The sequence below is a fragment of the Bartonella schoenbuchensis R1 genome (genome assembly GCF_002022685.1).
GTDB lineage: Bacteria > Pseudomonadota > Alphaproteobacteria > Rhizobiales > Rhizobiaceae > Bartonella > Bartonella schoenbuchensis.
This window is the reverse complement of the sequence record NZ_CP019789.1, coordinates 1095758-1211100: the sequence shown is the minus strand read 5'-3', so window position 1 is coordinate 1211100 and position 115343 is coordinate 1095758. Positions and strand designations below refer to the sequence as shown.

Genomic DNA, 115343 nt, shown 5'->3' with positions numbered 1-115343 from the left:
TTGCTGATTTTTGTGATCGTGTTTTAGTGATGTATGCCGGTCGTATCTTGGAAGAGTTGCCTGCACGTGATTTATCTCGTGCATGTCATCCCTATACTAAAGCTCTTTTACAAAGTTTACCACAGCTTGATAAACCGGTTGGTGTTTTGTCTGTCCCTGAGCGGAACCCTGATTGGCTACATGGCCCAACAATTGTTAATGGCGTTGAAGGAACTTACCATGACCAATTGTAAAAATATTATTGAGGTTTTTGATTTGTCTGTAACCTTTGGGCGTGGGCACAAGGCGGTAAAGGTTGTTAAGGAAGTCAATTTTCATATTAAGCGTGGTGAATCTTATGGTTTGATTGGTGAATCAGGATGCGGAAAATCAACCATTTTGAATGCATTAGTTGGGCTTATTCCCGATTGTAGGGGGCATTTTACCTTTGATGGACAGGAAGTATTAAAGAAAAAAAGCAAAACTTTTTTACGCCGTATTCAAATGGTCTTTCAAGATCCTTATGCTTCGCTTCATCCAAGGAAGATGGTACATACGGTTCTTTCGGAATCTCTTACAATTCATGGCATGGATAATCACAAGGAAAGGGTGCACGATGTTTTGCATTCTGTTGGTTTAGATTCTTCATTTCTTTACCGTTATCCACATGAGTTGTCAGGAGGGCAGCGTCAGCGTATTGCTCTTGCACGTGCTTTGATTATTGAGCCAGAAGTTTTGTTGCTAGATGAGCCAACATCTGCACTGGATGTATCTGTGCAGGCTGAAATTTTGAATTTATTGAAATCATTACGAGAAGAAAAACAATTAACCTATTTGATGGTATCCCATGATCTTCCTGTTGTTGCGCATATATGTGAGCGTATTGGAATTATGCATCAAGGCGTTATTTTGGAAGAGTTAAGTAATAGTAATTTGCGTCATTTGCGTGCGCAACATGATTATACAAAAATGTTTCTTAAAACGAGTACTAAGCCAATTTCTTGTGAAGAAGAGAGAGCATAATTGGTTTTACAAAAATGGGAGAGGTTTTCTTTATTTTGGATCTTTTGTGCTAAAATAAAAAATTCTCTCTATCTTTCGATTTTTTTGCCTCTTTATTATAAAAACATTTTATAAATATGGGCTTGGTGCTTAAAATTTTAGCAATATAATTGTTTGTTGATTTAGAAGTTGTACTATTATTCTTCTCTAAAAAGTTGTTTATAATTATCTAATAGAATTCGCCAAAAACCAATGGTGCAGAATTTCTTTTAAAAGTGCTATAAAAAAGCGCTGGTAGCGGAGGAGGGATTTGAACCCCCGACACAAGGATTATGATTCCTCTGCTCTAACCTACTGAGCTACTCCGCCAAAACAGAAAGATATTACAAACAATTTTATCTTTGGCGGATATAAGAGGTAGAATAGTGAGATGTCAAGCATCGTTTTTAAGCTTTTCTCTTGTCATTCTATTTCATCCCCGATATGGAATGAATGGAAATATAATTTTCATAGAGTTAGGCAGATAAGGTGTAAAAATGACACCACGTGTAGCGGTTTTAGGATGCGGTTATTGGGGTGGGAATCATATACGAACACTCCAAAGTCTTGGAGCTTTAGCAGCAGTTTCTGATATTGATTCTAATCGGGCTATGAGTTTTGCAAACGCGCATAACGTTGCAGCTATAGCGCCTGATGATCTTTTTACTCATGGGGATATTGATGCAATTGTATTAGCACTCCCTCCACAATTTCATACAGACAATGCACTACGTGCTCTAAAAAATGGTAAAGATATTTTGGTTGAAAAACCAATTGCTTTAAATATGGCTGATGCTGAGCGCCAAGTTCATGTGGCTAATGAACATGGGCGGATTTTTATGGTAGGCCATGTTTTACGTTTTCATCCTGCTTTTGAAAAAATATGTGAATTAGTAGCGAATAAAGAATTGGGAGATATGCGTTATATTTATTCTCACCGATTAGGTTTTGGAAAATTTCATATGCAAAGTGATGCCCTATGGGATCTTGCTCCTCATGATCTTTCAATGATTTTTGCGTTGACAGGGTGTGAACCTTCTGAAATTCGGGGAGAGGGTTCTGCAGTGATTGATCAGCTTTCTGATTTTGCACATATTCATATGGCGTTTCCAAATGGTATACGCAGCCACCTTTTTACTTCACGCCTTAGTCCTTATCGTGAAAGACGTTTAACAGTCGTTGGTACAAAAGCTATGCTTGTATTTGATGATATGGAACCGTGGAATCGTAAATTAGCATTTTGCCGCTTTTCTGTTTGGCAAAAAAATAAAGAGTGGGCTTTTCATTCTGATGAATTAAATTATATTGATATTTGTGAAGGTTTACCGCTTACTTATGAATTGCAGCATTTTCTTCATTGTATTGAAACGCGTCAGACACCTCGTACAAATGGCGATGATGCTCTTGCTGTTTTACGAACTTTAATCGCTGCTAATATCAATCATCGGAGATGAAAAATAGATAGTATTTTCATGTTCTTGTAATTATCAATGGAGTTAATATGAAATTTATCGACCTTGGGGCGCAGCGCGCACGCATTGAAGAGAAAATTAATGCCGCAATTGCGCAGGTGGTGGCCAGTGGTCAATATGTTTTAGGGCCGCAAGTAACGGAATTTGAAGAAAAATTAGCAGATTATCTTGGCGTTAAACATGTGGTTGCATGTGCCAATGGAACTGATGCATTGATGATGCCCCTTATGGCTAAAAATATTGGGCCAGGTGATGCTGTTTTTTGCCCAAGCTTTACGTTTTCTGCTACAGCTGAGGTTGTTGCTTTAGTAGGAGCAAAACCTGTTTTTGTGGATGTTTTGCCAGATACGTTCAATATTGACGTTGATAAACTTGGTGAAGCAATCACAATGATAAAGAAAGAGGGGCAGCTTAAGCCAAAAGCAATTATTTCGGTCGATTTGTTTGGGCTACCTGCTGATTATAAAACAATTTCTGCCATAGCTGCGAGAGAAAATCTTTTTGTTATTGAAGATACTGCTCAAGCGATAGGTGGTAAAATAGGTAATGTTATGTGTGGGGCTTTTGGTGATGTTGCAGCAACAAGCTTTTATCCAGCAAAACCATTAGGATGTTACGGTGACGGAGGCGCTATGATGACCAATGATGGTGATTTGGCAGCGCTTTTACGTTCAATTTTGTTTCATGGTAAAGGGAAAACACAATATGATAATGTTCGTATTGGTTTAAATTCACGGTTGGATACAATTCAAGCTGCAATTTTATTAGAAAAACTTGCAATCATTGAAGATGAGATGGAAAGGCGTGTGGCAATTGCTCAGCGTTATTCTAATGGTTTAAAAGATATTGTAACAGTTCCAGAAGTGGGAGAAGATATTCGTTGTGCTTATGCGCAATATACTATTAAGGTGAAAAATCGCGATCAATTAAAGATGTATTTACAAGAAAACGGTATTCCTACAATGGTTTATTATAATACTCCATTGCATTTACAACCAGCTTATAAACACTTTCCCTACGTGAAGGGTTCTCTTTCTGTTTCTGAATCTTTAGCAGATTGTGTTTTAAGTTTGCCTATGCATCCTTATTTATCGCAAAGTGATCAGGATGTAATTATTCAACACATAAGAAATTTTTGTCTTTAAAAGGTGTATAATTTTTAACATAAGAAGGAAATTGCAACCACCATTTAATCGCTTCAGTAACTTCTTAATGTATAAACGTTAGCTAATATTGTTTTTAAAGACAGTTTATGTCGAAAATATTTATGTAGTACGAATTGTTTTTTTGCGAATATAGGATGCGAGATCACTTTTACTTTTAGAGTTTTTGATCAATGTATTGATGGGTGAATTTTCACCTTCTTTTAAGGCTATTTGGGCAGCTAATGTAGCTGCTAATTCTTTTGTTTCTTTACGCAGCTCATTGAGCAGTTGATTGCTAGAATCACTGTTAAGGTCGTCGATTTGAACTTTTAATAAGCGTTGTTGAAAATCTTCTATTTTTTTACGCATAGCGTTAGTTTCCGTTATAAGAGATTTACCACAAGAATATATTGCTTGTTTTTATGTGATTTAGCACCTGTTTAAAGGGATATGGAGCTCATTATATGGATGGAGACGACCGGATAAAATTGCTTTTTGCTTGATTGAATTGAATTTTACCTTTGAAAAAATTGTATTTTTATCATTGTATATCAGTTTTATAGCATACTTGAGCATAAAAATCATAGCTTTCTTGTATTGCATTGAGTGATAACGGAGCTGTTATAGAAACAAATTGATGTATAAGGCAAAAAGTATTTTGCCAAATAATAAAGAACGACACATCCTTCTTAAACCTGGAAAATAGAAACGCTAGGAATAAAAGAAGAGTTGTTTAATTCGCATAATTTCTTTTTTCAATAGCAATTGTTTAAAATGGATTCCATGTTGGCATGGGGGTTAACTTTAAATACCCCATATTAATGCCAAGACGTGCACCAACCCCTGTACGTACTGGAATCAATAAAGTATTATTACGTTTAAGAGCGTGAAAACCGACTCCCGCAATTAAATAGGCTGAACCTGAAATACCGCCATAACGTCCCCATAAATTGTTTATATCATTGAGATCATAAATTAGAATCATTAAACGAGAGCCTTGACCGCCAAAGTCCCACCCTACAGATGGCCCTTGCCAAAAGACTTTATGCTGACCATAATTTTTGGTAAAGATTTGCCCTTCACCATAAGTTAATCCAGCAAAAAAAGCACCAGAAGCTTCTTCTCCTAAAATATAAGCATTTGGAAGACCGTATCGCGAAAAGATATTTTCAATTGCAGTTGCTAGATTATTTGTAGTTTGTCCAAAAAATTATGGCCAGAACCGATAATTTCTTGCATTGAATAATATTTATTCTTGTTCATTGGTTGAAGTTCAGCGTTTGCAGAACCTACCGTTACAAATAAAAGAGCTATCAAAAGTGCAATATTTGCAGTCCAGCGTGATAAAAAAGAGAGAGTCATGGGATTTTCTTTTTAGTTGTCATATAAAAGGATGTTAAAGTTTTTATTCAATTTAAATAGAAAATAAGGCATAAAACTGTTTAAATCCTTAAAGTTATCTCACAAAATTTCTTTAATGTAGTTATTAATTTCCATATATGCACTGAATGTTAAAAGTTCTAGCGTAAAATGAGTTTTAAATTTTTAAGTTCGGGAGTTATCAATAAATTATGACGTCAACTGTTTCTTTGAAGTTTGCCGATCTTACTGCGCTGCTTTGTAGCCGTATTTGCCATGATTTAATTTCACCTATTGGTGCCATTCAAAATGCGATGGAACTTTATGATGAAGGAGGAGTTGAAGAAGATGCTTTGCAATTGGTGCGTTCGTCTGTTTCAAAAGCTTCTGCATGCTTACAATTTTTCCGATTAGCTTTTGGTGCTTCAGGATCAGTGGACAGTCAGATAGACACGCGTTTTGCTGAACAGGTTGCTCAGCAATATATGGCAGAAGAAAGGGCAATTTTGAAATGGCAAGCTCCCACTTTGCTTTTACCAAAAAATGAAGTTAAGCTTTTGCTGAATTTATTATTAATTGCAAATACAACCATTTCCCGTGGTGGTGAAATAGTTGTGACGATTGCACAAGATATCAATACACGTTCTTTCCGATTTGAAATTTGCGGTCAAATTTTACGTATTCCCCCTCGTTTTGTTGAATTATACAATAAAAAAGCACTAGAAGAAACAATTGATGCTCACGCAATTCAATTTTACTATACAATATTATTGGCTGAGCTAACAGGTATGACACTAAACATATATGAAACTGATAGTCATGTTATTTTTGAAAGCACAAAGAAGCTTTAAATAAAATTGTTTATACTATGCTGAAAATACCCTAATCTTGTGGGTTAATAGAGTGACCTTAGCCTTTCTTAACTAACCCACAAGCATTTTTGTATAAAAGAAGTCATTGTGTAAAACCTTTATTTAAGAAATAAAACGTCACACTTAACATTCCAAAACCATACTTATGCGTTTTATCATTTAAGCGGTTTTGCGTATATTTTCTTCAGATGGATCACGTAATACATAGCCACGCCCCCAAACTGTATCAATATAATTAACTCCCGATGATACAGCATCCAATTTTTTACGCAATTTGCAGATGAAGACATCAATAATTTTAAGCTCTGGTTCATCCATCCCACCATAAAGATGATTTAGAAACATTTCTTTGGTGAGTGTGGTTCCTTTTCGTAATGAAAGAAGCTCTAGCATCTGATATTCTTTACCAGTCAAATGAACGGGACGACCCGCAATCTCAACTGTTTTATTGTCAAGATTGACAGTAAGATCACCTGTGACAATAACTGATTGTGCATGACCTTTAGAACGACGCACGACAGCATGAATACGCGCAATTAGCTCTTCTTTATGAAAAGGCTTAGTCATATAATCGTCAGCCCCAAAACCAAAACCGCGCACCTTATCTTCAATGCTACTCATACCTGAAAGAATAAGAACGGGGGTTTTTATTTTTGCTAATCGTAAAGTCCGCAAAACATCATAACCTGACATATCAGGTAAATTTAAATCAAGCAAAATAATATCATAATCATAAAGCTTACCTAAATCGACGCCCTCTTCACCTAAATCAGTAATGTATACATTAAAGTTTCCTGATTTTAGCATCAATTCAATGCTTTGAGAGGTGGTTTTATCGTCTTCAATTAATAATACGCGCATTTTAAAAATTCCTCGCTTTGCTCCTTGCGAATCAAGAAGAGCTCTTCATTTATACAATTGGTAAAACTACCATTGATAAAAAATAACAACATCAAACACTTAACTGTTAAAAGTGTTTGTAAATAATGCAGTGGTACGCGTAACAATCACCACTATTTTCTCCCCACTATCTGAGATAGTGGTTAACAAAATATTTTCATTTTTGGAAGAGGTTAATAAAATATTTTAGAAAGAATCTTATTTTTCTTAATTAAGTAGAAAAATGAGTTACCTATTTTGTTAATTTTTTACTTAAAATAAATCTTATAATATATTATTTACAATTATTTTTTTGTTCAAAATTATGAGGTTTATTTATTTGTATTTTAAGTTTCTTTGATTCTATGATAGAAATGAAAAATGAATAAGTAGTTGATGCTTTGTAAATACATTGTGTTTATTAAGTGTTTTAAAAAAGGCAGAAAAGAGTTATTTTTCGACTTAAAAAGAACGGTTTACTTTTTTGTTGAAAGGATGGTACTAGAAGTCTGTTGTCAGAGGGGAAATGTGCGTTCTTTGTTAGCGCAATCAAGGAGTAATGAGTATGAAGCCACAGCAGAATATGGTAAAATTAAAAACGTTTCAAGTGCGTGAGAAGCGTCGTGAAATTGCACAGCTTGAAATAATGATCAAAGAATTTGAACAAATGGTGCTAGAATTAGAAGCACAAATTGCCAGTGAAGAACGTAAATCTGGAAATGATGATATTAATCATTTTGCTTATTCAACTGTTGCTCGTGCAGCGCGGAAGCGACACGATAATTTAACAGATTCAATTCGTGATTTACAGCTTCAAAAAGCAAATGCTGAGATTACTTTACATGAAGTTGAAACGGAATTGCAACGTATGCAAGTTCTTGAAGTGCGAGAAAGTGAAAGGGCAGTGGGTGAGTAATGACCATGTTTTGGTAAAGTCTCACACTTTATGATTGAATGATACAAACTGTAGATTAGATATAAATTTTAGTTTGTGGATTATAATAGAAAATAGCCAGATTTAAAAAAATCTGGCTATTTTTTAAGTATAAGGCCTGAAAATCCATCACTATCAATGGCAATTAATGCCTGTATTGTTGGATTCTTGTTGTCCGTAATCCAGCTAAGCCGTGTTCATCAATCGAACTTTGCCATGAAAGAAATTCTTCTACAGTCAAAGTATAGCGTTGACACGCCTCATCAAGACTTAACAATCCACCTCTGACAGCAGCAACAACTTCAGCTTTACGGCGAATAACCCAACGCCTTGTTGTTGGTGATGGCAGGTCGGTAATTGTCAGTGGACTACCATCCGGGCCAATCACATATTTTATTTGTGTTTTTATCAAATCGGTCATTGTATTCTCTACTTTTGTTCAAGGACCTGAGATGCTTGTAAAGCGTGAGCTTTAAAAAAGAACTAAACACGTTGAAAAAAAATTAATAAAATCGATTCAAATGCAAAGGGGTAGATAAAAGATAAATAAAACAGTACATTATGATATTCTCGATAAGGTTTTTTATTAAAAAAAATGAAAAAAGCTGTTTTCTTTGTTTTTTATCTCTCCCTTTGCATTTTGTATCGCTTCTTTAAAAATCTAATACTATTAGTTGTAGGAAGGATAAAAAACAATATAAAGAGATAATGGATAGTGTGTATATATATTGAAACAATCCACTTACTAGCGCATATTTTAAGTAGAGAATAAGCATATGTCTTTAAATAGCCTTGATTTGCCAGGACAGCCCGAAAACTCTCGTATTGTTGTTGCAATGTCTGGAGGCGTTGATTCGTCTGTTGTGGCAGGCCTCTTAAAAAAAGAAGGTTATGATGTTGTTGGAATTACCTTGCAACTTTATGATCATGGTGTTGCAACGCATCGTGTGGGGTCGTGTTGTGCAGGACAAGATATTGAAGATGCCCGTCGTATAGCAGAAACATTGAATATACCTCATTATGTTCTTGATTACGAAGAGCGATTTCGCGAAGCTGTAATTGATCCTTTTACAGAAAGTTATACACATGGAGAAACCCCTGTTCCATGTGTTGCTTGCAATCAAACTGTTAAATTTTCTGATTTATTAGCAACTGCACGTGAATTAGGTGCAGATGCTTTGGCAACAGGCCATTATATTCGCAGTCGTTCTTGTGGTGCACACCGAGCATTGTTTCGCCCTCTTGATGCTGAGCGTGATCAGAGCTATTTTCTTTTTGCCACAACGCAAGAGCAAATTGATTATTTGCGTTTTCCACTTGGAGATCTTCCAAAAGCACGTGTTCGTGAAATAGCAGCAGAAATGGGTTTTGTTGTTGCCGATAAGCATGATAGCCAAGATATTTGCTTTGTTCCACAAGGAAAATATTCTGATGTTATTACAAAATTGCGCCCAGAATCTACAAATCCTGGGATTATTATGCATATCAATGGGCAAATTTTGGGCGAACATTCAGGAATTATCAATTATACTGTTGGTCAACGTCGCGGCATTGGGATTGCAACTGGTGAGGCGCTTTATGTAGTTTATCTCGATGCGGAAAATGCGCGCGTTATTGTTGGTCCGCGTGAGATGTTAGAAACGCATAAACTTTTTTTGCGTGATGTAAATTGGCTTGGTGATGAGCAATTAGACAATTTTCCTCCTAATGGTATTGATGTGGTAGTCAAAATTCGTTCAACGCGCCCTCCACGTCCAGCTCGTTTGCATTATCAAAATGGTGTGTTTTCTGTTGATTTATTAGAAAGCGAAAGTGGGGTTGCTCCTGGGCAAGCCTGTGTTTTTTATAATGAAAATAGTAATGAGGCGCGTGTTCTTGGGGGTGGGTTTATTACACATTCAGAACGTTCTGCAGGTGCTGAGGCAATGTTGAAACAAGTTTTGCATAATTTAGAAACAAAAACTATTACTTTCCCTCAGACTAAAGAAGCTATTGCGTGCAAATAAAATAGTAAACTAATAAAATGGGTATTTACGGTTTAAAATATTCTCACTTTTAGTTGAGTTTATCAAAATCAGCAAAATGTGCTAATGCAATACCTGATGCTGTAGCAACATTGAGGCTATCAAAACCATAAGCCATAGGAATGCGTAGGGTCTCTGATTTTTGTAGAATATGAGCTGGCAAACCATCACCTTCCGCTCCTAAAATAATTGCAGTGCGTTTTGTTGATTTTGCTTCTTTGAGATAGCGTGGGGCAGAAGGGGAAAGGGCATAAAGATGAAAGTCCGCATCATTTAAAGCTTCAATAATGCTATCAATATCAGCGCCTTGTGTGTAAGGTATTTTTAGAGCAGCACCAACAGAAACTCTAATTGCTTTTCGATATAGCGGATCACATGAAGTTTTATCAACAATAATACCATGGCTGGCAAAAGCGGCTGCATTGCGAAAAATAGCACCCATATTATCATGATTAGAAATACCACATAAAACTGGCACCAAGGTTTTTTCTGGAAGATTTTGTAAAAAATCTTGTAATGATGGTAAAGTTTTACGTTCACCAATACCAAGCATACCACGATGAACATGAAAACCAGCAATATCGTCCATGACTTTTTGCGGAACACAATAAATAGGACAGGTTGGTTTTGTTGCTTTTAAAATAGGCATAATTCCAAGAAGGCGTGCTGCTACAATAAGCAATGACAAGGCAGAAAAATCTTTTGAATGCAGCAGTGCTGACAATACTACTTTGCCTTCAGCAATAAATTGATGTTGCCGTCCAACGAGATCTTTTTCACGAATATTGCGATAAGCTTCCAAGCGTGGGTCATCAGTTTCGTGGATTGTTGTGATATTTAAAGTCATATAGAGCTTCTAACATTATTTTTTCTAAATCACCAGCGTAGTGAATGCTGTGTCTTCATGATTGAATAGGGAGACAAAAAAGATGTATTATTTTTAAATTTAAAGTAGAATATATGTTGACATAATACAACCATAAGTATAAAAATACAACTACCGAGTGCAGCACACAACAGTGTTTTATTCGGGTACAGTGTCTTAGGTCCCCGCTATTTCCTAAGACTGTAGTCCCTTTTTAGGGGAAAAGAATCTGGGTCCCAATGCCCAGATTCTTTTTATGGGGATGGTATTTATAAAAATGCTTTTTTCTATGGGCTAAAAATAATTTTTTGAATTGCACGCTATAGATCACAAAATAAAAATTTTGTGGTGAATATTCTGTCCACTTTATGGTTTTTCTTTAAGTAGAATTATTTATAACAACCATAAGTTTTAATGCATTTGGGAATAAAATCACAACAATAATATTAACTGGCTTTTTTGTGCTTTATGCAGTAACAGCTATGCTGAATGAAAATGGTCATAAGAAATATGTAAGTATTACGTAAGTATAAAGTGTGTTTAAGAAAATTGTTTCTCAATTATAAGGCGACAAGAGTGTTCAGTCTATTCAAGAAGCAATTATAACAGTTGGGTTGATACATCTGGTGTCGTTTTAAGAGCTGTCTCTTCTTTTTATGGGAGAAATTCAAGTCGTTACAGTTGATTGAGTATGGTTTGTGATGTGGCATTTTTGCACGAACAGTAGGCTTACGGTAATTGTTTTATTTTATTTTAAAGCTATCTGATATTGAGGAATAATGTAAAGGCATATCAATAATGTTTATAGGTATGCTGCTCAAAATATTGTGCCTCATTTAATAGAGAATGGTGTGTGGTTATGAGTACAAAGATAAAGATACAAAGATTGACACTATGGTCTATTTTAGTGGCTTGTATCGTTTTTGCTTTGAAATATTGGGCTTATCAGATTACCGGTTCGGTCGCACTTTATTCTGATGCTTTGGAATCAATTGTTAATATAATTGCTGCATTAGCAACATGGTGGGCTGTTAAAATAAGTCTAAAGCCAGCTGATCAAAAGCATCCTTTTGGGCATCATAAGGCAGAATATTTTTCTGCTATTTTTGAAGGTGTATTGATCATTATTGCAGCAATTATGATTTTAAGAAAAGCATGGCTAGCTCTTTCGACTGCTGAATTACCGCAGCAGCCTGGAATATGGGTTGGTATTAATATTGCAGTTTGTATCATAAATTATTTTTGGGGTTTGATTCTTATTCGACAAGGCAAAATTCATCATTCACCAGCTCTTAAGGCTGATGGAGCACATGTAATGATGGATGTTTTAACTTCCTTTGGCATTTTAGTAGGACTTATTGCTGCTTTCATAAGTGGATGGACTATTTTAGATCCAATTTTGGCAATAATGGTTGCTATTCATATTCTTGTGCAAGGTTGGAAAGTGATCCATAATTCTGTTCAAGGATTAATGGATGTTGGAGTTGAATTAAATGAAACCATGCGGATTAATGATCTTATTTTAGCAAATGCATGTGGTGCCATTGAAATACATGATTTACGCACGCGTATTGCTGGTAGGGTTACTTTTATAGAGTTTCATTTAGTTGTACCAACTGTAATGCAGGTGGGAGAAGCACATCAGATTTGTAATAAAGTTGAGGAAGCAATTAGAATTGAATTTAAAAATGCCCGTATTACTATTCATATAGAACCTGAAAATGAAGCCAAGTTTCCTCCTGGTACGATGACTATTCCTTCTTTGTGAGAAATTTCCTTTTTATTTGTTTTTTCTATGCACAATGCATAATCGAATTTTTATAGCTATAGAAATAGCGATCATGGATTATTGTAGATATTTATTTTAGCAAGGGGGGCTATGATAGTGGGATATTATATGAAAGTAATGCATCGGCAAAATATGAGGCATTATAATTGATAATGGTATCATAGTTGTTATATCGGTAACTCTGAGTTTTGTAGTTGATTATAATGTTTTAAGAAGTATGAGCCACAGGATATTTTGGGGTTAATAGTTTAAAATACTAAAGATCAATTTTTTCAGTACACATTATTTCATTGTTTTGAGTAATAATACTATGACGTTGTAATTGACAGTGCCATTGCTGATGAGAGCGCTCAATAGCAAACAAGTTGAAATTGGCAGGTGGTTTCTTGCTCCCAAAAGCTTGTGATGCAGAAGAAACACCGACAATAGGAACTTTTTTCATTTTTCCTTCAATGAAGTTTAATGTAGGTAGGTGGGTATGGCCGTGAAGAATAAGCTCACAACCGTGGTGTTTTATAACGTCTAGAAATTTTTCTATACCCCATAATTTTTTATACCAAGAAGTTGCATTATGAAAAGGAGGGTGATGTATCATCACAATACGAAAGAGATCGCGTGCTGCAGCTTCATTTAAAAGTTGGGATAAAGTCTGTGCTTGCATTTTATCAAAATAGCCAGCAGCTTGGAAAAATGGTGTAGCGATGGCTGAAGAAGCACTGATAATGGCCACATTATCGCGAACGCGCATATAAGGAAAAACATTATTTTGAGGAATATCACCTGTGATCCAAGGTTGAAAGGCGATACAGGCTTTTTGAAATGCTCCACGAACATAAGCATCATGATTACCGAGCGTTAAAGAAATATTTTCAGGATGGCCTTGTGCGCACAACCAACGGCACGCTTGTTCAAATTCTTTATCTAGAGAAAGATTGACGAGATCACCAGAAATTACAAGATGATTAGGTTTTTCCTTTTTCAAGGCATGCATTAAAGTGTCTAAAACACTTGTTGTCATTTGGCTTTTGCGTTTTTTTTGCCAATTAAAATAGCCAGTAAGACGCTTCCCAAAAAGCTCAGACAAAGAAGGTTGTGGGAGAGGTGAAAGGTGCACATCCGATATGTGGGCAAGATAAAACATAAATATTAGCATAGTACTGAAAACAATTTAGGCAATAGAAAAATAGCCGGTTTATTGTTAGGAGCGGTAGAGGGGTATAAGGTAGGAACAGTTTGCTAGAAAGTTTTAAGAAAACTTTGCAAGCATTTACGGTGTTAGAAAAGAGTGCTAAAAGCAAGTTTTTTCAAATGGGATGGGTAATGTGTAAAAAAAATAGTGATAATGAAACAAAATTTTTTAAACTGAAATAATTGACTTTTTGTTTGCATATTAATTTTTTAGGAACGATCTATGATAAACTCATCGTCTACTTCTCAATCTTGCGCTCCTTTTTCTGCAACTGATAATACGATAAGTTATTGGCCTGAAATAATTGATCATGATGATCAAATTAAGCAAATTAATCAAACAGTTTTTGGTCCGGGTCGTTTTGTGCGTGCAAGTTATTTACTGCGAGAAGATGGTAAGCATGATCGTCAGCTGTCTTTTGTTGCTTGTTTGGAAGACCATGTTATTGGCTCTGTGAGGATGACTCCTATATACATTGGTGAACAAACTGCTTATCTGCTAGGTCCTCTTGTTGTTCTGCCTGACCATAAAAATATTGGTGTAGGAAGCAAATTAGTACGTATGGCATTACAAGCGGCGGAAAATTGTAATGTTCCTTTGGTCATTTTAATTGGGGATAAGGATTACTATGGCCGTTTCAATTTTAAAAATGTACAACATGGGCAAATACAAATGCCTGCGCCAGTGAACCCCCAACGATTATTAGTCTTAGAATTACAAGAAGATGCGTTAAAAACAGCACATGGTAAAGTACGTTATCGTTCATGTAGCTAAATATACATTTTTCCTGTAAAATAGATTTAAATTATCTTAAACGCTTAAAAAAATCGCTTAGAATTTTTAGTGATTTTCACGATACCACATACTGCTGAATAGTAAAAAGCAGGTGATCAGAGCTAAAAATCCAGAAAAGATTGGAAAATATGAGGCATTAACCAAACGGGTTTCTGTTGCTTCTTTCAGAACAATTGATTGAGCACGAGGAGATATTGATTTTGTTTTCGTTTGAATCAATTTAATGGGAGGAAGGTGAATGCCATCTTTTTTCTCATGATGCAAACGTACTACATGACCACCAGTATGTTGGCTGATAGGGGCTAGTTTTTCTTCTGTTGAAATTAAATCAGAAAATTCAAGACTATCGAGTGCACCTATAGAAGAAAGCACTGTTTGATCACCATTGTGGATGGTAAAAATTCCTGTTTCATCAGTATTTACAGTTCTTGTAAAAACACCTTCTTGTTCTTTTGTGAGAATGATCTTTTGTTTTTTGCCAGAGGGGAAGGTTACTTCGACTGGCTCTGGCTGCTCTTTAAGTGTTTGTCGACGAATTGTTAAATGATGATGATCATTTACAGCACTTAATCTTTCTTCTTCAAGTTCTGGTTCTTTCATGAGCCAATGAGCAATGCGACGATAAAGAGCAGCGTAAGGTCCCCCCCTTCAAAACCTCGTGCCCACAGCCAACTTTCATCAGAAAGCAACATACCTACTCGACCTTTACCAGTATGTGAAAGAAGCAAAAGCGGTTGTTCATCAGCTCCTTTCATAATAGGAATACTTTTGTTTGTGTTTTGAATTGCAATTTGTCGTAGCCATCTCCCCCATTGAGAAGCTGGGTGGGTAGGGGTAGCAAGACCTCGCGTAACAGGGTGGCGTTCACCTTCTTTGGTTAATGTAGGGCGGAAAGGTTTTTGAATAATAGCACCATTTGGCAATGCTGGTAGAACACTTATTAAAGGTGTTTTAGCAAGTGACTGTTCATTAGCAAATTCAGGCCCTGTTACTATGAGTAATGCACCACCTTTTTGTACATATTGAGCAATATAATCATAATAAATCAATGGTAACACATTGGAATGTTGAAAGCCGTCAAGAATGATAAGATCAAAATTATTGATTTCTTCAACAAATAACTGGGTTGTAGGAAAAACCACAAGTGACAATTGGCTCAAAGGTGTATTGTCTGCTTTTTCAGGTGGACGCAAAATAGTAAAATGAACAAGATCAATATTAGAATCACTTTTTAAAAGATCACGCCATGTACGTTCACCATTGTAAGGTGCACCCGAGATGAGAAGAACACGCAAATTTTCTCTAATTCCTTCAATAACAGCAATGGCGCGATTATTATCAAAGCTTAATTCACCTTCATAAGTATCAGTTGTAGCTTGAATGATATTTTTTTCAGCATGAGGAAGAGTGATTTCAGTTTGAAAAATAGTACCAGGGGTTACAGAATAATGGCCAACTTCTTGACCATTAACGCTTATAGAAATATTTGCTTGCGCTGGTATAGCTTCTTGAGGTTGGCCTTTATCTTCTACCAAAATGGAAAGTACTTGTGGTTTATTGATAAGAGCAAAGCGGGGAGGAGAAATAAATTTAATTTGACGGTCAAATTCATTGGCTCTCCCTGTTATAAGAGCATTAATTGGTGCACTATCATGAAGTTCTGATAATTTTGGAATATCATGCACTTGTCCATCTGTGATCAAAATTGTTCCTGCATAGCGAGATGGGGTATATCAGCTATAGCTTGTGTTAGAGCATTAAATAAATTTGTTGATGGTGCATAATGGTTTTCAGAAAGTTTTCCAGCTTCAATAAAACGCAGCTCAAATTGTGGATAGCGGGATAGTTCATTTGTTAATTGTATGCGCGCTTTGTGACTATCGTCTGCACGTGTACCAAATGTTTGACTTTCGCTTTGATCAATTACAATACCCACAGTGCTTTTAACAGGTTGGCGCTCTTCTTTTATTATCATTGGATTAAGCAAAGCAAGAATGATTGAGCTCAATGCTATAAGACGCAACAAAGCTCCAGGGCGCTTCGTAATGAGGCCAATGATAATAAAAAAGGTGGGAAGTCCTCCTAAAAAAAGAAGCCAAGGGATGGGTAGAAGAGACTGAAAAGTGATCGATGGTATCATTGACTTTTTTTTCTGTTAAAGCTCTCTAACAATGCAGGAACATGAACCTGATCGGCTTTATAATTACCTGTGAGCATGTAGATGACAATATTCAGTCCTGCACGAAATGCCCATAGGCGTTGCATAGGGTCATTGGGGACAAGTGGGTATTTCCATGTACCTTTCTCGTCTAGCGCCCAAGCACCAGCGAAGTTATTGGCAGTGATAAGAAGAGAACTAACATTATCGCCAGTAGCAATAGAGTTTTTATTTTTTTATTTATTGATGATGCTTCAACCCATAAAGGTGAGCCACGATAGCGTCCAGGAAAATCGGGCATAATATAAAAAGAACGAGTAATAACATGATCAGCTGATGCTGGCTCAATGGCTGGGATATTTAATCCGCTTAAAATGGCACGCAATCTTTGTGTGGCTGGGGTAGCAGTTTCTTCAAGGTTCAGATTGGCGCTTATTTGATCACGGGTGTCAAATAAAACTGTACCACCATGTTTCATAAAAGCATTTATTTTTTCAAGGATTTTTTGCGTTGGCATGGGGCCATCAGCGTCAATAGGCCAGTAAATGAGAGGATAGAAAGAAAGTTCATCTTTATCAAGATCAAGCGCTACAACAGAACCGGGTGAAAGCATTGTGCGCTCTGAGATAAATTGACTGAGTGCTTCCAAGCCACTTTTACTTGTTGTATCAATTTCATGATTATGAGTCACAACATAAGCAAGGTGGGTGGCACCAGCTGCTTGCACCATGATTTCATCATGCTTTTCTAGGGGTTGTGCATGAGTGGTTGGTGGATAAGACAATAAGACGATAAAACTTGCTATCAAGGGAAGTAAGAGGAACATATTACTTCGTCGATTAAAAAGAAAAGCTCCTCCCATCCATAAAACTAAAAAACTATCTAGCGCTAAGAATAGGCTAGCCAGCCCTAAAAGTGGTCCAGCAAAATGTTTTTCTTGTGTATCATAAGATAACGGGTCATTGCCTGAGGAGGCAGGTAATGGCGATTGTTTTGTTAAACGTGATGAATGATTTAATAAATTCAATGCATAAAGATTATTTTTAGAACCGTAAAATCCAGGTGGGGTATCATAGGATGGAAGGGGTGGTTTTTGTACATTAATAACAAGTGGTGCAATATGAGGGGAGGGTATCTGTAATTGACCATCAGCATTTAATGTTCGCCAAGGGCTTTGTGTCGTTGTTGCCTGTGTTTGTATAGGGGTTTCCTGGTCATGTACACCAAGCGTGGTAAGCTTTTGCAACATTTGTGCAAAAAATCCAGAAAGCGGAAGGTTTGACCATGTAGGATCAGGCGCAATGTGGACAAAAATGAGTATGCCTTTTCCATAGTTAGCAGCTGTGAGAAGGGGGGTGCCATCAGCAAGACTAAGCCACGTTTTTTCAAAAAGGTCTGAGCTTGGTTCTGCTAAGATTTGACGTGAAACAGTAACTTCTTCTGGAAAAGGAAGGTCAAAGAAAAAGCTATTTTTTGCAAAAGGTGCTAATTTTTGTGGTTTAGCCCATGACATAGTGCTTCCAAGATAACGTTCACCAGAACGTAGTGGTACAGGTAGTAAACTGTCATATTGTTCTGTAGAACTCAAATTCTCCCCAGCAAAACGAATGAGCACTCCCCCTTTATTCACAAAATTAGATAGTTTTTTTTCTGCTGCTTTTGACATATTAGCAATGTCACCCATAATGAAAACAGACGGGTTTTGTTTGAGTAAGTGATCAATATCAACTGAAAGCTCTCCTCCGCCAGCTGTTATAATCTGTGCATGTTCCTGCAATGCTTTGATGACATAGTAAAGTGGAGACAATAAAGGCTGCACCATTTCATTAACGCTTGGTGATAAAAGAGCAACGCGACTTATTTGATTACGGCTATCAATTAAAAAAGTTGCGGCAGCTTGAGCATGGTTATCAATTTTTATCCATGCAATGTCATTGCGTAATTCAAGCGGTAAATTAAGGGGGACAAGAGCTGTTGTTTCTCCTTCATGAAAGTGTGCTGTAAAACGCCCAAGAAGCTGACTTTTGAAATCATAAAGGCTTAATGTCGTCGTAGACTTATCATAAGTGGCTGCGCGAATAATACGTGCTGCGATATTTCCATCATTATTGACTATGCCTGTTATGCCAATCAAGTGAGAAATATCAGCTGAATACCATAAAAGTGTTTTAGGCTTTAATTGTTCAATGAAAGTGAGAACTTCTTTATCTTCGTTTGTTTGTAAGCCATCACTTAAGTAGGCAATATCAAGAGGTTTTTCGCCAGTTTTTTCAATAAGTTTTTTAAATGCCTGCAAGCGATTGACAGGCCAGGGTTGAGGTTGCAAATGTATTAAATGTTGTCTTACAACTTCTGCAGAAAAGGGGCCAATTTCTTGGGTGTTGTTTTCAGCTGTTGCAAGTAAATAAATGTCTTTTTTATGTTTTTCTGCTTGTACAAGTAAGGATTTTGCAACAGTAATACGTTTTTTCCATTCTTCAGCAGAAGCCCATCCATTGTCAATAATAAGTGCTAGCGGTTGAGATCCGGAAAAAATAACAGGATTTTTGTTCCATATAGGGCGCGCTAAGGCGATAGTAATTAATGCTATCATAAAGAGCCGTAGCAATAACAACCACCAAGGTGTATGGTTGGCTGTTTCTTGCTGATTAGTTCGTTTAAGCAAGAAGCGTAAGGGAGGAAAAGGTTCTTTATGAGGCGTGGAAGGTGTTGTGCGCAACAACCACCAAATGACTGGTAAGGCCAAAAGTCCGAGCAAAACTAGGGGAGCTTCAAAACTCAAATTGCCCTCCCTGTATGAGGTAAAGAGGCATTCATTCTCTTTGTAAGTTGCAAGATGGTTTCTTTTAAAGGTCGGTCAGTTGTACTCACATGGTAACTCCATCCTTGATGTAAACAGAAATTTATTAATTCTTCCCGTCTTTCTTGGTAGAGTTTGCAATAATGTTTGCGGAGGTTTTCTGCTTTTCCTAAGAGAAGCTTTTGTTTGGTTTCAGGATCAAAGAACTCTGTATGTCCTTTGTAAGGAAAGCTCTCTTCTGCAGGGTCGGCAATTTCAATTAGATGTGCATTGACCTGTTTTGCTAGCAAAATTTTTAAATGTTGAATGATTTGTTCAGGCTGATCAAGAAAATCACTAATTATTATGACTTGTGAAAAGCGGGTAATAGCCGAGAAATCTGGAAATGAATTTTCAGCTTGGTGATTTGTTAAAGCTATTGCCATGCGTTCTGCTATATTAGATGTCATAGTGGGAGCCATTAAATTAGGAATAGCAATATATTGACCATCTCGTGCAAGAAGTGTCGCCAGTGCAAGGGAAAGAATAATCGCATGATTACCTTTAGAGATTTTGGAAAAGCGTGAGCAATAGTGCATGGAAGCACTTTGATCAAGCCAGATCCAAACTGTTTGGGCTGTTTCCCATTCGCGTTCACGTAAGTAAGTGTGTTCATCACGTGCAGAACGACGCCAATCAATATGTGTTGTAGATTCCCCTTCGACATATAGACGAAATTGCCAAAAATTATCTCCATTGCCACGTTTACGTTGATTATGGCAGCCAGCCATTAGTGTATTAGCAATGAGGCGTGCTTGTAAAAGAAGATCGGGCATATTTCCTACGTCTTTATGCAGTTTTGCAATAAACGACAGTGGATTTTTCTTAGAGACTTTTTTGCCAATAGCCATTAAAGAGCATCTTTCACAAGCTTAGCGATAATATCTTTGGTGGTTATATTATCAGCACGTGCAGAAAAATTAAGTGCCATGCGGTGTTGTAATACGGGATAAGCTAACGCTTTAACGTCATCAAGTGAGGGGGATAAACGCCCGTGATAAAGAGCTCGGGCGCGAGCACAAAGTGAAAGAGCTTGTGATGCCCGAGGGCCAGGTCCCCAAGCAATATAAGTATTTGCAAAGGAATTATCTTCATTTGGACGAGCCGAACGCACTAGTTTCAAAATGGCTTCAACAACATTTTCAGAAATAGGTATTTTGCGGACGATTGTTTGAATTTTTTGTAGTTTTTTGGTCGAGAGAACTGGTTTTACAGTTTGGCTTTTTTGACCTGTTGTTTCTAAAATAATACGCCGTTCTGTAGTAAGATCGGGATAATCAATATCAATTTGCATCAAAAAACGATCAAGTTGTGCTTCAGGAAGTGGGTAGGTTCCTTCTTGTTCGAGAGGATTTTGTGTTGCAAATACATGAAAAGGTTTTGGCAAATCATAACGAGTGCCGGCAATAGTGACATGATATTCTTGCATGGCTTGCAAAAGAGCTGATTGAGTGCGCGGTGAAGCACGGTTAATTTCATCTGCCATAAGAAGTTGGGCAAAAACAGGGCCTTGGATGTAACGGAAGAAGCGTTTACCATTTTTATCCAAGTCCATAATTTCAGAACCGATAATATCTGATGGCATTAAATCTGGTGTGAATTGGATGCGCTTTCCATCAAGCCCTAAAACAAGGCTTAATGTCTCAACAAGACGTGTTTTAGCAAGCCCTGGAACGCCAACAAGAAGGGCGTGCCCCCCGGCCAAAATGGCCGTTAAGGTATATTCAATCACGTGGCTTTGACCAAAAATAACTTTGTCGATTGCTTTTTGCAGAGTAGCTAATTCTTTATACGCTGCATCAATATCATCAACGATCGATTGGCTGTCTTTATTTATACTAGTCTTTTTGATGGTATTAGATAACGTATCATCTTGACTCATATTGTTTCCTTAAAACAGTTGTCGCAAAGTAATAATTTCTTTTATACGATAATAAATATTTATAATTTGTAGCAGAAAATGAAGAAAAAAGAAGCATGATAAGCTGTTTTTTTAATTCGTGCACAGATGGAGAAGTGCATTAATGAGGCAGGAATTATAACTTATAAGAAATGTATTACAAATTATCGTGCAATAAGACTACCTAAGTGGAGGGAAACATTAAGAATTTGTTCAAAAGGTTGAGTGGATGAGCATACCACAAAATTTCAGAAAAGTTGACTGGTTGCAACACAGCCATATTCAAACACTTCTTCGTATTTTATCGTTGGATGGTGAAGAGGCACGTATTGTTGGTGGTGCAGTACGTAATCAGCTTTTAAATCAGCCCATTAGCGATATTGATATTGCTACGACCTGTTTGCCACAGCAGGTTATAAAGCGCGTAGAAAAGGAAGGATTTAAAGCTATTCCTACAGGTGTTGACTTTGGTACAGTGACAGTTGTTATAGAGTCATGTTGCTATGAGGTTACAACTCTTCGCTCTGACATTGAAACAGATGGTCGCTATGCAAAAGTTGCTTTTTGTCGAGATTGGAAAAAGGACGCTCAGCGACGGGATTTTACTATCAATGCACTTTATTGTGATGCATCTGGTCAGCTTTATGATGAAGTGGGAGGTTTGAACGATATTGAAAGCAAAACGATACGTTTTATAGGTGTCGCGAAGGATCGTATTTGTGAAGATTATTTACGTATTTTACGTTTTTTTCGTTTTTTTGCTTGGTATGGGGGAGGGCGTCCTGATGCGCAGGGGTTGAAAGCATGCATTTCTTTGAAACAAGGTCTGCACAAACTTTCACCTGAACGTGTTTGGGGAGAAATGAAAAAACTTCTTACTGCTTCAGATCCAACACGTACTCTTTTATGGATGCGTCAAAGCGGTATTTTAACACTCATTTTACCTGAAACAGAAAAATGGGGTATTGATGCAATCCACCCACTTGTGAAAATAGAGCGTATCCTTGGTTGGAAAGCAGATCCATTGCTGCGGTTAGAAAGTTTACTACCTCCTGATCCTGTACGCCTTCATGATATGGCTCATCGTTTGCGTTTGTCTAATGAAGAGAAAAAGCGATTGAAAGAATGGGCAAAATTGGGGATTATCAATCCAAGCTGTTCAGATGTTTGCGTGAAAGAATTGATTTATTTTCATGGTCGACAACCCGTTTTAGATCAATTATCCTTGTCTTTGGCATCTATCTGTACTGGTATTTTAGATGAAGACGAAATTTTAGAAAAAACAGAATATTATCTTCAACTTTATCACCTGGCTCAACAATGGCAGATTCCAACTTTTCCTATAAGTGGCAGAGATTTGATGAAAAAAGGCTTAACTCAGGGAGCACTTTTAGGTCAAAAGCTTAAGGAGCTAGAAAAAATCTGGGTTAAAAGCGGATTTTTAATGGATCGTAATGAGTTATTAGAAAAAATTGAGCAGGAATAACTAAGTTTTTATGAGCAACTCTCTGCTTCTTTTTTCATGAGACATTTTCTATCTCATTGTAACCAATTTGGCGAAGAGCTTCACCGGTTGTTATGGCTACACTCATTGCGAGATTTAAAGAGCGTGCGTGTGGTTGCATAGGAATTGTTAATGTATGATCAACTGCTTCATAGACGTAATTAGGAACACCTGCTGATTCACGGCCAAAAAGTAAAACATCATTTTTTTGGTAGCGTATATCTGTATAACATGTTTTTGCTTTTGTGCTCAAAAGCAAAAGACGGCGGTTAAAATGCCTCATAGTTTCAATAAAATGTTGCCAATCAATGTGACGTTCCAACAAGGCATGTTCAAGATAATCCATACCTGCTCGTTTAAGGTTACGGTCTGATAAATTAAAACCTGCTGGTTCAATAATATGTACGTGTACGCCAAGACAGGCACTAAGGCGTAAAATTGTTCCAGTATTACCAGCAATATCCGGTTGAAAAAGAGCAATGTGAAGTGGCATACGCTGTTCCATATGGTTTTACATATTTCTCTGTAGAAGATTTATACAACTCTTCATAGAAATATATTCATAGAAGCGTTGTTTTTTTATTTAATAACTATTTGTTCTAAATTTTAGAGAGGGTTATTTACACGGGCTTTTATCTATATACAATAAGTAGAGAGAGTGTATATCCTTAATATAATCAATAAAATTTATGTTTCAAAGAGTATAAAGGTATTACGTATATCCAACTGATTGAAAATACATTTCTTTGATAAATGCTTGGGTATTTCTTTTTAAAGTAGAATTTTAGAAACAACGAAACATTATCCATACATAATATCTCTATTTTAAAATTTGAGCTGATAATCCATAAGTAGATCTTCTTAAGATAACCAGTTCTCATATTATTTTACTTTTCAATATTTTAGGTGCTGTTTACCTTATAAAAGCTAAGTTTAGCATGATTGAGATAAAAATTTTCAAAAAGAAACCGCATAATTGAAGGAACACATAAAAATAGAACAAGCCAATCTTAAAGCCCATAGGGAACAAATCAAATTATCGTGCATTGAGAGCATGTAAAATAAAAATGGAGAATGTAAAATGAAAAAAATTGCTATCACTGCTCTTGCGTCAATTTTAATGGTTTCTAGTGCTTATGCCCAATTTTCATCGCCTTCTGAAAATGGAAAGATTTTGGCAGAAGGTATTGTACGAGTTAAGGCGGATATGGTTGCAGGTTATGTTACGCCTTCAACAGCTAATTTCGTTGCTTCAAACTTTATTGGTGTAGATGTATGCGATATAGAAGATGAAGAAATTGGTGAGGTAAAAGATATTATTTTACGTCAGAATAATATCGATGGGATTGTTATTAGCGTTGGCGGTTTTTTAGGTATGGGTGAGCATTATGTTGTTGTTTCTCCAGAAAAAGTCCGGATGAAAGCTGATGATGGTAAGTGGAAGCTTATGGTCAATGTAACAAAGAATGCTTTGAAAGAAATGCCAGAATTTAAATATAAAGACTATTTGATACGCTAGTTTTTGTATTTATGTCTTTAATGAATAAAACAGTCGCTCTTATAGTGCGGCTGTTTTTGTCAAATAGTACTCGTTGAGAATATGGAAACAGTTTTATATAAAAAGTGTTTTAAGTTATTAAAGAGGTAATGATATTTAAGTATTGTGTTTAAACAACATAACATCACCATCTTGTACGATATATTCTTTACCTTCATCACGGGCTTTTCCTGCTTCTTTTGCTGCGTTTTCCCCACCTAAGGTAATATAATCTTCATAGCTAATAGTTTGTGCACGAATAAAGCCGCGTTCAAAGTCTGAGTGAATGACACCCGCTGCTTGAGGTGCTTTGGTACCCCGGGTGATTGTCCAAGCTCGTGTTTCCTTAGGTCCACAAGTAAAATAAGTAATTAAATCAAGCAGGTGATAACCAGCGTGGATGAGTCGATTCAAACTAGGCTCAGATAATCCTAAGACTTGGAGATATTCAATAGCTTCTTCATCAGAAAGTTGAGCGATTTCAGCTTCAATGGAAACAGAAATAATAATACTTTGCGCATTTTGCTCTGCAGCTATTTTCTCCACCGCTTTAGTAAAATCATTGCCATGAGCAATTTCATTTTCGCTGACATTGCAAACATAAAGCACAGGCTTTGAGGTTAAAAGATTCAAACCATGAAGAATACGTCGTTCATCAGAGGAAATATTTTTAAGTAATAACCGTACAGGATCTCCTTTTTGTAATAATTCTAATGCTGCTTCCATTGTAGGGAGGATTGCCAAAGCTTCTTTGTCTTTTCCGATTGCACGTTTACGGACTTGTATAATTCGTCGTTCAAGACTTTCAAGGTCTGAAAGCATGAGTTCTGTATCGACAGTTACAGCATCAGAAACGGGATCAATCTTTCCTTCTACATGGGTAATGTCTTCATTTTCAAAACACCGTAGCACATGGATAATGGCATCGACTTCACGAATATTGGCTAAAAATTTATTGCCTAAACCTTCACCTTTTGAAGCTCCACGGACGAGTCCTGCAATATCAACAAAATTAATACGTGTAGGAATAATTTCTTTTGAACCAACAATAGAGGCGATTTTTTCCATTCGTGGATCTGGCACAGCAACTTCACCGGTATTAGGCTCGATTGTGCAAAAGGGATAGTTAGCTGCTTGCGCTGTAGCTGTTTTTGTTAACGCGTTAAAAAGGGTTGATTTACCGACATTAGGCAGCCCGACGATACCACATTTAAAACCCATAGGTTCTCTCTCTTAATTAGACTTTTGATTTATTTATAATGACTAAGATATACTTTATTGGCGTTTTTATAGCATGTTTGAAGAAGAGTTCTAGTCTTCAGCTTTTTGTGGTGATAAAAAAGATAAACTGAAATAATTATGACGATTTTAGCAAGTAATTGTCATTTTTTAATCGACAAATCCTAAACATTCCCTATTTTAATAATCATAAAATTATAGATTAACGTTAACAGTGTGCTAAGTTTTTTATAGTATAGAAAACTATAGAATTAAATAATTATATTAAATCAAATGATTGCGGGAATATGGAATTGTTGTCTCGTCGTGCTTTTTTAATGGCTGTTGCTCTGGTATTGGTTGGCTGCGCTACACATCAACCAAGTGAGTCTTTTGTTTCTTCTCAACAAGTTCGCGTCATTCCAGAGGAATTACGGGCTTTATATGGGCCTATAACGAATGAGCCTTATTCATTACCTGCAATTGATCTTGCGGAAATTGATCCAAAATTTTTGCGTAAACAAGTAGATTACGATACTTCTTATCCGGCTGGTACGCTGATTGTAGATATTCAAGAGTGCTTTCTTTATCTTGTTGGTGAAAATGGAAAAGCTATGCGTTATGGCATTGGCGTTGGTAAAGAAGGTTTAGAATTTAAAGGTGAAGCAGTTGTACAATATAAACGTCGCTGGCCGTCTTGGGCTCCAACTGCAGCGATGATGGCTCGTGAACCAGAACGATACGGTCATTTAGGAAAAGGGATGCCGCCAGGGCCTGATAATCCATTAGGTGCACGGGCATTATATCTCTTTAAAAATGGTCAGGATACGCTTTTCCGGATTCATGGTTCATATGAAGAATGGTCAATTGGCCAGGCTATTTCAAGTGGGTGTATCCGTTTGCTCAATCAAGATATTATTGATCTTTATGACCGTGTTCCTAATGGTTCACGTGTGGTGGTTTTGTAGCTATAGTAAAATATATTATAAGTTTTCATCACATGGCTTCTTGCAATTTCAAATGGCCATATAGGTTTGAGCAGTTTTATCTGATAAATATTTTATATTAATATTCTCCTTAAAGAGAGTGTATCATATGTAAAGGTTTTAAAAAATTATTCGTTATTACATCTACTTAAAAGAGGTTATATTTTATCGCGAGTTTTTTCCTCCATTACCAATGAAATTTTGTTCATGAATTGATTAGCATCTCCCTTTATTAAAATAGCAATATTATCCGCGATTATATCTAATAAAGTAGGTAACCATTCTTGATCAGATTTTGTAAAGTTTCCTAAAACATGCTGATGAACCAATTCTTTGGAACCAGGATGTCCAATCCCCAAACGTACACGGCAGTAGTTATTACCACAATGGCTATCGATAGATTTTATGCCGTTGTGTCCTCCACTTCCTCCTCCAATTTTTACGCGCACTTTCCCAGGAGGTAAATCTAATTCATCGTAAAAAACAATAAAATTATTTAATTCTAGTTTATAAAATCGCAAGGTTTGGCTGATGGCTTGACCAGATAAATTCATAAAAGTTTGAGGTTTAATAAGAAGAATTTTTTCACCATTTATAAGACCATTAGAAATTTCAGCTTGAAATTTTTTTGACCATGGAGAAAAGGAAAAGGACTTATGAATGGCATCAACAGCCATGAAACCAATATTATGACGATTATTTTGGTAGGACAAACCAGGGTTGCCAAGACCAGCAATGAGCAACATATACGCTTTCAATAAAGTATAAATGATTAGCAAAACACTTCAAAATAGGTGTAGGTGGGAAAACTCCCCACCTACTGAAATTTATAAAGTTTTAATTATTTTCATCACTCTCTTGTTCGGAGTTATCGTTCACATTTGTACCAGCAGGAGCTGCGATGGTTGCAATGGTAAAGTCTCGATCCTGAATAACCGGAGTTACACCTTTTGGTAATTGCACGGCTGAGATATGGATAGAGTCACCAATAGAATAACTAGAAAGATCAATGTTAATTGCTTCAGGAATAGCATTTGCTGGTGCAGTACATTCAATTTCATGGCGAACAATGTTTAGAACACCACCTCGTTTAATACCTGGTGCTGTATCTTCATTGAGGAAATGTACAGGAATGTTCACATGCACAACTGATTTCTCTGAAACACGTAAAAAATCTACGTGCAGAGGAAAATCACGGACAGGATCAAGTTGATAATCCTTTGGTAGAACTTGAATTCTTTTTTTATCAACTTCAATGGTAGCAACAGTAGTACGAAAACCACCTGCATGAATTTTGTAGAAAATTTCCTTATAAGAAACTGCAATTGCCAAAGGGGGCTGTTTGTCACCGTAGATGACTGCTGGAATAAGACCGTTGCGGCGAAGTTCACGGGAGGACCCCTTACCAACCCGCTCGCGTATTTCAGCCTTAAGAGTATAACTCTTGCTCATGGTTAAATCCTTCTTACATGATTGGAGATTCATCAAAAACAACTAGCAGTTTTTGCATGAATATGAAGATATGTACTGCAAAGCAGCAATTAGCTCCATTCTGCGTTGCCTCCAAGGGTGTCTACGCAGAAGCTTATTCTATAATTCAAACCCTTTAGAGATGCAAGAGTTGTAGGAAAACCCATTTATCTAATTTTGGCTTTATTTGGAAAAGCGTGAATTTTGCGTTATCCGTATTTATTTAATAGTAAACACCTCAGATATTTCCCGGTTTCAATTTTAAAAAACTATCAGGAAATTTAAAACTAGGCACTATTTTAGTCAAATAAGCTTGAAACAGACTGTTCTGCTGCTGTTCTTGCAATCGCTTCTCCTATTAAGTCAGCAATAGCCAAAACACGTATATTATGTGCTTGTTCAATTTTTGTTGTTGGCATAATCGAATCAGTAATGACCAATTCTTTCATTTCTGAGTTGGTAATGCGTTCAATAGCGTTTCCAGAAAGAACACCATGTGTAATATAAGCAGTAACACTATTTGCTCCATGCTTAAGAAGAGCGCTTGCTGCATTGCATAAAGTGCCACCTGAATCAACAATATCATCTAGTAGAAGGCAATCTTTTCCTGCTACATTTCCGATAATGTTCATTACTTCTGATTCACCTGGCCGTTCACGACGTTTATCAACAATAGCAAGTAAACTGTTTAAGCGCTTGGCTAAGGAGCGTGCACGTACCACACCACCGACATCGGGTGAAACAACAATAACATTTTCAAGAGAATAACGCGTTTTGACATCACGAGAAATAACGGGAACGGCATAGAGATTGTCAGTAGGAATATCAAAAAAACCTTGGATCTGTCCTGCATGAAGATCTAATGTTAAAACGCGATGAGCACCTGCTTGAGTAATCAGGTTGGCAACAAGTTTTGCAGAAATAGGGGTGCGTGGTCCAGGTTTGCGGTCTTGGCGAGCATATCCAAAATAGGGTATAACAGCTGTAATACGACGTGCTGAAGAACGATGCAGGGCATCAATCATGATGAGTAATTCCATCAAATGATCATTGGCTGGATAAGAGGTTGATTGCAGCACAAATACATCTTCTCCGCGCACATTTTCATGCAATTCTACAAAAATCTCTTGATCAGCAAAACGCTTGACGGTTGCTTCACCTAGGGAGATGTTTAAATAATTTGCAATATTTTTCGCAAGATGTGGGTTAGAATTGCCACAGAAAAGTTTCATGATAGAACCCCTGAATAATCATGATAGAATCTGATACAGCTTTTAACTTTTTATTATCAGATTGCAAAGGAACAATTACAAAAACATTATAATTTTATCTAGCATGGGTTAAAAGAATTATTTTGCTATTAGTTATGACAAATCAAGTATTCACAAACAAGATTTTAAATTATCATAATTTACGGACTTATAAGTTATTTCATTAAACAAACAAAACATGATCGAGCGTACCTTTTTTCATTTGGATAAGAAATTTTATTTTGTAGTTATGATATGTTTTTAAGGTAAAAAACTTATTTGTCATTTTCTAGCATGATAGCAGAAATCTGTCGCCCGTAATCAGATTCATTACGATGTGTTGCACGACGATAGGAAAAAAAGCGTTGCTCATCTTGATAAGTACAAAGTTTTAGACAAGAAGTATTGAGGCCTGCTTGTTCTAATTGGTCGATAATGAATGTCCATAGATTAAAATGAAAATGGTTTTTTTTATCTGTTTTTAAAAAATATTTTTGAAATTGATTACTGCGATTCATAAATTGGTTATAAAATTCATTTGTTACCTCATAATGATGGGGACCAATACAAGGTCCTAACACTGCTGTTATTGATTTTCGTTTGGCACCTTGTTCTTCCATAGCTAAAATTGTTTTTTCCAAAATTCCATTCAAGCTTCCTCGCCAACCAGCGTGCGCAGCACCGATAACACCTGCATGCGGATCAGCAAAAAGAACTGGTCCACAATCGGCTGTAAGGATGCCGATTGCTAAACCTTTACTAGTTGTGACAAGAGCGTCAGCTTTAGGACGTTCACCGATAAAAGCTTGATCAATTACGACTACGTCACAAGAATGTACTTGATTGACAGTGATCAAATTTTTTATCTCAATATCAAAATAATTCGCGATTAATGTGCGATTTTGCATAATATGTTTAGGATGATCATTTGAACCTTGGCCGACATTAAGGCTATGATAAAGGTTTTGTGAAACTCCACCTTGACGTGTAAAAAAACCATGTTTTATCCCGTGTTTATGTAAAGCAAGAAGATCTTTCGCAAGGATAGGCTTAAGGACAGGCTTCATGAAAGCTCCACATAATTGTTTGAACAAGCAATGGTGTTCAAGACAGCAGTATTTGTCAATTCTTTGTCATTATTGGAAGTCAAAAAAGTTAGAGATAGTAGTAGATTGATCACTAACATGGAGAACTTTGAAAAGTTTACCCATTTGATCTGGGCTGACAAGCCGTTCAATATCTTGACGGATTTTGTTTTGGATCAAGGTATCTTTATTAATGCTAAGCTGTTTTGCACGTTCAAGAATTCCCATTTTTACAAGAAAATCTCCTTGTTCTAGAATTTCAGCAAAACAGCCTTCTTGAAGTGCTATTGTTTTTAAAGTAAAAAAATCAACATGTGATGTTAAATCATTTTCACCTGGGTTGGCAAAAACATCGCGGAATTTATGTTTTGAAATAGCTTGCAATGTATCCCCAAATGCACAATCAGAAGCACCATAATCAATGAGCAAAGCAGATCCTTTATCTTGTATTAAGCGATTACTAATTTGTTGCATCAGTTGGTTACGTAAGGGAGCGTATTCCCAAATTGTTCCGTCAGGCATTTGAGCACAATAGACTGGTAAGTCACCAGAAGAAAATTTATGCGCTCCAGCTATAAAGGTAAAATGACCATCTTGATCAAGTGTAATGCAACGCTCTCTCCATTCTCCGTTGATTTTGATATATTGGTGGATAGGAAGCGCATCAAAGAGCTCATTAGCAATGAGAAAGAGAGGTCCTGAAGGTATTTGATTAAAATGTTCAATAGTATGAATATGTTTTTGATAAGAGGAAAGACGTTTTTTTTGTTCTGTTGCAAGACGTTGGCTTATTTCAACAAGAAAAATTTCAGCAGCATTGAAGGCTGTTTTACATAATTTTTGAATGGTACGTAAAACATCGTCCATGAGTGTTCCACGTCCTGGACCTATTTCAGCTAAAATGAAAGGATTGGGGCTACCTTGAGCTTTCCAGCTTGCAAAAACCCAAATACCAATCATCTCTCCAAATAATTGACTTATTTCAGGTGCGGTAATGAAATCACCCGTAGATCCAAAAGGCTCTTGTGTTTGGTAATAGCCAAATTGTGGGTCTGTGAGGGCTAATGTCATATATTGACTAACAGTTATTGGCCCATTGGCAGCAATAATTTCTTTAATTTTTCTTTTAGAGTAGTCATTATTTTATAGAATGATTTCTAAAAGCTTGAAGAAGTGCATAAAAGCCAAAGAGAATCATAGGAAGAGATAATGCCATTCCATAGGTAAATCCAGTGGAATAAAAGAGGGCAGAAAACCACTCTGGGTCTTCTTGAGGAACACGAAAAATTTCTGAAATGCTACGCGCTATTCCATAACCTAAAATAAATATTCCAGTTGCTGTTCCAGGGCGTTTTAATACTTTAAAAGCAAAAACAGCAATAGCCAATATGATGAAAAGAAGAAATCCTTCCATCAACGCTTCATAAAGTTGACTTGGATGGCGTGGTAGATATTGGGGATCATAGTTAAAGCAAATAGCCCAAGGAACGGTAGTAACATTACCCCATAATTCTTGGTTAATGAAGTTGCACACCCGCACAATGCCGATACCAACGGGGGCACCTACAGCAATTGTATCAAACATTGCCCAAATGTTAATGCTATTTTTACGAGCAAACCAGATCATTGCAATGGTGGTACCAATAAGGCCGCCATGAAAAGACATTCCTCCAGTCCACACTGCAATAATGGCGCTTGGATGGTTAAAATAATAAGCAGGATCCCACACAAGCACTTGTCCTAAACGACCACCAACAACAATACCTATAGTAGCCCAAATAACAAAATCACCTATTTTATGTTGATCCATGGGAGGTTGGTTTGCGTGCCACAAGAATTTTTTTGCCAATAATTTTTGCGCATACCACCAAGAAAAAAGAATGCCTACAACATAACCAAGCCCATACCAGTGTAGCGCTATGGGACCTAAATGGATAATAACAGGATCAAGAAAGGTAGGGAAATTAATAGCAGGACAAAAAGGAAAGTCGTTCATCAGGAAGCGCTTTACATCTATGAAATTATAGGTTGTTAAAACATGACAGATGAACACACGATGGTCAAGGCAAGAAGAGAATAGATCGCTATTGTTTATAGATGTAAGGGGAGGATAGAAAAATTACGATGGATTTTATAAAAGAAACAAATACAATATCTATATGTTATAAAATGCACTATAATGCACACATAATTGACTAAAATTAAGGAAAAATTTCATGCATGATGGACCCAACCGTATTCTTGACGAATTAGCAAAATTAATGACAGATGCAGCTGGTGCTGCGCAAGGTGTACGGCATGAAGCTGAAACAATTTTTCGTTCGCAAGCTGAGAAGATAGTCAATAAGCTTAATCTTGTTTCACGTGAGGAATTTGAAGTAGTTAAGGAAATGGTGCTTAAAGCGCGTGCGGAAAACGCTGATTTGGCAAAACGTCTTGATGATTTAGAAAAATAGAGTCCGTGACGGACACTAAAATTAGTTTTAGTATAAAAATTGTATTCTCAAAAAAATAATCCCCAATTTTTCAACATTATGCACGAAGCTAAAAAATGCTTAATTCTGAATCTGTTAAGGAAAATCGTTAATTTATTGTTGGATTCGTTTTTTATAAAAAAGCATTTTTTTGAATCAGGGGGCTAGCACTATGAGATTGTATCAATACACTGAAATAGCTTGATGATTCGTTTTATCTTTATCAGGCTATTATATACCATGGGAAATATCACCTGTTGTATTTCTAGGTATCGTATATTGTCTACGTTTTACTGTGTATTTTGTTTGGTGTAAGGGCTTAATTGTAACAAATGTTATTACAATTGTAAGCATTTTGCGCTGTATTGATAACATTCTTGATTATTTTGAGGGTTAATGATGAGGCTTGCCTTTAGCGCCGCAGAAAGAGAAGAGCATCCAGTCGATTTTATCGAACAGATTGCCTATAGGTATGACTGGTCTTTTGAGCGGAGTGCAGAAGATGAAATTAATGTTTGCGTAGAAGGAAAACGAGCTAATTATCGTCTTGCTTTTTCATGGATGGAAGAACAAGAAGCTCTTCATTTAGCTTGTGCGTTTGATCTTTCTATTGAAAGTACTCGAACGGAGGAAATGCACCGCTTATTATTGGCAATTAATGAAAAGTTGTTACTAGGGCATTTTGATTATTGGCAAGGAGACAATTCAGTTATTTATCGGCAAGGTCTTCTTTTAGCTGGTGGGGTGCATCCATCTCATGTACAAGTTGAAACATTGTTGGTCCATGCGCTTAAAGTTTGTGAAAGTCATTATACTGCTTTTCAAATGGTAGCTTGGATGGGTGAAAGTGCTTATAAAGCATTACAATATGCTTTATTTGAAACTGTAGGAAACGCTTAAAATCATTCAATAAATTTATTTTCTGATTAATTCTTGATCAAAGTTTTTTTTGTATATTTTATAGGGGAATGTCAATAATAGCACGCAAGCCTCCTAATGGGCTGTCGTCTAATTGAATATTCCCCCGTGGCTACGCGCAATATCTTGGGCAATGGCAAGACCAAGACCTGTTCCACTTGCATCTTGATTACGCGCTTTATCAAGTCTAAAAAATGGTTTAAATACTTCTGTACGCATGTTTTTATGAATGCCCGGTCCATTATCATCAATAATAATAATAAGCGATTCTTGTTGGGATGTAGCTGTTAGTTTGATGGTGTTTGCATAATGAAATGCATTTGACACAAGGTTGCTAATCAAACGCGTAAAAGCATGAGGGCGTACTTGTATCTGTTTAGGGCCTTCAATTGTGTAAGAGAATTGACATTTATGAAGATGAGCTTCGGTAGAGAATTTTTGCATCAGGGCATTTAAATCAAGAGAACTAACATTTTCACCGTTTTCTCCACGTGCAAAAGCAAGATAATCTTCTAGCATATTTTGCATGTCGCTAACGTCTTGCTCGAGCGGGCTAATATCAAAGTCTGTACTTGCTAAGGCTAGTTGGAGCTTAAAACGTGTAAGAATGGTTCTTAAATCATGGCTTACACCTGAAAGCATCATAGTGCGTTGATCAATTTGGCGTTCAATGCGTTCACGCATGCGTAGAAAGGCGATACCAGCACGGCGCACCTCATCAGCTCCTTGTGGTTGAAAATCTTTTGGTAGGGGACGTCCCCGTCCAAAACTTTCAGCTGCTTCAGCAAGTTGTTGGATCGGTTTGATTTGATTACGTAAGAAGTAAATGGCTATCAGTAATAAAACAAGAGCCGTTCCTACCATCCAGCTTAAGAAGATACCGGTATTGGAAGCATAAGCTTGACTGCGCACAGCAAAGACGCGCAAAATACTGTTATCAAGACGGATACGGATTTCGACAAGATTAGAATCGCCTACTGTATCAATCCAGAAGGGGCGGTTAATTTGATGAGTGATTTCTTCACTAAGAAAATAGTCAAGAATTGCAAAAAATGGTTTAGGACCAGGAGGGGGCAGGGGATCAGGGGGTAAGATAGAAATATTTAATCCCATACGCTGCTGTGCAATGCGTTTGATATCTTCATAGTTATGTTGTTGCGGATATGTTTCAATTATATCAATAATGGCAGAGATATCGTGGACAATAGCAGTTGAGAGACGCTCAGTTACCATTTGCCAGTGACGCTCCATAAAGACATAGGCAATTACTGTTTGCAAGAGCACCATGGGAGCAATAATAATAATCAAAGAGCGGGCATAAAGACGTTTAGGCATTTGCCTCGTTAGCCACTGAGCAAATTGTCTTGCGAGTTTAATCATTACTTACGTCTATTCAATTGAGAGTTTATAACCGACCCCTCGCACAGTTTGAAGCCATATAGGGGTTGCTGGGTCTTTTTCGATTTTGCGACGTAAACGATTAATTTGTACGTCAATAGCACGTTCACTTATCTCGCTATCACCTGTTGCGAATTTATGACGTGGAATTGTATTACCTGCATGTTCGGCAAAAATAACCATCATTTCTTGTTCTTTATCTGTTAGTTTGATGACTTCTCCCCCTTTTTTCAGTTCACGTCGTGAAATTGAAAACATATAAGGCCCAAAAACAATTTGTTCGATTTTGGACTGGTTAGGTGAGAAACCACGCCGTAAAATGGCATTAATGCGAAGTAAAAGTTCACGAGGATTAAATGGCTTGGATAGATAATCATCTGCTCCTGCTTCTAACCCATGGATACGATTATCTGTTTCTGATAAAGCCGTTAACATTAAGATGGGGACATTTTTGTTTGGCGTAATGAAAGGGTAAGATCAATGCCATTTTCACCAGGCATCATAACATCAACAATGAGAAGGTCAAAATCTAGGCTTGCAAGTTGACGCCTGGCTTCATCAGCATTAGCAGAAACTGAAACACGAAATCCGTTTTTAATAAGAAATTGAGATAAGAGGCTACGAATACGCGTGTCATCATCAATAACAAGGAGATGAGGTGCATCATCACATAAAACGTGAACATGGTCGGTCATTATTTAAAACCTTGACGAAAATCCAGTTTCCAATAAGATCCAGTCTACATAAGTTGCATCAAGCTGTCGAGCACGCAATTTTTGATTTTATAAATGTATGAAACTGTTATTTAATTGATAAATATTTCTTTAAAAGGGGTACTATGAGTAATCTGAGCGCACATATTATTCCAGTTACATCTTTCCAACAAAATTGTACTTTGCTTTTTGATAGTAAAAGTAAAAAGGGGGTTTTAGTTGATCCAGGTGGTGACTGGCCTAAAATCCAAGCAACAATTCAAGAAATAAGTGTTAGCATTGAAGCTATTTGGATAACACATGGTCATGTTGATCATGTAGGAGCAGCGATGCAAGCTAAAGAGGAACTTAATGTTAAAATCATTGGTTCACATCGTGGTGATAAACCAATTATGGAAGACGTGATCGAAAGAGCAAAAGTCTATCGCATGGCTGATGTGCGTATTTGTGTGCCTGATCAATGGTTGGAAGATGGTGATAGCCTTGATTGTGCTGGACATGTGTTTGATGTTTTGCATATCCCTGGTCACACCCCTGGGCATGTTATTTATTTCAATAAAAAAGAGCGCTTGGCTTTAGTGGGTGATGTTCTCTTTCGTGGTTCTATTGGACGTACTGATTTCCCATTATCTTCTCATGAGGCATTGATGACATCCATTAAAGAAAAAGTTTTACCCTTAGGTGATGATGTCAGCTTTATTTCTGGTCATGGATCAGGAAGCACAATAGGTTATGAACGCCGCTTCAATTCTTTTCTTCAAGGAATTTAATGGCAAATATATGAAAACCCCGCTTTTAAACGAGGTTTTTTCAGTATTACTTAAGGTTATTGTAATGGAGCATGACAGAAATGGTCTAAACCGTCGTAACCACGAAAGGTACCGGTTCTAGGATTAAATGAGCGGTATTTTTTTGTACAATATTGAAGCCATTGTGATGTCCATGGTTGTTGGTAGGCGGGGTTATAGGTTACTGGTGGATGCACTTGGTAAATTACTTGAGATTGGGGTATTTCTTGATAGATCACCTGATTTTGAGGGTATGGGGCTTGATAGATAATTTGTGGCTGCGCAGGTTTTGTTAAAACATTGCCAAGAATTGCACCTGTAGCAAGGCCTAGAACACCTGCTGCTAAAGCATCATTTGTGTTATTAGGACGATTCACATGATATTGATGAACATGGTTTTGTGTAGTGTGTTCGTAATGATAAGAGTAACGTGTTGGATTTTTGTGATGAATATGCTGCTGCTCGCGATGATATTGAGTGTGGTGTTGAGGGATGCTGTTTACATTGTGCTGAACGTACACATAATCATTACGAGCAGATGCTGCGGTTAATGGTGTGGAGATGGTTGCAGTTGATATTGCTGATAATACTACTAATTTAGTCAATTTGTTCATAACATACTCCCTTTATGAATTTATATTATTCATACTTTATATGCATTAAGCTGAATGTAACCTGAACGGTTTTTAATTTTTTAATAGAACGAATAAAGAAGCCATTTAGTTGAGAATAAATTATAAAATAACAAAATAACATTATGCTAAAAATCTGATTACACAGAACATATTATATTAAATTAACACATAAAACGTCAGTATTTGAAGTTTTATTTTTTACTACAGTAGTCAAACTTTATATCGAATATACTTTGTACATCATATAATCTAGAAATGTCTGACTCTTAGACAAGAGTAATGTAATAAAAATATCAATGCTAATATTATTAAAGTTAATAAAATTAAAACCCTTATTATTGTTTTAAAACTTTACTTGTCTGTTTAAGGTATAGAGTGTTTTTATGTCATTGCTTTTTAAACGATAGGCAATAAAAACTATGCCCTATACTATATAAATTAGTATATTAAGGTAGCTTTTGATATATGAAAAGCTCTCTCTTGATTGGTTTTTTGCTTATTTCAAAATTGGGAAATAGTTCTTTTATCATTTTGTGATATTTATAACTCATCAAAAGTTGATAAGTTTTTTAAAGCAAAAGATATTTGAAAAAATTTTATTCGCACAATCCACCTTCTTATATCATTTTTTCATTTTAAAATGGTTTTAAAAGATTAAGTCTTTTTATTTTACTATGAATTATAAAAACAAAAAAATACAATTTTTTGATTATGGATTTAGCGCTTACTGATGTTTTGGAAGACCATTTTTTGTAAAGCGTTTCCGTTTTCTAGTTGTATGAGAGTCATTTTTAGAAATACTAGCAGTTGAAGAGACTTTAGCTTCCTTTATTACTTTCTTATCAAGAGCTTTTTTATGCAGCTTTTTTTCTATTGGATGCTTTTCTAAAAGACCGACATCCATAGTAGGGCCCATATGGTCAAGATCAGGTTTGGAGAAAAGGCTTGATTGTATCGTGGCCTCATTAGTGGAATGTTCACTATTATCATGTGTTAAGGGGTCATCAGCAATTGTTAATTCTATTTTCTGTAGCCGTTTGATTTCATCACGAAGTCGAGCTGCTTCTTCAAAGTTAAGATTGGCAGCCGCTTCACGCATTGATTTTTCGAGATGCTGAATATGGTTGGCTAAATTATTATCAACTTTATTATTTTGTGCGATAAAATCAGGAATATCTGCATGATGATTATTTTCGTAAACTGAATTGAGGACATCACCGATATTTTTTTGGATACTGGTAGGGGTGATATGGTGCTCTTCATTATAGGCTATTTGTTTTTGTCGGCGTCGTGTTGTTTCTTGCAATGCTCGTTCTATGGAGTTGGTGATTGTATCCGCATAAAGAATAACATGGCCATCTACATTACGCGCAGCTCGCCCAATTGTTTGAATAAGAGAGGTTTCTGAGCGTAAAAATCCTTCTTTGTCAGCATCTAAAATGGCAACAAAGCCGCATTCTGGAATGTCTAATCCTTCTCGCAGTAAGTTAATGCCAATTAAAACATCAAAAGTACCAAGTCGTAGGTCACGAAGAATTTCAATACGCTCTAATGTATCAATGTCAGAATGCATATAGCGTACACGAATGTTGTGTTCATGGAGATATTCTGTCAAATCTTCAGCCATACGTTTGGTTAGAACAGTTACTAATGTACGATAGCCTTTTTTAATTGTTTTGCGAATTTCATTCATAACGTCATCGACTTGTATGCGTGCTGGGCGCACTTGTGTTAGTGGGTCAATGAGCCCTGTTGGACGAATGATTTGTTCGACAAAAACGCCGCATGTTTGTTCTATTTCCCAACGTCCAGGTGTTGCAGAAACGGCAATTGTTTGTGGGCGCATAGCATCCCATTCCTCAAAGCGTAAAGGACGGTTGTCCATACAAGAGGGTAGGCGAAATCCATATTCAGCCAGGGTTGCTTTTCTTCGAAAGTCACCCCGATACATCCCACCAATTTGGGGGATAGTTACATGGCTTTCATCAATAAAAATAAGAGCATTGTTGGGAATATATTCGAACATGGTTGGGGGTGGTTCACCAGGATTACGGCCCGTTAGATAGCGGGAGTAATTTTCAATTCCAGAACAAGAACCAGTCGTCTCTAACATTTCTAGATCAAATATTGTGCGCTGTTCTAAACGTTGCGCTTCTAAAAGGCGACCAACAGAATTTAATTCATCAAGGCGTTGGGCTAATTCCATTTTGATTGCTTTTATTGCTTGATTTAATGTTGGTCGTGGTGTGACATAGTGTGAATTTGCATAAATTTTAATAGATTGAAGATCCCCCGTTTTTTGTCCTGTTAAAGGATCAAATTCAGTAATTGTTTCAATTTCATCACCAAATAGTGAGATCCTCCAAGCACGATCTTCAAGGTGAGAAGGAAATATTTCGATCGTATCACCTCTCACACGAAAAGAACCGCGCGTAAAATTTATATCTTGTCGACGATATTGTTGAGTAACTAAATCAGCTAATAATTGCCGTTGATTTAACTTATCACCTTTTTGCATTTGAAAGGTCATGGCGGTGTAAGTTTCTACTGAACCAATTCCATAGATACAGGATACAGATGCAACGATAATGACATCATCGCGTTCAAGTACAGCACGTGTTGCAGCGTGGCGCATACGATCAATTTGTTCATTAATAGAAGATTCTTTTTCGATATAAGTGTCAGAGCGTGCAACATAGGCTTCTGGTTGGTAATAATCATAATAAGAAACAAAATATTCGACAGCATTTTTGGGAAAGAAGCTTTTGAATTCTCCATAAAGTTGCGCAGCTAAAGTTTTATTTGGCGCCAGAATTAGAGCAGGGCGTTGTGTTTCTTCAATAATTTTAGCCATTGTGTAAGTTTTTCCTGAACCGGTAATGCCTAAAAGTACTTGAGTACGCTCATTTCGCTCAACGCCCTCAACCAAAGCTTTAATTGCTGCTGGTTGATCTCCTGCAGGTTCAAAAGGTGTGTTTATTTGGAATGGAATTCCACCTTCAGATTTTTCAGGGCGAATGGGGCGATGAGGTGTCCATACTGTACCATTTTTAAAAAGGGGATTGTCCGAAGCAATAAGCGTAGAAAGAGCTTCAACTGTTGCTGTAACACCAGTTTTTGTTGCATTGTGAGATGTAAAATCACTTGCAGCTTTAAAGGAAATATCAGACTCTATTACTGGGTTAGAACTAGTAACAGAAGGTTGTTTAGCAATTGCAGTATGGCCTGTTTTTATCTTACAGGATGTTTTATTAGATTTCGGGGCAGGTCTTTTAGGTTTTTGGTACGACATTATAGAAACATTTTATGGGTTTTTATCGTAAGAGATAAGGTAAAAAAGGCTTTAATGTTATCATCAGCTTTGCATTCTACCTAATTATGGAGAGGTTTTTAGCACTTTTAGTTTGATAACACTAGAGTTGCTTGTACCTATTGTTTATTTGTTGTGGGTGATAGTTTTATGTAGTTTTTTATGATTACGCTACTTAACTAATAGCTATTGTCTTTGATAGAAATGTAGTTAGCTTAGAAAAATTAGACCAGTATAGCCATTAAAGTGGGATGAATGGTAAAAATGTACGGTGTTGGGATTTTTAAATTCACTCAACTGTTATCAATAATGATGGTAGGTAGTTGAAGATGATGGTATCGTATATGTATAATAGAGCTCATTTCCATTTTTAAATGATAAATAACGAGATGATACCCAACCGGTTCGTGAGTCATAATTAATTTGGCACCAGTTATTTCTACAGCTATAGACGGTTATTAAGTGTCCTGCAGGAATGAAACCTCGAAGTGCGTAATGAATACTTGGTCCTGCTCTAAGATTAAGATTTCTTGTTACAATTGCGTTTGTGGCTTGGCTTGCGGTTGTGGTCAGGAAAAAAAAGCCGAACACAAAAAAAACAATCATTTTTTTCATTATTGACCTCATAGGATTTTTATATAGTTCCATTCTTCTTAGTTTTACATAATGTCTTTTTTGTTTAAGTTAATGATAAGATAGAAAAATATAATTGTTCCTTTGAAGTGTCCTATCATTATAGGTGTTATGGGTGAGTATTTAAGCCGAAAATGTAAATTTATCGAAAAGAATCCCAATATGCTATTTATTGTTTTTATTTTTTTATATGGAAAACGAGGTTTTTGTCCTATATAATAAGAAAGTTGTAATGCTCGGGTTCCAAAAGCAATTTTGGAAGCCGTTTTTGTATTTTTATAAGGCCTTCTGTGTAAAAGAAAGGGACGGATCATGGAAAAAGTTCCAATGACTACAACCGGTTTTGAAAATCTCAAAGAAGAGTTGCGTTGGCGCCAACAGCAGGAACGTCCACGGATTATTGAAGCAATTTCTGAAGCACGTGCGCATGGTGATCTGTCGGAAAATGCTGAATATCACGCCGCTAAGGAAGCGCAAAGTCATAATGAAGGGCGTATAAACGAACTTGAAGATTACATTGCACGAGCAGAAGTTATAGATGTTTCTCGCCTTTCAGGTGATAGAATTAAATTTGGGGCTACTATAAAACTTTTGAATGAAGATACTGAAGAAAAAAAGGTTTACCAGATCGTTGGTGATCAAGAAGCTGATGTGAAAACTGGTAAAATTTCTATTTCTTCACCTATTGCACGTGCACTTATTGGTAAGCAAGAGGGGGATGTTATTGAAGTCAATGCTCCAGGTGGAGCGCATAATTATGAAATTATTAAGATTCAATATATCTAAATTTTATGTATGTGTCTTTGAAAGAGACTGATATTATTGTTCCTCATTTTAAAAAACGTATGTCAGGGGTAACGTCTACAATTATTCAACTTATTCCATTGCAACGAAAACAGGGGATACGTATATCTACTTTGGGATGGGGATTGCCGCAAAGTTTGCCAGCTCTTTCTTTTAGAGATCTTTTTGGGCTTTGGAAAAATCCAGTAAGCAAGCCATTTCGTATCTGGCATGCACGACGCAATATTGAGATGCTCTGTGGTATCTTTTTTCGCGATGTTTTGCGTATGAAGCTTAAACTCATTTTTACGTCGGCATCTCAGCGTCAGCATAAGCCTTTTACGAAATGGTTAATTCGTCGCATGGATAAAGTTATTGCTACCAGTGCGCGCACTGGAACTTATCTAGAAGTTCCTTATCAAGTTATTATGCATGGGGTGGACCTTGAGCGTTTTTTACCACCAAAAACTGTTAGTGATTGCTTTGTAGCAACAGGGCTACCAGGAAAATATGCAGTAGGGTGTTTTGGGCGTGTGCGCTATTTAAAGGGTACTGATTTATTTGTGGATGCAATGTTAAAATTATTGCCACACTATCCTGATTGGACAGCAATTATCGCTGGTCGTACTACAACACAACATTATAATTTTGAAAAAAAATTACGTCAAAAGATCGCTCATGCTGGTTTGAATGATCGCATTATTATTCTTGGTGAAGTATTAGATATAGCTTTATGGTACCGTCGTCTATCGCTTTATGTAGCACCTTCTCGTGCGGAAGGTTTTGGTTTAACACCACTAGAGGCGATGGCATCGCAAACAGCTGTAGTAACCAGTGATGCAGGTGTTTATGAAGAATTAGTAGTAGAAGGAACAGGAACAGTTGTTAAAGCAGGAGATGGATTAGCTTTAACTGCCGCAATTGAACCTTATTTTGCTGATTTAGAAAAAACATTGGCTACAGGGAAAAAGGCTTTAACTCATGTTTGCACTCATTTTCCTTTAGAAAGGGAAGCTGCTGCAATTGGGAGTGTTTATGAGATGATGTTTGAGGGAAAAACATTCTAAATATACTTCAAGGTCTTTAGAGTAATTATTTTGAAGAGAGAAAACGGATTTCTTGAAAGAAATGTCGTATACCGTTTTGCAAAATGATACCAAATATGTTCACTAGAACTTAATTGATTGTCCATATCAAGAGGAGTTGCATTGAGGTAAAGTATTAAATTCTTGTTGGGCGGAGTATAGTTAACAATAATTATTTCAGATTTTTGTTTTGTTACATTACTGTCAGTGAATTTTAAAAAACTGTTATTTTTTCTACAGTGTTCCATTTAAGGGTATAGGATAGTTCTTCTTTCGAAATGCAGGTTGTTAAAGCTTTTTGTATTGATTCAATACTAGAAATAGAAATAAGTTGTTAAATAACAAAGCTGTAAAAATTTTTGATATTAAATGTAACGTAATATAGAAAAAATCAGATTTACCAAAACTTTCCTATGTTGATGAACTGGTAGCCATTTATAAGTCATAACAAAGAAGTAATGCAGATCAGCTTTGGGCTGATAGAAAAGACCTGCAAAGCAGGGATATCACAAATCTTAGTCAATATAAGAAGTGTTGTACTCAATGTTTGGTTGTTTTTAATAACATTACCTTGCTTGTTGACAAATGTATCTTAGCCAGATGAAGCAGAAATTATAGCTAATGTTAAGCTTAACATTACTAATGTAGCTATCCATTTGAGGTTCTTTAAGGATTTTCCAATCAATTGGACTGAAGCTTAGTCTTAACGTGTGTGTTATTTATCTTTTTGTTTTGCTTGTGAGTTTCTTTTATTACAAAATTAAGCGTTAAGCATAAAAACTACTCACGCCAAAAAGTAGGGATAAAAAATACAAATATAGTTATAATTTCGAGGCGACCGGCTAGCATAAGAAAGCTCAAAATCCATAAAGCGTTATCATTAATCGTCATAAAATTACCAGAAGGACCAATAATTTCTCCAAAACCTGGGCCGATATTTGAAAGTGCCGTTAAAACGCCTGTAAAAGCAGAAGTGAAATCAAGCCCGGTGGTGAGTAAAAGTGTAGTGCCGATAAGAAGACAAAACATATACAGGCATACAAAAAGCAAAACGGATTGAGCAATATCATTAGATATATTCGAATGATCATAGCGAACTTTTACAACTGCATTAGGGGAAAGAAGTTTTGCCATATTTGTTTGTGCAATGCGCCAAAGAATAATTAAGCGGTTGATTTTTATACCACCAGAGGTAGAACCAGCGCACCCACCTGTAAAAGAAACAATGAAAAAAACACCAAAAGCAAAAGGTCCCCAAAGTTGATAATTTTCAGCACTGTAGCCGGTGGTGCTGATAATAGATACAAAGTGAAAAATCACATCAAGAAAAGCCCAATGAAAGGTAAGATGATCCTGAGATCGTAACCACACAGCTAAAGCAAAGCTGAAAAAGAAAACAATATTTAGGAAAACGATAACTTGTGGATCAATAGAGCGTTTTGATTGGCCAGGAAGCACTAGTTTTACATAAAGTACAAAGGGTAAAGCAGAAAGCAACATGAAAATTGTTGAAACAATCAGGATGGCTGGCTTATCAGAAAAATAACCAAATGAGGCATCGTGGGTTGAGAACCCGGCAGTTGCTATCGTACTCATTGCATGGTTGATGGCATCAAATAAGGTCATGCCAGCAGCAAAATAAGAGAGCATGCAAGCAAGCGTTAGTCCAATATAGGCAATGATAATTCCATTAGCGATTTGATTAATACGAGGCAATATTTTTTCGGATTTATCTGATGATTCCATGTGAAAAAGTTGTACTCCCCCAACACGAAGCGAAGGCAAAAGCAATAAAGCTAAACCAATAAAACCAATACCTCCTATCCAGCAGATGAGAGAACGCCATAGCAAAATGCTTCGTGAGAGATTATCAAGACCTGTGATTACAGTGGAACCTGTTGTTGTAATTCCAGAAACAGATTCAAAAATTGCTCCTGCTAAGGAAATTGGTAGAGGGGAAAGATACAGAGGGAGGGCCCCACTATACTACCTGTTAACCAAAGGCAAAGAGTCAGTGTGAAACCAAGGCGCGCTGAAAAACGGCAGCTAGCACCTCTGGTAGCTAAAAGAATCAGCGTTGCTAGCATGGTAGTTATAACACAAGAGTAAAGAAAAGCTGCCCAATTGTGGTTTCCATCACGCAAATCTGCAAGAGCAGGTAAAAGCATTGCTGCTCCCATGACTAATGCAAAACGTGCGCAGATATTGGTAATAAACTGAAAAATGACCGTTTCCTATCTCTTTTTTATTTTGTTTGTGGTTTTGTACTCATTAGTGTGTATATATTTGTGTAAGATGTAGTTTAATCTCTATAGTAAGCAAGCTATGATAAATTGGCAATCAACCTTTAGTAGACCTTGAAAAAAATACAGGTGAACCATAACTTGAATTGTAAGAGAAATATTTTAAAAAGGCTACATTTTTCATCATAATTTATAGATATAAAGAGGATAAAAGAGGAAGGGATTTTATGACAAAACCGCATATTCGCGTTCTTATTATTGGTTCGGGGCCAGCTGGTTATACAGCGGCAATCTATGCGGCAAGAGCAATGCTTAAACCTGTTTTGGTTACAGGAGTGCAGCAGGGTGGGCAGTTGACAATTACAACTGATGTTGAAAACTACCCAGGTTTTTCTGATTCAATTCAGGGGCCATGGTTGATGGAACAAATGGCAAAACAAGCTGAGCATATGGGTACGGAAATTGTTTATGACAGTATTATAAAAGCTGATTTATCGAAACGTCCTTTTACTTTATATGGGGATTCAGGAACACAATATTGTTGTGATGCATTGATTATTGCAACAGGAGCACAAGCTCGCTGGCTTGGTTTGGAAAGCGAACAAACTTTTATGGGCGGTGGTGTTTCTGCTTGTGCTACTTGTGATGGTTTTTTTTATCGTGATAAAGATGTTATTGTTGTGGGTGGTGGAAATACAGCTGTTGAAGAAGCACTTTATTTATCACACTTGGCTAAAAGTGTTAGTATAGTTCACCGGAGAGATCATTTTCGTGCGGAAAAAATTTTGCAAGATAGATTATTTTCTCGTGATAATGTGCGTATTATTTGGGATCATGTAGTAGAAGAAATTGTCGGTTTACCAGCTAATTCATCAATGGGTGCTGTTGTGACAGGAGCACGTCTTAAAAATATTAAAACAGGTCAAGAACTTAAAGTGGATGCAGACGGGATATTTATTGCTATCGGGCATGAACCTGCTGTTTCTTTGTTTGAAGGACAATTGAAACAAAAACCAGGTGGCTATTTATGGACAGCACCAGATTCAACAGCTACAAGCATTTCTGGCGTTTTTGCTGCAGGGGATGTAGCAGATGATGTATTTCGTCAAGCTGTGACTGCTGCAGGAAGGGGATGTATGGCTGCGTTAGAGGCAGAACGGTTTTTAGATTTACAGACATAAGTGTTTTTAAAACAGCAGTTATTTAATTAGTAAAAAAGATTAGAGAAAAATTGTGACTTCACCATTGGATTGGGATAAATTGAGAGTTTTTCATGCTGCAGCAGAAGCAGGCTCTTTTACGCATGCAGCTGAAAAGCTTCATTTGTCTCAATCAGCAATTTCACGACAAGTCGCTGCTTTAGAACAGGATGTTGGTGTTCCCTTGTTTCAACGCCATGCGCGTGGTTTAATTTTAACAGAGCAGGGTGAAATTCTCTACCGTACCGCTTATGATGTGTTAATGAAGCTTGAAAATGCGCGTTCACAATTAAATGAAAGCAGCAAAAAACCAACAGGGCGTTTACGTGTTACATCAACTTTTGGAATGGGGGCAGGTTGGCTTGCAAAGCGTGCGCATGAATTTCTTAGTCTTTATCCCGATATGCAAATACAACTCTTGCTTGATGATAAAGAGATTGATTTAACAATACGTTATGCAGATTGTGCAGTTCGCTTACGTCAACCCCAACAACCTGGTCTTATACAAAGAAAATTATTTACGGTTCATATGCATGTTTATGCTTCAGTAAATTATATTGCAACCTATGGGAAGCCAGAGAAATTATCTGAACTAGATTCACATCGTATTATTTCATTTGGTGAACCTGTCCCCTCTTATTTGTCTGGTTTGAATTGGCTGGAAAAAGCAGGGAGAAGTGATGGCTCTTTGCGTGTTTCAGCCTTACAAATTAATAATATTATTTCGATCAAGAATGCACTTATGCGTGATTTTGGTATTGCTGTGCTTCCCGATTATATCGTGAATAACAATGAGCAGCTTGTACGTCTTTTTCCTGATATGGTTGATATCCCTTCCTTTGATACCTTCTTTTGCTATCCTGATGCTTTGAAAAATTCGGCAAAGCTCAATGCTTTTCGAGATTATATTTTTCTAAAAGCTCGGAAATGGTCTTTTTAATAGGGTAATTTAAAAAAAACTATTGGGCAATTAAAATAAAAAAGCTTTAATAAGCTATGTTTAGTGTACAGCAGCGCACTTTAAGTTTTTATTATGCTTCATTTTTTATAAAATGCTATAAATCTATTACTTCTAAGTTATATCTACTTCTATTACGTTTTTTGGGTGTTTTCCTGAGAAGGACTGTTAGATTGATTTCATCTCTACAAATCTAGCAAATTAGCCAAGTGTATATCCAGTTTTTGTTTTGAGACATGAAAAATGATTCAGAACTTTTAAAATAAACTGTTACAAAAGCGTTGGATACGCAAGCAAGCTTCTTCGAGTATTTTTTCTGATGTTGCATAGGAAATGCGAAATGCTGGCCCAAGCCCAAAGGCAGATCCTTGCACTACAGCAACAGATTCTGATTCTAGAAGCTCTGTTACAAAGTCTTCATCGTTTGTAATAATTTTCCCTCCGGGTGTTTTTTTGCCAATGAGATTTGCACAAGAAGGGTAGACATAAAAAGCACCTTCGGGCGTTGGGCAATTAATACCAGGAGCTTGATTAAGCATGGCAACGACAAGATCACGACGTGCTTGGAAAACACTTTTATTTTGAATAATGAAATCTTGTGGTCCATTAAGTGCTTCAACAGCTGCCCATTGTGAAATGGAGCTTGTACCAGATGTTTGTTGCCCCTGAATTATATCCATGGCTTTAATTAATTCTTGAGGGCCACCTGCATAACCAATTCGCCAGCCTGTCATTGCATAGGCTTTGGAAACACCGTTCATTGTTAATGTACGGTTATAAAGCTTTGGTTCTACTTGAGCTGGAGTAACAAAAGTAAAATCTCCATATGTTAGGTGTTCATATATATCGTCGGTGAGGATATAAATATGAGGGTATTTTACTAAAACGTCCGTTAGCTTTTTTAATTCGTCATATGTGTAAGCAGCTCCTGATGGATTTGAGGGAGAGTTAAAAATAAACCATTTGGTTTTAGGGGTGATAGCGGCTTCTAAATCTTGCGGTTGGAGTTTATAAGAGAATTCTGCTTTACTTTCTACAAAGACAGGGGTGCCATCATTGATAATAACCATTTCAGGATAACTCACCCAATAAGGAGAGGGAATAATGACTTCGTCTTCTTTATTCAGAGTTGCCATAAGCGCATTAAAAAGAATTTGTTTCCCGCCTGTACCGACAATGATTTGTTCTGGTGTATAATTAAGGTTATTTTCTCTTTTAAATTTTGCAGAAATTGCTTTACGCAATTCTGGAATACCAGATATAGGTGTATATTTTGTTTCTCCACGTTGAATGGCTTCAATAGCAGCTTTTTTAACATTGTCTGGGGTATCAAAATCTGGTTCTCCAGCGCTTAAGGAAACGATATCACGGCCTAAGTCTTTTAAATTACGCGCTTTTTGAGCAACAGCAATTGTTGCAGAAGGTTTGATGTAAGAAAGCTTATCAGCAATAAAAGCCATAATTAAAATCCTTAATGATTTAAGCGAGTGATTGTTTTATTAATAGATACTCCAATAAAGATTATGTCGTAAGCAATAAAAAACTACAAGAAAACTCTTAGAAAATTTTATTTTAAGCACAGATTATATAATTTTATTTTGAAATTTTAGAAGAATGTCTAAAAAGCGAACGCGAAGAAAGTCTTCTTTTGTTTGGAATAATACAGACGTTTATTTTGAATTTTTCTGATAAAATAGTGCTATCATTTACAAGAGAGAGAAAAATTTATACTTGAAATTTTTCTAGTTAATTTTCCATATTTTTTATTATTTCTCTTAAGGATTTTCCCAAAAAATTATGGAAAATTATGAGCAGATTTTAAGATAGATACAAAAATGTTGAAAATAGTTGTTATTTTATTGGGGTAAAATATTTTATACAAAATAAAAATCTCGCCTATGAAGACGAGATTTTAAAAAACAAAATAAACTTGAAGTTAAAGAACTGCGAGATTTCCAGCAGCAAGTTTTCCTGAACGACGATCCTGAACAACTTCATACGAAATTTTCTGCCCTTCATTAAGGTTACTCAAACCAGAGCGTTCAACAGCAGAAATATGTACGAATACATCTGCACTCCCATCATTAGGTTGGATAAAACCAAAACCTTTTGTTGTATTAAACCACTTAACTGTTCCTGTAGAAGACATAGGAAACTCCTTATATAAATAATTATCATATATTGAAGCTAAAAGCTTTCAATATGGCTTTAAATCGAAATTATAGGCAGGAGAAGTTTTGTCAAAAATGCGTATTGCACAGGAAAAAAGTCACGTAACCGAAAATCCGATCGCGATAATGATAAAAGACTTTTGAATAATAAACAAGTCTAATCACTATCTTTATGCAAAGAAAAGGTCAGTAAAGAAGTAAGAGACGTTAGTTTTATAGATGTAGTTCAAATCTTAAGCAAAATAGCTTTGTAGGGGGCGCACTTCCAAAGGGCTGGATTTGAGTGCTTCAATGGCTTGTACTGCGGCTTCAGCTCCAGCTATTGTTGTGTAATAGGGTACTTTTTGCATGAGTGTTGCTTGGCGCAGAGATTTAGAGTCTGAAATGGCACTGGCCGTATTTGTTGTATTGAAAATCAATTGGATTTGCCGGTTACGAATGGCATCTTCAATATGAGGGTGGCCTTCTAACACTTTATTAATTTTTTGGGCTTTAATACCGTGAAGATCAAGAAATTTTTGTGTTCCATTTGTCGCTAAAACAGAAAAACCAAGCTCAGTTAAACGTTTGGCACACTTGAGGATACGTTTTTTATCTTCATCTCTTACGGAAACAAATACAGTCCCCTCATATGGAAGATCAACACCAGCCCCAAGTTGTGCTTTAGCAAAAGCAAGTGCAAATTCGTAATCGATTCCCATAACCTCTCCAGTTGAACGCATTTCTGGACCAAGCAGTGTATCTACACCAGGAAAACGATCGAAAGGAAAGACTGCTTCTTTGACGGCAATATGCGGTTTTTGTAATGTAGAAGGTAATCCGCCGTAAGCTTGAAGTGCACTGTGAAGTTTTTCTCCCGCCATAATACGTGCAGCAATTTTAGCAATTGGTCGGCCAATGGTTTTTGCAACAAATGGAACAGTACGCGAAGCACGGGGATTGGCTTCTAAAACATAAATCACTCCATCTTTGATAGCATATTGTACATTCATTAAGCCCACAACATGAAGTGCTTGTGCTAAAGCTTTGGTTTGGCGTTCTAATTCAAGGACCAATTCAGGTGAAAGTGTGTTTACAGGTAAAGAACAAGCGGAATCGCCAGAATGGATACCTGCTTCTTCAATATGTTCCATAATACCAACGACCAGTGTTTCCTCACCATCGCACAGACAATCAACATCAACTTCAATAGCTTGTGTTAGATAGGTATCAAATAAAAGTGGGTTTTTACTAAGTAATGTGTTGATCTGCTTTGTTGTATCATTAGGGTAACAGGCTTTGAGATCTTCGGAAATTAATTCGGGAACTGTTTCAAGCAAATAATTTTGCAAGCTGCGTTCATCGCGGATAATTTGCATGGCACGTCCGCCTAAAACATAAGAAGGGCGTACAACTAATGGAAACCCTAGGTCATGAGCAATAAGATGCGCTTGTTCAATTGAATGGGCAATGCCATTTTTGGGTTGTTTTAAGTTAAGCTTGAATAATAATTGTTGAAAGCGATCTCTATCTTCTGCCAGATCAATAGCATCAGGTGAAGTACCTAAAATGGGAATGTTATTTTTTTCTAACGCACTTGCTAATTTCAACGGTGTTTGTCCGCCAAATTGAACGATAACTCCAATCACCTCACCTTTTTTCTGTTCTGTTTCTAAAACAGCTAAAACATCTTCTATTGTTAAAGGTTCAAAATAAAGGCGGTCAGATGTATCGTAGTCAGTCGAAACAGTTTCGGGATTGCAATTAATCATGATGGCTTCAAAGCCTGCATCACGCAAGGCAAAAGCAGCGTGGCAACAACAATAGTCAAATTCAATTCCCTGGCCGATGCGGTTTGGACCACCACCCAAAATAACAATTTTTTTACGTTGAGAAACGTGTGCTTCTGAACATGTTACCCCTGCAAAAGGTGTTTCATAGGTTGAATACATATAAGCTGTAGGTGAAGCAAATTCAGCAGCACAAGTATCAATCCGTTTAAACACATGTTTAACATTAAGCGATTTACGTAAAGTAGCAATATTGTCTGGCTCTTGCCCTGTAAGGTTAGCTAAACGTGCATCTGAAAAGCCCATGGCTTTTAACATACGTAGATTGTCTGCATCTTGAGGAAGACCATGAGTGCGAATACGCTGTTCCATTTCAACGATAGAAGCTATTTGTTCTAAAAACCATGGATCAATTTTACTTATTTGGTGGATTTCATTTAAAGGTAACCCCATGCGCATTGCTTGAGCCACATAACGTAGACGATTAGGGCTTGGTATTGCGATAGCTGAACGTATAGAATTATTTTCATCACCTTCAGCATGTTCAGGAAGCTCAATTTCATCAAGGCCGGTAAGACCTGTTTCAAGTCCACGGAGTGCCTTTTGCAATGATTCTTGAAAAGTACGGCCAATTGCCATGACTTCCCCAACAGATTTCATTGCAGTGGTTAAGACAGATGATGAACCAGGAAATTTTTCAAAAGCAAAACGAGGGATTTTGGTGACAATATAATCGATAGAGGGTTCAAATGACGCTGGTGTTATACCACCCGTAATATCGTTTTTTAATTCATCAAGTGTATAACCAACCGCTAATTTTGCTGCCACCTTGGCAATTGGAAAACCTGTTGCTTTTGAAGCAAGTGCTGAAGAACGTGAAACACGAGGGTTCATTTCAATAACAACTAAACGGCCATTTTCAGGATTGACAGCAAACTGCACATTAGCCCCACCAGTCTCGACACCAATTTCACGCAATACAGCAATTGAGGCATTGCGCATGATTTGGTATTCTTTATCGGTTAAAGTAAGAGCAGGGGCAACGGTAATAGAATCACCAGTGTGGACACCCATAGGGTCAATATTTTCAATGGAACAAACGATAATACAGTTATCTTGTTTATCGCGGACGATTTCCATTTCATATTCTTTCCACCCCAAAACACTTTCTTCAATCAGAACTTCCGTTGTGGGAGACGCTTCAAGGCCACGTTCAATAATTTCATAAAATTCAGAGCGGTTGTAAGCGATACCACCACCTGTGCCACCAAGCGTGAATGAAGGGCGAATGATAACTGGAAGCCCAATAATATCAAGAGCTTGAACTGCTTTTGCTGTGGCATGTGCTATATAACGTTGTTTACGATCGGCTTCTGTATGATACCAATCATGATCAAGTTTCTCTAATGCCTGCTCAAGTGCATCACCGGAAAGTTCAGTTTTCGGTTCATTACGTCTTTTTTCGTATAGTCGACGATCTTCTTCTTTAAGTTCAGTTGCATTGGCTAACATAGAACGCGGTGTTTCTAAACCAATCTTTGCCATTGATTTGCGAAATAAAGCACGATCTTCGGCTTTATCAATAACGTCAGCATTAGCTCCAATCATTTCAACATTATAGCGGTCTAAGATTCCCATGCGCTTTAATGATAAAGCTGTATTGAGTGCTGTCTGTCCTCCCATGGTAGGTAAAAGAGCGTCTGGGCGTTCATAAGCGATAATTTTGGCGACTACTTCTGGAGTGATGGGTTCAATATAAGTTGCATTAGCTAAATCTGGATCAGTCATAATGGTGGCAGGATTAGAATTGACTAGAATAATTCGGTAGCCTTCTTCCTTTAAAGCTTTACAAGCTTGTGTGCCTGAATAGTCAAATTCACATGCCTGGCCAATAATAATAGGTCCTGCTCCAATGATAAGAATAGATTTTATATCTGTACGTTTTGGCATGTTTTTTCCTATCACAAATTTCTGTGCGCAGTTGTGGCAGGCAGAATATTGAAAAATTTTAAGGCTAAACTCACTTTATAGGTTAATAAACGAGGAAAGTAATCCATAAAATGCTTTTTCCATGCTTTTTTTATAAAAATTGGAAATCAATATTTTCTTCTTTGTTGCTGATAAACTTTATATAGCTATGAAAGTATGTTTTTTGATAAAAGAGACAATAGTGTATTAGCAAAAAGCACGTTCTAATCAATGTATTGAAGATTGGTGTGTTTGATAAGATATAAACAGCTGTTGATCATAAATAGAATTTAGACAGATAGAAATTAAGCTGTTTGTGTACAAAAATAACTGAAGCATACTTATGTGCTGATTATCTTTATTAAATTTTTGGATGATGATTTTGATTGTGTTCCCTTTGGTGATGACCTTCAAAATAGAGCTCTCTTTTAAACATGGGTAATGAATGCTCAACATTGCTAGAAAGATACTTGGCTGCAATTTTCTGCTGATATAACACATGTTAGCAAGAACTTATGTTGATATTTATAGATTGCATCTTTGCTATTGGTTTTATCACTATTTGGCTGATTATAAGTTTTTATTTTAATGGTGTATTCCAAACTGAATAGTGATGCCTAAAATCGCACACTGCGCTATTTTCTAAGCTCATGTTATTTATGTATGGATTTGATTTATTTTTTAAAGAAATAACCTGCATAAATATGCAATAGGTTTATAGCACTTTTAATATTCCTTGTATGGATAGAATTACAAGGGTTGTTACATTAAGATTTTGATTGATTTAACCAACTAAAAAAGATTTTTCAAAAGTGATGGAATACTAAACGTGGCAGCAAAATTAATGATAATGTTTTGAAAAAAACATACATGTCTACAGAGTTTTGAAATTTATTCAAATTTCTTACGTGGTGAATAGTTTAGACATGGTTATAAAATTTAGTAATAAATAAATATTATATTATATTTTTTGATGTTTTCCGTAACCTTTTTTTATTTTGTTATTGTTATATATGAAACTCGAGTTATGTTTTTGGGCGGCTCTAAAAATAAGTAAGATCTAAAAACATAGGCAAAGAAATATGCATGCTGTAAAAGATCAAAAGCTCGATCCAAAATTTATCCGTCGTGGGCTCATTTTAGTTTTTATTACTCTGTTATTGGATATTATTGGTATTGCGATTATTAGTCCTGTTTTGCCTGAATATCTTCATCATTTGACTGGAGAGGATCTTAGTAAAGTTTCCATAAATGGGGGGGTGTTGCTGGCAGTCTATTCAGTAATGCAATTTTTATTTGCTCCCTTGATTGGTAATCTTTCTGACCGTTATGGTCGGCGTCCTGTTTTGCTTATCTCTATTATAAGTTTTGCTATTGATAATTTTATATGCGCTATAGCATGGAGTTATTCTATGTTGTTTATTGGGCGTCTTTTATCGGGGATAAGTGGTGCTAGCTTTGCAACTTGTTCAGCTTATTTAGCAGATATATCAGATGATAAAACTCGTACACGTAATTTTGGTATGATAGGAATGGCATTTGGGGTAGGATTTATTATAGGCTCCCTTATTGGTGGCTTTTTGGGCCAATTTGAGTTGCGCTTGCCTTTTTATTTTGCAGCTGCTTGTTCATTTGTTAATTTTATTTTTGCATGGTTTATGCTTCCAGAAACTCTTGCTATGCATGATAGGCGCCGTTTTGATATTAAGCGTGCTAATCCTTTAGGTGCACTTTTGCAACTTAGACAATATCCAACAGTTATTTGGGTGTTGTTAGCATTTTTTCTTTATTGGCTTGCAGAAGCTGTATGGCCGAGCGTTTGGGCATTTATTGCTAAAGAACGCTATGATTGGAACACATTTTCTATTGGATTGTCTTATAGTGTTTTTGGTGTAGGCCAGATTTTTGTGATGGTTCTCATTTTACCATATCTTTCTAAGCGCTGGAGCGATTGGCGCATGACTATGGTAGGACTCCTTTTTTCATTGATTGCTATGCTTGGCTATATGTTTGCGGCGCAAGGGTGGATGGTTTATGTTGTTTTTGTGTGTACAGTGCTTGAATATCTTGTTCATGCACCTATACGTTCTATTGCTGCAGCACAAGTACCAGCTAATGCACAAGGGGAATTACAAGGGGCAATGACATCTATTACTTCGTTAAGTTTGATAATTGGGCCCATTTTTTATACATTTCTCTTCGAACAATTTACACATAAAGATGCGGCATTTCATTTTTCTGGTGCACCTTTTGCCGGGAGTTTCTGTGTGCTTTTTTTAGCAATTTTAGTGTTTGCTTTCTGGGTAAGACAGTCTCTAAAAAAGCTTCCTGGAGATATTTTACCAAAATAATTCAATAAAATATAACTCCTATGCTCTATGAGTGAATCTAACTATTTTGTTATTTCAAGAGCTGGTGTATTTGAATACAATAAAATGCACCAATGTTTGGTGGAAAATTCAAATTAATTAAGCTGTTTTTTTATACTCTACGATCAGATTATGAAAACGCTGGAAAAGATATTGACTGTCTTGTGGCCCAGGGGAAGCTTCAGGATGATGTTGAACAGAAAAAACGGGTTTTCCAATAATCTGAATGCCACAATTTGAGCCATCAAAAAGAGAAACATGTGTTTCTTCAACATGCTTTGGTAGAGACGCTGCATCTACAGTGAAACTATGATTCATTGATGTAATTTCTACTTTTCCAGTGGTAAGGTCTTTTACAGGGTGGTTTGCTCCATGATGCCCTTGATGCATTTTTATGGTTTTAGCTCCAACAGAAAGGGCAAGAAGCTGATGGCCAAGGCATATACCAAAAAGTGGAATATTACAGTCAATTAGTTTTTTTATAGTTGGAACTGCGTATGCGGCTGTGGCAGATGGATCTCCTGGTCCATTGGAAAGAAAAATGCCATCAGGCTTCATTGCCAGAATTTCTTCTGCGTTTGTATCTGCTGGCACAATAGTAATACGTGCACCTTGTGTTGCCATAAGGCGAAGTATATTGCGCTTAATACCATAATCGACCGCAACGATATGAAAATTGTGTTTACTGTTTCTACCGTAACCTTGATTCCAAGTCCACGCTTTTTCATTCCATTCCATTAACTGGTGTGATGTTACTTTTTTTGTGAGATCGAGATTGGTGATCCCTGACCATTTTTGCATACGTTTTTTTAAAGCGCTAAGATCAAAATTACCATTTAAATCATGAGCAATAATAGCATTTTGCGCACCTTTTTCACGGATAAGAGCAGTTAGTGCACGTGTATCAATGCCGCAAATTGCAATGATTTGACGCATTTTAAGCCACTGATTTAAGTTTTCATTCGCACGGTAATTAGAGGGGTGAGTAATATCTGCCTTAAAAATAGCACCAACTGCACCATGGTGATTAATTGGTGTAAGATCTTCAATATCTTCACTATTTATACCTACATTGCCTATATGAGGAAAGGTAAAATTAACGATTTGTTTAGTGTATGATGGATCGGTGAGAATTTCTTCATAACCTGTCATGGCAGTGTTAAAACATATTTCTGCTTCAACAATACCTGTAGCTCCTGCACCTTTGCCTTCAATAACGGTTCCATCAGCTAATACTAAAAGAGCTGTAGGTTTGCTGGTGCACCAAGGTTTGGGAGATAGGGTGGTTTGTGTCATAGTGTGCGCTCACAGTTCGACGTCATACGAAAACCGCAGCCATAGCAGATGCTGTATATTATCTTGCAATGTTTTGCTTAATTTTGAAAGTATAAGTATATTCCATAAATAGGTAAAGCCCCATTTTTAGATTTTTCGAGACTTTTGTTATTATTATGCATTGTCAGATATTAAAGAGTGCTGAAAAGAGTATGTACCCATTTGAACAAAATTAAATAAATTTATGTTGTATTGATTAGCTTAATAGAGCACTGCAAATGATTTTGTAGAAGAAGAGACAACAGGTTTTGTTCTACGTTATTTAATGGATATTACGTGATTAAGAAATGTCAGAGTATTTAGAGTGTTTGAGATGGTGAAGAAAAATAAAAGTGATAATAACCAGAAACACTCTATTTTAACAAAATAATGGTTTTAGAAATCAACACGTGTTTATAAATAAATTGATATTTTGGAGCTTAAAACGCAAGCAGCAGGGGGTGTTGTTTGCGATCTCTCTACCAGTTAATAGGGCACAAGGTGATTAGTTTTTATGGTATTTTAGGTAACAAGAGTTAAAGAATGATGCAATATAGGGTGGGTAAATTATAACTTTGTTCAAAAGAGACGATTACATAGGTAAATAGATTTTTTAAGGTTATAGTTGATAGCGTTTCATAAACGCTTAAATAAGTTTATCAAATTGACTAAGAATATCTCAAGCTGTTTTTTATAACGAGTAGAGCATTAAGCTAGCAAAAAATAGAGTGCGTTATTATAAATAACACTCGGCTATATAAGTGTTATGAGGGAATGAGTAAAAGTAGCCAAATTAGTGAGTTTTCATTGGTGAAGGGCAATGAATAAGATTTTTGTTATTTATTGTATACTACGTTTCTTTTCAAAATATTGATTTTTCTGATTTATATAAGGTCAGTTTTATATATTGGTGAAGCAATTAAAAACAGCTCAGTCAGCAATAGTGGCTTGTCTGCTAGCCGCAAACGAGAACGGCGCGCCCATAGCGCATCTTTTTGGCCAATATGAATGTAATCACGGGTTAGTTCTTTACTGTTAAATAAATAACGCCCTAGAGATACATTTCCCAAGTTTGTTAGTTGATTGTGATCATCTAGGGTTTCTTGTGGGATCACTGTACGCCCCAAAAGCCAAGGTTGATTGTCTCCCATTAGTACAATTTCGCGTAGCCAGTAACGGGAGGTATCAGGCAAATGCTCAGCCTCTTCCTCTAGCTCATCATAAGTAATGAAGCATTCACGTTGCGGTTTAATATGTAGCTGAGTACAGTGACGTTCCAAACGACGAGTCATAGAGCCTGGTTCCATCAACCAATCTTTGATAGTAATAGGCACTGAAGGGTCTTGATCAGATAACCACTTTAGCGGTGGTAAAATAGAATTTCTCGTTCTAGTACTCGACATGATTCAAACTGCATGTTGTTCTAGATGATACAGGTTGTTAAAATACCTATTATAAAGCTTCCTAATTATAATGTAGAAATACAAAAGCAGCAAGTTGATAAGGGTAGGGCATAAAAATGGATTATTGGCTTTATGACTATAGTTTTAGGATTTTGGCGATAAACAAAATTTATTAGTATGATTAGCGCATTTTATTTTAGTTTAAGAATTTTGATTATCGATATTTTACTATTTTACATTATTTTATGCAGGAAATGCTAATGGTATAAATGTGAATTACAGTAATTATTTCATACTGGACACAGTTATTATTTAAGCAATTTGCTATATAGAAAAAGTTTTTAGAGAATATTAGCTAGTGTGTTGAAAAATATTTTTTCGTCTTCACATCAAGATTTTATCATTGATTATGCTTTTAAGGTTTTGGTCGTTGATAAATCGGGATTAATTCTAGTAGGGTGATCGCTGTGCTGAATGGTTACTTGCTATATTGAGCTGGTAGATTATAATTTCAAAACTAAGGTAGAATTTTAAGGTGACTTAAAAAGGCACCAGAAGGTGCCTTTGAAAATAAACATTTTATGGCCGGATTTTTCGACCGACCCATATAAGAATGCAGGCGCCGATAAAACCTGAAATAAGGTAACCAAACACACCAACAAAAGTAACACCAAAAAGGCCAAAAGAAAGCTAGCCAATGACGCTCCAATAATTCCTAGAATAATGTTTAAAAATATTCCTGTTCGACTGTTCATAAAATATTGTGCAGCCCAACCTGCAAAACCACCAATAATAATAGCTGCAATCCAGCCGATATTTGCATCTTCCATTACGCTCTCCTTTGCCTGAATTAAACTGTAAATTCTAGGTAGGGTAAGCTTTTTAAAGGTCAAGTCTTACTTATTGTTTAGAAAGGTTATGGAGGCAAAAACTTTGGGGTAGTTTCTATTCTTTTAAAATGGGATAGACCATGGAAGAGAGAAGAGAATTAATTTGTTTTTAGATGATGAACACTATCAAGATACAGACAGGATGTTTCTATATTTTGGATATTAATTTCATGTAAGTATTTAATTTAAGCTCATTTTTTTCTAAATTACGGAGCTGATTTATACCCAACTATCGTTATGATGGTCCTTGGCATTAATTTAGGCTCTTTTTTCACAGCTCTAATTTTAATGCACAATGCCTACATTTCTTTTATGCGTTAATAAATATGTACAGTATGGGTATCGCATGAGATGAAAACATTAAATGCAATATGCGCATTAGCTAAAACAGTGGCATGGGGAAAGCGGGTTATTTCAACTGTTGTGAGTGAATTGTGGACTTTTTTATTTCTTTTAACAACTAATGTTTATTGATTAAGCTCATATACGGTGAAGTGATCTGGATTTTCATAAAATTCCATTTTTGCAGCATTATAATCAACAAGATCACAGATATGGATCACTTCTCACACATGACATTAGAAAACGCTGAAGTTGGGCGATTAAAAACACTATCATCAAGAGCTGTTTGTTTAGTTAAGTCAGGAGTTTTGTCAGGCTGCATTTGTACTTATATGAATAAGTTTAGGGATTAGTTTTTAAACTTATCTTGATAATGTTTTTTTCAAGAAGGGCGAACATATTAAAATTAAAATAATGTAGGCATTGTGCATTAAAATTGGAGCTGCGAAAGAAGAGCCTAAATTAATGCTAAGGACCATCACAACGATAGTTGGGTATGAGTAAGATCATAATTAGCAAAATTGATTAACAAAATGATTCCTGTCATGGAATGAATGTAAAAAATAAATTACAACTGCCACCAACAAAAAACAGAAATAAGATCTGTTGAAAGATAATGGCGGTATTAGGCAAAATTGCGCTATCAATATAAAGTTTTTGTGGCAGTGTTTATTATATCAATTCTTGTTCACACCATGCGTGTGTAATCCAAAAAAGTAGAGAAATAGCACCTGCAAGATGAAGAGTTACTAATGCTATTCGTGATATTTTTTTCCTTTTTTATGTTGAGAATATAGTTCAATTTAAAGAATTTATATAATTAAGACTTACGGTTTTGTTTGGTTTCAAATGCGTGAACAAAATCATAACCACTTGGGTTTTGAAAAAGTTTAAGACCAAAACTGGGAAGGATGGAATAAAGATGGTCAAAAATATCAGCTTGAATTTGTTCGTACTCTATCCAAATAGTGGTGTTCGTAAAACAATAGATTTCTAAAGGCAAACCATTTGGTGTAGGGGATAATTGCCGTATCATGAGTGTCATATTATTTGTAATATTTGGGTGATTTTGTAAATAAGATAAAACATAAGCGCGGAAAGTTCCAATGTTTGTTAAGCGACGGGTATTAGCTGATATATCGCGATTTTTGTCTAATTTAGCATTCCATTCATTGAGTTCGGGTAATTTTTTTGCAAAATAGTTTTCTAATAGATTAAATTGCATCAAGTATTCTTGTTCTTCTTCTTTGTGGAATCGGATACTGGATTGGTCAATAAAAAGAGATCGTTTGATACGCCTTCCGCCTGATTCTTGCATACCACGCCAATTTTTAAAAGGATCGGTTACAAGTTTGCGAATAGGGACGTTGGTAATCGTTTTATCAAAATTTTGAACTTTGACAGTGTGGAGTGCAATTTCAATTACGTCTCCATCTGCACCGAGATTGGGGATTTCAATCCAATCACCAACACGCACCATATCAGTAGATGAAATTTGAATACTTGCAACGAGGGAAAGAAGCGTATCTTGAAATACCAAAATCAAGACAGCTGCCATCGCACCAAGACCGGAAAAGAGGATAAGAGGGGAGCGGTCAATCAATTTTGCTAATATTAAAACAGTAGCAACAGTAAAAAGTGCAATTTTAGCGATTTGAATATAACCTTTTATCGGTTTTAACCGCGATGTTGGCCGTTGTTCATAAAGAGTATTAACAATATTGAGAAGTGCAGAAATTATTAAGACAATAACAAAAATAATAAAAGCGTTGGAAACATTACGAATAATGGTACTAAGTGGATTGGGCAATGTAGGGATAAAATTAACACCGATTGAAAAAATAAAGGCTGAAGCAGTATTAGCCATGTGCCGAATGGTATACTCAGTGTCATTAGTTGTATCTGCGGGAAGAAAAGAAAAAAGCTGTTTTGCTTTATGAATAAGCAGTTTGCGTGCTAAAATATTAATTAAAATAGCAATAAGAGTAAGGATAATGAGCCAAGAAATAGCCTCTAACAATGGATATTGAGCAAGAAATTCGGTCACTTTTCTATCTCCGTTTCTCAAATTATTTGGGGTTGATCACTTGGAATTTATCAACCATTTAAGAGAAGTATTGGAATTATGCTTCAAAGTAGTTAAACATACAAAAAAGAATTTAAAACTCTGTGAGATATAATGCGTTTTCCACCTGATTTCATTGACGAGATCCGCAGCCGATTACCAATTTCAACGGTTATTAACCAAAGGGTGACATTTGACCCTCAAAAAAGCAAGCCCGCACGAGGAGATTTTTGGTTTTGTTGCCCATTTCATGGTGAAAAAACCCCAAGTTTTCACTGTAATGATCGTAAAGGTTGTTATTATTGTTTTGGTTGTGGTGTAAGCGGTAATATTTTCACTTTTCTTTGTGAACTTGATGGATTGCAGTTTTTAGAAGCTGTAGAGCGTTTGGCTGATCTTGCAGGTATGAAACTACCTGTTCTTGATCCACAAAGTTATGAACGTGAAATGCAAAAAGCCAGTCTTTATGATGTTATGGGAATGGCTACGGATTTTTTTCAATGTAGCTTACATAATAAAGAGGGAGAACAGGCGCGTTATTATCTTGGTGAGCGTGGTGTAACACCAGAACTTATAAAACGCTTTCGGATTGGTTTTGCTCCAACAAAGCGTACAGCTTTAAAAGAAGCGTTAAGTATGCGCGGTATTTCGGTAAAGCAGATGGAAGATTGTGGTCTTCTTGTATCGGGTGAGGATGTTACAGTTCCCTACGATCGATTTAGAAATCGTATCATATTTCCTATTGAAGATTTACGTGGGCGTGTAGTGGCTTTTGGAGGGCGCGGATTAGATAAAAACGTGCGAGCGAAATATCTCAATAGTCCTGAAACGGTACTTTTTCATAAGGGAAACATGCTTTACAATGCAGCTTCTGCTCGCAAAAGCAATCATTCCATAGAAGAGAAAAAAGCACGTTCTATTCTTGTCGTTGAAGGCTATATGGATGTAATTGCCTTGACAAAGGCTGGTTTTGAAAAAGTGGTAGCACCTTTGGGGACAGCATTAACAGAGGAACAAATTGCACTTTTATGGCAAATAGAACCTGATTGTGTTTTTTGTTTTGATGGGGATGATGCTGGTTTAAAAGCTGCTTTTCGTGTAGCTGATCGTGTGTTACCCCTTTTAAGAGTGGGGGTATCTGTACATTTTATTTTATTGCCTCAAGGTGAAGATCCAGATGAAATTATTCGTGCTGGTGGTGCTCCTCTTTTTAATTCTTTTTTGCAAAAATCAATTCCACTGATTGAGCTTTTATGGTGGCGCGCTACTTATGGGCAACGTTTTGAAACACCAGAAACACGAGCAGCACTGGAACGAAGACTTAAACAAGAGGTCTTTACGATTAAAGATGAAGATGTGCGTCGTTATTATTTTCAAGATATAAAGAAACGACTTTTTGATTTTTTTTCTCCTTCTTTTTTACAAAAAAAGAATACAGCAGGATATGGTAAAAACCAAAAAAACGAAATATTTAAAGGACAGTCTTTTTCTTCCTTAGAAAATTCTAATATGGTACGTAATTTGCCGCATTCTATTCCTTTGCGTGAGGCAGTTATTTTACTAATTTTAGCTCATTATCCTGATCTTTGGTATGAGAATTTTGAAGTTCTTTCTAAGTTAGAATTAAAAAATACTGAATTAACAAATTTTCATCAGTCGATGCTGGAAATTCTAGGAAGCCAACAGATTCATGATAAAGCAGTAATGATTGAGCTTTTAGAAGAAAAAGGGCAAAAGGCTATTTTAGAACGTATGAGAAATCTTGTGCAAAGCGTTGGTATGCGTACTACTTTTACTAAAGCTCCCATAGAAGATGCTCGTGCTGTATTAAAACAAGCTATCTACTTGCATCTTCGAGAACACCACCTACATAAGAGATTACAAGATATTGAGGAACAACTCATGGAAAATCCTAATAATGAGGTTTTTGATCTACTGCGTGAAACGAAAACTGAATTGGAGCAAATGCGGGCAACAGAAGCTTTGATTGAAGGATTTGGATGTTGGTTTGATGAAGAAACAGATGAGAGTGAGCCAAATAAGATAAAATGATTCGCTTTTTTTAAGCGAATCAGTCACCAAAGTCTAATGTGAAAAAAATCTATTGTAAGAGACGGCATTTTTGTGAAGAATGGCGAGTGAATTTTAAAAAAGCGGAAATTGATTCTTACTATGGAGTGTAGAGATTATCTCAAAAGGGCTGAAAGTGTCGGGGAAACTTCTGTAGTTTTCCCGCGTTTTTATGTGGGTAAAAGCGTATATAAAGTGTGTCTTTGAGAATGAGGATTTTATCCTAGGATAAAATGCATATGAGAAATTGTTGACGCGCTAAATGAAAACGCAAAAAGCTGGTCACATGAAATCTAGTAGTGATCAAGTGGAGTTAATGGTATGGCAACAAAGGCTAAACAAAAAGATAGCGTGGCAGAAACGGGCCAAGTAAGTTTGGACAGTCCTCTTCTTGATTTTTCCGATGATGCTATCAAAAAGATGATTAAACTCGCCAAGAAAAATGGTTATGTGACAATGGATGAATTGAATGCAGTTCTTCCTTCTGAATCAGTTACATCTGAGCAAATTGAAGATACATTGGCCATGCTGTCTGAAATGGGGATTAATGTTGTAGACGACGAGGATGAAGTCGATTCTGAACCTTATGAGGAAGAAATTACGATAGAAGGTGGTGATTTAGTGGAAGCCACCAGCCGATCAATTGCAACAATATCGAAATGTGATACGACAGATCGGACTGATGACCCGGTGCGTATGTATTTGCGTGAAATGGGAGCAGTTGAATTACTTTCACGTGAGGGTGAAATTGCCATTGCCAAGCGTATTGAAGCAGGGCGTGAAACGATGATTGCGGGGCTATGTGAAAGCCCTTTAACATTTCAAGCCTTAATTATATGGCGTGAAGAATTAAATGAGAAGCGTATCCTTCTTCGTGAAATTATTGATCTTGAAATGACTTATGCTGGTCCAGAAGCCAAGCAAGCTCCTGCTATTGAACGCAGTGAAGTAGAAAAAATAAAAGAGGAAATGCCATGTTCTAGTATGCATGATGTAGACGATCTTGCAGAAGACATTGGGGTTGAAGATGATGAGGAGGATGAAGTTAACTTATCGCTTGCAGCGATGGAAAATGAGCTGTGTCCTCAGGTTATGGAAACTTTAGATTTTATTGCTGAGACGTATGTAAAACTGAGAAAACTGCAAGATCAACACGTTGAAAGCAGTTTGGCAGATTGTAAAGAGGATGCTCTTTCATCTTCTCAAAAAAGAAATGCACTCAATTGAAAGCTGATTTAGTTCAAGCAGTAAAGTCTCTTTCTTTGAACCAAAATCGTATTGAGGCGTTGGTTGAACAGCTTTATGATATCAATAAACGGTTGGTTCATAGTGAAGGTAAATTGAAGCGACTTGCTAACAACTATGGAGTTGGGCACGAAGATTTTTTAAAAGAATATCAAGGTCGTGAATTAGATGCAGATTGGATTAATTATATTGCAACTTTGCCGGGATCTGGCTGGAAAGAATTTTCAACTCGTGAAGCCAAAGTAATACAGAGTTTGCGCAGTGAAATACAAAGTCTTGCGCAAGAAACTGCTATCTCAATTGGGGAGTTTCGTCGGATTGTTACGCAGGTACAAAAAGGTGAACGTGAAGCAACAATCGCTAAAAAGGAAATGGTGGAAGCCAATTTACGCCTTGTGATTTCAATTGCAAAAAGATACACTAATCGTGGTTTACAGTTTCTTGACCTCATTCAAGAAGGCAATATCGGCTTGATGAAAGCGGTCGATAAATTTGAATACCGGCGTGGATACAAATTTTCGACTTATGCAACATGGTGGATTCGTCAAGCAATTACGCGGTCGATAGCTGATCAAGCGCGCACCATTCGTATTCCTGTTCATATGATTGAAACTATTAATAAGATTGTTCGTACATCACGTCAGATTTTGCATGAAATTGGGCGTGAACCTACACCGGAAGAATTATCTAGCAAACTTTCTATGCCATTAGAAAAAGTGAGAAAAGTGCTTAAAATTGCAAAGGAGCCTATTTCACTTGAAACACCAGTTGGTGATGAGGATGATTCCCATTTAGGTGATTTTATTGAGGATAGAAACGCATTGTTGCCGATTGATGCAGCTATTCAAGCTAATTTACGAGATACAACAACTCGCGTACTTGCTTCACTAACGCCGCGTGAAGAACGTGTTTTGCGGATGCGTTTTGGTATTGGGATGAACACTGATCACACGTTGGAAGAAGTTGGTCAGCAGTTTTCAGTTACACGTGAGCGTATCCGTCAGATTGAAGCAAAAGCGCTTCGTAAGTTAAAGCATCCTAGCCGTTCACGGAAATTACGCAGTTTTCTTGATTCTTAATAATTTTCAGTATATTTCAAAATGTACCATTTATTGTAATGAAAAGTTTACTGAGTCATTTTTTGGAAAAAATTTTTAAAAAAGATAAAAGAGGTATGCTGAATAATTGGAGAAAATTCACTGTTCAAGCAATATAATGACTTAAATATTTATTACTACGCTTTGTGGAAAAAAAGACAGTGTAAAATCATGGAGATGATCTGCAAAGAAATAAATAACGTCATAAAATTATTATTTGTACATGTAGGTGAAGTTAACTCCAGAGGGGATGATTATTGAATATGCTTCACGTTGAAGTGTGTCAAATCATAGGTAAATACAAAAAATCTCTTTTTTATAAAATGGCTTATACAAGTGTATAGTTTGTAGAAAAAAATTCATTTAATTTTTGTCAGTAATTGTAGTTTGTAGGATAGATATTACAATTAGGTATTGTTTCTGAATTTAAGTTCATTTGTGATAAGATATTTTCATAAGGTATTTTTTGTATGAGATTTTTTCTAGAGATGTCTTTTATCTTTGTTGAATTAATCTTTGGGAAGATTATTTTGGGGCAGAATGAATATGGATGGTATTAAGCTAGCTTAGAGATGTATAGTGTTACAGGGACAACATTGTACTTATTTTACGTAAATTTTCTTATTTTTAAAAAGAGTATAGTCGATTTATGAGTAAAGAGGCTCCCTTTTGGAAAGTTAAAAAATTAGAAGAGATGTCCATTGTTGAGTGGGAGAGTCTCTGTGATGGTTGTGGCTTTTGTTGTTTGCATAAAGTAGAAGATGAAAACACCGGTTATATTTATGCAACTAGCGTTGCTTGCCGTCTTTTAGATATGGAAACTTGTCAGTGTCAAGATTATGCTCATCGTAAATCAATAGTTCCGGATTGTATATTATTGGATACTGCAACGGTGAAAAAAGTTCATTGGCTGCCAAAAAATTGTGCTTATCGGTTAATTAATGAGGGAAAAGACCTTCATTGGTGGCATCCACTTATATCAGGAAATCGCGAAACAGTACATCAAGCACAATTTTCTGCACACGGGAAGATTGAAGTTCACGAAAATGAATTATCATCTGACGAGGCTTATCTTCAATATATCACCGGCATTTTATATGAGGGCCGGTGATACAATTTTTTATGTATCGTTTTATTATGTACGAATTAACGACGATATCTTACTTAGTCGATAGAAAATGTTACAGTAACACTGACATTATAGTTTAATTCACCGCTTGAAAAATTTGTATCCGCATAGTTTGCAAATTGTGCACTTCTGCTTAAGCGCTGTGTTGGATGAAAGCTATTATTATTTTCATTAATTTCAATGATTTTACCCAATTTTAAATTAGCTGCTTGTGCTAAAGTTTCTGCTTTTTCAATAGCTTCAGCAATGGCTTTTTGACGTGCTTCTTTATAAAAAGGTTTTGTATCAGCATTGGTAAAGGTAATACCATGGACAGAATTAATGCCAAAAGATATTGCTTGATCAAATATTTTACCAACGTTAGCAAGATCACGGATACGCACTGTTAAAGAATTGGAAACTTCATAGAGGTTTTCGCTATTTTTTTGTTCTTGCTGTTTATCTGAGCTAGACTGATAAATAGACAAATTTGATGTTTGCAAGTCGTGTTCTTGAATGTTATTTTTTTTAAAAGAATCTACAACATTGTTCATAAATTTATTATTGTCCACTAATGCTTTTTGAGCGGTTTTGTCGTGAGTAACAATAGATAGATTGATAATTGCCATATCTGGTGTTGCTTGGCTTTCACCTGTTGCAGTAACTACAATAGTTGAATTTTTCATTGTACATTCTTCTGCGTGTACAGAGAATGAAGTGGTTAGTAATGTTATTGCTGCTAACATGGAAACTTTAATTAAGTTAGCATTTTTTAACTGGAAAATTATTTGAGTCATATTCATTTTCACTCCGTTCATTTATAGATTTTCACTTTTCCATTTTCGGGAATCATTGTAAAGAATTAAGGTACTGAAAAATAAAAACGAGAGAAACTTAAAAAAGTGAATTATAATTCAAGCAGTCTCTTGTATCGTAAAGCATTTTAGTTTAGAGAAAAATAGTCTGTAGGGCCTGTAGCTCAATTGGTTAGAGCCAGCGGCTCATAACCGCTTGGTTGGGGGTTCGAGTCCCTCCGGGCCCACAGTTATTTAATAAAATCAATAGGTTATTGTAAAAGTAAGGGAATTTGTACTTATTGATTCTATTAAGTTTTTTTATACCCTATCCCGCACCTTTTTGAAGTTTTTTAATTGCTTCTATGGCGAGTCGTTTTCTATCAGCAGTCTTTGTATAGAGTGATGCCATATCATCTTCAGTCCACCCAAAAATTGCTTTAAGTTGTGCAACGGTAGCGCCTGCATTGGCAGCTCTTGTAGCAGCTAATTTTCTTAAACCATGTGCTGATTTTTTTACACCAGCTTCATTACAAGCATTTTTAAATAAGTTCCCAAAGGTTTCTTTGGTTAGTTTCTTGCCCCCTTTTCCACAAATAAATGTTTCATTTCCGACGGGACCCGTTTCAAGAGTTTTTGCTAATTCGGGTAAAATGGGAAGAAACACATCTGTTTGAAATTTGCTCTTTTCTGTCTTTAAATGAATGACATTATCCGTTACATCTTTCCAACCAATGCGTACAACATCCCCCTTCGTAAGCCTGTGTAGAGAAGAACATCAACCCATACCCGTTCATGTGTTCCAAGAGGCCATTGTTGATAATATTTATTGATATCTTCTTCTATCCAAGCAGGGAAACCATCCTTGTTTTTAAGAGACGGTCTTTTAACCCCTGCAGCAGGATTATCTTCCAAAAGCCCTTGTTCAATTGCCCATTTAAAAAGGCTATTAACTGCTTTGAGAAAATTCCGAGCATTTGCGGGTGTTTCCTTGCGTCTTTCAACACCAGCTATAATATGCGACTTTTTAATTGCTTTGTACGGAATATCTCCTATGGCATCTGATACTTTCATTAAAATGAGTTCTTTTTGTCTTTTCGTAGCATGAGCTAGGTTATGCCAGGTGAGGCTATTAAAATATTGTTTTAGAAGCCATATGAAACTACCTTCAACCAGTTTACCAGGTTTAGATTTAGGGAGCTTGTATCCTTGTAACTCAGAAAGTGCTTTTTTATAATCGTCGACAAATTCTTGTGTACCATAGACTCCATGCACTCTACGCCTTTGACCATGGCCAATACGCACATACCATATAGTTTTACCATGGCGCGTGATTTCTTTGACAAGGTGAGGAGGCCGCGGTTTAGGCATGACAGGACCTTACATACCAATGTCATAATCAAAATCATCCTTTGAGAGATCTAGTAATCTGTCTGGATGGGTAGCTGTATTTGGTACGGTGATGTCAGGTTTAAGATAAATTAAGAGCTCACCAGTTGGTTTGATTTCAATTAACTCACAACCTTGCTTTTTAGCCTCTCGTAAAGCCCGAGCAATGGCTGGCTGTGTTATAGTAGGGTGGCGATGAGCCATGTTGAATTTCCTTAATTTTGAGTGCACTTCATCTGTGGTGAAAAGTGCGCATGTGTGAGAGAGTGATTGAAAATGGGTGGGGACGCTTTTGGAGGGAGATGAGAATACAAGAGCGCCCCCGATGGGGTTTAAGCAGCTTTTGTCAAGATTTGCATTTCTTGTTCTATTTCTGCTAAAAATGCTTCAACAGCTTTATTAATGTGCTCAATCTGTTCATCATCGCGTGGGATGCGTATAACCTTGATACACAAATGAGGTGATTCATCTATAAACCAAGGATGATAGCTAACAAAATCACACCATTTTCGCCCTGTGCAAGCCATTTGGAATTGCATTTGTAAGATATATTCCGGTTTGATTTCACCACTTAACAAAAAACGTGTATGTGTTATTGGTTGAGGGCATTTGACTTCTATGAGACCCTCATCTCCAATGAGACCATCAGGACTAGCGCCTGCCATTTCAATTGTTGGGTGAGGAATAAAACCACATCGTGTGACAGGAGTATCGTAAAGAAAGCTATATTCTTCAATTGCACTGTCTTCATGTTCATTTCCCCATCGCATGGCAGGCGTTTCATAAGATGATACTGTTTTGCCCATTAAGCGTTCTGTGATGAGTTGGAATTTGTACTCTTCATATTTACTTGTAGGTAAGCCCTTAGCTGTTTTATTGATAATGCTGCTAATATTTGAAGCTGTGACTTTACCTAAACGAGCTTGAAACCATTCTGCTGTTCTTTGTTGCATATCACACCCCCATTGAAGCTTGTTGAATTGGTGTGTTTGGTTGTTTTGGTAAAGGTAAAGCTTGTTGTGCTTCATTCATTTGTAAGTGTTGTTTTGCTTCCAAACGCCTTAAAACAATTTGCCCTGTCTCATGAGACATTTCTGCAAAGTTTGTGATCTTTGCATAAGAGAGTACTTTTTCCTCTTCTGTTTTTGTTTGTTCCATTAATTTTTTGATTTGCGCAAGTAAATCATCAGAAACCCTATCGTTTTGGGGGGTGTAGTTAATTTCACTGAGGTAAATAGCCTCATTAATACGTTCAGCTTCGTCTTTATCGTAAATACCAGAAAAACCGAATGCATAGCATGCGCATTGTATAAGTGCCTTATGACGCAACATGCGGACAGGCCATTGATTCCAAGGTTCTGTATTTCGCTTACATTCTTTGAAATATTCTGTGAGTTCAAATGGCTCTGGATCGTTCTTAAAATACATAGCGCATGTAACAGAAAACAAATTGCCTTCTTTATCGAAGTTTTCTTTAATTTTCATTTTTCTGTAGTTAGGATGTGAATGTATAATTTTGAGCCATCCCCTATAACCGACAACCGGTATAATACCGCCCCCTCTTTTAGGGATGGCATATATTTCTTTTCTCAGGGGATTTAATCCATAATCATTGGCAAGATAAATAAAGACTAAAAACTCAGCATTAGAGATATCACAGCTGATACAAGTTTTGAAAATTGCTTCACGAAACTCTTGTTCTGATAACTGATATTTTTGTGCCACTGTTGCTACGAGAGAAGATGTCATTGTTATTTTCCTTAACTTTGGGTACACCCCACCTGTGGCGTGAAGCACGCGTGTGTTGAAGAGGGTGTGTTTTGGGTGGTGTTTAGATGTATTGAGAAGAAAAGGTTGTTGCTGTTCTTTTAAAGTCAGCAACTTTGGCATTAGCAAAGCCGTGAATCTCTTCTTGAGTGCGGATCTGTTTTTGGAGCATCATACTCAGACGTTTTAATCCTTTGGATGTGATCTTTGCACTAGGAACGCTCTTTTTTCTTCCACTAATGGTTTGAATGGTTTTTGGTATATACCCCATTAGTCCTTCATTGATTTTACTATAATAAGGCACCAAACTTTTATCAGTACGGCAATAAATCCAACGATGATTGATCAAATAATTCGCTAAATCTTCAAGGCGCATGCCTAACTTTTCTGCTGCATCATTTATATCAAACAAATCATCACAGCGTTCTAAACGTTCAAGTGCTTCTGTCTTTGGGGTTAACTCAGCAATGATATGATCTTTGCGTTCACTTTCATTTTTTAAGTGCGTAAAAACACCTAATATGACTTGAGGATCAGAATAGTCAATTTGAGGAGGTGTCATTTGTTTTGTTTTTCGTTCGCACTCAATAAAGTATTGACGAGCTTGTTTCCCCTTTTCATTACGTTCAATCATAGCAAGTTCTTTTGCCATTTCTAAAGTAAGGTAATATTCCATGCTTGGACGAGTGTTTTGTTTTGATTTTACTAAAATTTGAATAAAACTCACAAAGTCTTTGTTTTCTAAAAAACCATACTCTTTAATACGGTAAGCTATCCAATCATTAAAAGGAGAAATTATTTTTAAAAAAGCATGTAATTCACGTGCATTGACTGTCTGAACAGGTTCTTGATTAATTGTGTGTTCCCAAATGGTGATAGGAGCTTTCATTACAGACCTCATAGTGTTTTGATTAATTTTCAAATGTGTTGAGAAAAAAGAGTTATTGCCGATAAGTACTGTAGAATGGATTTGTACTTTCCCGTTCTTCTATCTTGTCTAAGACATCACTGTATGCCCAGCTGTGAGCTATAAAAGGATATGGGGCATCCTCTAAAAAATAATAATGGCTATAATCATCTAAGTACTTTTGAACATAAAGTTCAGCAACGTCTTCTGAAATATCATCATAGCGATTTGACGTAAGATCAATACGAAGAATGCTTACAACGCTTTCTATCTGGTTGACCATGTTCATGATTTCAGTTCCACCCAGTGGTCCAGGTCTAGCGTCGTACTCATCATAAGTAGACACAATCAGCAAGATCTGATCAGCACCAATCAAAACTTGTTCATTCATTTTCATCCCCTCCAATCCGCGTTGGCAAATGGTTCTTTTACTTTATGGGGATATGTATACCGTAATGGTAATATTTAGTCAATACCAAAATGGTTATTTTTGTATTTTATATTTTTGGAGTAAGGTGAAATAATGGATAAAAATCCATCAATTAATGCGCAAATATTAGCGCTTTGGGAAAAATTAACAGAAGACGAAAAAAAGCAATTTATTATTTTTTTTCTTGATAGAATGAAGAAAGAAGATCAAGAAGTTTAACTTTTTTATCATAGCTTAGATGTTCGAGCATATCTTGTATTTGTTCGTCTAAGCTATTTGTTTGTTGTTCTGAAAACATTAATTGCTTAGGAGTAGTGGCTAAGTGAGGTGCTAGACGTATAGCCCATTCTTTTGTTAGTTTTCGTTGTCCATTTTCTAAACGGAAAATCTGTGGCTGACTCGTTCCTACTAGTTCAGCTAATTTTTTAGAGCTTAAGCCCATTTTTTTTCTGAAGAATTTCAAATTATTCATGATTCTTATCCTATTAAAAAAAAATCATCTTTCAAATACCAATATGGTAAAATTTTCTTGCATTAAAATTTCCAATATGGTATAAATACAAAAATGTTTAAGCTAAAATCATATTTATCAGAAAATAATATTACTTATGCTGCATTTGCAGTTTCTGTGGGTGTCACGCAAGCATCAATAGCGCGTTATGTGAATGGAAAGAGGTTTCCTCATCCTAGGATAATAAAAAAAATAGCAAAAATTACAAATAATTATGTAAGCCCTAGTGATTGGTATCAAGACAATTTCACTGCTGTAACGCAAAACTTAATGCAGCAAAAAGAAACATCTCCATCACCTGAGTTTGTTGATGGTTGTGCAGTAAGCAGGGCAGGGTATGAGCAAAACGATGCACAACAATCATTAGGTGGATAAGAACATGAGTATAGCAAAGAAATACGAGCTTACGGAAGAGGGTACGTTGTTTATACGCTACGACTCTAATGGGTTATATGCTTGCACGTTGTATCAGATTAGAGCGTTAAGAGATTTTGGTAATGTCAAAGCTGGTGATTTGGGTGGCTTTATAGAGAAAGAAGAAAATCTTTCTCACGAGGGCGATTGTTGGGTTTATGATAATGCTCAAGTATATAACGATGCAGTAGTTCGTGGTGATGCTTTAGTTTACGATAATGCACTCGTTTATTATAAAGCTCGTATTTACGGCAATGCAAAAGTTTCTGGTAATGCACGCGTTTATGACGATGCAGTAGTTTATGACAATGCGCATATTCATGGCAATGCTTATGTTTATGATTCTGCTGAAGTATCTGACAATGCAGATATTTGTGGCAATGCACGCGTTTATGGCAGTGCTTGGATTGAAGACAATGCACTGATTCATGGTAACGCTCAAGTTTACCTCAATGCAGTAATTGGTGGCGATGCACGTGTTTACGGTGATGCTCAGGTTTACGGCAGTTCATATGTTAACGGTAATGCTCGAATTTATGGCCGTGCATGTATTTATTTTGGTGCACATGTTCACGGCAATGCACTGGTTTATGGTAATGCACGTGTTTACGGCGCAACAGAAATTTCCGGTGATGCAGAAGTTGCTGGCAATGTTCATATTTACGGCGTTCAAAAGATCTGTTCGGGTAAGCATTTTGTCGATGACGCAGAGGTTGATGTGAGTGCTTCCACTCAACGTGATGCCCAACAGATAAGACAGTAATGTTATGGACTTTAATTCACTAACCATTCTTTGTCTTGATCTAGGTACGAAAACAGGTTGGGCAATTTCTTCTGAAGACGGCACGATAGCCAGTGGAACAGTAAATTTTTCTACACGTCGATTTGAAGGCGGTGGGATGAGGTATTTAAGATTCAAGCAGTGGCTTACAGAAACCAAAGCGATACTAGAGCATATTGACGCAGTGTATTTTGAAGAAGTGCGCTGTCACATTGGTACAGATGCTGCTCATGTTTATGGGGGCTTGTTAGCAATCTTAACCTCTTGGTGTGAACACCATCAGACTCCTTATCAAGGTATCCCCATTGCTACGATTAAGAAAGCAATGACAGGCAGAGGTAATGCCCCAAAAACAGAAATGATTAAGGCTGTGCGTGCAAAAGGACATGAGCCTGAAGATGATAATGAAGCAGATGCTTTGGCAATTTTATATTTAATAAGAGAGGGAAAATAGTGATGGCAACGAAATTACCGTGGGTTAAACTTTATCCTAGTCAATTTTTGAAAGAGCTTATGGTTTTGAAGCCAGAAGAAACTGCTGTTTACACAATATTGGTATTGCTCATGATTGATTTTGGTGGATCTATTCCAAACAAAACTTCTGATTTAAAAATTGTGTGCGGCTGTTCAGAGTGGACGTTTCGAAACATATTAGAATCTTTAATGAACCGTGGCTATATCATTCGTTTAGAAGATGGCAGCTTATGGCACACCTCATCAGCATTTGATCTTGATATCAGTAATACACCTTCAGAAAAATAGGGGGGAAGTTATGTCAACTAAATTACCTTGGGTGCGAAGTTTTCCATCTGATTGCCTTGCCGATACGAGTGGAATGAAAGCATTTCAGATAGCAACATACGTAATATTGCAATGGCACATGCGTAGAAGTGGTGAACCTATTTTTTGTGATCAAAGTAAATTGGCACACAGTGCGGGTTGCTCGGTTAAAGCTTTTAATAAGGCATTAGATTTTTTATTGCGTGATCAAAAAATCGTTCGTTTAGAAGATGGCCGTTTATGGAGTTTGCAAATTGAAGAAGAGTTAAAAGATTGCAGTGAGCACTTAAATAAGCTTTCAGAAAGAGCTTCCAAAGCAGCAAAGGCGAGATGGGACAAACAAAAAAGTTAGATGATTCATTAACAATCAGTGATGATGAAAACGCTAGTGATATGCTTAATCAATGCACAAGCAATGCTAAGCATGATGCTAACGCTATGCTTGTTGATGCCAATCACAATCACAATCACATATATAAAAAAACTAACACTATCGTGTTATCAAAAAAAGAAAATGCTTCAGAAGATTTAGCAACTGAAGTTTCGGTTCAAAGTGAAACAACCGATGATGCTGTTGAGCAGCAGTTGGATCACGATACACCCTCATCAGAAAACCAATCATCCGTTTCACAGCAAAAAAGCACTGAAAAGAAAACCAAGCGGTCTAGGGATGGACGAGGATGTCGCATTCCTGAGGATTTCGAACCTGATTACGATTTTGCCATTCAAGAGGGATTGCCTCCAGAGCGGGTTAAAATCGAGATTGCAAAATTTCGGGATTATTGGAAAGCCAAGTCTGGTCAAGGTGCAACCAAAACGGATTGGCCAGCAACATGGCGTAACTGGGTACGAAAGGCTGTCGAGGATCTTAAGAAAGGAAAAAGCTATGGAAAACCAGGCGTTGAACAAACAAAACAACAACGTGGGTGGAATTATCGAGTTGCACAGCACATGTCCAATATCAAAACTTCAGATAATGTTTTCAAATTTTTATTCGAGGATGACGAAAGAACCGCCGTTCCTTTGGAAAACGGGGCAAAAACCATCGATTGCAGAAGCGAAGAAAGCTACCTCATTGGTCCATGATGCCTTGAAGAAGCTTGAAAAAAAAGCCACTGAGGAAGAAATCCAGACGGCGTATCTTGTCCTTTCAAGTGGTTTAAAAAGCCAATTGGGATCAGATGAAAAATCAACATCACTTGCGTATTTCTACGCTCTTGATGGCATAAGCAGCTGGGTATTGCAAACAGCTACAAAGGATGCCTTGAAAGGAAAAGCAGAAGGGTTAAACACGACCTTTATGCCATCAACAGCAGATTTTTATCATTACTGTGAAAAACTTGAAAACCGTATTCGCACAAGGGCTAGTTGTATTCTTAAAAATCTTCAAAAGCCCGAGTTAGAGAGCAGGAGGCAGGAGAAATTGGTAACGTCAGAACGTCTGGAAGCTTTTCAAAAAGAACTTCGCAAAACATTTGAGACAGCAAAATAGAGAGAAGTGCTGATCATTTTTGGATTAGATATGCGTTTAAATCAACAGAAAGGCACCTTAGAGAAAGATTTGGAAGTTTTTTAATGAATTCCACATCTGAAACATAAAACGCTCTGTACGGGGCTAATTTAAGGAAATTAGAACAGATGCGAAAATTAGGGCAATCGCTATGAAATTTATAAAACAACTTTTAGCAAAGAATCTTGACAAGATTAAGGAAATGCGTTTATGTGCAAATCAGGTGCTTGAAAAACACCTTCAGTGCATAGCGGATTGATTGCCGAAATAATCAGTTTTCCGCACTTTTAAAGACTTTGACTCGTTATATGCGTGTAGCGTATAGTGATCTTGTCGGGTGTAGTTATGCTATACAAAACCCTCACGGGGAAAGCATAACGACGGACTATGCACCGTGTTTTTCAGCGCCCGGCGCTCTTTTTTGAGTGTCAATGAAAAACCTTTAACTGCATAGGAGTTCATCATGAACGATTTAGTAAAGAACACACAAACTACACTGACGATGTCTAGCCGTGAAATTGCAAAATTGTGTGGTAAAAGGCATGACCATGTTATGCGTGATATCAAGAAAATGCTTGAAGAATTATACTCTGAAAGAGGTCTCCCCAAATTTGGGGGCACCTATTTAGACAAGCAAAAAAAGACGCAAAACTGCTTTAATCTTCCCAAACGTGAGTGCCTTATTTTAATCTCAGGTTATAGTACAGTGTTACGTGCTAAAATTATTGATCGTTGGATGGAACTCGAAAGTCAATTACGATTCGATCATGAATTATTTTCTCGTGATTTATTTAAATCATCCTCAGGTATTGGTAAAGTTTTAGGAGTAATTGCAAGACGTCTGTCAGATGTAAATGATCTCGAAAACGAGCTTGAACATTACAAATCAGTTACAACAGAAGTAAGGCGTGTTTTAGAAAGCCCTGTTGCAAAGGCTGCTTAATTGAAAGAAATATAACTCATACCTTTCCCCTAAAAATGGGGAAAGTGTTGTTTAAGCTTTTTCTCAAGATGTGTGTTCTTCATTTTGGGTGGGTGTTAGGCTAATTTGTAAATTTAAAGCACTCAAAACATTAAGGAATGTTGAGAGCTTAGGATCACCTTTGTCGCTTAAAGAGCGATAAAGAGATTCTCGATTTAAACCTGTTTTATTGGAAACAGTTGCCATTCCTTGTTTGCGTGCAATAATGCCCAATACATGTAAAACATAGCCACTGTTTTGAGTTTCTAAAGCATCTTGTAATAATTCTTTAAAATCTTCAGGCGTTTTGAAATACTCGCTAGCGTCAAAGGGTGTTATTTTCATCATTGACCTCTTTTACTATTTGTAGGGCTTTTTCGATATCCTTTTGTTGGGTAGATTTATCACCACCATTAAGGAGTAGAATAATTTCTTGCCCTTGTTTTATAAAATAAACTCGATAACCAGGACCATAATTTATTTTTAATTCTCCAATACCGTGAAAATATTTAGCATCACCAAAAAGACCATATTCAAGACGCAAAATACGTGTAGCAATTTTCTTTTGTGCTTGTCTGTCTTTTAAGGAATTTAACCACTTGGTAAAATGCAGGGTTTTTTTAATAATAAACATCTGTAGTTTTTAAGCGACGTAAAAGATAATGTCAAATACAATTTTTTGTTCCAATGACAGACAAATCTTCTTATTTTCTAGAATAAATTTATAAGTATTATCAGTTAGTTATTTTATTTTTCTATATTAACTAGTGTAGCATATTGTTTTATGCTATTGTAAAATATAGAAAAATAAGTTTTTCATATCCGTATTTCATTTCAATTATTTTCCTTAGAAAAGATAAAAAACATGATCAACAAAGTAATTTTAGTAGGCAATCTCGGTGCCAATCCCGAAAGCAAAACAATGGCATCTGGAACAGAGGTGGTGAACTTTCGTATAGCCACGTCACAAAGCTATAAAGATAAAACAACAGGTGAAAAGGTAGAGAAAACAGAATGGCACTCTATCGTGGTTTTTAATCCACATCTTGTAAAGGTTGCACTTCAGTATCTGAGTAAAGGTTCCAAAGTTTATGTTGAAGGTCAATTACAGACGCGTAAATGGCAAGATAAAAGCGGGCAAACACACTACACAACAGAAATTATCTTACCGCAATATAAGGGTGAATTGAGGATCCTTGATAGCATTAAAAAAGATGGTATTGATATGGCTTTGGAAGCGATGGAGCAAGAGGATAAGCAGTATTTAGAAACGACTTTGGATGACAATATCCCGTTTTAATCAGGAGGTTTTCTTATGAAAAAACGTAAAAAACGGGGAAGACCTAGAATAGAAGGTCAAATAAGAGAACCCAATGGACGTATCTCACGTGCAAAAACGCCTGATAAGTTTTCATATCAACAGACACTTGAAATGCGTGCCAAGCGTTATGGGGTGAGTATTCAAGATGCGAAAAACCCGATTATTGGCACTTATGTAGGGCGGTTATATTTATTGGAAAAAAAGATTAATCAAGATCAGTATGATGCATCACAACAGTATATTCAGGTGAAAAACGATTATCGGTGTGCAAAAGGGTTTCCGGGGGCTATTTATGATGGTGCAAATGACAATCACGATCAAGACAGTCTTGAGAGGTGGATTGAGGTAGCAACCGATCGCTATGAAGCTATGCAAGAGGTTATCAGAGAAACACAAGGTTTATATCGTCAGTATAATCTTTATGCTGCATTGCAGTATATCGTTATTGAAGATCAACCAATGGAACATCTTGTCAGCTCTCTATACATTGCTCTGAATGCTCTTCAGAAATATTTTGACCGTTAACCAAAAGCGAGCAACAATAACATTGAGCAACTAATTCCAGCAGTTGTTATTATAAATAAAGATGCGGGGACTTTCAATCCAAAGCGCCACAGCAAGCTAATGGGGATAGACATGATGCTGATAAATATAAGCAGTGCTATTGGAAAAACAAAATCATCAATTCCCAACTTTCGAGGTGTTTTATTGTCAAAAGAAGAGGAAGATGAAACGTTATTATTTCTTACAATAGGAACATTTTTATTTCCCTTATTCTTCGAGAAAAGCTCTCTAAGCTGTTCTGGGGTAAAGTCACTTATATGACCAAGAACTTCAGCATTATCATAGTCTGTGTCAAGCAATCGCTTATCAACTTTTAAAGTCCTTTGATTGTTCCCATAAGAAGGAGGCTGTTGACTATGTGCGTTATTGGTAAAGATGAATATACTGATAAATATACCTAATAAGGCAGCTCTTTTAACAGATAAGAAAAAACGCATTATCCCTCCTTATTTTAAAGTTATGAATTCGTATAATTGATTCGATGAAAGGAGGCAATTTACACCATATTTAGGTAGAATGAGATAAAAAATACCATATCGTGATTTTTGAGTTGACATGGGGGTAGAAATGGTATTTAATGACACTGCGGTACTAGTCGTACTGTGCCTAAAATTAGATTTATAATACAATTTTCACTTCTTGCTATGCTACGGAAAGCCCTGCGTTTGCAGGGTTTTTTGTTAGGATAATCAAGTTTAGTTGTTTTTATTTATTGACGATTTATTGACCTCCTCTTGTTCCCCCGAGAGTGAGGTCTTTTTATATCTCGCACTTTAAAGGAATAATCTATGGCATCTGGATCAGATAAGTCTGTGAAGGGGACACCGCCCAATGCAGGAGCAGGGCGTGTGAAAGGTGTTCCCAATAAGACAACGCGCATTCTTAAAGAGGCTGTGATTAAAGCAGCAGAGCAGGCTGGCAACAAATATGGCAATGAAGGATTGATTTCTTATCTTGAACGCCAGGCTGTCAAATGCCCAGCGGCTTATTTAGCTTTGTTGGGCAAGATCTTACCTTTGCAGGTTACCGGTGAAAATGATGAAGCGATCAAGATGATTACCCGTGTTGAGATTGTTGCGCCTGTTATAAAGGACAAGGCAGCTGTTTAAGGGTGATTGAGATGGCTACAGCTCAAGTTGTGATCATCGAGAAATTAATCCCGTTGTTTCAAGGAGCTGCTGATGTGCGTGCTGCGTGGGGAGGGCGAGGATCAGGAAAGACGAGGTCCTTTGCCTTAATGGCAGCTTTAAAGGGCTATGAATATGGTATGGGTGGGATATCAGGGATTATCCTTTGTGCCCGCCAGTTTCAAAATTCGCTTGCTGAGAGTTCATTACAAGAGATTAAACGAGCGATTGAGACTTATGATTTTTTAAAGGACTATTACTGTGTTGGAGAGTCGTCCATTAAGTCGAAAGATGGACGTATATCTTTTCAGTTTTCAGGGTTAGATCGCAATATTGCGAGCATTAAGTCGATGGGGCGTATTTTGCTTTGTTGGGTTGATGAAGCTGAACCTGTGACTGAAACGGCTTGGCAAACACTGATACCGACATTGCGAGAAGAAGGAGAGGGCTGGCGTGCAGAGCTTTGGGTGACGTGGAATCCGTTACGTGAGAATGCACCTGTTGAAAGACGCTTTCGTTTTACAAAGGATCAAAATATTAAAGGGGTAGAGGTTAACTGGTCTGATAATCCTTTGTTTCCCCAAAAGTTGCAAAGAGTACGTCTTGATGATCTTCAAAACCGTCCTGAGAGTTATAACCATATTTGGGAGGGTGATTATCTTAAAGCTGTGCAAGGGGCTTATTTTCAGAAGGAAATGTTAGCAGCCGAGCAAGAGGGGCGGGTTGGACGTGTAGCACGTGATCCTTTAATGCCCATTCGTGCCTTTTGGGATATTGGGGGCACGGGAGCAAAAGCTGACGCAACGGCTATCTGGATTGCACAGTTTGTAGGCAGGGAGATCAGGGTGCTTGATTATTATGAAGCGCAAGGTCAACCTTTATCTGAGCATATTGGGTGGTTGCGTTGCAATGGTTATGACAAGGCACTGATGGTGCTTCCTCATGATGGAGCGACAAGAGACCGTGTTTACAATGTGAGCTTTGAGAGTGCTTTAAATGAGGCTGGTTTTGACACACAGGTTGTACCCAATCAAGGGGCAGGGGCTGTTAAGATGCGCATTGAAGCCGTGCGTCGTATTTTGCCTTGTGTTTGGTTTCATGAAGAAACGACAGTTGCTGGCCGTAAAGCCTTAAATTGGTATCACGAAAAATGGGATGAAAAACGCGCCATTGGTTTGGGGGCTGAACATGACTGGGCAAGTCATGGAGCCGATGCCTTTGGTTTGATGTGCATTGTTTATGAAGCACCACGTACTCCATCAAAGCCAGAGCGTTATAGCGCGACAGAAAGAGAAACGGCATCATGGATGGCATTTTAGAAAACGATCTTAAAAAAACAACAAGCCTTGATGATGATGGGCTTTATAGACGTCTTAAGTCTTGGTACGGGGAAGATATTGAGCATGTCAATGAATGGCGTGAGCAAGCGCGTGAAGACTTTGACTTTTATAATGGACGTCAGTGGGCAGAAGAAGATTTAGCTGTTTTAAAAGCACAGCGGCGCCCTGTTATGACGTTTAACCGTATTGCTCCTCTGGTTAATGCCATTGTTGGAGCAGAGCGTAACAATAAACGGGAAGTACAGTTTCAACCAAGACAAGTTGGTGCAGCGATATCCAATGAATTGCTCACCGGGGCAGCAGAGTGGTTTCGTGATGAAGCTGAAGCTGAATATGCCGATTCCGATGCCTTTCAAGATATGATCATTTGCGGTATGGGGTGGACAGATACACGGCTTGATTATGAAGCAAACCCTGAAGGCAAACCCACAGTAAGGCGCTTGGATCCACTCAAGATGGTGTGGGATGTGAATGCTGTAAGGCCTAATCTGGTTGATGCACAGCGCATGTGGTATGTTGATCGCAAACCCATTGAGGATGCCAAAAGCTTGTTTCCCAATGTGGCCAGTGAAGATCTGAATGCTGATTGGGCTATCGACAACACAACCGATCTTGAAGATTATCATGTTTCCCTTGATGCTTATAGTGATGACAATAATGGAACAGATGCAGTTTCAAGGAAACGATATGTCACGCTTGTTGAGTGTCGTTGGTTTGAATATGAGCCTTATTACAAAGCAGAAGATCTTCAAACAGGTCAGATGCGTGATTATAGTGCCCAAGAGTTTAAACAGCTGCAAATGCTTGTACCGCAAATTCAAGGTGCGAGCTTTCATAAAAAGGTGGTTAAGCGTGCTTTTTTAGGGCGTCGTCTTTTAGGCAAGCCTGACAGACCATTAGCCCTGATGGGCAGCTTGGATGGGAATGCATAACAGGCACGTTGGATAAGCTTAAAAACCAGTTTTATGGCATTGTCAGGCCGGCAAAAGACCCGCAAAGATGGTCGAATAAATATTTTAGTCAAGTGATGTATATCCTCAATAGCCAAGCTAAAGGCGGCATTATGGCTGAACGAGGTGCTTTTGATGATGAGCGCCAGGCCGTGGAGAGCTGGGCAAAGGCTGATACGATTACATGGCTTAAAAGTGGTGCTTTGGTTGGTGGAAAGATACAGTCCAAACCACGTGCAGAATTTCCCAATGGTTTTTTTCAACTGTTTAATGAGGCCCGTGAGTCACTTACACATGTGACAGGTTTATCTGCTGAGTTCATAGGAACACGGGAGGTTAATCAGGCGAATGTGTTAGAGAATACACGCCGCCAGTCAACACTCAATTTGCTTGCAGGTTTATTTGATAATTTAAAGCTGTATCGGTGCCGACAAGGAAAGATCATCCTTTATCTCATTCAAAACTATCTTTCCGATGGTCGCCTGATACGCATTTCCGGACCAGAGAAGGCTGAGTATGTGCCCTTAACACGTGAGGATGTCACCACCCTTGAGTATGACATTATTGTTGATGATTCACCAACCAGCCCGAATGAGAAAGAAAGAACATTTGCGGCTATTACTCAAATGTTGCCGTTACTCGGGAATTTCTTAACGCCTGATATGATCCCCGATCTTTTGAAACTCTCGCCATTGCCGGCAACTCTTGTGGCCAGTTTAACGGCCAAAGCGCAGCAAGCGCAAATGCAACAGCAACAACAGCAGATGATGATGCAAAACCAAGGGCCGCAATTAAGCCCCGAGCAACAAGCAAAAGTTGCAGCTATTCAACAAGAAACTCAGGCAAAAGGCATGCTCAATCAGCTGGATGCCCAAAGCAAACAAGTAGCACTGCAGCAGAAGAATATTGAGCTTTTCTTAAAGCAAGAACAAGCACGTATGCAGCTTGAACAGCAAAGAGCAAGAAATGCGATAACTGAGCGAGAGATGCAGATCAGAGCATTACAAATAGAGCTTGAAAATTATCGAGCAGCAACCATCAGAGGCAAAACTTAAACTTTAACGAAAAGGAACGAGATAATGGAAGAAAAATTTACCCCTGAAGAACAAGCCCTTTATGATGAACAATTTACAAGCGATTATCCTGTTGAGAGCATGCAAGATGAGAATCTTGAGCAAGATGTTAAAACAGATGGAGAAGATGACACAGATGGACTAAATGAGGCATCTGAGCAGCCAGCAGAAGAGGTTTCTCAAGAGTCGTTAAATGATGATGGTGGCGAGAAGGAGTCTGAGCAACCTCGTTACGCTGTTGTAGAGCAAGAGCGCCAAGCACGTCAAAAAGCGGAGCAAGATGCTGCTGAGGCCCGTGAGCTTGCGCTAGAGATGGCACAAAAATATGCCGCTATCCAGCAAGAAATAACGCGCCGTCATGATGAAAATGTTCCTTCTTTGGAAAAGGATCCCAAAGCGTATATGACATGGATTGGTCAGAAGGTGCAAGAACAGCAGAGATTGCTTCATGAGTTTTCATCGATAAGAGAGCAACAAGAGCGTGTCAATCAAGAGTACTATGAGCGTCAGCAATTAGGGGATTATTTTGAAGCAGCCAAGGCACAGGTTCAAGATAAATACCCTGACTTAGATTATATCATGGATTATCTTTATGAGTATGCAGATAATTCTTTTAAAGCAGATGCCAATCTGTATCCGCAACTTAACGATCCTGCGGTAAGGCAAGAACAAATTGGTATTCAATTACGTGATATATGTAAGCAATCTCAAAGGGCAGGCATTAACCCTGTAGAGGTGCTTGTGCACAAAGCAAAAGCGTTTGGATACTCTGGTCCACAGATGAGAGATGATGTGAGTGCTCTTCAAGAACGCACAACAGCAGCACGTACATTAGCAGCGCGTGGGGGCAAGCTCCAACAGGGGGTGTTGATATAAAAACGCTTTCTTCCATGCCAGAAGCTGAGTTTGCAGCATGGGTTGAGAAAAATCCTGGGAAATTTGAACAAATTATGAGCGGGATGTGAAAGACATGCATCTTAGCTCATCAGAGATAACCAAGTGATGGTGCTTGGTTATGCTGCACAAGTGCGGCAATTTTTTAACCAAGATGAAGAAAGGCATTTAAAAAAATGGCGACAACACAAATAACGATCAATGCCCCATTAGCGGTTAGCGCTTGGGCTAAGATGCTCAATACAGAGACCTCAAAAGCATTGTCTATTGCACCGCTTATGGGGACAAACAAAAATAGTATCATCCAAGTGAAGGATGAATCAGGAAAATCAGCGGGTGATTCAATTACCATGGGATTACGGACCCAGCTTATGGGTGATGGTGTTAGCGAAAGTCAAACGCTGGAAGGTAATGAAGAAGCGCTTCAGTTTATGAGTGATAAGATACGCATTAATGAGCTTTCTCATGCTGTACGTGTTCCAAATGAAGGGTCGATTGATCAGCAACGTGTTTTGTTTAACTTGCGTAATGAAGCAAAGGATGCACTTGTTGATTGGTATGCAGACCGTTTAAGCATGATGTTCTTTATTCAAGCTGCAGGCTATACAGCACCATGGATGAAGTTTGAAGGGCATACCGTAACGCTTAAACCAGTGCATTATGGCTTTAATGAACCTTTAGAACCAAGCAGTAAGCGTGTTATTCGCCCAAATCAGAAAAAAACGGATGAAGCACTTGCAAAAGAAGATGTGTTTAATCTCAAATTAATCGATCAAGCTGTACAGAATGCAAAACTGGCTAATCCTAAGATTAGACCGGTACGGATTAATGGAGACAGTGTCTATGTGATGTATCTTCACCCAACACAGGTGACCCAATTGCGTACCAATACAGATGAAGGGCAATGGCTTGACATTACCAAGGCAGTTTTTAGTGGAAGCCGCTCTAAAAACCCAATTTTTGATGGATCATTAGGGGTGTATAATGGTGTTGTTTTGCGTGAATCTGAACATGTGCCCAATGGTGTTGATTCAAAGACTAAAGAGCCTGTTTTGTCTGTTCGGCGTGCTGTTTTGCTTGGTGCACAAAGTATCATCATGGCTTATGGGCGTAGCAATAAAGGCAATGGAGCAACACGCTATAAATTAGTGGAAGAGCTGTTTGATTATGAGCGTAGATTTGGCGTGGCTGCCAAGACGATTATTGGCATGAAAAAGTCACGCTACGCTTTGCCCTATTCTAATCAGGGAGCACAAGACTTTGGCACCATTGTTATCCCATCTTTTGTTGAAGATAACATATAAACATCAATGAATAGGATTTAATCATGACAAAACAACGTTCTATCACACAGACATTTGTTGATTTTACACAAACAACGGATGAAGGCATGCCACCTGTTTTGCAGGGGCGTGATATTCATACACAGCAGGTGAGCTTTTTTCGCTCGCGTATACAAGCAAGCGACACTGGGCTTACCACATCGGTTGGTGTTTTACCGCGGGGTGCTTTGATTAAAAGCATTACTGTTTATACGCTAACAGATTTTGAAGGAGCTACTGCAACGATTGGTAAAAAGCCAGGGGGCAGTGATTATGGGACGCAAGTACTTGAAGCGGAAGGTGTTAAAGAGGTTGAATTGCCTTTAAAAGCACGCAGTGTTCCTCTTCAGTTTGAAAATACGATTTATGTTACACGAGACAAGAAAAGCTCCAAAGGGGATGCTGAGATCGTTGTTGAGTTTTACACAAATCGTTAAAAGAGGGGGCGTTTGTTCCTTACGTCCCCCCCTTTTAAATGTTGGGAATAATATTCATGGCTATTACGATTCATACAGGTGGCCCCATTGAGATAAAAGGGGAGATAGTTCCTCATGATCAAAATTTTATTCAGATGGTTGATGATATTCAAGATGAGATTGATGATCAAACCAATGAATATGTTGATCAGGTTCAAAATGCGATATTTTCAGCTATTCGCTTTTGTGAACGGTTTCCTTTTTACTTCAATGAAAGCCGTGAAATTGTCTTGACCACATTGCAAGGCAAAAACCGCTATGGAGATGAGGCTCATCCTTCAATCAGTGGGGCTATTCAGATTATTGATGCTTATATTGATGGGAATAATCATAATAAGTCAAAGCTTTTGCGGGTAGATCCGATGGAGATTGAAGGGCTTGATGAGGCGCATCATGGTTTGCCCACACGCTATGCTTATTTTGCACAAAAGCTTGTTTTCTATCCAACACCCGATGATATTTATTCCATCAGGCTTATTCTTGACCCTATACGGGTTAAAACCATTGAGAATGCGAGGCAAGCATCTGTATGGTTTTTGGAAGCTTATGAGCTTATCAAAACCCGTGCAAAATATGAGTTATATGCCAATATTATCAAAGAGCCACAGATGGCAGCAACAGCCCTTGCGATGTTTCAAGAACAGTTAAACGTTCTTCAAATTGAGACCTCACGGCGTAAAAACTTTGCACAGATTCAACACACGGATTTCTGATGACTTTTGTCCCTATTGCTGAATTTAGACCAGACACTGCATTTATAAACAGTGGCTATTCGAATGAGATTGTGAATGTTTTGCCTGCCCCTCAGGCTTATATTCCCTTTCCAACGGTTGCACCTATTTCAGATCCGTTTCCCGATGAGATTTTAAGCGTGTATGCTGTGCGCTCATCAGGTGGTGTGCGTATCATTGTGGGTTCACCAACAAAGCTTTACGAGTTTGATAATGGTACGCGTGGATGGAAAGATATCAGCAAGCCTGATACGCTCTATCATGCCAATGAGACAACGCCTTGGTCTTTTGCTTCTTTTGGGGATTACGTCATTGCTGTTAATAGCAACGATGCACCACAGGTGCTTTCTTTAAAAAAGGATGAGAGGTTTGATGATTTGAGGGGAGAACCTCCACGGGCTGGTATTGTGCGTGTTTGGGGTGATTTTGTTTGTTTGATGAAGCTTACAGATTATCCAAACCGTGTGTATTGGTCAGGGTTAAATGATGCAGAATTTTGGACTGTTGGGAAAAACAGCTGTGATTATCAAGATTTTCCAGATGGTGAATATGTTCAAGGGTCAACACAAGCAACCAACCCATTTATTTTTATGCGATCGGCTATTTACCATGCGACATTTGTACCGGGCTCGAGCATTATATTTAGTTTTACGAAAGTAAAGGATAAAATAGGAGCCAAAAGCAGTATGGCCATTGCAAGCCGTGGAGAGCATACTTTCTTTGTATCTGATGATGGTTTTTACCAGATCAATAACGAAGGTGAGATGCTGCCTATTGGTTTTGGTAAAGTTGATAAAACGATTTTTACACTTTATCATAATTTTACACTTGATGAAATGCACGCGTGCATTGATCCGATTTATTCACGGGTGTACTTTTCGGTTAATGATGATATCGCTGGAATGCATATTTATGTGTATGATTGGATTTTACAAACATGGAGTGTCATCAAGGGGCATGATCTTTTCTTATTTCCCTTATTTGCAATGGGTTATACTTTAGAAGGTCTCGATGAAGTCTCAGAGCACTTGATAGATTTACCCGCTTCTCTTGATAGTAAAATGTGGCAAAATGGTGCGCCTGTCTTAGGAGCGTTTAATCAAGACAATAGATTTGGGCTTTTTGCTGGCCCGCCGATGGAAGCGGTGATTACCTCACAGACGATTGGCAATACGACAAGACAGATAAACCTGATGAGTGAGGCTTTTGTTCAAGGCGATACGACAGAGGGTTTATTAAGTGTTGGGGCTGCTTTTATTCTGGATGATAACAATCGGTTCCATTGGGCTAAAGAGCGTTGTGCGGGCTATAATCACGGGATGTATAATATTCGCTCACGAGCGCGTTATCACGCGTTGCGTCTGAGAATACCAGAAGGCACGCCATGGACGCATATAACAGGTTTTGAGGTGACGCTCAAACCTGCGGGTATCCGATGAATTTGAAGGTTTATAACACACAGCAATGGAGTGCTTGGCAAATAGCACCCTATTGGCGTGATATCTTAAAATCGATTGCTTATTTTATTGATAAGTTTCCCGATGATTATGATCTTGAGACACTTTTGAGCGATATTTTAAAGGGAGAAAAGCTTCTTTGGATTATCGTTGATGAGCATGAAAATTTTATGGCTCATCTCACCACCCAATTGGATCATCTTGTTACAGGGGTAAAGCGTGCGGTTATTGTGACCCTTGGTGGAAAAGGTGGGCAGCATTTAAGTCAGATTATTCCGCATATTGAGGACTATTACAAAGAACAAGGGGCAGACGAGCTTATCATCATAGGTCGGCGTGGATGGGAGAGATCTCTTAAAGCGCATGGCTACTGCGTTAATCTTTTAGAATATAGAAAGCAGCTTTACTATGGGAAAGAATAAAAAACCAAAGGTGACACAAAACACGACACAGACAAATGCACCTCCTGCGTGGGCACAAGGTATTTTTGAGCTTGGTGCCAATGATGCGATGAATCTCTACAACAATGGCAGTGGGAAGGAGGTTTATCAGGGGGATCGTGTTACCAATTTGAGTGATCAGACATTGGGTGCGATTACAGGGCTTAACAACACGGCTCAAAGCTATAATAACAGCTATTTAAATGGGCTTGCCACGGGACCCAATGCAGCAAGTCAAAATTTAAGCAACATGGCTTCTGGGGCGCAAATAGGCGCTAACCCTTACTTTAATGAAGCCCTTCAAAACACCTTAAACAATACGGCGAACTCTATTAACAGCTCAATGTCAGGGGCAGGGCGCTATGGTTCAGGGGCGCATACGGGGGTTCTTGCTAATGAATTGGGGGGTATCGCAACCCAAGCGATGTCACAGCAATATAACCAAGATGTCAACAATATGATGGCTGCTAATAGTTTGATTGACCAGGCAAACCAAAACCAGCTTGCAGGTGCTTCAAATTTCTTCCAAGGTCAAGGTCAGGCGAATATGAATGCGCTTGCGGGGGAAGTTTGATTGATGCCAATAATCAGCAAAAACTGGATGCAGAGCGAGAAAAATGGGAGCAACAGAATAATCTTGAATGGGATCAGTTAGGTAAATTACTCGCTGCAGGAGGGGCTGTTTCTGGCAATTACGGGACACAAACAGGGCAAGCGACAACGCTTGTTCCAAATAACCCATGGGCAACTGTTGGTGGTGTTGGGGGCATTTTTGGTGGACTTACGGGGTTGAGTGATCGAAGAGCCAAGGAGAACATTGTTGAGGTTGGGTATAGAGATGGCCACAAACTCTATGATTATAACTACAAAGGGTGCTCTCAGCGTTATCGAGGGGTGATGGCGCAAGATGTTCTTGCAACAAACCCTGAGGCTGTTTTCTTAAATACTGCCACCGGATTCTTGCATGTTGATTATAGCAAGCTTGGTTTTAATATGGAAAGGGTTGCCTAATGTCTAGATTTGATGAGTTAGATCCACCTTTGGATCAAGAAAATGGCCGCAATAATAAAGGGTTTATGTCTTTTATTGCCCGTTACGACCCGTTCCTTAAGCATATCAATAAACAAGACAGGCGTTATAATCGACAAAAGGCTACTCTTCAGGATCTTATTCGAGGCGTTTATGAGGAACCTGAAGAAACGGGTAAAAAAGGGCTTAAAGATTTAATTGTATCTGTTACAGATTTAAAAAGTCAGATGCCTCCTTTATCAGATTACTCAATCAAAACAAACAATACACCGCAATACGATAAGAGTAACTCTCTAGGGTATGGTGAGACGTTGGCGCCCCAATCTGAATTTGTTTCTCCTATTGATAGGCTTTCACAAAATGAAGCAGAGCAACAGCAAAAAGATGCAATGAATTATATTGCTGAGCTCAACAAAGGAGGATTAACTTCAGAGCAATTGCAGACGAATGCACCTTTGAATGAAAATGCGCCTTTGAGTGAGGAGAGGGCTTTACAGACAAATGATAAGTCAGAGCAAGAACAAGAATCTTTAAATGCACCTGAGAACTTTATTAATTCACAAGGTCAGCCAAAGCAACTTGCCAATGGTGCAGAAGACTTTTTCCAAAGATTAGCGGGGGTAATGGTCATGCAGGTAATGGTAATGTAGAAGCTCAAGATAGGTACAGTGCGAGCAGTTTATGGGATCGTTTTAAAAATTCGGAATTTTCAGAGCGTTTAATGGATTCTTTTGCTGGTCTTGCTTCGGGACAGACACCTCAAGAGAGTTTTTCGAATGCAGCACTTCAATTGCGCCAGGGCAATAGTGAGCGGGCTCAACGTCAGCAAGTTTTAAAAGTTTTACAATCCAAAGGATATAGTGCTGAAGAGGCGCAAGCAATTGCACAAAACCCTGAGCTTTCTATGAAAATCATGAGTGATACGCTAAGCCCTACTGGCCTTAAGGAGGGCTATAGAATACTCACGAAGGAAGAAAAGGAAGCACGAGGCTTGCCTGATGATATGGCTTACCAAATCTCAACACAGACGGGAAAGATTGAATATCTCAAAGGCACTGAAAGGACAGATGATCCTAACAATATGCGTTCAAGGCCTGAGAATGGACATATGTTTGTCAAAGATGAAAATGGCAATTTACGTTCTGTACTTATTCCAGGAAGCGATGCAGAGCGTAAAAGAATAGATGAAGAGAACAAGAAAAAAGCAGAATTTGCAAACAGTTCTTTTAAAGCAGAACAGTTAATTGGAACGGTAAAAAAATTAAAGGAAAAATTGGATAAAAATCCTAGCGTTGTTGGTTTTTCGGGTTATTGGGAATCGCTCATACCAGGAACACCTGCTTCTCAATTTAAGTCTATGCTTAATGTTATTAAGGCAAACATTGCAATTGATAAATTGCAACAAATGAAACATCATTCTCCAAATGGAGCATCGGGCTTTGGGAACTTATCTAACGTTGAATTTATGGCACTGCAGAACTCTATAGCTGCTTTAGAGCAAGACCTTTCACCTGAGCAGATGAAAGAATCTTTCCAAACGATTATTGATACTTACGAGAAAGCCAATAAAGCAACGCGGATACTTCTTTTTAGTGAAGGAGAAGTATCACCTGAACTTGTTCAAAAACTTGTTCAAGAAGCATACGGACTTGAGGCTTATAAAAATCAAGATAAGGCACAGCAAATGCAAGATGAGCAGCAAAATCTGCCGTCATATGTGATGGATGATGAACAGTTTGATACATTACCAGAAGGTGATGTATTCCGTGATAGTGACGGTCGTATTAAAAGGAAACAAAGCAATGGCTGAGTTAAGACAACCCATTATGACGGAAAGGCCTCCTCTTATTCATCGTAAAAATACTGAAGTTCTTGGTCATATAGATGATTTTACTCCGGAACAGCTTAGAGAGCTTTTCTCAAAGAATAAAGGAAATAAAAATGTTCCTATTGTAAGCAATAATGGAACAAAACCTCCTCTTATTCATCGTAAAAATACTGAAGTTCTTGGTCATATAGATGATTTTACTCCGGAACAACTCCGAGAACTTTTCTCGAAAAATAAGGGAAATAAAAGTGTTCCTATCGCAAACAATAATGGGACAACGACACAAAATAAAACAACGACACAAGAAGATAGCCCTAAAACGAGTATTAAGGAGGCTTTAGGATGGGGGACAGTTCACGGAGCGACTTTGGGCTATGATGATGAAATAGGGGCACTTTTTGCGAAAGAAAAATATGACGACGGGGTGAAAAGAAGGCGTGATTATCAAAAATTGTTGGCAAAAGAGCATCCTTATGCTTATTTCGCCGGTAATTTAGCTGGTGGTGTGGCAGCTCTAGTTCCTGCAATAGTTGGAGGCCCTGTTGTAGCGGGTGGTGCTGCTATTGGACGTGGTGCACTTGCTGCTATACGTGCTGCTCCTGCTGCTATGCGCGCTATGCCTTCAGCTGTACGCGCTGTTCCCGCTGCTATGCGTGCTGCTCCTGCTGCTGTTGGACGTGGTGCAGTTGCTACTGGACGTGCTATTCCCAGTGCTATACGTGGTGCTCCTACAGCAGCAAAAGCTGTAGGTAAAGCTGTAATGAGCCCTATAAATAAGGCAGCCACAAGAACTTCAGGTGCAGCTGCAGATTATGCAAGTAGAGCAGAGGCAAAAGCATTTCAATCTGCATTAGCGCAAGGTGCCACACGGGCAGAGGCGAAACTTGCAGGGGAAGCAGCGGCAAAAAAAGCAGTAGCAAAGTTTAATACAATACGCGCTGCAAAAATCGGTGGAATCTATGGAGCTATAGCAGGAAGTGGTGAAGGGGAAGGTTGGGGGAATACTATAGTAACTACTGGATTTGGTGGGTTATTTGGTGGTGCTGCGCCTTTTGCTCTATCAGCAGCAGCGCCTCTTGTCACAAAACCAGCTAGTGCAACGCCTTCTTTTGTTAAAAAAACGCTTCCAAAATGGGTTCGTGGAAGTCAACCAGGTGAAGTTCAAATAAGCAACAAAGCGCTTAAAGAGATAAGTCGTGCTTTAGACAGTGCAGGTATTCATGATCTTGACAAGGCTTTAAAGTGGAAAGGCCCTGATTCAATGATCATTGATTTAAGTGATCAGCTTGCTGCACGGGCCTTAAGAGAGGCAAAAAAAGACTATCCTACACATTCAACAATGAGCAATCGTTTAGGAGCTAGGCAAGCTGAAAGTACTCAACGTGTAAGGGAAAGGCTGAATGAAGCACTTGGTGAGAAAGTCAATACACTTGATTTAAAGCAAGACATTATTAACAACGCAAAAAGAGAGGCTGAACCGCTCTATGAAAAGGCATTTACTGCACCCATTGCAGAGTCTGTTATGAAAGATTTACAGCTTTTAGAGGACAGTCCTGCGTTTAATGATGCACGTAAAAAAGCAATTGCGGGTTTGTTGAATGTGGGAGATGAAACAGTTAGGGCAAATCGTAAAAATCCAGAAATGAGTATGCGGATTTTGCACAGAATAAAGGGCGATATAGACAATCAGATTAAATTAGCTCTCAGAGAAGACAATCAAACACATGCTGCAGATTTAATGAATGTGAAGGAACGTTTGCTTCGTGTTTTAGATACATCATCTCCATATTATACTCAGGCGCGCAAATTTTACCATGACGAGCGCACTCTGGGTAATGCCTTATCTCAGGGTGAAAAAGCGTTTGATAAGAATGTTACGCTTGATATGATCAAAAATCAGCTTTCAGGCTTGGAATCTAAAGAACTGGATGCGTTTAGAAAAGGTGCACGTTCACAGATAGAACATGCAGCAGCCAATGTACAAAGCCCTGAAAATAATCTTTCAAGTTTGTTTAATACGCAAAGTGGACAAGAGAAATTACGGCTGATTTATGGTGAGGATAAAGCAAACCAAATGGTGAAAGCTTTACGGCCAGAGGTTGAGAGATCAGAGTTATTTGCGCGCCTTCCAAGGAACGAGGGTGAGCTCGGATCAAAGGCAGGAGAAGCACTTGATAATGTAAGTAAGTCTAGCCTTCGTACTACAATAATGAATTTTTTTACAGGGTCAGTAAAGCGTGGAGTGTCATCAATCGATAGAAATGTCGAGAGAGATATTGCAGAACTGATAACAGCCCATGAACGTGGGGATGTTAGGTTATCGAGACAAAAATCTGTTGAGTTAATTAACAAGTTTCGTAAAGCAGAACAGAAGCGTTTAATCACACAAGAAGAACTTGTAAAGTTCATCAATTTGCTTAATGTTCTATCGACGGGCAGCTATACTAGATGGCTTAAAAATTAATGATTAATTTTCATCCTCATGTTCACAGTGCCATTTCCCAAGCGGCACAAAGGTATGATTTACCCGAAAGCTTTCTTAAACGCGTGGCGATGATAGAAAGTGGTGGTGATCCCAATGCAAGAAATAAGAAGAGTAGTGCAGGTGGGCTTTATCAATTTTTAGATTCCACAGCACGCCAATATAAGCTGGATAATAAGTTTGATCCCCTTCAATCGATTGATGCAATGGCGCGGTTAACCAAAGACAATATCCGTTATTTGCAAACAGCTTTGGGAAGAGCCCCTTCAGAAGCTGAACTTTACTTAGCACACCAACAAGGGCCAGCGGGGGCTGCAAGGCTTATTAAGAACCCCGATGCACCAGCAAGCCAGCTGTTAAGCTCACAAGCAATAGCCCTTAATGGTGGGCGCCCTGGTGCAACAGCAGGTGATTTTATGAATCATGTTTATCAGCAGTACAATAGAACAGCACAACCTGAGCAAGGTTATAGGAATACAGTTCCACCACGTGGCATGCAAAGACTTCAAAATGTAATGCAGGGTGATCAATTGGTGGCACAGAATGCTCCATTGCAGGAGCAGGGTGGTCATGCTGATTTTCCAAAAAAAGGCGTGGATGGTTTAACGCAGTTAATCAAAGAGAATGCGCAAAATTATGATCAACAAATACAGCTGGCACAAAATCAAATGATGCAGCAACCTGTGTTTGCACAAGGTGGGACACGCCCTGCGGATTTAACGCCTTTGATTAGTCCTCGCCGCCAGCCATCTTCTTTCAATGGTCGACAAAGAGGAGATCAATTACGCAAAGAGTTCTTAACAAGGGCAGGAGTTTATAATGTCTGATATTTATGATTGGTCACTGACAGCGGATACAAACGCACACTCAGATGATATTATTAATTGGGCACAAGGACAGCCGCCTAGTTCTGTTAATAATAGTGCCCGTGCTATGATGCAGCGTATACGAGAATATCTTGCAGATAATGGCGGGACAATTGAAGCAAAATTTATCGTCAATAGTGAAGGTAAGACAACATCAATTACATTGAACACGATTTCCCCCATCACGGAATATAAGAATGATGTCTTTATACGTTTTAGAGCAAGCGACACAAATGTTGGTGCGACAACAATAACCGTCAATCGTTTGAGTGAAAAGCCTGTTTATAAGATGACCGATGCAGGTGTTATATCCTTAGAAGGCGGTGAGCTGCAAAAGGATGGCATTTATGAGCTGATCTATAATAACAGCACACTAACAAGAAGTCTTGATGGTTGGTATTTATTAAACCCAACCCCAAAAACACCTCCTCAGATAGAAATTTTTCCCCCTGGGTTTATTGCGACATTTGCTATGAAAGCATTACCTAATGGTTGGCTTTTGTGTGATGGTGCAAGTTATGAGCGTGTAAAATATCCTCGTTTATTCAAAGCAATAGGTGAGCATTGGGGGACAGATAGTGATACTACTTTTAAGGTACCCGATTTTAGGGGGATGTTTTTACGTGGTTTTGATGATGGGCGCGGTATAGATAAAGATAGAAAGTTTGCTGAAAAGCAGCAAGATAGCTTGAAAGCGCATACACATGGCTGCACCGTTCAATCAGCAGGGGCGCATGTGCACCAGTTTCAGTATGAGGCGTTAAGAAGACCTGGCAGTCCTATTGGTGGAAAAAACCCTGCCTTTTATAGCCAAAATATAAGAGCAAATACAAGCTCAGCAGGTGCCCATACGCATAGTGCAACAATTTCTTCAACAGGTGCAGCAGAAACACGCCCTGTTAATACAACGGTTGTTTACGCCATAAAATCATAAGGTTTTTTACAGATGATCAATAGTCCCTCGGCAATTGATGAGATTGCCGACACAGGGCAGATTCGTGTTCTTTTTTATGCAAGTCATAGATTAGTTCATGCGCCCTTAAATAAGATCCTTGATAAGGTCAAAGACGATATTCAACATGATCTTTCAAGCGCTTTTACAGCTTATCAAAAAGAAACAGATCAACGCATTGAAGCTTTGCAAAAAGCCATAGATGAATTGCGTTTGCAACTTATCAGTCTAACACATCCCGAGGATATAAATTAAGGAATTTAAAGCGATGCCTATTCCCTATCACACACACAAGTTTGAAATTGAACCAGCAACAAATAAGGAAGTCAAAGAAGGTGTTTTAGACAGTAAGGTTGTTGCACCCTCTTCATTAGGCAGTGCAGCGGCTTATTCTATGGGTTATTTTGCGACTGCTGCTCAAGGGAAGAAAGCTGATGAAGCTGTTGCAAAAAGAGATGTTGGAACACTTGCTTATAAAGATACGGTTACAGTTAATGATATCAACACCAGTGGGGATCCTCATGAGAATACAGTTTTATCGGGTACTGGTTGGGTAAAGCTATCGCCTTTGGGAATTGGTGATATGAGTGTTGCTATTTATGATCCTACTCATGTGAGGTCAGATGCCTTCTCTATGGAGAATATGGTTGAAGGTGATACAAAGAAGATTTTGACTGCAGAAGAAAGGGTAAAGCTACAATGGATAAGTTCTGAATGCCCGACGATAGAAAAATGGAAGAAGGCAGATGAGGATATCAATTATCCTATATCGCCTGTCGATCTTAAAGATACCATCAATCATTTTGCATTATCAAAATCTCTTGCGATGTCAAAATCAGTTTATGATCCAGATAAAATAGCAAAAGATGTTTTTGCTATGGATCATATGAAAGAGGGAGAGAAGCATCTTATCCTAACGCCTCAAGAACGTATCCAGATTACAAAGATTGATCAAATTGAAGAGGCTGCACAACAAGCACAAACAACAGCTCAATGTGGGGTCAATCTAGCCGGTGAGACTAAGGAGATTGCGGAGAATGCTTTAAGCACAGCAAAGGATGCACAGAGCACTGCAATGGATGCAAAGGAAATGGTAGAGGCTGCACAAAGTACTGCCGATAAGGCTCAAGAGACTGCTGATAAGGTGCAAAGCACTGCAGAGGCTGCAAAAGAAACGGCAGCTGATGCTTTAAGCGTAGCAAAGGATGCAAAAGAAACTGCTGATAAGGTATACAGTAATGTCGTGGATGCAAAGGAAGCAGCGACAAGTGCAAAAACAGTGGCAGATAAGGCGCAAGAAACTGCCGATAAGGTGCAAGAAGAAGTGACAGGTGCCTTAAATACAGCAAAAGATGCACAAAGCACTGCAGTGGCTGCACAAAAGACTGCCGATAAGGCTCAAGAGACTGCTGATAAGGTGCAAAGCACTGCAGAGGCTGCAAAAGAAACGGCAGCTGATGCTTTAAGCGTAGCAAAGGATGCAAAAGAAACTGCTGATAAGGTATACAGTAATGTCGTGGATGCAAAGGAAGCAGCGACAAGTGCAAAAACAGTGGCAGATAAGGCGCAAGAAACTGCCGATAAGGTGCAAGAAGAAGTGACAGGTGCCTTAAATACAGCAAAAGATGCACAAAGCACTGCAGTGGCTGCACAAAAGACTGCCGATAAGGTGCAAAAAGCAGTTGATCTTATTCACCCTCTTGAAAAGCAAGATTGGATTGATGGCATCAAAGCAGAAAATGCACTGATATCACCGGCTCATCTTGTTGCTTCTATTAAAGCAAATGGTGGCAGCAATAATAGTGTAGGTGTTGGCATTAGCAAACCTGTTGAGATTTTTATGACGGAAAGTGGGGAAATTGCATGGCCAGAAGGTGTTACTGAAGATACCGAGCTTGAAATATGGGCTTGGGGTGGTGGTAATGCTGGTGATAATAATGCTCGTCATGGTGGTAATGGTGGGTGTTGTGTTTATGTGAGAACAAAGAAAAAGTTTCTTGGCGACAGTAAAGTAACTATCGGCAAGGGTGGGGGGACAGCTGAGAATAGCAGTTTTGCTGGAAAAAACACAAAAGTTGGTCAATTTATTACAGCTTCTGGTGGTTCTTTCGGATACGATCCTAGTGGTATTCATGGTGCCAAGGGCGATAATGGAGCTGATGCAGAGGATCAAAATGGTATTGGGGGTGATGGCAAGAATGGTGAAGTTGGTAGGCTAGGTGGATTTGGTGGTAATGGGGGTGAAGGGGGCAAAGGCGGTAAAAATGGCACTGGAGGGCAAGGGGGCAGAGGGGGCATAGGGGGCGATAATTTTTTAAAAAGTGCCGGTAATGGAGGTAGAGGCGGTGAAGGTGGGCGTGGCAAGGATGGGGGAAGGGGTGGTAAAGGCGGCGGAGGTGGCGATGGTGGAAACAGTATATATAACTGTGGCGGTGTTGGAGGTTGGGGTAGTCATGGGGGCTGGGTCAGTAGCAGCAAAAGTGGTTTAGGTGGTGAAGGCGGTCGGGGTGGTAAAGGAGGCAATAGTATGTGGGGTGGTGGCGGAGGAGGTAGTGTTGGAGGTAAAGGCGGTGATTGTGATCAAGGAATTGGTGGTAAAGGCGGCATGGGCGGTAATGGTGGAGACAGTGTTTATGGTGGTGCAGGAGGAGGGGCAGGGGGTGGCTTAGGTGGAAAAGGTAAGGAAAAAAACGGTGATAATGGTGTTAGAGGACGTGGGGGCATAGCATGTGGGGTGGTCATGGGGGATGGGGGAGTGTTGGCAAAGATAAGAGTTACCATGGTGGCGGTGGTGGATATTTTCCCGGGAAAGATGCGACATCTTCATCGAGTGGTGCTGGGGGAGACGGCGCTGTATTAATTAAAGTGTATTTATAGAAATGGAATGAAACGATGGCACGAAGAATAAGTAAAGACTGTTTAAACTATTTAAAAAAATGGGAAGGTTTGCGACTGAACGCTTATCAAGATGCATCTGGTGTTTGGACCATTGGATATGGCCATACGGGAAAAGCTGGTAAACCAGATGTTGTTGAGGGTATGGTGATTACCAAGCAAAAAGCTGAAACCATGCTGTTAACTGATTTGCAGAAATATGAAGCAGCAGTAGAAAAATCAGTTTGCGTTGATTTAAGTGATGAGCAGTTTGGGGCTCTTGTTTCATTTTGTTATAATGTTGGTGTGAATGCTTTTCAACGCTCTACCTTGCTTAAAAAGCTTAATAAAGGGGATTATGAAGCTGTACCGGCTGAATTACAAAAATGGACAATGGCTGATGGCAAACGTTTGAAAGGGTTAGTCCACAGGCGTGCTGCTGAAGCGGGGTTATGGGCAACGAGTGCTTATGTTTCTTCTAATTATCAAGCAGTAGAAGCAAAAGAATCAACAAGTGCTTTTAAAGTAGAAATGTTAGCTCCCATCATCGGGTCTTTTTCTGGGCTTGGAGGGTTGCTTGCTGGTAATGGTCCGGTTCAGTGGGCTTTTGCTGCAATTATGGTTTTAGCAGCTTGTGTAGGCGTTGCTTTTGTTGCTCAACGTTTTTGGGAGCAACGGTTATGATTTGGTGGGGAAAGAAATACTTACTGATGGTGGCGGCGGCTTTTGCCGCTTTTTTTGTAACTTTAGCTAAGATTTTTCGGTTTGGAAAGAAAGTTGAGCAACGCAAACGGACTGAGAAAACTTTAAAAATAGCTATAACACGGTTTGAAGTAGAAGATGAAGTTAACAAGAAAAGTGATGTGGATATACGCTCTGATCTTTCTGAGTGGGTGCGCAAAAAATGAATACACTTCTTGTCTCGGGTGGTTGCCAATATATTTGGAGAGGCAAGATCTCAATGCAATCAGTCCAAACTTAGCACGAGACATTTTAAAGCATAACCAAAACGGAAAACGTTCCTGTGGGTGGAGACCTATTAACAAGAAATCAGGATGATCTTAATGCAGTTTGGAAAGACAAATTGCAAAATCCTATTCCCTAACCTGATTTTTTCATCCCTAACCCTAAAAAAATATCAATAAAATCAATAGGTTATAGGGGTAAAAAAGGCGTATAATACACCCTCCGGGCCCACCAGTCCCTTTTTTATCCCTATAAGCAGTTGATTTTATTATATTATAATATGTCTTTCGGGGGCAAAAGTCATCTAGTAAGTCAAAATATCTTTTTAGAGTGAAGATTTACATGGTTGTTTATTTTTTGGATTCCTATCGGGCACATTTTTGTAACTTTATGATTTATTTGGTCAAGTTTTTTGGCCAGTGCTTTAGCATAAAGTGTTTGTTGTATACTATTGGTTGATTACAATATTGTTCCCAATATATCCCTCTGCTATTTTTGCACAAGAATATGGAATTTTATTAGATTTCAAAAGTTTTGTAAGGGAAGGGGGATATTTTAAATAAAGCTATTAGCTTTTAAAGGTAGCTCATATCCAATAGACTAAGTTTTTCTCTATCATCCATAATATATGTATTTTTATGTGTTATAAGATATCAATAATAAGATTTTGCTATCGAATCTATAAAATAAATTACATTAAATAGTTATAACATCAATGAAATGGAAATTGAAAAATTCATAAGTATTCATTTAGTGGATATGATAATAACATATTTAGGAGCGGCGATTTTTTAAAAACATTGGGGTAAAAACTGCTATTGTAAAAATGGAAAATAAAGAGGGGCGCTTTTTCAAGGGATGAAGTGGGTTATTTTTTCAGTTAAGAATAATCGATATTATTTGCAGGATGATGATAAGCTTTAATGGTGATTTGTAATTAGTTTGGCAAAAGATATATTACTTATAAAACGCGTGGATGGAGGCTGTGAATAAGTGTGTTGGCAACCACAAAAAACATTTAATATCCTCCCCCTTCTAAGAAAGACCAAAGTAGCCATTTACAAGGAGCTATTTCATATTCTAGAACTAATTATTTTCAATTTTAACTGGTGTTGAAAATAAGAAAAATTGTATCACTGCAAACAGAATTTGTTTGATTATTTTACTACAGCAAAAATTATAAAACAGCTTAAACTTTATCAATATGGTAGAAGTACAATACTACTTATCCACGTTAATAAAATTTAAGCCTGATTTTATTTGAAATGAATATTATTAGCTAGCGGTCGTTTCTTTGTGCGAGATGCTTCGAATAAGTAAATCGATAAACAAACTAAGAGCATAAGAGTTGGCCATATTTGCTTTCATATTGACCAGAGAAGTAATTGCCTTTGGATTGAGACCATTGGATATACCTTGTGTCAAAAGATATTGCTGTAATTTTTCATAAGAATTTTCAATCTTTTTTTGATTTAGTGTATCGTTATGATCATTTTTGGTAAGAATATCTTCAATTGCTTCAATTTTTTTAATAAAATAATTCCAATCGAATTCACTTCTAGTGCATTCGGTGTCAAACATTTTTCCTTGTCCAGTTAAAAGCCAATTAATGTTGACTCCATACAACGTGCGATATGCTTGTAATACGCTAAGGTTAGGTTCTCTTTCTCCACGCTCATAAAAGGCAATGGAATTTTTTGTCATGCTAAAATTTTTAGCTAATGTTTCACGTGACGGATCGCCTAAAGCGAGGCGTACATGACGTAAACGTTTTCCAAATACAGTTTTTGCTTCAGTTTCAGGACGTGCCACGAATTATCTCCCTCAATAAATCATCATGGTATGAGCTTTGTGTTGGTAAAAGCACACAATGTATGAATATCTCATTGCCTAATGTCAATATTTATTGACTTTTATTCCTCTTATTTTTTTAAATATTTAATAAATATTTGGATTAAATTTTAATTTTTTGTATTTTATTATTATAAGGAATAACCTTTTTATTGGAAGAAATATAGGCTTTTTTGATTCTTCTCTTGTTTTTTCTTGGAGAGATTCCATATAAATTTTACAATGTATATTATTGTACTTATCGATAGATGTAATCTTTCAGTCTTGTGATCTTTCAATATGAGTGAGTATCAGGATAGATTAAAGAGATGGTTTTGAGGCGTGATCATGGCCCTATTAGGCTATTTTAGATGGGCTTTTTTCTTCACAATTATTGGTGTTTTTGGGGGTGGATTTGTTGGTTGGTTTGAGACGGGTAGTCTCATTGGTTTTTTAAAATATTTTTTCATTTGCTGTGTTTTGGGAATTTTAGAAATTTCTTTATCTTTTGATAATTCTATTATCAATGCACGTATTCTTGGAAAGATGGATCAGCTATGGTCCCGTCGCTTTTTGACATGGGGCATTTTAATAGCAGTATTTGGTATGAGAATTATTTTTCCATTACTGATTGTTGCTTTTGCAGCTTGGATTAGTCCAATTGCAGCAGTCAAATTAGCACTATGGGAGCCACATCAGTATGCTGAAATTTTGGCAAATGCTCATGTGGGTATTGCTGCTTTTGGGGGAACTTTCCTCATGATGGTTGGTTTAAAATATTTTTTTGATCCTAAAAAAGAGGTGCATTGGCTAGCATTTATTGAGAAACCAGCTCAGAAGGTTGGTTCATTTGTTGGAGTTGATATTGCTATTGTTTTAATTCTGATGTTATTTTTCTTAGGGCAAATTACAACAGAAAATAAGCTGACTGTTTTATTTGCCATGCTTTATGGACTTTTAACATTTTTAGTGGTTGAAGCAGTTAGTTCACTTTTGGATTCCCAAAAAAATACTTTAGTCACTATTGCTAAGGGAGGAGTGGGCTCATTTCTTTATTTAGAAATTCTGGATGCTAGCTTTTCTTTTGATGGTGTTATGAGTGCTTTTGCTTTTTCACATAATCTTTTTATTATTGCAATTGGACTTGGTATCGGTGCATTTTATGTACGTGCTATAACTATCATGTTGGTTGAAACAGGAACATTGTTGCATTACCGCTATTTGGAACATGGTGCTTTTTACGCAATTTTGGTACTTGCAGTGATTATGTATATACAAATTATTATGCCGGTGCCTGAAGCATTAACAGGACTTATTGGTGTATGTATTCTTGGAGTAGCATTTTATTCCTCCATTCGCTTTAAATATAAAACATTATCTCCCGAATAATCTGTTGTTTTGAAATACAGATTCTATAAAAACCCTTCTATTTATTACCACAAAACAGGACAGAGAAGTGGTTTATAATGTCATTAAGAGCTCTATGCCGGTTTCATTCATAGTTTTAAGCATCGTATTTAATGATCCATTTAGATCAATACCGGCACAAGCGTTCAGTGAAACACTCACTTTAAAGCCGCATTTTACGGCGTGAAGTGCAGAAAATCCTACACAGAAATCAGTAGCCAAACCACATATAATTAATTGTGTAAAACCACGCTCTTTGAGATAACTTTGTAAGCCTGTTGGTGTTTTTTGGTCATTTTCAAAAAAAGCAGAACAACTGTCAATTTTCTGATGATAACCTTTTCGAAGGATAAGTTGTGCTTTACCAAGCATGAGAGACGTATGAAATTTCGCTCCTTGTGTTCCTTGTACACAATGATCGGGCCACAGTGTTTGAAATCCGTAGTCAAGCTTAACCGTATCATAAAGAGATTTGTGGGGATAGGAAGAAGCAAAGCTGCAATGGCCTTTTGGGTGCCAATCTTGGGTTAAAATGACATGGTCAAAACGGTTTATAAGGTCATTGACGGCAGGTATAATAGTATCGCTTTGTGGGACTGCAAGTGCTCCTCCTGGTAAGAAGTCATTTTGTACATCGATAACGATTAAGGCTTTTTTTTCCATAAATTTGTTCCTGTGGGTGATTTTTTTGTCGTAGCCTTTTAAAGATTGTGTTTCGTCTTAAAGTTTTGAGATGGTTTGGTCAATGTTTGTGCTTATTTTGATGATTTAAACCAAAAAAAATGAATGGATCAGTTGGTACGATAATTTTTGTAATTTTGTACTAATTTGTAACTGTGGATCAATATAAGTGGTGCACTGTTTAGTGATAAAGCTATGTGTTGGTACAAAGCTTTGATGATAATAGAGCTGGGGCATTAGATTTTATAAATGTGTTTTCACTTTTTAATGCAGTTTTAATCACATAAAATAATATAAATAGGGATCATTTATTTTGATGATATCAAAATGATGAAACACCGTGGTGGAGGAAGGTGGCGTGATGTAAAATCTGTAAGACGAGAAAATGGTGCATGGAAAATTGGCTTTCTCTTATGATTTTTGTTGCACTATAGATTGGTTTAATATGATTAAAGTGTATTTTGTATCCTGTATGGAGAAGAGAGGAGCTATTTGATAGCATAATTCAAGTATAATTTTAAGAATATTTGCTTTTTGTACTTTGGGAGAGTGTTTTTCTGCCTTTGAAGCGCAAAGTAGGGCTTGTGGGATTAGAAAAAATATATCAATATAAAGATAAAGCTGTTAGGGCATTATTTAAGTGTTGCTAATTGTGAAATTTAAGAAAAGCGAAAATAATACTTTCGAAATTCTCATCCTTTAATTTTGCATAATATCAAAGAGAAATTTATGGCGCGTCAATTTATCTATCATATGGCTGGAGTCAATAAGGTTTACGGCAATAAGAAAATTTTGGAAAATATTCATTTATCTTTTTATCCAGATGCTAAGATTGGTATTTTAGGGCCGAATGGTGCAGGTAAGTCAACGATTTTGCGTATTATGAGTGGGTTAGATAAAGAATATACAGGAGAAGCGTGGCTTTCTGAAGGAGCGCGTTGTGGTTATCTTCCGCAAGAACCTGTTCTTGACCCCAGCAAGGATGTGTGGGGTAATGTGATGGAAGGGGTTGCAGATAAGCAAGCAATTTTAGATCGCTATAATGAATTGATGATGAATTACAGTGATGAAACAGCCGATGAAAGTGCTAAACTTCAGGATATTATTGACAGCCAAAATCTTTGGGATTTAGACAATCAAGTAGAAATGGCCATGGCTGCTCTTGGTTGCCCACCAGGGGAGGAGGGTGTAACTAAACTTTCAGGTGGTGAAAGGCGGCGTGTTGCGCTTTGTAAATTACTTTTGTCAAAACCTGATTTATTACTTTTAGATGAACCAACAAACCATTTAGATGCTGAAACTACAGCTTGGCTTGAAAGGCATTTACGTGAGTATCCAGGTGCAGTACTTCTGATTACGCATGATCGTTATTTTCTCGATAATGTAACGGGTTGGATATTAGAATTAGATCGCGGTAAAGGTATTCCTTATGAGGGAAATTATTCTGCTTATTTGAGTGCTAAAGCTAAACGTATGGCACAAGAGGGGCGGGAAGAAGCTGCTCGTCAACGTGCATTGTCACGCGAAAAGGAATGGATAGCTTCCAGTCCGAAAGCGCGCCAAGCAAAATCAAAAGCTCGTATCAGGGCTTATGATGAATTGGTTCAGGCTGCGCGTGAACGCCGTCCTGGAGATGCGCAAATTATTATACCAGTTGGAGAAAGATTGGGACAGGTTGTTATTGAGGTTGATAATTTGTCAAAAGCATATGGTGAGCGTGTATTGATCGATTCTCTTTCTTTCAAGCTTCCTGCCGGTGGAATTGTGGGCGTTATTGGTGCCAATGGTGTAGGGAAGTCTACCTTATTTAAAATGTTAACAGGGCAGGAACAGCCTGATTCAGGTACAGTACGCATCGGGGAAACGGTTCAGATGAGTTATATTGACCAGAATCGCGATGCATTGGCAGGAGATAAGACTGTTTGGGAGGAAATCTCTGGTGGAGATGACATTATTAAGTTAGGCAAATATGAAATGAATAGCCGTGCTTATTGTGGTGCATTTAACTTTAAAGGTTCAGATCAGCAGCAAAAGGTGGCGAATTTATCGGGAGGGCAGCGCAATCGTGTTCATTTAGCTAAACTTTTAAAAAATGGAGGTAATGTTCTTCTTCTTGACGAACCTACAAACGATCTTGATACAGAAACATTAGGTGCGTTAGAAGATGCACTGGAAAATTTTGCTGGTTGTGCAGTTGTGATATCGCATGATCGTATGTTTCTTGATAGGTTGGCTACTCATATTTTGGCGTTTGAAGGTAATGGTCATGTGGAATGGTTTGAAGGTAATTTTGCTGAATATGAAGCTGATAAACTTCGTCGTCTTGGGCCAGATGCTATTAATCTTAAACGTGTCAATTATAAACCTCTCGCCCGTTAACACTGCTTATCTTATATGAATACTTATACTCCTAATTTGTCAGTATAATACTTTTTAGAAAATATCTAAGACCTGTATTTTTGCAAAATATAGTTGCTTGATTTGACAGAGCAGGGCTGTTAGAGATTTTTATTGTAATAAGTTGTCTAATTAATTGATATAATTTATTCTGCTTATTGGAATGTGATCTATAAAAACTATTTGTTATTCTTAAATTTTTGCTACAGTAAATTATTTCTCATAATCTTGTACTAAAGATTTAAATTGCTAAAAAGAATTTTATTAACACACTTTGGAGTAAAGTGTGCTTCAAATTGGATCATCTTAAATATTTTTTGCCTAAATTTTTCCATTTTTGCAAGGCTTAAGGCTATTTTTTGCTCTTTCTTTAGCTAAAATGGTGAGAATTTCTTGTTGTTTAAAATGTTTTATTTCATAGTTGGGTCATTGCATTAGCGATTATAATGGTTGATGTAATAAGACAATCAGGGAGCCTCTCCCCCCTCCCCCGCGTGGATCCCTAGATTGTCTGGCCCGACTGAAAAATTCTTCAGTCGGGTTTATTTTTTTATTTAAATTAAATTTGAATTCAGCATTACATTGGTACATATGTCATTTTAGCAAGTGTAAACAGCTACTTATAGTATGGTGTTTGATACATAAATATTTGGAATATTTTTCTAGGTATTTATGTGTTATTTTCAGTAAGTGATATAATTATTTTTAAATTTAAAAAATAAAAAACATTATATAAATGATGTAATTATAGTGTGTTATAATGTTTAGGATCAAAGATGATAAAGTTTCGCTGGCGTTATCTTGTTATTCTAGTATTTCTTTTATTGTTCGTTGCGGTAGCGAGTTTTTTTGTGTATCAATTTGTATTTGGTGAGGCGAGCTTTTCACGCCAGACTGATACAACAGATAGTGCCCTAAGAAGGGTGGCGGTATCTTCACCAGATATTCCAGTGAATCTTTTTAAGATAAGTTCTCAGCAAGAAAAGAGCATTGTTAAGCAGGCACGTCAAGATGCAATTGCTGCTGCCCTTGCGAGCGGTCAGAATAATAAAAAGGCACAACAATTTGGGAAAATTGCAGCTGCAGCTGCATTAAAAGTAATTTCTCATTCTCCTGTTGTTGATGTTGGTTTTTAATCATTTATCTATAATGATTTAAGAATAATCATTTGAAGCTTGTTTTAAGAATGCCTTGTTGCGTTCTTCTCCAGAATATAAAAAGCGTGAAAAATACATTCTGAATTATTCGCTACGTTATTGGGGATGAATGATAGGTAAACTGCTAAAATGTTTTTTCTATAAAATTTTAAGCTGTTTATCCATTTTAGCTGCGTGAGGGTTAGTGTATCGTAAGCCCACGTGTGTGTGAATGTAAGCCAAAATATTTATTAGGTAATGTTTTTAGGGGGGCAGCATAAATTGCTTGTTAATAGGTATTGCTTATTAGTTGGTAATTGAAATTATCAATGTTTTTTACAAAATTATCTGAAAAATAGATAGAATCTGGTCATCAAGTTGTGCTTGAAAGCAGTTAATAATATACAATTGAAAGACTGACTTGTTAACATATTTAAGTGTAGTTTCTCATAAGAGAATTAGCTCTGGAGAATGGTTTTCATGACATGAGCTGCTAATTGGTATTGGCTTTAAATAAAACTGATGATCTTTTTTAGGGATGCTATATGCTTAATGAATAAAAGAGCATTCGTTAAAAAGATTCTTAGTCGATATTGGTATTGTAAATAGTAGATTTGGCGATAATGGAGTTTTTAATATCTGTAAGTGATAAGTAATGGAGTTTTTCATCATTATTTTTTGCATACAGTTAGTATCGTAGGTCTATCCAATGAATATAATTGTATCACTTTTAAACTCTTTTCTAGATGAAATACACCTTCAATCTTTATAATTGTGACTAGATGTATTTTAATGAAAAGAAAAAGAATGCAATTTTTGAAAATCCTTTTAAATTGCGATCTTTTCTCTATTTTTATATTTTGTGCGAAAGGGTTTATACTGATATTGAAAGTTTAAGCTTAAACAGCAGTTTAATTGTTATTTCTTTTAAGATATTTGTTCATTTTTATGAAATTTTGGTTCAAAAATTGCAATTCAATATAAGATTCCAATTAATTTAGTATAAGCTGTTGTTAGTATTAAAGGTAATGGTCGTACGCATACAAAAAATTTTTTGGTACAATAAATTTGACCTGCGAGGGGGAATTTCAAAATAACTCTGTATGAAGCTCTGTATCATTCTTAAGGCAATTTTGAATGCAGTGTACGTTATTGATATAAATACCTAAATTAAACAGTGACGATAGTTGTATAATTTTATAATATAATGCCGATCGTGCTGCGCAAATGAGTTCTATTTTAGTTTAATGAGTTTTATTTTAGTTTAAAATATTGTTCAAAAATTACAATCTATTTAGGTTCATTGAAGCAACACTATGTTTTAATGGTAATGGACGATTTTAAGGATATGTAAAATATTTTTAAGGGCTATTTTCACTTTGTGAAAAATGTTTTATAAATCATTAAGTCAGTCGGCTGGGCAGCCGCGCTTGTTCAATCTTTAAAAGAGCAGGTGAGGAAAGTCCGGGCTCCATGGAAAAACGGTGCCGGGTAACACCCGGCGGGGGTGACCCTAGGGAAAGTGCCACAGAAAGCAAACCGCCTATTTTTATAGGTAAGGGTGAAAGGGTGGGGTAAGAGCCCACCGCGCACTCAGTAATGAGTGTGGCAAGGTAAACCCCACCGGGAGCAAGACCGAATAGAAATGACGCGCAAGGTTTAACTTGCAGCCGGTTTCCAGGTGAGTCATTTGGGTAGGTTGCACGAGGCGGATGGTAACATCCGTCCCAGATGAATGGTTGCCATGTAGAGTGTAAACTTTACCATACAGAACCCGGCTTACAGGCCGACTGATATTTTTTATATTTTTATAGTATTGGCACAAGTTTTCAAAAAAAATTATGTTTAAATTGCACACATTTTAAAAATGTTTTTTAAAATTATAACATTTCTTTAAATATAATGAATTAATGTGTGCATTAGGATAACTTTAACTGCATTTTCTTTTGTTAAGATAAGTGTGAAAGTTAAGGTTTTAGTTATTATGACATCATTTGCCATTGGTGGTTATTGATGCGGAAAAATATAAATCAAGATGGGTTATTTTGACAGGGCAGGGTAACGAAACTGAAAGCCATATTCCAGTATTGTTGCAGCCAGTTTTAGCTGCGCTTGTACCATTAGCTGGGGCAAAAGTAATTGATGGCACCTTTGGTGCTGGGGTTATACGCGTGCTTTGCTTGATGCAGGTGCAGATGTTATTGCTCTTGATCGTGATCCTCATGCAATCCGTGAGGGACAATTGCTTGTTGATCAATTTTTTCCGCGTCTTCGTTTGGTGCAAATGGAGTTTTCACAGTTGGATTGTGTGGTAGAAGAAAAGGTGGATGCAGTTATTCTTGATATTGGCGTATCTTCAATGCAATTGGATGAAGCTGAACGGGGATTTTCTTTTCAAAAAGATGGTCCGCTAGATATGCGAATGGCACAGACTGGTTTTACAGCAAGCGATGTTGTTAATTGTTTAAAAGTCAATGAATTGTCCCATATGTTTAGGGTATTGGGTGAAGAGCGTCATGCTGGTCGAATTGCGCGAATGATTGAAAAGCGTCGTCGTATTCGTCCTTTTTTGCGTACATGTGATCTTGCCAATGCTATTGAGGTTTTAGTTGGTCGTAAACCAGGTGATCGTATTCACCCTGCAACACGTGTGTTTCAGGCGCTTCGTATTTACGTTAATGATGAACTTGGTGAACTTACGCGAGGTTTATTGGCTGCTGAAAAAGTTTTGAAAGCAGGGGGGCGTTTAGGAGTTGTTAGTTTTCATTCTCTTGAGGATCGCATAGTAAAAAAATTTTTTTCTGCTCGTTCAGGGGAAGGGGGAAGGTCGCGCTATCTTCCTGAAATAAAATCTAGTCCAGCAACATTTTTGCCTTTGTTTAAAGGTGTGAAGACTGCAAATGAAGAAGAAGTACAAAAAAATCCTCGTGCACGTTCTGCAAAGTTACGTGTAGGCATACGTACTCAAGAAGATGTTATTCGTACTCAAGAGGATGTCATTAAAGCGGATATGGAATTGTTTGGTTTGGCAGAAATTACCAGTTTTAAAGGCAGTAAGAAATGACATTTTTTCGTACATTGGATGTGGTTTTAGTGACTGTTATGATTTGTATGGCAGCTATTACTTATAAGGTAAAATATGATGTCCAAAAACAAATTGGCGAAGCATATCGTCTTGAACGGGAGATTACAGCAGAAAAAAATATGGTAAGACTTTTGCATGCTGAGTGGGCTGTGATGATAGAACCATCACGTATGCAAAAACTTGCAGAACATTATCAAAAAGAACTAGGTTTGGAGATAATACAACCTCGTCAGATTGTAGAATTGAAAGATATTCCAGCACGTTTATATGATCAAATTGACGAATTGATTAAGAAAAATACCTTTGAAGAAGATAAGGCTCTTCTTGTTAAAAATCATGTTTCTCAAAATGATAACGTTATTCAAAAAGGTGTGCAGTAATGCGATTATTGCTCCTGTTTTCACGCAAAAAGAAATTAAACGACCAATTGAGCAGCCCGGATCTTCCTATTTATCGCTCATATTTTAACCGTTCACGATTGATTTTTTCTCTACTGTGTTTTCTTATTTTGTACGGTATTATGGCGAAGTGCCTTATTTCTTATGGGCTTCAAGGTGGCCAGATTGAAGAAGCAAAAGGACCGGGAGCATTACAGCTGGCTGCTCGACCTGATATTATTGATCGTAATGGGCGTTTATTGGCAACAGATATTGAAACTTATTCACTTTTTGCCGAACCACGGCGCATTATTGATATAGATGAAACAATAGAATTGATTTCAACAGTTTTACCTCAGCTTAATTGGCAAGAAACTTATAAGCGCTTAAAAAGAAAATCTCGTTTTTCTTGGGTCCAACGTGGGTTAACTCCAACACAAAAAGCACAAATTATGGCACTTGGTATTCCAGGTATTGGTTTTCGTGCTGAAGTACGTCGTTTTTATCCAGGTGGGCCTATAGCTTCGCATATTCTTGGTATGGTTAATGTTGATAATCAAGGCATAGCAGGCATAGAAAAATATATTGATGATACGGGTTTGAGTGTTCTTCGAGATGCTGGTCTTGCAACTGAGGCATTGTTGAAACCAGTTCAACTTTCGATTGATATACGTGTTCAGGCAATTGTGCGTGATGAGCTTATGAAGGGGATGGAGCGCTATAAAGCGCTTGCTGCAGGAGCTGTTATTTTAAACATCCATACCGGTGAGGTCGTTGCTATGGTATCTGTGCCTGATTTTGACCCTGGGAATCCTGTTGATGCTCTTAAAGGTGACCGCCTTAATCGGATGACAGCTGGAACTTTTGAAATGGGATCAATTATCAAAAGCTTTACTACTGCGATGGCACTTGATTCAGAAGTTTTTCATTTAAATAGTATCATTGATGCTTCAAAACCAATTCAAGTAAGTCATAGTCGTTTTATTCGTGATTTTCATGGGAAAAATCGCTTTTTAACGCTGTGGGAGGTGTTTGTTTATTCTTCTAATATCGGCTCTGCTCGAGAAGCATTAGAAATAGGGATTGATGGACATCGTGATTTTTTTAAACGTCTTGGTTTACTTGACCGTATGACAACAGAATTACCTGAAGTTGCTAGTCCTGTTTTGCCGCGTCGTTGGCGGGATATAGATTCTATGACGATTTCTTTTGGTCATGGTATGGCAACAACACCATTGCAAACAGCGGTAGGAACAGCTGCTTTAATGAATGGTGGCTGGCTGATTGAACCCACATTTTTAAAGCGAACTGAAGCACAAGCTGTGCAACATGCTAAACAAGTGTTACACCCCCGGACTAGCCAAGATATGCGCTACCTTTATCAGTTAAATAGTGTTATTGGTTCTGGGCGTAATGCAAAGGTGGAAGGTTATCGTATTGGCGGTAAGACAGGAACAGCTGAAAAAGTTGTAAATGGAAAATATTCTAAGATGAAGAATTTCAACAGTTTTCTTGCTGCTTTTCCTATGGATAATCCTTCTTACGTTGTTTTAACGATTGTTGATGAACCTCAGCCTGAAGAAGGCAAACGCTCAGCAGTGGCAGCAATGAATGCAGCACCGATGCTTGCGAATATTATTCGTCGTTCAGCCAGTTTTCTTGGAGTAAAATCAGATTTTAAAAAAGAATATGAGCTAACTTTAAGTACAACTAATAATTCTGCATTATTTAAGACAACGGTAAACAATTAACATAAAGATAAGCGATCATGTTTCTTGGAGCATTATTTACAGAATGTATTGAAGATAATTGTCTTGCCTCAATTGAAATTACGGGAATAAGTTCAGATTCTCGGCAAGTGTTGCCAGGTTATGTTTTTGTGGCTCTTCAAGGAAAACAAGGTGATGGCAGGCAATATGTGAACGATGCTATAAAGCGTGGTGCACGAGTAATAGTTACAGATTACAATTGTGCCCTTGAGGGGTATATGTTCCGGTTTTGCGTGTTGTAGATGTACGCCATAGCTTAGCCATTGCAGCTGCACGTTTTTATGGTGTTCAACCTGAAATTGTTACAGCTGTTACGGGGACAAGCGGAAAAACATCGGTTGTGTCTTTTGTTAGGCAAATTTGGAAGCATGCTGGGTTTTGTGCGGCTAGCATAGGGACAGTTGGTGTTGTTTCACCTAAGCGTAATGATTATGGTTCCCTCACAACACCTGATCCAGTAATGTTGCAGCGTTTGTTGTGTGAAATTGCTGGTGAGGGTGTTACGCATGCAGCACTTGAAGCTTCTTCGCATGGTCTTGACCAGGGTAGACTTGATGGAGTGCGTTTGGCAGCAGCAGCTTTCACTAATTTAGGGCGCGATCATATGGATTATCACCCATGTGTGGAAGATTATTTACGTGCTAAAATGAGATTGTTTGATACGCTTTTGCCATGTGATGCACCCGCTATTATTTTTGCGGATGATGTTTATTCACAAAAGGTGATTGATCATGTTACACGAGCAGGGCGCCCAGTATTAACGATTGGACGTAGCGGCAAGTTTATTACAATTAATCGTATTGAGCATCAGCGTTTAAAACAGTGTGTTGAGTGTCGTATGGGAAACGATATTTACACATTTGATTTGCCTCTTGCGGGGGAGTTTCAAGTGACTAATGCACTTATGGCTGCAGGTTTAGCAATTGCGACAAATGTACCGCCCAGTAGTGTTTTTCGCTCTTTGAAAAAATTACAAGGAGCACCTGGTCGGTTAGAGTTGGTCGGAAATACGAAAGATAATGCATTTGTTTATGTGGATTATGCTCATAAACCAGAGGCTTTAGAGCAGGTATTACTTTCTGTTCGCCCCTTTACATTGGGGCGTTTGATTCTTGTTTTTGGTTGTGGTGGTGATCGTGATCAGGGCAAAAGACCCTTGATGGGAAAAATTGCAGCAAGCAAAGCTGATATTGTTATTGTTACTGATGATAATCCTCGTACGGAAGATCCTGCGAAAATTCGAAAAGATATTTTACAAGCAGCATCAGGAGCAATGGAAATAGCAGATCGTGGTGAAGCTATTGATTATGCAGTGAGATTACTTGAAGCTGGAGATACGTTGATTATTGCAGGAAAAGGTCATGAAAATGGTCAAATTATAGGAAAGACAACGTATCCTTTTTCAGATCATTTAAGAGCAGTTTCTGCTTTGAAAGAACGAAATAAATGACAGTTTTATGGGATAAACAGACACTTCTTTCTGTTATGAATGGTCTATCGGTTGGATGCTTGCCAGAGACTTTTTCGGGGATTTCTATTGATAGTAGATCTCTTATAGAGGGTGATATTTTTTTCTGTATTAAGGGTAATAGTCTAGACGGTCATGATTTTGCTGCACAAGCTTACGCGAAAGGTGCTGGAGTTCTTGTGGTTGCGCAAAATCGTTTGGCTGAAATGAAGATGTTAGCTGCCCCATTGATTGTAGTCCCCGATGTTTTAAAAGCGTTAGAAAAACTTGCGCAAGCAGCACGTGAGCGTTCAAAAGCTAAAATTATAGCTGTTACAGGTTCTGTTGGAAAAACAACAACAAAAGAAGCTCTTAAACAAGCACTTGGAACTGTTGGAAGGGTTTATGCTAATCTTGGTTCTTTCAACAATTGTTGGGGTGTTCCCTTAACTTTAGCACGTATGCCTGCAGATAGTGATTATGGTATATTTGAGATTGGGATGAATCATAAGGATGAAATTCGCCCTTTGGTAAAATTAGTTCGCCCACATGTAGCTTTGATTACTCATATTGCTGCTGGACATATAGGTTTTTTTAAAAATCTTGAAGAGATTGCAGATGCAAAAGCTGAAATTTTTGAAGGACTGGATGATGAAGGTGTAGCTCTTTTAAATGCGGACAGTCATTTTTTTTCTCGTTTGGTTCAAAAAGCAGAACAATGTGGTGTAAAAAAAATCTTGAGCTTTGGAGAATCGCAAGGTGCTAATTACCAGGCAAAAGAGATTCATCTTTTGACAGATTGTTCTTGCATGACTATGCATTTTTCCAACCAAGATATAACGGTTAAAATTGGTGCTCCTGGGCGGCATATTGTACAAAATATTTTGGGCGTTTTAGCGGTTTGTGATGTAGTTGGTGCTGATTTAACACGTGTTTCACTTGCTTTAAATTGTTTTTCTCTTCCAAAAGGCAGAGGTAACCGCTATCGACTATCTTTGCCAAATGGAGGAGAATTTCATTTAATTGATGAAAGTTATAAT

At 37.6% G+C, this 115343-nt stretch carries 93 protein-coding genes, 2 tRNA genes, 1 other RNA gene and 13 pseudogenes (2 of these 109 running past the window's edge); 63 read left to right on the top strand and 46 right to left on the bottom strand.

What is annotated here, in order from left to right:
- Together BscR1v2_RS05330 and BscR1v2_RS05325 are read left to right on the top strand one after the other, a co-directional pair.
- A protein-coding gene (locus tag BscR1v2_RS05330) for an ABC transporter ATP-binding protein (RefSeq protein WP_078690004.1) crosses the window boundary here: on the top strand, window positions 1–233 show its final stretch. The gene continues 652 nt to the left of window position 1, outside the view; 233 of the gene's 885 nt are visible here — the last part of the coding sequence; its start codon lies beyond the left edge, outside the window; it ends in the stop codon at window positions 231–233.
- Complete coding sequence (locus BscR1v2_RS05325; protein ID WP_078690003.1) at window positions 220–1002, top strand: ABC transporter ATP-binding protein; 783 nt, start codon at window positions 220–222, stop codon at window positions 1000–1002. Before BscR1v2_RS05330 ends, BscR1v2_RS05325 begins: the two co-directional genes overlap by 14 nt.
- Before the next feature lie 271 nt (window positions 1003–1273).
- On the opposite strand, the gene BscR1v2_RS05320 is transcribed toward BscR1v2_RS05325, so the two are convergent.
- A tRNA-Met gene (locus BscR1v2_RS05320) sits at window positions 1274–1350 on the bottom strand.
- A 167-nt stretch (window positions 1351–1517) separates the two neighbouring features.
- Between BscR1v2_RS05320 and BscR1v2_RS05315 the strand changes: the two genes are divergently transcribed.
- The gene (locus BscR1v2_RS05315; protein ID WP_078690002.1) at window positions 1518–2474 is read left to right on the top strand and encodes a Gfo/Idh/MocA family protein; all 957 of its coding nucleotides are present in this window, start codon (window positions 1518–1520) and stop codon (window positions 2472–2474) included.
- Between the two features lie 47 nt (window positions 2475–2521).
- On the top strand, window positions 2522–3637 hold the full coding sequence (locus BscR1v2_RS05310; protein WP_078690001.1) for a DegT/DnrJ/EryC1/StrS family aminotransferase: 1116 nt from the start codon (window positions 2522–2524) through the stop codon (window positions 3635–3637).
- A gap of 120 nt (window positions 3638–3757) precedes the next feature.
- Here BscR1v2_RS05310 and BscR1v2_RS05305 read toward each other — a convergent pair whose 3' ends face one another.
- Both BscR1v2_RS05305 and BscR1v2_RS05300 read right to left on the bottom strand, forming a co-directional pair.
- A complete protein-coding gene (locus tag BscR1v2_RS05305) occupies window positions 3758–4006 on the bottom strand; it encodes a hypothetical protein (protein ID WP_078690000.1) in 249 nt (82 codons plus the stop codon).
- Window positions 4007–4406: 400 nt separating this feature from the next.
- Window positions 4407–4999: pseudogene (locus tag BscR1v2_RS05300) on the bottom strand (DUF1134 domain-containing protein).
- 209 nt (window positions 5000–5208) lie between these two features.
- Here BscR1v2_RS05300 and chpT point away from each other — a divergent pair.
- Window positions 5209–5847, top strand: coding sequence for a histidine phosphotransferase ChpT (chpT, locus tag BscR1v2_RS05295; protein WP_078689999.1), 639 nt, complete (start codon window positions 5209–5211; stop codon window positions 5845–5847).
- A 180-nt stretch (window positions 5848–6027) separates the two neighbouring features.
- Here the strand turns inward: chpT and ctrA are convergent, their stop codons facing one another.
- Window positions 6028–6729, bottom strand: a complete 702-nt coding sequence (ctrA, locus tag BscR1v2_RS05290) for a response regulator transcription factor CtrA (protein ID WP_010704078.1) — start codon at window positions 6727–6729, stop codon at window positions 6028–6030.
- 583 nt (window positions 6730–7312) lie between these two features.
- Between ctrA and BscR1v2_RS05285 the strand changes: the two genes are divergently transcribed.
- Window positions 7313–7663, top strand: a complete 351-nt coding sequence (locus BscR1v2_RS05285) for a flagellar export protein FliJ (RefSeq protein WP_078689998.1) — start codon at window positions 7313–7315, stop codon at window positions 7661–7663.
- Between the two features lie 163 nt (window positions 7664–7826).
- On the opposite strand, the gene sciP is transcribed toward BscR1v2_RS05285, so the two are convergent.
- On the bottom strand, window positions 7827–8102 hold the full coding sequence (gene sciP, locus BscR1v2_RS05280; RefSeq protein WP_078689997.1) for a CtrA inhibitor SciP: 276 nt from the start codon (window positions 8100–8102) through the stop codon (window positions 7827–7829).
- 355 nt (window positions 8103–8457) lie between these two features.
- Between sciP and mnmA the strand changes: the two genes are divergently transcribed.
- Window positions 8458–9687, top strand: a complete 1230-nt coding sequence (gene mnmA / locus BscR1v2_RS05275; protein ID WP_010704075.1) for a tRNA 2-thiouridine(34) synthase MnmA — start codon at window positions 8458–8460, stop codon at window positions 9685–9687.
- 49 nt (window positions 9688–9736) lie between these two features.
- On the opposite strand, the gene BscR1v2_RS05270 is transcribed toward mnmA, so the two are convergent.
- Window positions 9737–10552: a TrmH family RNA methyltransferase gene (locus BscR1v2_RS05270; protein ID WP_010704074.1), complete on the bottom strand. Its 816-nt coding sequence runs from the start codon at window positions 10550–10552 to the stop codon at window positions 9737–9739.
- An 877-nt stretch (window positions 10553–11429) separates the two neighbouring features.
- On the opposite strand from BscR1v2_RS05270, the gene BscR1v2_RS05265 reads away from it, so the two are divergent.
- The gene (locus tag BscR1v2_RS05265; protein WP_078690328.1) at window positions 11430–12338 is read left to right on the top strand and encodes a cation diffusion facilitator family transporter; all 909 of its coding nucleotides are present in this window, start codon (window positions 11430–11432) and stop codon (window positions 12336–12338) included.
- Between the two features lie 277 nt (window positions 12339–12615).
- Here BscR1v2_RS05265 and BscR1v2_RS05260 read toward each other — a convergent pair whose 3' ends face one another.
- Entirely contained in the window at window positions 12616–13512 is an 897-nt protein-coding gene (locus BscR1v2_RS05260) for a metallophosphoesterase family protein (protein ID WP_194284942.1), read from the bottom strand.
- Between the two features lie 258 nt (window positions 13513–13770).
- On the opposite strand from BscR1v2_RS05260, the gene BscR1v2_RS05255 reads away from it, so the two are divergent.
- Complete coding sequence (locus BscR1v2_RS05255; RefSeq protein ID WP_078689995.1) at window positions 13771–14322, top strand: GNAT family N-acetyltransferase; 552 nt, start codon at window positions 13771–13773, stop codon at window positions 14320–14322.
- Between the two features lie 66 nt (window positions 14323–14388).
- On the opposite strand, the pseudogene BscR1v2_RS05250 reads toward BscR1v2_RS05255, so the two are convergent.
- The 4 genes and pseudogenes from BscR1v2_RS05250 to BscR1v2_RS05235 form a co-directional block, all read right to left on the bottom strand.
- Window positions 14389–16483: pseudogene (locus BscR1v2_RS05250) on the bottom strand (hypothetical protein).
- Window positions 16480–19283: pseudogene (locus tag BscR1v2_RS05245) on the bottom strand (DUF4159 domain-containing protein). Before BscR1v2_RS05245 ends, BscR1v2_RS05250 begins: the two co-directional pseudogenes overlap by 4 nt.
- Entirely contained in the window at window positions 19280–20191 is a 912-nt protein-coding gene (locus BscR1v2_RS05240) for a DUF58 domain-containing protein (protein WP_078689994.1), read from the bottom strand. The pseudogene BscR1v2_RS05245 and the gene BscR1v2_RS05240 overlap by 4 nt, the downstream one beginning before the upstream one ends.
- Window positions 20191–21222: an AAA family ATPase gene (locus BscR1v2_RS05235; RefSeq protein ID WP_078689993.1), complete on the bottom strand. Its 1032-nt coding sequence runs from the start codon at window positions 21220–21222 to the stop codon at window positions 20191–20193. Before BscR1v2_RS05235 ends, BscR1v2_RS05240 begins: the two co-directional genes overlap by 1 nt.
- 247 nt (window positions 21223–21469) lie before the next feature.
- Here BscR1v2_RS05235 and BscR1v2_RS05230 point away from each other — a divergent pair, with 247 nt between their 5' ends.
- The gene (locus BscR1v2_RS05230) at window positions 21470–22726 is read left to right on the top strand and encodes a CCA tRNA nucleotidyltransferase (RefSeq protein WP_078689992.1); all 1257 of its coding nucleotides are present in this window, start codon (window positions 21470–21472) and stop codon (window positions 22724–22726) included.
- Between the two features lie 34 nt (window positions 22727–22760).
- On the opposite strand, the gene BscR1v2_RS05225 is transcribed toward BscR1v2_RS05230, so the two are convergent.
- Complete coding sequence (locus BscR1v2_RS05225) at window positions 22761–23237, bottom strand: tRNA (cytidine(34)-2'-O)-methyltransferase (protein ID WP_078689991.1); 477 nt, start codon at window positions 23235–23237, stop codon at window positions 22761–22763.
- Between the two features lie 588 nt (window positions 23238–23825).
- Between BscR1v2_RS05225 and BscR1v2_RS05220 the strand changes: the two genes are divergently transcribed.
- Window positions 23826–24263: a PRC-barrel domain-containing protein gene (locus BscR1v2_RS05220; RefSeq protein ID WP_078689990.1), complete on the top strand. Its 438-nt coding sequence runs from the start codon at window positions 23826–23828 to the stop codon at window positions 24261–24263.
- A gap of 135 nt (window positions 24264–24398) precedes the next feature.
- Here BscR1v2_RS05220 and ychF read toward each other — a convergent pair whose 3' ends face one another.
- The gene (ychF, locus tag BscR1v2_RS05215) at window positions 24399–25502 is read right to left on the bottom strand and encodes a redox-regulated ATPase YchF (protein WP_078689989.1); all 1104 of its coding nucleotides are present in this window, start codon (window positions 25500–25502) and stop codon (window positions 24399–24401) included.
- A 311-nt stretch (window positions 25503–25813) separates the two neighbouring features.
- Between ychF and BscR1v2_RS05210 the strand changes: the two genes are divergently transcribed.
- Complete coding sequence (locus tag BscR1v2_RS05210; protein ID WP_236828988.1) at window positions 25814–26467, top strand: L,D-transpeptidase; 654 nt, start codon at window positions 25814–25816, stop codon at window positions 26465–26467.
- A 176-nt stretch (window positions 26468–26643) separates the two neighbouring features.
- On the opposite strand, the gene pth is transcribed toward BscR1v2_RS05210, so the two are convergent.
- From pth to lgt, 6 genes are all read right to left on the bottom strand, one after another.
- Window positions 26644–27231: an aminoacyl-tRNA hydrolase gene (gene pth / locus BscR1v2_RS05205; RefSeq protein ID WP_078689987.1), complete on the bottom strand. Its 588-nt coding sequence runs from the start codon at window positions 27229–27231 to the stop codon at window positions 26644–26646.
- Between the two features lie 91 nt (window positions 27232–27322).
- Window positions 27323–27937 carry a 50S ribosomal protein L25/general stress protein Ctc gene (locus BscR1v2_RS05200; RefSeq protein WP_078689986.1) on the bottom strand — a complete coding sequence of 205 codons (615 nt, stop codon included), beginning with the start codon at window positions 27935–27937 and terminating at the stop codon, window positions 27323–27325.
- A gap of 317 nt (window positions 27938–28254) precedes the next feature.
- The gene (locus BscR1v2_RS05195) at window positions 28255–29187 is read right to left on the bottom strand and encodes a ribose-phosphate pyrophosphokinase (protein ID WP_007476780.1); all 933 of its coding nucleotides are present in this window, start codon (window positions 29185–29187) and stop codon (window positions 28255–28257) included.
- Window positions 29188–29480: 293 nt separating this feature from the next.
- Window positions 29481–30272 (bottom strand): peptidoglycan editing factor PgeF, encoded by a 792-nt coding sequence (gene pgeF / locus BscR1v2_RS05190; protein WP_078689985.1) that lies wholly within the window; start codon window positions 30270–30272, stop codon window positions 29481–29483.
- A gap of 69 nt (window positions 30273–30341) precedes the next feature.
- Window positions 30342–31361, bottom strand: coding sequence for a class I SAM-dependent methyltransferase (locus tag BscR1v2_RS05185; RefSeq protein ID WP_078689984.1), 1020 nt, complete (start codon window positions 31359–31361; stop codon window positions 30342–30344).
- A 67-nt stretch (window positions 31362–31428) separates the two neighbouring features.
- Entirely contained in the window at window positions 31429–32286 is an 858-nt protein-coding gene (gene lgt, locus BscR1v2_RS05180; protein WP_078689983.1) for a prolipoprotein diacylglyceryl transferase, read from the bottom strand.
- Window positions 32287–32506: 220 nt separating this feature from the next.
- Here lgt and BscR1v2_RS05175 point away from each other — a divergent pair, with 220 nt between their 5' ends.
- The gene (locus BscR1v2_RS05175) at window positions 32507–32746 is read left to right on the top strand and encodes an accessory factor UbiK family protein (protein WP_010704056.1); all 240 of its coding nucleotides are present in this window, start codon (window positions 32507–32509) and stop codon (window positions 32744–32746) included.
- Between the two features lie 417 nt (window positions 32747–33163).
- Complete coding sequence (locus tag BscR1v2_RS05170; RefSeq protein WP_078689982.1) at window positions 33164–33664, top strand: type III secretion system chaperone family protein; 501 nt, start codon at window positions 33164–33166, stop codon at window positions 33662–33664.
- A 108-nt stretch (window positions 33665–33772) separates the two neighbouring features.
- Here the strand turns inward: BscR1v2_RS05170 and BscR1v2_RS05165 are convergent, their stop codons facing one another.
- Complete coding sequence (locus BscR1v2_RS05165; RefSeq protein ID WP_418214926.1) at window positions 33773–35062, bottom strand: ATP-binding protein; 1290 nt, start codon at window positions 35060–35062, stop codon at window positions 33773–33775.
- A gap of 9 nt (window positions 35063–35071) precedes the next feature.
- Window positions 35072–35775, bottom strand: a pseudogene (locus BscR1v2_RS05160) (response regulator).
- A gap of 143 nt (window positions 35776–35918) precedes the next feature.
- On the opposite strand from BscR1v2_RS05160, the gene BscR1v2_RS05155 reads away from it, so the two are divergent.
- Window positions 35919–36563, top strand: coding sequence for an MBL fold metallo-hydrolase (locus BscR1v2_RS05155; RefSeq protein ID WP_078689981.1), 645 nt, complete (start codon window positions 35919–35921; stop codon window positions 36561–36563).
- Between the two features lie 56 nt (window positions 36564–36619).
- On the opposite strand, the gene BscR1v2_RS05150 is transcribed toward BscR1v2_RS05155, so the two are convergent.
- From BscR1v2_RS05150 to BscR1v2_RS05140, 3 genes are all read right to left on the bottom strand, one after another.
- Entirely contained in the window at window positions 36620–37195 is a 576-nt protein-coding gene (locus BscR1v2_RS05150) for a BA14K family protein (RefSeq protein ID WP_078689980.1), read from the bottom strand.
- A 745-nt stretch (window positions 37196–37940) separates the two neighbouring features.
- Complete coding sequence (gene uvrB, locus BscR1v2_RS05145) at window positions 37941–40451, bottom strand: excinuclease ABC subunit UvrB (RefSeq protein ID WP_418214942.1); 2511 nt, start codon at window positions 40449–40451, stop codon at window positions 37941–37943.
- 378 nt (window positions 40452–40829) lie between these two features.
- Window positions 40830–41132 carry an SH3 domain-containing protein gene (locus BscR1v2_RS05140; protein ID WP_418214941.1) on the bottom strand — a complete coding sequence of 101 codons (303 nt, stop codon included), beginning with the start codon at window positions 41130–41132 and terminating at the stop codon, window positions 40830–40832.
- A gap of 339 nt (window positions 41133–41471) precedes the next feature.
- On the opposite strand from BscR1v2_RS05140, the gene greA reads away from it, so the two are divergent.
- Window positions 41472–41945, top strand: a complete 474-nt coding sequence (gene greA / locus BscR1v2_RS05130; protein WP_007476805.1) for a transcription elongation factor GreA — start codon at window positions 41472–41474, stop codon at window positions 41943–41945.
- A gap of 5 nt (window positions 41946–41950) precedes the next feature.
- A complete protein-coding gene (locus BscR1v2_RS05125) occupies window positions 41951–43009 on the top strand; it encodes a glycosyltransferase family 4 protein (RefSeq protein WP_078689976.1) in 1059 nt (352 codons plus the stop codon).
- A gap of 798 nt (window positions 43010–43807) precedes the next feature.
- On the opposite strand, the pseudogene BscR1v2_RS05115 reads toward BscR1v2_RS05125, so the two are convergent.
- Window positions 43808–45195, bottom strand: a pseudogene (locus BscR1v2_RS05115) (TrkH family potassium uptake protein).
- Between the two features lie 302 nt (window positions 45196–45497).
- On the opposite strand from BscR1v2_RS05115, the gene trxB reads away from it, so the two are divergent.
- Together trxB and BscR1v2_RS05105 are read left to right on the top strand one after the other, a co-directional pair.
- Complete coding sequence (gene trxB / locus BscR1v2_RS05110; RefSeq protein ID WP_078689974.1) at window positions 45498–46451, top strand: thioredoxin-disulfide reductase; 954 nt, start codon at window positions 45498–45500, stop codon at window positions 46449–46451.
- A 52-nt stretch (window positions 46452–46503) separates the two neighbouring features.
- Window positions 46504–47409, top strand: a complete 906-nt coding sequence (locus BscR1v2_RS05105; protein WP_010704045.1) for a LysR family transcriptional regulator — start codon at window positions 46504–46506, stop codon at window positions 47407–47409.
- Between the two features lie 275 nt (window positions 47410–47684).
- On the opposite strand, the gene BscR1v2_RS05100 is transcribed toward BscR1v2_RS05105, so the two are convergent.
- From BscR1v2_RS05100 to carB, 3 genes are all read right to left on the bottom strand, one after another.
- Window positions 47685–48887, bottom strand: a complete 1203-nt coding sequence (locus tag BscR1v2_RS05100) for a pyridoxal phosphate-dependent aminotransferase (RefSeq protein ID WP_078689973.1) — start codon at window positions 48885–48887, stop codon at window positions 47685–47687.
- A gap of 476 nt (window positions 48888–49363) precedes the next feature.
- On the bottom strand, window positions 49364–49576 hold the full coding sequence (locus BscR1v2_RS05095; RefSeq protein ID WP_007476813.1) for a cold-shock protein: 213 nt from the start codon (window positions 49574–49576) through the stop codon (window positions 49364–49366).
- Between the two features lie 255 nt (window positions 49577–49831).
- A complete protein-coding gene (gene carB, locus BscR1v2_RS05090; protein ID WP_078689972.1) occupies window positions 49832–53317 on the bottom strand; it encodes a carbamoyl-phosphate synthase large subunit in 3486 nt (1161 codons plus the stop codon).
- Between the two features lie 1100 nt (window positions 53318–54417).
- Here carB and BscR1v2_RS05085 point away from each other — a divergent pair.
- A complete protein-coding gene (locus tag BscR1v2_RS05085) occupies window positions 54418–55686 on the top strand; it encodes a TCR/Tet family MFS transporter (RefSeq protein WP_078689971.1) in 1269 nt (422 codons plus the stop codon).
- A 117-nt stretch (window positions 55687–55803) separates the two neighbouring features.
- Here BscR1v2_RS05085 and carA read toward each other — a convergent pair whose 3' ends face one another.
- From carA to BscR1v2_RS05065, 5 genes and pseudogenes are all read right to left on the bottom strand, one after another.
- Window positions 55804–57000 (bottom strand): glutamine-hydrolyzing carbamoyl-phosphate synthase small subunit, encoded by a 1197-nt coding sequence (gene carA / locus BscR1v2_RS05080; RefSeq protein ID WP_078689970.1) that lies wholly within the window; start codon window positions 56998–57000, stop codon window positions 55804–55806.
- A gap of 902 nt (window positions 57001–57902) precedes the next feature.
- A complete protein-coding gene (gene ubiC, locus BscR1v2_RS05075; protein WP_078689969.1) occupies window positions 57903–58421 on the bottom strand; it encodes a chorismate lyase in 519 nt (172 codons plus the stop codon).
- A 579-nt stretch (window positions 58422–59000) separates the two neighbouring features.
- Window positions 59001–59251, bottom strand: a pseudogene (locus tag BscR1v2_RS05070) (GlsB/YeaQ/YmgE family stress response membrane protein).
- 115 nt (window positions 59252–59366) lie between these two features.
- Window positions 59367–59966, bottom strand: a pseudogene (locus tag BscR1v2_RS08610) (hypothetical protein); the annotation flags it as partial.
- A 507-nt stretch (window positions 59967–60473) separates the two neighbouring features.
- Window positions 60474–61700: a mechanosensitive ion channel family protein gene (locus BscR1v2_RS05065; protein WP_078689968.1), complete on the bottom strand. Its 1227-nt coding sequence runs from the start codon at window positions 61698–61700 to the stop codon at window positions 60474–60476.
- Between the two features lie 132 nt (window positions 61701–61832).
- On the opposite strand from BscR1v2_RS05065, the gene dnaG reads away from it, so the two are divergent.
- The 3 genes and pseudogenes from dnaG to BscR1v2_RS05050 all read left to right on the top strand — a co-directional run bounded on the left by dnaG (window position 61833) and on the right by BscR1v2_RS05050 (window position 67241).
- Window positions 61833–63770: a DNA primase gene (dnaG, locus tag BscR1v2_RS05060; RefSeq protein ID WP_194284941.1), complete on the top strand. Its 1938-nt coding sequence runs from the start codon at window positions 61833–61835 to the stop codon at window positions 63768–63770.
- 339 nt (window positions 63771–64109) lie between these two features.
- A pseudogene (gene rpoD, locus BscR1v2_RS05055) lies at window positions 64110–66112 on the top strand (RNA polymerase sigma factor RpoD).
- A gap of 667 nt (window positions 66113–66779) precedes the next feature.
- Window positions 66780–67241: a YcgN family cysteine cluster protein gene (locus tag BscR1v2_RS05050; RefSeq protein ID WP_078689966.1), complete on the top strand. Its 462-nt coding sequence runs from the start codon at window positions 66780–66782 to the stop codon at window positions 67239–67241.
- Between the two features lie 53 nt (window positions 67242–67294).
- On the opposite strand, the gene BscR1v2_RS05045 is transcribed toward BscR1v2_RS05050, so the two are convergent.
- Window positions 67295–68035, bottom strand: a complete 741-nt coding sequence (locus BscR1v2_RS05045; RefSeq protein ID WP_078690327.1) for an SIMPL domain-containing protein — start codon at window positions 68033–68035, stop codon at window positions 67295–67297.
- A gap of 171 nt (window positions 68036–68206) precedes the next feature.
- Here BscR1v2_RS05045 and BscR1v2_RS05040 point away from each other — a divergent pair.
- Window positions 68207–68280: transfer RNA gene (locus BscR1v2_RS05040), tRNA-Ile, on the top strand.
- 80 nt (window positions 68281–68360) lie between these two features.
- Here BscR1v2_RS05040 and BscR1v2_RS05035 read toward each other — a convergent pair.
- The 7 genes and pseudogenes from BscR1v2_RS05035 to BscR1v2_RS05005 all read right to left on the bottom strand — a co-directional run bounded on the left by BscR1v2_RS05035 (window position 68361) and on the right by BscR1v2_RS05005 (window position 72997).
- Window positions 68361–69403: pseudogene (locus BscR1v2_RS05035) on the bottom strand (tyrosine-type recombinase/integrase).
- A gap of 9 nt (window positions 69404–69412) precedes the next feature.
- Window positions 69413–69625: a hypothetical protein gene (locus BscR1v2_RS05030; protein ID WP_010704032.1), complete on the bottom strand. Its 213-nt coding sequence runs from the start codon at window positions 69623–69625 to the stop codon at window positions 69413–69415.
- 128 nt (window positions 69626–69753) lie between these two features.
- Window positions 69754–70374 carry a lambda exonuclease family protein gene (locus BscR1v2_RS05025; RefSeq protein ID WP_078689965.1) on the bottom strand — a complete coding sequence of 207 codons (621 nt, stop codon included), beginning with the start codon at window positions 70372–70374 and terminating at the stop codon, window positions 69754–69756.
- Window position 70375: 1 nt separating this feature from the next.
- On the bottom strand, window positions 70376–71170 hold the full coding sequence (locus tag BscR1v2_RS05020) for a RecT family recombinase (RefSeq protein WP_078689964.1): 795 nt from the start codon (window positions 71168–71170) through the stop codon (window positions 70376–70378).
- Between the two features lie 82 nt (window positions 71171–71252).
- Window positions 71253–72077, bottom strand: coding sequence for an antA/AntB antirepressor family protein (locus BscR1v2_RS05015; RefSeq protein ID WP_078689963.1), 825 nt, complete (start codon window positions 72075–72077; stop codon window positions 71253–71255).
- A 52-nt stretch (window positions 72078–72129) separates the two neighbouring features.
- On the bottom strand, window positions 72130–72486 hold the full coding sequence (locus tag BscR1v2_RS05010) for a hypothetical protein (protein ID WP_078689962.1): 357 nt from the start codon (window positions 72484–72486) through the stop codon (window positions 72130–72132).
- A gap of 211 nt (window positions 72487–72697) precedes the next feature.
- Window positions 72698–72997: a helix-turn-helix domain-containing protein gene (locus tag BscR1v2_RS05005; RefSeq protein WP_078689961.1), complete on the bottom strand. Its 300-nt coding sequence runs from the start codon at window positions 72995–72997 to the stop codon at window positions 72698–72700.
- Between the two features lie 93 nt (window positions 72998–73090).
- Between BscR1v2_RS05005 and BscR1v2_RS05000 the strand changes: the two genes are divergently transcribed.
- The 8 genes and pseudogenes from BscR1v2_RS05000 to BscR1v2_RS04965 all read left to right on the top strand — a co-directional run.
- Window positions 73091–73411: a helix-turn-helix domain-containing protein gene (locus BscR1v2_RS05000; protein WP_078689960.1), complete on the top strand. Its 321-nt coding sequence runs from the start codon at window positions 73091–73093 to the stop codon at window positions 73409–73411.
- 4 nt (window positions 73412–73415) lie between these two features.
- On the top strand, window positions 73416–74213 hold the full coding sequence (locus tag BscR1v2_RS04995; RefSeq protein WP_194284940.1) for a hypothetical protein: 798 nt from the start codon (window positions 73416–73418) through the stop codon (window positions 74211–74213).
- Window positions 74214–74217: 4 nt separating this feature from the next.
- Complete coding sequence (locus BscR1v2_RS04990; protein WP_078689959.1) at window positions 74218–74685, top strand: crossover junction endodeoxyribonuclease RuvC; 468 nt, start codon at window positions 74218–74220, stop codon at window positions 74683–74685.
- A 2-nt stretch (window positions 74686–74687) separates the two neighbouring features.
- Window positions 74688–74993, top strand: a complete 306-nt coding sequence (locus BscR1v2_RS04985; RefSeq protein ID WP_078689958.1) for a DUF1376 domain-containing protein — start codon at window positions 74688–74690, stop codon at window positions 74991–74993.
- 10 nt (window positions 74994–75003) lie between these two features.
- Window positions 75004–75363: a DUF1376 domain-containing protein gene (locus BscR1v2_RS08505; RefSeq protein WP_335617875.1), complete on the top strand. Its 360-nt coding sequence runs from the start codon at window positions 75004–75006 to the stop codon at window positions 75361–75363.
- Entirely contained in the window at window positions 75342–76097 is a 756-nt protein-coding gene (locus BscR1v2_RS04980) for a hypothetical protein (protein WP_335617874.1), read from the top strand. Before BscR1v2_RS08505 ends, BscR1v2_RS04980 begins: the two co-directional genes overlap by 22 nt.
- Complete coding sequence (locus BscR1v2_RS04975) at window positions 76087–76503, top strand: hypothetical protein (protein WP_236828987.1); 417 nt, start codon at window positions 76087–76089, stop codon at window positions 76501–76503. Before BscR1v2_RS04980 ends, BscR1v2_RS04975 begins: the two co-directional genes overlap by 11 nt.
- Window positions 76504–76984: 481 nt before the next feature.
- Window positions 76985–77275 (top strand): annotated as a pseudogene (locus BscR1v2_RS04965) (Rha family transcriptional regulator); the annotation flags it as partial.
- Window positions 77276–77527: 252 nt separating this feature from the next.
- On the opposite strand, the gene BscR1v2_RS04960 reads toward BscR1v2_RS04965, so the two are convergent.
- Entirely contained in the window at window positions 77528–77827 is a 300-nt protein-coding gene (locus BscR1v2_RS04960; RefSeq protein ID WP_078689956.1) for an addiction module antidote protein, read from the bottom strand.
- A complete protein-coding gene (locus BscR1v2_RS04955; protein ID WP_010704165.1) occupies window positions 77808–78116 on the bottom strand; it encodes a type II toxin-antitoxin system RelE/ParE family toxin in 309 nt (102 codons plus the stop codon). Before BscR1v2_RS04955 ends, BscR1v2_RS04960 begins: the two co-directional genes overlap by 20 nt.
- A 231-nt stretch (window positions 78117–78347) precedes the next feature.
- On the opposite strand from BscR1v2_RS04955, the gene ssb reads away from it, so the two are divergent.
- Both ssb and BscR1v2_RS04945 read left to right on the top strand, forming a co-directional pair.
- Window positions 78348–78782 carry a single-stranded DNA-binding protein gene (gene ssb / locus BscR1v2_RS04950; RefSeq protein WP_078689955.1) on the top strand — a complete coding sequence of 145 codons (435 nt, stop codon included), beginning with the start codon at window positions 78348–78350 and terminating at the stop codon, window positions 78780–78782.
- Between the two features lie 15 nt (window positions 78783–78797).
- Window positions 78798–79328, top strand: a complete 531-nt coding sequence (locus tag BscR1v2_RS04945; protein ID WP_078689954.1) for a hypothetical protein — start codon at window positions 78798–78800, stop codon at window positions 79326–79328.
- Here BscR1v2_RS04945 and BscR1v2_RS04940 read toward each other — a convergent pair.
- Complete coding sequence (locus tag BscR1v2_RS04940; RefSeq protein ID WP_078689953.1) at window positions 79325–79804, bottom strand: hypothetical protein; 480 nt, start codon at window positions 79802–79804, stop codon at window positions 79325–79327. The genes BscR1v2_RS04945 and BscR1v2_RS04940 overlap by 4 nt on opposite strands.
- Before the next feature lie 351 nt (window positions 79805–80155).
- On the opposite strand from BscR1v2_RS04940, the gene BscR1v2_RS04935 reads away from it, so the two are divergent.
- The 20 genes and pseudogenes from BscR1v2_RS04935 to BscR1v2_RS04845 all read left to right on the top strand — a co-directional run bounded on the left by BscR1v2_RS04935 (window position 80156) and on the right by BscR1v2_RS04845 (window position 100116).
- Complete coding sequence (locus tag BscR1v2_RS04935) at window positions 80156–80476, top strand: hypothetical protein (protein ID WP_010704015.1); 321 nt, start codon at window positions 80156–80158, stop codon at window positions 80474–80476.
- 11 nt (window positions 80477–80487) lie between these two features.
- Entirely contained in the window at window positions 80488–81813 is a 1326-nt protein-coding gene (locus tag BscR1v2_RS04930) for a PBSX family phage terminase large subunit (protein WP_078689952.1), read from the top strand.
- Window positions 81798–83839: pseudogene (locus tag BscR1v2_RS04925) on the top strand (portal protein). The gene BscR1v2_RS04930 and the pseudogene BscR1v2_RS04925 overlap by 16 nt, the downstream one beginning before the upstream one ends.
- A gap of 24 nt (window positions 83840–83863) precedes the next feature.
- The gene (locus tag BscR1v2_RS04920; protein WP_236828986.1) at window positions 83864–84733 is read left to right on the top strand and encodes a hypothetical protein; all 870 of its coding nucleotides are present in this window, start codon (window positions 83864–83866) and stop codon (window positions 84731–84733) included.
- 194 nt (window positions 84734–84927) lie between these two features.
- Complete coding sequence (locus BscR1v2_RS04915; protein ID WP_078689951.1) at window positions 84928–86055, top strand: N4-gp56 family major capsid protein; 1128 nt, start codon at window positions 84928–84930, stop codon at window positions 86053–86055.
- A gap of 23 nt (window positions 86056–86078) precedes the next feature.
- Window positions 86079–86510 carry a hypothetical protein gene (locus BscR1v2_RS04910; RefSeq protein ID WP_078689950.1) on the top strand — a complete coding sequence of 144 codons (432 nt, stop codon included), beginning with the start codon at window positions 86079–86081 and terminating at the stop codon, window positions 86508–86510.
- 56 nt (window positions 86511–86566) lie between these two features.
- Entirely contained in the window at window positions 86567–87262 is a 696-nt protein-coding gene (locus BscR1v2_RS04905; RefSeq protein WP_078689949.1) for a phage adaptor protein, read from the top strand.
- Window positions 87262–88719, top strand: a complete 1458-nt coding sequence (locus BscR1v2_RS04900) for a hypothetical protein (RefSeq protein ID WP_078689948.1) — start codon at window positions 87262–87264, stop codon at window positions 88717–88719. Before BscR1v2_RS04905 ends, BscR1v2_RS04900 begins: the two co-directional genes overlap by 1 nt.
- Window positions 88716–89159 (top strand): hypothetical protein, encoded by a 444-nt coding sequence (locus BscR1v2_RS04895; RefSeq protein ID WP_236828985.1) that lies wholly within the window; start codon window positions 88716–88718, stop codon window positions 89157–89159. The genes BscR1v2_RS04900 and BscR1v2_RS04895 overlap by 4 nt, the downstream gene beginning before the upstream one ends.
- The gene (locus BscR1v2_RS08270) at window positions 89146–89751 is read left to right on the top strand and encodes a hypothetical protein (protein WP_236828984.1); all 606 of its coding nucleotides are present in this window, start codon (window positions 89146–89148) and stop codon (window positions 89749–89751) included. Before BscR1v2_RS04895 ends, BscR1v2_RS08270 begins: the two co-directional genes overlap by 14 nt.
- On the top strand, window positions 89748–90188 hold the full coding sequence (locus BscR1v2_RS08265) for a tail fiber domain-containing protein (protein WP_236828983.1): 441 nt from the start codon (window positions 89748–89750) through the stop codon (window positions 90186–90188). The genes BscR1v2_RS08270 and BscR1v2_RS08265 overlap by 4 nt, the downstream gene beginning before the upstream one ends.
- Complete coding sequence (locus BscR1v2_RS04885) at window positions 90188–90856, top strand: hypothetical protein (protein ID WP_078689947.1); 669 nt, start codon at window positions 90188–90190, stop codon at window positions 90854–90856. Before BscR1v2_RS08265 ends, BscR1v2_RS04885 begins: the two co-directional genes overlap by 1 nt.
- A gap of 71 nt (window positions 90857–90927) precedes the next feature.
- Entirely contained in the window at window positions 90928–92016 is a 1089-nt protein-coding gene (locus tag BscR1v2_RS04880) for a hypothetical protein (RefSeq protein ID WP_078689946.1), read from the top strand.
- Window positions 92009–94498: a hypothetical protein gene (locus BscR1v2_RS04875; RefSeq protein ID WP_236828982.1), complete on the top strand. Its 2490-nt coding sequence runs from the start codon at window positions 92009–92011 to the stop codon at window positions 94496–94498. The genes BscR1v2_RS04880 and BscR1v2_RS04875 overlap by 8 nt, the downstream gene beginning before the upstream one ends.
- Window positions 94498–95343: a transglycosylase SLT domain-containing protein gene (locus tag BscR1v2_RS04870; protein ID WP_078689945.1), complete on the top strand. Its 846-nt coding sequence runs from the start codon at window positions 94498–94500 to the stop codon at window positions 95341–95343. The genes BscR1v2_RS04875 and BscR1v2_RS04870 overlap by 1 nt, the downstream gene beginning before the upstream one ends.
- The gene (locus tag BscR1v2_RS04865; protein ID WP_078689944.1) at window positions 95336–96316 is read left to right on the top strand and encodes a phage tail protein; all 981 of its coding nucleotides are present in this window, start codon (window positions 95336–95338) and stop codon (window positions 96314–96316) included. Before BscR1v2_RS04870 ends, BscR1v2_RS04865 begins: the two co-directional genes overlap by 8 nt.
- 12 nt (window positions 96317–96328) lie before the next feature.
- A complete protein-coding gene (locus BscR1v2_RS04860; protein WP_078689943.1) occupies window positions 96329–96589 on the top strand; it encodes a hypothetical protein in 261 nt (86 codons plus the stop codon).
- Between the two features lie 13 nt (window positions 96590–96602).
- Entirely contained in the window at window positions 96603–99194 is a 2592-nt protein-coding gene (locus tag BscR1v2_RS08000; protein ID WP_153301983.1) for a hypothetical protein, read from the top strand.
- Between the two features lie 32 nt (window positions 99195–99226).
- Window positions 99227–99892 (top strand): lysozyme, encoded by a 666-nt coding sequence (locus BscR1v2_RS04850; RefSeq protein WP_078689430.1) that lies wholly within the window; start codon window positions 99227–99229, stop codon window positions 99890–99892.
- Window positions 99889–100116 carry a hypothetical protein gene (locus tag BscR1v2_RS04845; RefSeq protein WP_078689431.1) on the top strand — a complete coding sequence of 76 codons (228 nt, stop codon included), beginning with the start codon at window positions 99889–99891 and terminating at the stop codon, window positions 100114–100116. Before BscR1v2_RS04850 ends, BscR1v2_RS04845 begins: the two co-directional genes overlap by 4 nt.
- A gap of 1333 nt (window positions 100117–101449) precedes the next feature.
- Here the strand turns inward: BscR1v2_RS04845 and BscR1v2_RS04835 are convergent.
- On the bottom strand, window positions 101450–101986 hold the full coding sequence (locus BscR1v2_RS04835) for a helix-turn-helix domain-containing protein (protein WP_010704001.1): 537 nt from the start codon (window positions 101984–101986) through the stop codon (window positions 101450–101452).
- 366 nt (window positions 101987–102352) lie between these two features.
- Between BscR1v2_RS04835 and BscR1v2_RS04830 the strand changes: the two genes are divergently transcribed.
- Window positions 102353–103393 carry a DUF475 domain-containing protein gene (locus BscR1v2_RS04830; protein ID WP_078689941.1) on the top strand — a complete coding sequence of 347 codons (1041 nt, stop codon included), beginning with the start codon at window positions 102353–102355 and terminating at the stop codon, window positions 103391–103393.
- A gap of 72 nt (window positions 103394–103465) precedes the next feature.
- On the opposite strand, the gene pncA is transcribed toward BscR1v2_RS04830, so the two are convergent.
- On the bottom strand, window positions 103466–104074 hold the full coding sequence (pncA, locus tag BscR1v2_RS04825) for a bifunctional nicotinamidase/pyrazinamidase (protein WP_078689940.1): 609 nt from the start codon (window positions 104072–104074) through the stop codon (window positions 103466–103468).
- Between the two features lie 747 nt (window positions 104075–104821).
- On the opposite strand from pncA, the gene ettA reads away from it, so the two are divergent.
- From ettA to BscR1v2_RS04780, 8 genes and pseudogenes are all read left to right on the top strand, one after another.
- Complete coding sequence (ettA, locus tag BscR1v2_RS04820) at window positions 104822–106471, top strand: energy-dependent translational throttle protein EttA (RefSeq protein WP_078689939.1); 1650 nt, start codon at window positions 104822–104824, stop codon at window positions 106469–106471.
- A 794-nt stretch (window positions 106472–107265) separates the two neighbouring features.
- The gene (locus tag BscR1v2_RS04815; RefSeq protein WP_078689938.1) at window positions 107266–107625 is read left to right on the top strand and encodes a hypothetical protein; all 360 of its coding nucleotides are present in this window, start codon (window positions 107266–107268) and stop codon (window positions 107623–107625) included.
- 1408 nt (window positions 107626–109033) lie between these two features.
- Window positions 109034–109423: RNase P RNA component class A (gene rnpB / locus BscR1v2_RS04805), an RNA gene on the top strand.
- A 247-nt stretch (window positions 109424–109670) separates the two neighbouring features.
- Window positions 109671–110689: pseudogene (gene rsmH, locus BscR1v2_RS04800) on the top strand (16S rRNA (cytosine(1402)-N(4))-methyltransferase RsmH).
- Window positions 110686–111090 (top strand): cell division protein FtsL, encoded by a 405-nt coding sequence (gene ftsL / locus BscR1v2_RS04795; protein ID WP_078689936.1) that lies wholly within the window; start codon window positions 110686–110688, stop codon window positions 111088–111090. The pseudogene rsmH and the gene ftsL overlap by 4 nt, the downstream one beginning before the upstream one ends.
- Window positions 111090–112838, top strand: a complete 1749-nt coding sequence (locus BscR1v2_RS04790) for a peptidoglycan D,D-transpeptidase FtsI family protein (protein ID WP_078689935.1) — start codon at window positions 111090–111092, stop codon at window positions 112836–112838. The genes ftsL and BscR1v2_RS04790 overlap by 1 nt, the downstream gene beginning before the upstream one ends.
- 17 nt (window positions 112839–112855) lie before the next feature.
- Window positions 112856–114306 (top strand): annotated as a pseudogene (locus BscR1v2_RS04785) (UDP-N-acetylmuramoyl-L-alanyl-D-glutamate--2,6-diaminopimelate ligase).
- Window positions 114303–115343, top strand: partial view of a UDP-N-acetylmuramoylalanyl-D-glutamyl-2,6-diaminopimelate--D-alanyl-D-alanine ligase gene (locus BscR1v2_RS04780; RefSeq protein WP_078689934.1) — the 5' portion only. It continues 381 nt past the right edge of the window; the window shows 1041 of its 1422 coding nt (coding positions 1–1041); the start codon lies at window positions 114303–114305; the stop codon falls past the right edge of the window. The pseudogene BscR1v2_RS04785 and the gene BscR1v2_RS04780 overlap by 4 nt, the downstream one beginning before the upstream one ends.

Bases quoted from the DNA above. Each gene is read 5' to 3' on its own strand.
- BscR1v2_RS05325 (WP_078690003.1), top strand. From the start codon at position 220: ATGACCAATTGTAAAAATATTATTGAGGTTTTTGATTTGTCTGTAACC.
- BscR1v2_RS05315 (WP_078690002.1), top strand. From the start codon at position 1,518: ATGACACCACGTGTAGCGGTTTTAGGATGCGGTTATTGGGGTGGGAAT.
- BscR1v2_RS05310 (WP_078690001.1), top strand. From the start codon at position 2,522: ATGAAATTTATCGACCTTGGGGCGCAGCGCGCACGCATTGAAGAGAAA.
- BscR1v2_RS05305 (WP_078690000.1), bottom strand. From the start codon at position 4,006: ATGCGTAAAAAAATAGAAGATTTTCAACAACGCTTATTAAAAGTTCAA.
- chpT (WP_078689999.1), top strand. From the start codon at position 5,209: ATGACGTCAACTGTTTCTTTGAAGTTTGCCGATCTTACTGCGCTGCTT.
- ctrA (WP_010704078.1), bottom strand. From the start codon at position 6,729: ATGCGCGTATTATTAATTGAAGACGATAAAACCACCTCTCAAAGCATT.
- BscR1v2_RS05285 (WP_078689998.1), top strand. From the start codon at position 7,313: ATGAAGCCACAGCAGAATATGGTAAAATTAAAAACGTTTCAAGTGCGT.
- sciP (WP_078689997.1), bottom strand. From the start codon at position 8,102: ATGACCGATTTGATAAAAACACAAATAAAATATGTGATTGGCCCGGAT.
- mnmA (WP_010704075.1), top strand. From the start codon at position 8,458: ATGTCTTTAAATAGCCTTGATTTGCCAGGACAGCCCGAAAACTCTCGT.
- BscR1v2_RS05270 (WP_010704074.1), bottom strand. From the start codon at position 10,552: ATGACTTTAAATATCACAACAATCCACGAAACTGATGACCCACGCTTG.
- BscR1v2_RS05265 (WP_078690328.1), top strand. From the start codon at position 11,430: ATGAGTACAAAGATAAAGATACAAAGATTGACACTATGGTCTATTTTA.
- BscR1v2_RS05260 (WP_194284942.1), bottom strand. From the start codon at position 13,512: ATGCTAATATTTATGTTTTATCTTGCCCACATATCGGATGTGCACCTT.
- BscR1v2_RS05255 (WP_078689995.1), top strand. From the start codon at position 13,771: ATGATAAACTCATCGTCTACTTCTCAATCTTGCGCTCCTTTTTCTGCA.
- BscR1v2_RS05240 (WP_078689994.1), bottom strand. From the start codon at position 20,191: ATGGCTATTGGCAAAAAAGTCTCTAAGAAAAATCCACTGTCGTTTATT.
- BscR1v2_RS05235 (WP_078689993.1), bottom strand. From the start codon at position 21,222: ATGAGTCAAGATGATACGTTATCTAATACCATCAAAAAGACTAGTATA.
- BscR1v2_RS05230 (WP_078689992.1), top strand. From the start codon at position 21,470: ATGAGCATACCACAAAATTTCAGAAAAGTTGACTGGTTGCAACACAGC.
- BscR1v2_RS05225 (WP_078689991.1), bottom strand. From the start codon at position 23,237: ATGCCACTTCACATTGCTCTTTTTCAACCGGATATTGCTGGTAATACT.
- BscR1v2_RS05220 (WP_078689990.1), top strand. From the start codon at position 23,826: ATGAAAAAAATTGCTATCACTGCTCTTGCGTCAATTTTAATGGTTTCT.
- ychF (WP_078689989.1), bottom strand. From the start codon at position 25,502: ATGGGTTTTAAATGTGGTATCGTCGGGCTGCCTAATGTCGGTAAATCA.
- pth (WP_078689987.1), bottom strand. From the start codon at position 27,231: ATGTTGCTCATTGCTGGTCTTGGCAACCCTGGTTTGTCCTACCAAAAT.
- BscR1v2_RS05200 (WP_078689986.1), bottom strand. From the start codon at position 27,937: ATGAGCAAGAGTTATACTCTTAAGGCTGAAATACGCGAGCGGGTTGGT.
- BscR1v2_RS05195 (WP_007476780.1), bottom strand. From the start codon at position 29,187: ATGAAACTTTTCTGTGGCAATTCTAACCCACATCTTGCGAAAAATATT.
- pgeF (WP_078689985.1), bottom strand. From the start codon at position 30,272: ATGAAGCCTGTCCTTAAGCCTATCCTTGCGAAAGATCTTCTTGCTTTA.
- BscR1v2_RS05185 (WP_078689984.1), bottom strand. From the start codon at position 31,361: ATGACATTAGCCCTCACAGACCCACAATTTGGCTATTACCAAACACAA.
- lgt (WP_078689983.1), bottom strand. From the start codon at position 32,286: ATGAACGACTTTCCTTTTTGTCCTGCTATTAATTTCCCTACCTTTCTT.
- BscR1v2_RS05175 (WP_010704056.1), top strand. From the start codon at position 32,507: ATGCATGATGGACCCAACCGTATTCTTGACGAATTAGCAAAATTAATG.
- BscR1v2_RS05170 (WP_078689982.1), top strand. From the start codon at position 33,164: ATGAGGCTTGCCTTTAGCGCCGCAGAAAGAGAAGAGCATCCAGTCGAT.
- BscR1v2_RS05165 (WP_418214926.1), bottom strand. From the start codon at position 35,062: ATGATTAAACTCGCAAGACAATTTGCTCAGTGGCTAACGAGGCAAATG.
- BscR1v2_RS05155 (WP_078689981.1), top strand. From the start codon at position 35,919: ATGAGTAATCTGAGCGCACATATTATTCCAGTTACATCTTTCCAACAA.
- BscR1v2_RS05150 (WP_078689980.1), bottom strand. From the start codon at position 37,195: ATGAACAAATTGACTAAATTAGTAGTATTATCAGCAATATCAACTGCA.
- BscR1v2_RS05140 (WP_418214941.1), bottom strand. From the start codon at position 41,132: ATGATTGTTTTTTTTGTGTTCGGCTTTTTTTTCCTGACCACAACCGCA.
- greA (WP_007476805.1), top strand. From the start codon at position 41,472: ATGGAAAAAGTTCCAATGACTACAACCGGTTTTGAAAATCTCAAAGAA.
- BscR1v2_RS05125 (WP_078689976.1), top strand. From the start codon at position 41,951: ATGTATGTGTCTTTGAAAGAGACTGATATTATTGTTCCTCATTTTAAA.
- trxB (WP_078689974.1), top strand. From the start codon at position 45,498: ATGACAAAACCGCATATTCGCGTTCTTATTATTGGTTCGGGGCCAGCT.
- BscR1v2_RS05100 (WP_078689973.1), bottom strand. From the start codon at position 48,887: ATGGCTTTTATTGCTGATAAGCTTTCTTACATCAAACCTTCTGCAACA.
- BscR1v2_RS05095 (WP_007476813.1), bottom strand. From the start codon at position 49,576: ATGTCTTCTACAGGAACAGTTAAGTGGTTTAATACAACAAAAGGTTTT.
- carB (WP_078689972.1), bottom strand. From the start codon at position 53,317: ATGCCAAAACGTACAGATATAAAATCTATTCTTATCATTGGAGCAGGA.
- BscR1v2_RS05085 (WP_078689971.1), top strand. From the start codon at position 54,418: ATGCATGCTGTAAAAGATCAAAAGCTCGATCCAAAATTTATCCGTCGT.
- carA (WP_078689970.1), bottom strand. From the start codon at position 57,000: ATGACACAAACCACCCTATCTCCCAAACCTTGGTGCACCAGCAAACCT.
- ubiC (WP_078689969.1), bottom strand. From the start codon at position 58,421: ATGTCGAGTACTAGAACGAGAAATTCTATTTTACCACCGCTAAAGTGG.
- dnaG (WP_194284941.1), top strand. From the start codon at position 61,833: ATGCGTTTTCCACCTGATTTCATTGACGAGATCCGCAGCCGATTACCA.
- BscR1v2_RS05050 (WP_078689966.1), top strand. From the start codon at position 66,780: ATGAGTAAAGAGGCTCCCTTTTGGAAAGTTAAAAAATTAGAAGAGATG.
- BscR1v2_RS05045 (WP_078690327.1), bottom strand. From the start codon at position 68,035: ATGACTCAAATAATTTTCCAGTTAAAAAATGCTAACTTAATTAAAGTT.
- BscR1v2_RS05030 (WP_010704032.1), bottom strand. From the start codon at position 69,625: ATGGCTCATCGCCACCCTACTATAACACAGCCAGCCATTGCTCGGGCT.
- BscR1v2_RS05025 (WP_078689965.1), bottom strand. From the start codon at position 70,374: ATGCAACAAAGAACAGCAGAATGGTTTCAAGCTCGTTTAGGTAAAGTC.
- BscR1v2_RS05020 (WP_078689964.1), bottom strand. From the start codon at position 71,170: ATGACATCTTCTCTCGTAGCAACAGTGGCACAAAAATATCAGTTATCA.
- BscR1v2_RS05015 (WP_078689963.1), bottom strand. From the start codon at position 72,077: ATGAAAGCTCCTATCACCATTTGGGAACACACAATTAATCAAGAACCT.
- BscR1v2_RS05010 (WP_078689962.1), bottom strand. From the start codon at position 72,486: ATGAATGAACAAGTTTTGATTGGTGCTGATCAGATCTTGCTGATTGTG.
- BscR1v2_RS05005 (WP_078689961.1), bottom strand. From the start codon at position 72,997: ATGAATAATTTGAAATTCTTCAGAAAAAAAATGGGCTTAAGCTCTAAA.
- BscR1v2_RS05000 (WP_078689960.1), top strand. From the start codon at position 73,091: ATGTTTAAGCTAAAATCATATTTATCAGAAAATAATATTACTTATGCT.
- BscR1v2_RS04995 (WP_194284940.1), top strand. From the start codon at position 73,416: ATGAGTATAGCAAAGAAATACGAGCTTACGGAAGAGGGTACGTTGTTT.
- BscR1v2_RS04990 (WP_078689959.1), top strand. From the start codon at position 74,218: ATGGACTTTAATTCACTAACCATTCTTTGTCTTGATCTAGGTACGAAA.
- BscR1v2_RS04985 (WP_078689958.1), top strand. From the start codon at position 74,688: ATGGCAACGAAATTACCGTGGGTTAAACTTTATCCTAGTCAATTTTTG.
- BscR1v2_RS08505 (WP_335617875.1), top strand. From the start codon at position 75,004: ATGTCAACTAAATTACCTTGGGTGCGAAGTTTTCCATCTGATTGCCTT.
- BscR1v2_RS04980 (WP_335617874.1), top strand. From the start codon at position 75,342: ATGGGACAAACAAAAAAGTTAGATGATTCATTAACAATCAGTGATGAT.
- BscR1v2_RS04960 (WP_078689956.1), bottom strand. From the start codon at position 77,827: ATGAAAATAACACCCTTTGACGCTAGCGAGTATTTCAAAACGCCTGAA.
- BscR1v2_RS04955 (WP_010704165.1), bottom strand. From the start codon at position 78,116: ATGTTTATTATTAAAAAAACCCTGCATTTTACCAAGTGGTTAAATTCC.
- ssb (WP_078689955.1), top strand. From the start codon at position 78,348: ATGATCAACAAAGTAATTTTAGTAGGCAATCTCGGTGCCAATCCCGAA.
- BscR1v2_RS04945 (WP_078689954.1), top strand. From the start codon at position 78,798: ATGAAAAAACGTAAAAAACGGGGAAGACCTAGAATAGAAGGTCAAATA.
- BscR1v2_RS04940 (WP_078689953.1), bottom strand. From the start codon at position 79,804: ATGCGTTTTTTCTTATCTGTTAAAAGAGCTGCCTTATTAGGTATATTT.
- BscR1v2_RS04935 (WP_010704015.1), top strand. From the start codon at position 80,156: ATGGCATCTGGATCAGATAAGTCTGTGAAGGGGACACCGCCCAATGCA.
- BscR1v2_RS04930 (WP_078689952.1), top strand. From the start codon at position 80,488: ATGGCTACAGCTCAAGTTGTGATCATCGAGAAATTAATCCCGTTGTTT.
- BscR1v2_RS04920 (WP_236828986.1), top strand. From the start codon at position 83,864: ATGGAAGAAAAATTTACCCCTGAAGAACAAGCCCTTTATGATGAACAA.
- BscR1v2_RS04915 (WP_078689951.1), top strand. From the start codon at position 84,928: ATGGCGACAACACAAATAACGATCAATGCCCCATTAGCGGTTAGCGCT.
- BscR1v2_RS04910 (WP_078689950.1), top strand. From the start codon at position 86,079: ATGACAAAACAACGTTCTATCACACAGACATTTGTTGATTTTACACAA.
- BscR1v2_RS04905 (WP_078689949.1), top strand. From the start codon at position 86,567: ATGGCTATTACGATTCATACAGGTGGCCCCATTGAGATAAAAGGGGAG.
- BscR1v2_RS04900 (WP_078689948.1), top strand. From the start codon at position 87,262: ATGACTTTTGTCCCTATTGCTGAATTTAGACCAGACACTGCATTTATA.
- BscR1v2_RS04895 (WP_236828985.1), top strand. From the start codon at position 88,716: ATGAATTTGAAGGTTTATAACACACAGCAATGGAGTGCTTGGCAAATA.
- BscR1v2_RS08270 (WP_236828984.1), top strand. From the start codon at position 89,146: ATGGGAAAGAATAAAAAACCAAAGGTGACACAAAACACGACACAGACA.
- BscR1v2_RS04885 (WP_078689947.1), top strand. From the start codon at position 90,188: ATGTCTAGATTTGATGAGTTAGATCCACCTTTGGATCAAGAAAATGGC.
- BscR1v2_RS04880 (WP_078689946.1), top strand. From the start codon at position 90,928: ATGGATTCTTTTGCTGGTCTTGCTTCGGGACAGACACCTCAAGAGAGT.
- BscR1v2_RS04875 (WP_236828982.1), top strand. From the start codon at position 92,009: ATGGCTGAGTTAAGACAACCCATTATGACGGAAAGGCCTCCTCTTATT.
- BscR1v2_RS04870 (WP_078689945.1), top strand. From the start codon at position 94,498: ATGATTAATTTTCATCCTCATGTTCACAGTGCCATTTCCCAAGCGGCA.
- BscR1v2_RS04865 (WP_078689944.1), top strand. From the start codon at position 95,336: ATGTCTGATATTTATGATTGGTCACTGACAGCGGATACAAACGCACAC.
- BscR1v2_RS04860 (WP_078689943.1), top strand. From the start codon at position 96,329: ATGATCAATAGTCCCTCGGCAATTGATGAGATTGCCGACACAGGGCAG.
- BscR1v2_RS08000 (WP_153301983.1), top strand. From the start codon at position 96,603: ATGCCTATTCCCTATCACACACACAAGTTTGAAATTGAACCAGCAACA.
- BscR1v2_RS04850 (WP_078689430.1), top strand. From the start codon at position 99,227: ATGGCACGAAGAATAAGTAAAGACTGTTTAAACTATTTAAAAAAATGG.
- BscR1v2_RS04845 (WP_078689431.1), top strand. From the start codon at position 99,889: ATGATTTGGTGGGGAAAGAAATACTTACTGATGGTGGCGGCGGCTTTT.
- BscR1v2_RS04830 (WP_078689941.1), top strand. From the start codon at position 102,353: ATGGCCCTATTAGGCTATTTTAGATGGGCTTTTTTCTTCACAATTATT.
- pncA (WP_078689940.1), bottom strand. From the start codon at position 104,074: ATGGAAAAAAAAGCCTTAATCGTTATCGATGTACAAAATGACTTCTTA.
- ettA (WP_078689939.1), top strand. From the start codon at position 104,822: ATGGCGCGTCAATTTATCTATCATATGGCTGGAGTCAATAAGGTTTAC.
- BscR1v2_RS04815 (WP_078689938.1), top strand. From the start codon at position 107,266: ATGATAAAGTTTCGCTGGCGTTATCTTGTTATTCTAGTATTTCTTTTA.
- ftsL (WP_078689936.1), top strand. From the start codon at position 110,686: ATGACATTTTTTCGTACATTGGATGTGGTTTTAGTGACTGTTATGATT.
- BscR1v2_RS04790 (WP_078689935.1), top strand. From the start codon at position 111,090: ATGCGATTATTGCTCCTGTTTTCACGCAAAAAGAAATTAAACGACCAA.